This window comes from Kutzneria buriramensis (genome assembly GCF_003387475.1).
Lineage (GTDB): Bacteria > Actinomycetota > Actinomycetes > Mycobacteriales > Pseudonocardiaceae > Kutzneria > Kutzneria buriramensis.
The window spans coordinates 55,757-168,933 of sequence record NZ_QUNO01000009.1; the positions used below are offsets into that span (position 1 = coordinate 55,757).

106 protein-coding genes (2 of these 106 running past the window's edge) are annotated in these 113,177 nt (G+C 70.8%); 63 read left to right on the forward strand and 43 right to left on the reverse strand.

Going from position 1 to position 113,177, the window contains the following annotated elements; all coding sequences use genetic code 11:
- Window positions 1-375: the 5' end (the start) of an ABC transporter substrate-binding protein gene (locus tag BCF44_RS25800; protein ID WP_379801590.1), read on the reverse strand. The gene continues 606 nt to the left of window position 1, outside the view; only the first 375 of its 981 coding nucleotides appear in the window; the start codon lies at window positions 373-375; the stop codon falls past the left edge of the window.
- Between the two features lie 86 nt (window positions 376-461).
- Window positions 462-1,454: a LacI family DNA-binding transcriptional regulator gene (locus tag BCF44_RS25805; protein WP_116176972.1), complete on the reverse strand. Its 993-nt coding sequence runs from the start codon at window positions 1,452-1,454 to the stop codon at window positions 462-464.
- Window positions 1,455-1,836: 382 nt separating this feature from the next.
- Here BCF44_RS25805 and BCF44_RS25810 point away from each other — a divergent pair, with 382 nt between their 5' ends.
- Window positions 1,837-4,581 carry an AbfB domain-containing protein gene (locus tag BCF44_RS25810; protein ID WP_116176973.1) on the forward strand — a complete coding sequence of 915 codons (2,745 nt, stop codon included), beginning with the start codon at window positions 1,837-1,839 and terminating at the stop codon, window positions 4,579-4,581.
- 55 nt (window positions 4,582-4,636) lie between these two features.
- Here BCF44_RS25810 and BCF44_RS25815 read toward each other — a convergent pair whose 3' ends face one another.
- Both BCF44_RS25815 and BCF44_RS25820 read right to left on the reverse strand, forming a co-directional pair.
- Window positions 4,637-5,869 (reverse strand): FAD-binding protein, encoded by a 1,233-nt coding sequence (locus BCF44_RS25815; RefSeq protein WP_379801589.1) that lies wholly within the window; start codon window positions 5,867-5,869, stop codon window positions 4,637-4,639.
- A 36-nt stretch (window positions 5,870-5,905) separates the two neighbouring features.
- A complete protein-coding gene (locus BCF44_RS25820) occupies window positions 5,906-6,934 on the reverse strand; it encodes a LacI family DNA-binding transcriptional regulator (protein ID WP_116176975.1) in 1,029 nt (342 codons plus the stop codon).
- 304 nt (window positions 6,935-7,238) lie between these two features.
- Here BCF44_RS25820 and BCF44_RS25825 point away from each other — a divergent pair, with 304 nt between their 5' ends.
- The 3 genes from BCF44_RS25825 (at window position 7,239) to BCF44_RS25835 (ending at window position 9,967) form a co-directional block, all read left to right on the forward strand.
- Window positions 7,239-8,279 (forward strand): arabinofuranosidase catalytic domain-containing protein, encoded by a 1,041-nt coding sequence (locus tag BCF44_RS25825; RefSeq protein WP_246015562.1) that lies wholly within the window; start codon window positions 7,239-7,241, stop codon window positions 8,277-8,279.
- A 43-nt stretch (window positions 8,280-8,322) separates the two neighbouring features.
- Window positions 8,323-8,919 (forward strand): hypothetical protein, encoded by a 597-nt coding sequence (locus BCF44_RS25830; RefSeq protein ID WP_147328629.1) that lies wholly within the window; start codon window positions 8,323-8,325, stop codon window positions 8,917-8,919.
- 76 nt (window positions 8,920-8,995) lie between these two features.
- Complete coding sequence (locus BCF44_RS25835; protein ID WP_116176977.1) at window positions 8,996-9,967, forward strand: MBL fold metallo-hydrolase; 972 nt, start codon at window positions 8,996-8,998, stop codon at window positions 9,965-9,967.
- A 1-nt stretch (window position 9,968) separates the two neighbouring features.
- Here BCF44_RS25835 and BCF44_RS25840 read toward each other — a convergent pair whose 3' ends face one another.
- On the reverse strand, window positions 9,969-10,922 hold the full coding sequence (locus BCF44_RS25840; RefSeq protein WP_246015563.1) for a patatin-like phospholipase family protein: 954 nt from the start codon (window positions 10,920-10,922) through the stop codon (window positions 9,969-9,971).
- 72 nt (window positions 10,923-10,994) lie between these two features.
- Here BCF44_RS25840 and BCF44_RS25845 point away from each other — a divergent pair, with 72 nt between their 5' ends.
- Window positions 10,995-11,600 carry a TetR/AcrR family transcriptional regulator gene (locus BCF44_RS25845; RefSeq protein ID WP_116176979.1) on the forward strand — a complete coding sequence of 202 codons (606 nt, stop codon included), beginning with the start codon at window positions 10,995-10,997 and terminating at the stop codon, window positions 11,598-11,600.
- Here the strand turns inward: BCF44_RS25845 and BCF44_RS25850 are convergent.
- Entirely contained in the window at window positions 11,582-12,373 is a 792-nt protein-coding gene (locus tag BCF44_RS25850) for a helix-turn-helix domain-containing protein (RefSeq protein WP_116177307.1), read from the reverse strand. The two genes, BCF44_RS25845 and BCF44_RS25850, sit on opposite strands and share 19 nt — an antisense overlap.
- A 49-nt stretch (window positions 12,374-12,422) precedes the next feature.
- Here BCF44_RS25850 and BCF44_RS25855 point away from each other — a divergent pair, with 49 nt between their 5' ends.
- From BCF44_RS25855 to BCF44_RS25865, 3 genes are all read left to right on the forward strand, one after another.
- Window positions 12,423-13,346, forward strand: a complete 924-nt coding sequence (locus tag BCF44_RS25855; RefSeq protein ID WP_211353229.1) for a DMT family transporter — start codon at window positions 12,423-12,425, stop codon at window positions 13,344-13,346.
- A gap of 145 nt (window positions 13,347-13,491) precedes the next feature.
- The gene (locus BCF44_RS25860; RefSeq protein ID WP_116176980.1) at window positions 13,492-13,893 is read left to right on the forward strand and encodes a cupin domain-containing protein; all 402 of its coding nucleotides are present in this window, start codon (window positions 13,492-13,494) and stop codon (window positions 13,891-13,893) included.
- Between the two features lie 71 nt (window positions 13,894-13,964).
- Complete coding sequence (locus BCF44_RS25865) at window positions 13,965-14,951, forward strand: AraC family transcriptional regulator (protein ID WP_211353230.1); 987 nt, start codon at window positions 13,965-13,967, stop codon at window positions 14,949-14,951.
- Here the strand turns inward: BCF44_RS25865 and BCF44_RS25870 are convergent.
- Window positions 14,861-15,424, reverse strand: a complete 564-nt coding sequence (locus BCF44_RS25870; protein ID WP_116176982.1) for a flavoprotein — start codon at window positions 15,422-15,424, stop codon at window positions 14,861-14,863. The genes BCF44_RS25865 and BCF44_RS25870 overlap by 91 nt on opposite strands.
- Window positions 15,425-15,572: 148 nt before the next feature.
- Between BCF44_RS25870 and BCF44_RS25875 the strand changes: the two genes are divergently transcribed.
- The 3 genes from BCF44_RS25875 (at window position 15,573) to BCF44_RS25885 (ending at window position 19,608) form a co-directional block, all read left to right on the forward strand.
- The gene (locus tag BCF44_RS25875) at window positions 15,573-16,379 is read left to right on the forward strand and encodes a PaaX family transcriptional regulator (protein WP_116176983.1); all 807 of its coding nucleotides are present in this window, start codon (window positions 15,573-15,575) and stop codon (window positions 16,377-16,379) included.
- 68 nt (window positions 16,380-16,447) lie between these two features.
- Entirely contained in the window at window positions 16,448-17,977 is a 1,530-nt protein-coding gene (locus BCF44_RS25880) for an FAD-dependent monooxygenase (RefSeq protein WP_116176984.1), read from the forward strand.
- Window positions 17,974-19,608, forward strand: a complete 1,635-nt coding sequence (locus tag BCF44_RS25885; RefSeq protein WP_116176985.1) for a (2,3-dihydroxybenzoyl)adenylate synthase — start codon at window positions 17,974-17,976, stop codon at window positions 19,606-19,608. Before BCF44_RS25880 ends, BCF44_RS25885 begins: the two co-directional genes overlap by 4 nt.
- On the opposite strand, the gene BCF44_RS25890 is transcribed toward BCF44_RS25885, so the two are convergent.
- Window positions 19,605-20,324 carry an IclR family transcriptional regulator gene (locus BCF44_RS25890; protein WP_116176986.1) on the reverse strand — a complete coding sequence of 240 codons (720 nt, stop codon included), beginning with the start codon at window positions 20,322-20,324 and terminating at the stop codon, window positions 19,605-19,607. The two genes, BCF44_RS25885 and BCF44_RS25890, sit on opposite strands and share 4 nt — an antisense overlap.
- A gap of 47 nt (window positions 20,325-20,371) precedes the next feature.
- Here BCF44_RS25890 and BCF44_RS25895 point away from each other — a divergent pair, with 47 nt between their 5' ends.
- From BCF44_RS25895 to BCF44_RS25910, 4 genes are all read left to right on the forward strand, one after another.
- Window positions 20,372-21,430, forward strand: coding sequence for a cupin domain-containing protein (locus tag BCF44_RS25895; protein ID WP_116176987.1), 1,059 nt, complete (start codon window positions 20,372-20,374; stop codon window positions 21,428-21,430).
- Entirely contained in the window at window positions 21,427-22,236 is an 810-nt protein-coding gene (locus BCF44_RS25900; RefSeq protein ID WP_116176988.1) for a fumarylacetoacetate hydrolase family protein, read from the forward strand. The genes BCF44_RS25895 and BCF44_RS25900 overlap by 4 nt, the downstream gene beginning before the upstream one ends.
- Entirely contained in the window at window positions 22,233-22,820 is a 588-nt protein-coding gene (locus BCF44_RS25905) for a maleylpyruvate isomerase family mycothiol-dependent enzyme (RefSeq protein WP_116176989.1), read from the forward strand. Before BCF44_RS25900 ends, BCF44_RS25905 begins: the two co-directional genes overlap by 4 nt.
- A gap of 93 nt (window positions 22,821-22,913) precedes the next feature.
- On the forward strand, window positions 22,914-23,684 hold the full coding sequence (locus BCF44_RS25910; RefSeq protein ID WP_116176990.1) for a class I SAM-dependent methyltransferase: 771 nt from the start codon (window positions 22,914-22,916) through the stop codon (window positions 23,682-23,684).
- A gap of 34 nt (window positions 23,685-23,718) precedes the next feature.
- On the opposite strand, the gene BCF44_RS25915 is transcribed toward BCF44_RS25910, so the two are convergent.
- From BCF44_RS25915 to BCF44_RS25975, 13 genes are all read right to left on the reverse strand, one after another.
- Entirely contained in the window at window positions 23,719-24,216 is a 498-nt protein-coding gene (locus tag BCF44_RS25915) for an LLM class flavin-dependent oxidoreductase (RefSeq protein WP_246015565.1), read from the reverse strand.
- A complete protein-coding gene (locus BCF44_RS25920; RefSeq protein WP_116176991.1) occupies window positions 24,213-24,893 on the reverse strand; it encodes a hemerythrin domain-containing protein in 681 nt (226 codons plus the stop codon). Before BCF44_RS25920 ends, BCF44_RS25915 begins: the two co-directional genes overlap by 4 nt.
- A gap of 96 nt (window positions 24,894-24,989) precedes the next feature.
- Window positions 24,990-25,835: a helix-turn-helix transcriptional regulator gene (locus tag BCF44_RS25925; protein WP_170217743.1), complete on the reverse strand. Its 846-nt coding sequence runs from the start codon at window positions 25,833-25,835 to the stop codon at window positions 24,990-24,992.
- A 126-nt stretch (window positions 25,836-25,961) separates the two neighbouring features.
- Window positions 25,962-29,294, reverse strand: a complete 3,333-nt coding sequence (locus BCF44_RS25930; RefSeq protein WP_147328630.1) for a hypothetical protein — start codon at window positions 29,292-29,294, stop codon at window positions 25,962-25,964.
- A gap of 472 nt (window positions 29,295-29,766) precedes the next feature.
- Window positions 29,767-30,513 carry a class I SAM-dependent methyltransferase gene (locus BCF44_RS25935; protein ID WP_170217744.1) on the reverse strand — a complete coding sequence of 249 codons (747 nt, stop codon included), beginning with the start codon at window positions 30,511-30,513 and terminating at the stop codon, window positions 29,767-29,769.
- A 7-nt stretch (window positions 30,514-30,520) separates the two neighbouring features.
- Window positions 30,521-31,777 carry an ATP-grasp domain-containing protein gene (locus BCF44_RS25940; protein ID WP_116176995.1) on the reverse strand — a complete coding sequence of 419 codons (1,257 nt, stop codon included), beginning with the start codon at window positions 31,775-31,777 and terminating at the stop codon, window positions 30,521-30,523.
- A 12-nt stretch (window positions 31,778-31,789) separates the two neighbouring features.
- A complete protein-coding gene (locus BCF44_RS25945) occupies window positions 31,790-33,157 on the reverse strand; it encodes a TrpB-like pyridoxal phosphate-dependent enzyme (protein ID WP_211353231.1) in 1,368 nt (455 codons plus the stop codon).
- Between the two features lie 10 nt (window positions 33,158-33,167).
- The gene (locus BCF44_RS25950) at window positions 33,168-33,857 is read right to left on the reverse strand and encodes a transglutaminase-like domain-containing protein (RefSeq protein WP_116176997.1); all 690 of its coding nucleotides are present in this window, start codon (window positions 33,855-33,857) and stop codon (window positions 33,168-33,170) included.
- A gap of 20 nt (window positions 33,858-33,877) precedes the next feature.
- Window positions 33,878-35,020 (reverse strand): acyl-CoA dehydrogenase family protein, encoded by a 1,143-nt coding sequence (locus BCF44_RS25955; RefSeq protein ID WP_116176998.1) that lies wholly within the window; start codon window positions 35,018-35,020, stop codon window positions 33,878-33,880.
- Between the two features lie 10 nt (window positions 35,021-35,030).
- Window positions 35,031-35,405, reverse strand: coding sequence for an ectoine synthase (locus BCF44_RS25960; RefSeq protein ID WP_116176999.1), 375 nt, complete (start codon window positions 35,403-35,405; stop codon window positions 35,031-35,033).
- Window position 35,406: 1 nt separating this feature from the next.
- The gene (locus tag BCF44_RS25965; protein WP_116177000.1) at window positions 35,407-35,691 is read right to left on the reverse strand and encodes an acyl carrier protein; all 285 of its coding nucleotides are present in this window, start codon (window positions 35,689-35,691) and stop codon (window positions 35,407-35,409) included.
- Window positions 35,688-37,184 (reverse strand): AMP-binding protein, encoded by a 1,497-nt coding sequence (locus BCF44_RS25970; protein ID WP_116177001.1) that lies wholly within the window; start codon window positions 37,182-37,184, stop codon window positions 35,688-35,690. The genes BCF44_RS25965 and BCF44_RS25970 overlap by 4 nt, the downstream gene beginning before the upstream one ends.
- 151 nt (window positions 37,185-37,335) lie before the next feature.
- Window positions 37,336-38,502 carry an MFS transporter gene (locus BCF44_RS25975; RefSeq protein ID WP_211353232.1) on the reverse strand — a complete coding sequence of 389 codons (1,167 nt, stop codon included), beginning with the start codon at window positions 38,500-38,502 and terminating at the stop codon, window positions 37,336-37,338.
- Window positions 38,503-38,614: 112 nt separating this feature from the next.
- On the opposite strand from BCF44_RS25975, the gene BCF44_RS25980 reads away from it, so the two are divergent.
- Window positions 38,615-39,463, forward strand: a complete 849-nt coding sequence (locus tag BCF44_RS25980) for a helix-turn-helix transcriptional regulator (protein WP_170217745.1) — start codon at window positions 38,615-38,617, stop codon at window positions 39,461-39,463.
- 169 nt (window positions 39,464-39,632) lie between these two features.
- Here the strand turns inward: BCF44_RS25980 and BCF44_RS25985 are convergent, their stop codons facing one another.
- The 4 genes from BCF44_RS25985 to BCF44_RS26000 all read right to left on the reverse strand — a co-directional run bounded on the left by BCF44_RS25985 (window position 39,633) and on the right by BCF44_RS26000 (window position 44,498).
- Window positions 39,633-41,060, reverse strand: a complete 1,428-nt coding sequence (locus BCF44_RS25985; protein ID WP_116177004.1) for an MFS transporter — start codon at window positions 41,058-41,060, stop codon at window positions 39,633-39,635.
- Window positions 41,061-41,062: 2 nt separating this feature from the next.
- On the reverse strand, window positions 41,063-42,355 hold the full coding sequence (locus BCF44_RS25990; protein WP_116177005.1) for an aspartate kinase: 1,293 nt from the start codon (window positions 42,353-42,355) through the stop codon (window positions 41,063-41,065).
- 157 nt (window positions 42,356-42,512) lie between these two features.
- On the reverse strand, window positions 42,513-43,622 hold the full coding sequence (locus BCF44_RS25995) for a 3-dehydroquinate synthase II family protein (protein WP_116177006.1): 1,110 nt from the start codon (window positions 43,620-43,622) through the stop codon (window positions 42,513-42,515).
- Between the two features lie 60 nt (window positions 43,623-43,682).
- Window positions 43,683-44,498 carry a class I fructose-bisphosphate aldolase family protein gene (locus tag BCF44_RS26000; RefSeq protein ID WP_116177007.1) on the reverse strand — a complete coding sequence of 272 codons (816 nt, stop codon included), beginning with the start codon at window positions 44,496-44,498 and terminating at the stop codon, window positions 43,683-43,685.
- A 366-nt stretch (window positions 44,499-44,864) separates the two neighbouring features.
- Between BCF44_RS26000 and BCF44_RS26005 the strand changes: the two genes are divergently transcribed.
- Together BCF44_RS26005 and BCF44_RS26010 are read left to right on the forward strand one after the other, a co-directional pair.
- Window positions 44,865-45,884, forward strand: a complete 1,020-nt coding sequence (locus BCF44_RS26005; protein WP_116177008.1) for an aromatic ring-hydroxylating oxygenase subunit alpha — start codon at window positions 44,865-44,867, stop codon at window positions 45,882-45,884.
- A gap of 71 nt (window positions 45,885-45,955) precedes the next feature.
- On the forward strand, window positions 45,956-46,900 hold the full coding sequence (locus BCF44_RS26010; RefSeq protein ID WP_446685254.1) for a PDR/VanB family oxidoreductase: 945 nt from the start codon (window positions 45,956-45,958) through the stop codon (window positions 46,898-46,900).
- A 5-nt stretch (window positions 46,901-46,905) separates the two neighbouring features.
- On the opposite strand, the gene BCF44_RS26015 is transcribed toward BCF44_RS26010, so the two are convergent.
- The gene (locus BCF44_RS26015; RefSeq protein WP_170217746.1) at window positions 46,906-47,832 is read right to left on the reverse strand and encodes an NAD-dependent epimerase/dehydratase family protein; all 927 of its coding nucleotides are present in this window, start codon (window positions 47,830-47,832) and stop codon (window positions 46,906-46,908) included.
- A gap of 149 nt (window positions 47,833-47,981) precedes the next feature.
- Here BCF44_RS26015 and BCF44_RS26020 point away from each other — a divergent pair, with 149 nt between their 5' ends.
- Window positions 47,982-48,620 (forward strand): ScbR family autoregulator-binding transcription factor, encoded by a 639-nt coding sequence (locus BCF44_RS26020; protein WP_170217747.1) that lies wholly within the window; start codon window positions 47,982-47,984, stop codon window positions 48,618-48,620.
- A gap of 39 nt (window positions 48,621-48,659) precedes the next feature.
- Here BCF44_RS26020 and BCF44_RS26025 read toward each other — a convergent pair whose 3' ends face one another.
- Window positions 48,660-49,628 (reverse strand): ScbA/BarX family gamma-butyrolactone biosynthesis protein, encoded by a 969-nt coding sequence (locus BCF44_RS26025; protein WP_116177011.1) that lies wholly within the window; start codon window positions 49,626-49,628, stop codon window positions 48,660-48,662.
- 485 nt (window positions 49,629-50,113) lie between these two features.
- Here BCF44_RS26025 and BCF44_RS26030 point away from each other — a divergent pair, with 485 nt between their 5' ends.
- Both BCF44_RS26030 and BCF44_RS57770 read left to right on the forward strand, forming a co-directional pair.
- The gene (locus BCF44_RS26030) at window positions 50,114-50,860 is read left to right on the forward strand and encodes an LmbU family transcriptional regulator (RefSeq protein WP_281283151.1); all 747 of its coding nucleotides are present in this window, start codon (window positions 50,114-50,116) and stop codon (window positions 50,858-50,860) included.
- A gap of 54 nt (window positions 50,861-50,914) precedes the next feature.
- Entirely contained in the window at window positions 50,915-51,697 is a 783-nt protein-coding gene (locus BCF44_RS57770; RefSeq protein ID WP_170217748.1) for a helix-turn-helix transcriptional regulator, read from the forward strand.
- Between the two features lie 22 nt (window positions 51,698-51,719).
- Here the strand turns inward: BCF44_RS57770 and BCF44_RS26040 are convergent, their stop codons facing one another.
- The 3 genes from BCF44_RS26040 to pdxR form a co-directional block, all read right to left on the reverse strand.
- On the reverse strand, window positions 51,720-51,959 hold the full coding sequence (locus tag BCF44_RS26040; RefSeq protein ID WP_116177012.1) for an HNH endonuclease signature motif containing protein: 240 nt from the start codon (window positions 51,957-51,959) through the stop codon (window positions 51,720-51,722).
- A 77-nt stretch (window positions 51,960-52,036) separates the two neighbouring features.
- Window positions 52,037-52,957 carry a DUF222 domain-containing protein gene (locus BCF44_RS59290; protein ID WP_116177013.1) on the reverse strand — a complete coding sequence of 307 codons (921 nt, stop codon included), beginning with the start codon at window positions 52,955-52,957 and terminating at the stop codon, window positions 52,037-52,039.
- A complete protein-coding gene (gene pdxR / locus BCF44_RS26050; RefSeq protein ID WP_116177014.1) occupies window positions 52,875-54,293 on the reverse strand; it encodes a MocR-like pyridoxine biosynthesis transcription factor PdxR in 1,419 nt (472 codons plus the stop codon). The genes BCF44_RS59290 and pdxR overlap by 83 nt, the downstream gene beginning before the upstream one ends.
- 107 nt (window positions 54,294-54,400) lie before the next feature.
- On the opposite strand from pdxR, the gene BCF44_RS26055 reads away from it, so the two are divergent.
- The 14 genes from BCF44_RS26055 to BCF44_RS26120 all read left to right on the forward strand — a co-directional run bounded on the left by BCF44_RS26055 (window position 54,401) and on the right by BCF44_RS26120 (window position 69,962).
- On the forward strand, window positions 54,401-55,645 hold the full coding sequence (locus tag BCF44_RS26055) for an MFS transporter (protein ID WP_116177312.1): 1,245 nt from the start codon (window positions 54,401-54,403) through the stop codon (window positions 55,643-55,645).
- 20 nt (window positions 55,646-55,665) lie between these two features.
- Window positions 55,666-56,523, forward strand: a complete 858-nt coding sequence (locus tag BCF44_RS26060) for an NAD-dependent epimerase/dehydratase family protein (protein WP_116177015.1) — start codon at window positions 55,666-55,668, stop codon at window positions 56,521-56,523.
- Window positions 56,524-56,822: 299 nt separating this feature from the next.
- Window positions 56,823-57,806, forward strand: coding sequence for a 1,2-phenylacetyl-CoA epoxidase subunit PaaA (paaA, locus tag BCF44_RS26065; protein ID WP_379801591.1), 984 nt, complete (start codon window positions 56,823-56,825; stop codon window positions 57,804-57,806).
- A complete protein-coding gene (gene paaB, locus BCF44_RS26070; RefSeq protein WP_116177017.1) occupies window positions 57,803-58,090 on the forward strand; it encodes a 1,2-phenylacetyl-CoA epoxidase subunit PaaB in 288 nt (95 codons plus the stop codon). Before paaA ends, paaB begins: the two co-directional genes overlap by 4 nt.
- On the forward strand, window positions 58,087-58,824 hold the full coding sequence (paaC, locus tag BCF44_RS26075; protein ID WP_116177018.1) for a 1,2-phenylacetyl-CoA epoxidase subunit PaaC: 738 nt from the start codon (window positions 58,087-58,089) through the stop codon (window positions 58,822-58,824). The genes paaB and paaC overlap by 4 nt, the downstream gene beginning before the upstream one ends.
- A complete protein-coding gene (paaD, locus tag BCF44_RS26080; protein WP_170217785.1) occupies window positions 58,818-59,315 on the forward strand; it encodes a 1,2-phenylacetyl-CoA epoxidase subunit PaaD in 498 nt (165 codons plus the stop codon). Before paaC ends, paaD begins: the two co-directional genes overlap by 7 nt.
- A complete protein-coding gene (locus BCF44_RS26085) occupies window positions 59,315-60,421 on the forward strand; it encodes a 2Fe-2S iron-sulfur cluster-binding protein (RefSeq protein WP_116177020.1) in 1,107 nt (368 codons plus the stop codon). Before paaD ends, BCF44_RS26085 begins: the two co-directional genes overlap by 1 nt.
- Before the next feature lie 78 nt (window positions 60,422-60,499).
- A complete protein-coding gene (locus BCF44_RS26090) occupies window positions 60,500-62,047 on the forward strand; it encodes a class I adenylate-forming enzyme family protein (protein ID WP_116177021.1) in 1,548 nt (515 codons plus the stop codon).
- Window positions 62,040-62,459, forward strand: a complete 420-nt coding sequence (locus BCF44_RS26095) for a PaaI family thioesterase (protein ID WP_116177022.1) — start codon at window positions 62,040-62,042, stop codon at window positions 62,457-62,459. Before BCF44_RS26090 ends, BCF44_RS26095 begins: the two co-directional genes overlap by 8 nt.
- Window positions 62,456-64,102 carry an AMP-binding protein gene (locus BCF44_RS26100; RefSeq protein WP_116177023.1) on the forward strand — a complete coding sequence of 549 codons (1,647 nt, stop codon included), beginning with the start codon at window positions 62,456-62,458 and terminating at the stop codon, window positions 64,100-64,102. Before BCF44_RS26095 ends, BCF44_RS26100 begins: the two co-directional genes overlap by 4 nt.
- Window positions 64,103-64,136: 34 nt before the next feature.
- Window positions 64,137-65,678, forward strand: coding sequence for an FAD-binding oxidoreductase (locus BCF44_RS26105; RefSeq protein WP_211353233.1), 1,542 nt, complete (start codon window positions 64,137-64,139; stop codon window positions 65,676-65,678).
- A gap of 86 nt (window positions 65,679-65,764) precedes the next feature.
- On the forward strand, window positions 65,765-67,927 hold the full coding sequence (locus BCF44_RS26110) for an anthranilate synthase component I (RefSeq protein WP_116177025.1): 2,163 nt from the start codon (window positions 65,765-65,767) through the stop codon (window positions 67,925-67,927).
- 35 nt (window positions 67,928-67,962) lie between these two features.
- Complete coding sequence (locus BCF44_RS26115; protein WP_116177026.1) at window positions 67,963-69,297, forward strand: class II 3-deoxy-7-phosphoheptulonate synthase; 1,335 nt, start codon at window positions 67,963-67,965, stop codon at window positions 69,295-69,297.
- 56 nt (window positions 69,298-69,353) lie between these two features.
- Window positions 69,354-69,962, forward strand: a complete 609-nt coding sequence (locus BCF44_RS26120; protein ID WP_116177313.1) for a class I SAM-dependent DNA methyltransferase — start codon at window positions 69,354-69,356, stop codon at window positions 69,960-69,962.
- Here BCF44_RS26120 and BCF44_RS26125 read toward each other — a convergent pair.
- Together BCF44_RS26125 and BCF44_RS26130 are read right to left on the reverse strand one after the other, a co-directional pair.
- On the reverse strand, window positions 69,955-71,220 hold the full coding sequence (locus tag BCF44_RS26125) for an ATP-grasp domain-containing protein (protein ID WP_116177027.1): 1,266 nt from the start codon (window positions 71,218-71,220) through the stop codon (window positions 69,955-69,957). The genes BCF44_RS26120 and BCF44_RS26125 overlap by 8 nt on opposite strands.
- Before the next feature lie 13 nt (window positions 71,221-71,233).
- Complete coding sequence (locus BCF44_RS26130) at window positions 71,234-71,614, reverse strand: RidA family protein (RefSeq protein ID WP_116177028.1); 381 nt, start codon at window positions 71,612-71,614, stop codon at window positions 71,234-71,236.
- Window positions 71,615-71,773: 159 nt separating this feature from the next.
- Between BCF44_RS26130 and BCF44_RS26135 the strand changes: the two genes are divergently transcribed.
- The 4 genes from BCF44_RS26135 (at window position 71,774) to BCF44_RS26150 (ending at window position 76,143) form a co-directional block, all read left to right on the forward strand.
- The gene (locus tag BCF44_RS26135) at window positions 71,774-73,294 is read left to right on the forward strand and encodes a PLP-dependent transferase (RefSeq protein ID WP_147328631.1); all 1,521 of its coding nucleotides are present in this window, start codon (window positions 71,774-71,776) and stop codon (window positions 73,292-73,294) included.
- Window positions 73,295-73,307: 13 nt separating this feature from the next.
- Complete coding sequence (locus BCF44_RS26140) at window positions 73,308-74,270, forward strand: DMT family transporter (RefSeq protein WP_116177030.1); 963 nt, start codon at window positions 73,308-73,310, stop codon at window positions 74,268-74,270.
- Window position 74,271: 1 nt separating this feature from the next.
- Window positions 74,272-75,567 (forward strand): phosphoribosylamine--glycine ligase, encoded by a 1,296-nt coding sequence (purD, locus tag BCF44_RS26145; RefSeq protein ID WP_116177031.1) that lies wholly within the window; start codon window positions 74,272-74,274, stop codon window positions 75,565-75,567.
- Window positions 75,568-75,669: 102 nt separating this feature from the next.
- Window positions 75,670-76,143, forward strand: a complete 474-nt coding sequence (locus BCF44_RS26150; RefSeq protein ID WP_116177032.1) for an RICIN domain-containing protein — start codon at window positions 75,670-75,672, stop codon at window positions 76,141-76,143.
- A 3-nt stretch (window positions 76,144-76,146) separates the two neighbouring features.
- Here BCF44_RS26150 and BCF44_RS26155 read toward each other — a convergent pair whose 3' ends face one another.
- The 3 genes from BCF44_RS26155 to BCF44_RS26165 all read right to left on the reverse strand — a co-directional run bounded on the left by BCF44_RS26155 (window position 76,147) and on the right by BCF44_RS26165 (window position 79,496).
- Window positions 76,147-76,872: a hypothetical protein gene (locus BCF44_RS26155; protein ID WP_116177033.1), complete on the reverse strand. Its 726-nt coding sequence runs from the start codon at window positions 76,870-76,872 to the stop codon at window positions 76,147-76,149.
- 56 nt (window positions 76,873-76,928) lie between these two features.
- Window positions 76,929-77,936: a C40 family peptidase gene (locus BCF44_RS26160; RefSeq protein WP_116177034.1), complete on the reverse strand. Its 1,008-nt coding sequence runs from the start codon at window positions 77,934-77,936 to the stop codon at window positions 76,929-76,931.
- 246 nt (window positions 77,937-78,182) lie between these two features.
- Window positions 78,183-79,496 (reverse strand): aldehyde dehydrogenase family protein, encoded by a 1,314-nt coding sequence (locus BCF44_RS26165; protein ID WP_116177035.1) that lies wholly within the window; start codon window positions 79,494-79,496, stop codon window positions 78,183-78,185.
- Window positions 79,497-79,563: 67 nt separating this feature from the next.
- Between BCF44_RS26165 and BCF44_RS26170 the strand changes: the two genes are divergently transcribed.
- The 3 genes from BCF44_RS26170 (at window position 79,564) to BCF44_RS26180 (ending at window position 82,795) form a co-directional block, all read left to right on the forward strand.
- Window positions 79,564-80,082 carry a PadR family transcriptional regulator gene (locus BCF44_RS26170; RefSeq protein WP_116177036.1) on the forward strand — a complete coding sequence of 173 codons (519 nt, stop codon included), beginning with the start codon at window positions 79,564-79,566 and terminating at the stop codon, window positions 80,080-80,082.
- Window positions 80,082-81,296: a cytochrome P450 gene (locus BCF44_RS26175; RefSeq protein ID WP_116177037.1), complete on the forward strand. Its 1,215-nt coding sequence runs from the start codon at window positions 80,082-80,084 to the stop codon at window positions 81,294-81,296. Before BCF44_RS26170 ends, BCF44_RS26175 begins: the two co-directional genes overlap by 1 nt.
- Window positions 81,297-81,502: 206 nt before the next feature.
- A complete protein-coding gene (locus tag BCF44_RS26180) occupies window positions 81,503-82,795 on the forward strand; it encodes an aminotransferase class I/II-fold pyridoxal phosphate-dependent enzyme (protein WP_116177038.1) in 1,293 nt (430 codons plus the stop codon).
- Window positions 82,796-82,798: 3 nt separating this feature from the next.
- Here BCF44_RS26180 and BCF44_RS26185 read toward each other — a convergent pair whose 3' ends face one another.
- Entirely contained in the window at window positions 82,799-83,956 is a 1,158-nt protein-coding gene (locus BCF44_RS26185; protein ID WP_116177039.1) for a PucR family transcriptional regulator, read from the reverse strand.
- An 18-nt stretch (window positions 83,957-83,974) separates the two neighbouring features.
- Window positions 83,975-84,823: an aldo/keto reductase gene (locus BCF44_RS26190; RefSeq protein WP_170217750.1), complete on the reverse strand. Its 849-nt coding sequence runs from the start codon at window positions 84,821-84,823 to the stop codon at window positions 83,975-83,977.
- 277 nt (window positions 84,824-85,100) lie between these two features.
- Between BCF44_RS26190 and BCF44_RS26195 the strand changes: the two genes are divergently transcribed.
- Complete coding sequence (locus BCF44_RS26195) at window positions 85,101-86,162, forward strand: Glu/Leu/Phe/Val dehydrogenase dimerization domain-containing protein (protein WP_170217751.1); 1,062 nt, start codon at window positions 85,101-85,103, stop codon at window positions 86,160-86,162.
- Here the strand turns inward: BCF44_RS26195 and BCF44_RS26200 are convergent.
- Entirely contained in the window at window positions 86,043-89,435 is a 3,393-nt protein-coding gene (locus BCF44_RS26200) for an ATP-binding protein (RefSeq protein WP_147328633.1), read from the reverse strand. The genes BCF44_RS26195 and BCF44_RS26200 overlap by 120 nt on opposite strands.
- Window positions 89,436-89,944: 509 nt before the next feature.
- On the opposite strand from BCF44_RS26200, the gene BCF44_RS26205 reads away from it, so the two are divergent.
- A complete protein-coding gene (locus BCF44_RS26205) occupies window positions 89,945-91,111 on the forward strand; it encodes an HNH endonuclease signature motif containing protein (protein WP_170217752.1) in 1,167 nt (388 codons plus the stop codon).
- 418 nt (window positions 91,112-91,529) lie between these two features.
- Here the strand turns inward: BCF44_RS26205 and BCF44_RS26210 are convergent, their stop codons facing one another.
- Window positions 91,530-92,444: a hypothetical protein gene (locus BCF44_RS26210; RefSeq protein WP_116177043.1), complete on the reverse strand. Its 915-nt coding sequence runs from the start codon at window positions 92,442-92,444 to the stop codon at window positions 91,530-91,532.
- A gap of 163 nt (window positions 92,445-92,607) precedes the next feature.
- Between BCF44_RS26210 and BCF44_RS26215 the strand changes: the two genes are divergently transcribed.
- Complete coding sequence (locus BCF44_RS26215; protein WP_116177044.1) at window positions 92,608-94,152, forward strand: APC family permease; 1,545 nt, start codon at window positions 92,608-92,610, stop codon at window positions 94,150-94,152.
- On the opposite strand, the gene BCF44_RS26220 is transcribed toward BCF44_RS26215, so the two are convergent.
- On the reverse strand, window positions 94,059-94,994 hold the full coding sequence (locus BCF44_RS26220; RefSeq protein ID WP_116177045.1) for a DMT family transporter: 936 nt from the start codon (window positions 94,992-94,994) through the stop codon (window positions 94,059-94,061). The two genes, BCF44_RS26215 and BCF44_RS26220, sit on opposite strands and share 94 nt — an antisense overlap.
- 81 nt (window positions 94,995-95,075) lie before the next feature.
- Between BCF44_RS26220 and BCF44_RS26225 the strand changes: the two genes are divergently transcribed.
- Both BCF44_RS26225 and BCF44_RS26230 read left to right on the forward strand, forming a co-directional pair.
- Window positions 95,076-95,957, forward strand: a complete 882-nt coding sequence (locus tag BCF44_RS26225) for a LysR family transcriptional regulator (RefSeq protein ID WP_211353235.1) — start codon at window positions 95,076-95,078, stop codon at window positions 95,955-95,957.
- 8 nt (window positions 95,958-95,965) lie between these two features.
- Window positions 95,966-96,721: an alpha/beta fold hydrolase gene (locus BCF44_RS26230; protein ID WP_116177047.1), complete on the forward strand. Its 756-nt coding sequence runs from the start codon at window positions 95,966-95,968 to the stop codon at window positions 96,719-96,721.
- Window positions 96,722-96,760: 39 nt separating this feature from the next.
- Here BCF44_RS26230 and BCF44_RS26235 read toward each other — a convergent pair whose 3' ends face one another.
- Window positions 96,761-97,741: a G1 family glutamic endopeptidase gene (locus tag BCF44_RS26235; protein WP_116177048.1), complete on the reverse strand. Its 981-nt coding sequence runs from the start codon at window positions 97,739-97,741 to the stop codon at window positions 96,761-96,763.
- Window positions 97,742-97,831: 90 nt separating this feature from the next.
- On the opposite strand from BCF44_RS26235, the gene BCF44_RS26240 reads away from it, so the two are divergent.
- On the forward strand, window positions 97,832-100,849 hold the full coding sequence (locus BCF44_RS26240; protein WP_116177049.1) for an AfsR/SARP family transcriptional regulator: 3,018 nt from the start codon (window positions 97,832-97,834) through the stop codon (window positions 100,847-100,849).
- 231 nt (window positions 100,850-101,080) lie between these two features.
- Window positions 101,081-104,434 carry a carboxylic acid reductase gene (gene car, locus BCF44_RS26245; RefSeq protein WP_211353236.1) on the forward strand — a complete coding sequence of 1,118 codons (3,354 nt, stop codon included), beginning with the start codon at window positions 101,081-101,083 and terminating at the stop codon, window positions 104,432-104,434.
- Here car and BCF44_RS26250 read toward each other — a convergent pair.
- Window positions 104,424-104,975: a TetR/AcrR family transcriptional regulator gene (locus BCF44_RS26250; RefSeq protein ID WP_170217753.1), complete on the reverse strand. Its 552-nt coding sequence runs from the start codon at window positions 104,973-104,975 to the stop codon at window positions 104,424-104,426. The two genes, car and BCF44_RS26250, sit on opposite strands and share 11 nt — an antisense overlap.
- A gap of 71 nt (window positions 104,976-105,046) precedes the next feature.
- Here BCF44_RS26250 and BCF44_RS26255 point away from each other — a divergent pair, with 71 nt between their 5' ends.
- From BCF44_RS26255 to BCF44_RS26265, 3 genes are all read left to right on the forward strand, one after another.
- Entirely contained in the window at window positions 105,047-105,898 is an 852-nt protein-coding gene (locus BCF44_RS26255; protein WP_116177051.1) for an SDR family NAD(P)-dependent oxidoreductase, read from the forward strand.
- Window positions 105,899-105,948: 50 nt separating this feature from the next.
- Window positions 105,949-106,884 carry a methionyl-tRNA formyltransferase gene (locus BCF44_RS26260; RefSeq protein ID WP_116177052.1) on the forward strand — a complete coding sequence of 312 codons (936 nt, stop codon included), beginning with the start codon at window positions 105,949-105,951 and terminating at the stop codon, window positions 106,882-106,884.
- A 93-nt stretch (window positions 106,885-106,977) separates the two neighbouring features.
- Window positions 106,978-107,937: a tyrosine-type recombinase/integrase gene (locus tag BCF44_RS26265; RefSeq protein ID WP_116177053.1), complete on the forward strand. Its 960-nt coding sequence runs from the start codon at window positions 106,978-106,980 to the stop codon at window positions 107,935-107,937.
- A 465-nt stretch (window positions 107,938-108,402) separates the two neighbouring features.
- Here the strand turns inward: BCF44_RS26265 and BCF44_RS26275 are convergent, their stop codons facing one another.
- Window positions 108,403-108,858, reverse strand: a complete 456-nt coding sequence (locus tag BCF44_RS26275; protein WP_116177055.1) for a hypothetical protein — start codon at window positions 108,856-108,858, stop codon at window positions 108,403-108,405.
- A gap of 111 nt (window positions 108,859-108,969) precedes the next feature.
- Between BCF44_RS26275 and BCF44_RS26280 the strand changes: the two genes are divergently transcribed.
- The 11 genes from BCF44_RS26280 to BCF44_RS26325 all read left to right on the forward strand — a co-directional run.
- On the forward strand, window positions 108,970-109,227 hold the full coding sequence (locus BCF44_RS26280) for a helix-turn-helix domain-containing protein (RefSeq protein ID WP_116177056.1): 258 nt from the start codon (window positions 108,970-108,972) through the stop codon (window positions 109,225-109,227).
- A 17-nt stretch (window positions 109,228-109,244) separates the two neighbouring features.
- On the forward strand, window positions 109,245-109,478 hold the full coding sequence (locus BCF44_RS26285) for a hypothetical protein (RefSeq protein WP_116177316.1): 234 nt from the start codon (window positions 109,245-109,247) through the stop codon (window positions 109,476-109,478).
- A gap of 67 nt (window positions 109,479-109,545) precedes the next feature.
- On the forward strand, window positions 109,546-109,692 hold the full coding sequence (locus tag BCF44_RS55655; RefSeq protein ID WP_170217754.1) for a hypothetical protein: 147 nt from the start codon (window positions 109,546-109,548) through the stop codon (window positions 109,690-109,692).
- Window positions 109,693-109,771: 79 nt separating this feature from the next.
- Complete coding sequence (locus BCF44_RS26290) at window positions 109,772-110,191, forward strand: hypothetical protein (RefSeq protein ID WP_147328634.1); 420 nt, start codon at window positions 109,772-109,774, stop codon at window positions 110,189-110,191.
- Window positions 110,188-110,445 carry a hypothetical protein gene (locus BCF44_RS26295; RefSeq protein ID WP_116177058.1) on the forward strand — a complete coding sequence of 86 codons (258 nt, stop codon included), beginning with the start codon at window positions 110,188-110,190 and terminating at the stop codon, window positions 110,443-110,445. Before BCF44_RS26290 ends, BCF44_RS26295 begins: the two co-directional genes overlap by 4 nt.
- Window positions 110,442-110,825 (forward strand): hypothetical protein, encoded by a 384-nt coding sequence (locus BCF44_RS26300; protein ID WP_116177059.1) that lies wholly within the window; start codon window positions 110,442-110,444, stop codon window positions 110,823-110,825. The genes BCF44_RS26295 and BCF44_RS26300 overlap by 4 nt, the downstream gene beginning before the upstream one ends.
- Window positions 110,826-110,904: 79 nt before the next feature.
- Window positions 110,905-111,165 carry a hypothetical protein gene (locus tag BCF44_RS26305; RefSeq protein WP_116177060.1) on the forward strand — a complete coding sequence of 87 codons (261 nt, stop codon included), beginning with the start codon at window positions 110,905-110,907 and terminating at the stop codon, window positions 111,163-111,165.
- Window positions 111,158-111,484 (forward strand): hypothetical protein, encoded by a 327-nt coding sequence (locus tag BCF44_RS26310; RefSeq protein WP_116177061.1) that lies wholly within the window; start codon window positions 111,158-111,160, stop codon window positions 111,482-111,484. Before BCF44_RS26305 ends, BCF44_RS26310 begins: the two co-directional genes overlap by 8 nt.
- 166 nt (window positions 111,485-111,650) lie before the next feature.
- Window positions 111,651-112,673 carry a hypothetical protein gene (locus BCF44_RS26315; protein ID WP_116177062.1) on the forward strand — a complete coding sequence of 341 codons (1,023 nt, stop codon included), beginning with the start codon at window positions 111,651-111,653 and terminating at the stop codon, window positions 112,671-112,673.
- Between the two features lie 11 nt (window positions 112,674-112,684).
- Window positions 112,685-113,038: a hypothetical protein gene (locus tag BCF44_RS26320; protein ID WP_170217755.1), complete on the forward strand. Its 354-nt coding sequence runs from the start codon at window positions 112,685-112,687 to the stop codon at window positions 113,036-113,038.
- A gap of 66 nt (window positions 113,039-113,104) precedes the next feature.
- Window positions 113,105-113,177, forward strand: partial view of a hypothetical protein gene (locus tag BCF44_RS26325; protein WP_147328635.1) — the beginning only. It continues 143 nt past the right edge of the window; 73 of the gene's 216 nt are visible here — the first part of the coding sequence; it begins with the start codon at window positions 113,105-113,107; its stop codon lies off the right edge, out of view.

The following is a 113,177-nucleotide window of genomic DNA, read 5'->3' on the forward strand; positions in this document are numbered from 1 at the left end:
GCGGTCGGTGAGGATCACCGGGATGCCGGCGGTCTTGGCCTCCTTGAGCACGGTGTCCCAGCCGGTCTCGACCACCGGCGAGAAGGCGATCACGCTGACCTTCTGCTGGATGTAGGAGCGGATGGCCTGGATCTGGTTGGCCTGCTTCTGCTGCGCGTCGGAGAACTTCAGCGTGATGCCGGCGTCCTTGGCCGAGCTCTGGATGGACTTGGTGTTGGCCGTCCGCCAACCGCTCTCCGCGCCGACCTGGGCGAAGCCCAGCGTGATGGCGCCGCCCCCTCCGCTGCCACTCGCGGCGGTGCCGCCGCCGCAGCCGGTCAGCACGGTCAGGCCGACCACGGCGGCCACCAGTAACGCCACTCTGCTACGCGACACGTTCACTCCTCGATCACCGTTGATCCGATCCGTTAGCGTTAACATTCGACGGGGCCGGGTGGCGGCTAGCCGGGCCGTCCCGCCCGTTATCGGGGGCCGGTGCTCTCCCTGACGACGAGCTCCGGTGTGATCAACCGCCGTACTCCCTCGGCCTCGTCGCGCAGCCGTAGCAGCAGCAACTCGAACGCCTGCCGGCCGACCTCGATGAAGTCCTGGCGGACCGTGGTCAGCGGCGGGCTGAAGTAGGCGGCCTCCGGCACGTCGTCGAAGCCGACGACGTGCACGTCGTGGGGCACGGTCACGCCGGCCTCGGTGAAGGCCCGCAGCATGCCCAGTGCCATCTGGTCGTTGGCGACGAACACGGCGGTCACGTCGCCGCCGGCGATCAGGGCCCGGCCGGCTTCGTAGCCGGAGCGCGGGCTCCAGTCGCCGCGTAACACCGTCGGCGCCTCGATGCCGTGCGCCTCAAGGGTTTCACGCCAGCTCTGCTCGCGGGCGCGGGCCTCCAGCCAGTCCTCCGGGCCGGCGATGTGCCACACCGTGCGGTGCCCCAGCGCCAGCAGGTGCTCGGTGGCGCGGCGGGCGCCGTCGTGCTGGTCGACCGTGACGACCGGGACCGGCGCCGACTCGGCCGCGCCGACGGCGACCAGCGGCACGTCCCGGGGCGTGAACTCGAGCGCGCGACCGGCGGCCACGTGCGGGGCGATCACCAGGATGCCCTCCACGGCCTGTCGGCGCAGCACCTCGACGGCGTCCGAAATGGACTGTCGCTGCGGGCGGCTGACGCTGGAGATCGTGATGGCGTAACCGGCCTCGCGGGCGGCGTGCTCGATGCCGTACAGCATGCTGGCCGGCCCGTACAGGGTGGAGTCCAGGGCGACGACGCCCAGCGTCTCGGACTTGCCGGTGGCCAGCGTGCGCGCGGCGGAGTTGGGCCGGTAGTCCAACTCCTGGATCGCGGCCTGCACGCGGGCGCGGGTCTCGGGCCGCACCGGTCCGGTGCCGTTGATCACCCGGGACACCGTCATGTGCGAGACCCCGGCGAGCTCGGCGACATCGGTCAGGCTCGCCTGCCGCATGCCCGGACCACCCGAGACCCTGCGACCGTCGTCTGTCGAGGACGTGCGTGCCACCTGCGTCAGCTCCCGTCGCCTCACCGTCATGTGCGGTTCATCGAGGTGCACAGTGTTAGCGATAACAACGACTCGGTCAATGACCGGCAGGTAACGGTTCGATGGCGGCATCGACGGGCGAGCGGGCCGGTAACGGCTCGGCAACGAAGCCCGCCGGGGCCATTGCACAGGCGTTGACCTGGTCCTACGGTCAGCCACCGGGCGCGTGGCGGCGGTCACATCGCCGTCTTCATCGATTCTTCGCACCTCTACGCCATCTCGGGAGTCCTCAGTGCAGAGGCCACGTTTGATCGCCACAGTGTTGGCGCTAACACTCTTAGGCGCGGGCATGACCACGGCCTCCGCGGCGGCCGCCGACGGGCCCACGCTGTCGGCCGACGTGAACCGCACGACGACCAGCGTGAACAAGACGCAGTTCGGCGACATCGTCGAGGACATCAACCACTCGGTCGAGGGCGGCCTCGGGGCGAACATGGTGCGCAACAGCACCATGAAGGAGAACGGCATCGGCGACTGGTCGGCCGTCACGGCCGGCGGGGGGGCCGGCGCGGTCGCGCTCGACACCACGCAGCCGCTCAACGCCGCCAACGGCAACTCGCTGAAGTTGTCCATCACGGCCAACGCCCGCGGCCAGCGCGTCGGCGTCGCCAACGACGGCTTCTACGGCATCGGCCTGCGGCCGTCGACCACCTATACCGCCACCTTCTTCGCCAAGTCCGACGGCGCCTTCCACGGCGGCCTGACCGTCGACCTGGAGAGCACCACCGGGACGGTGTACGCCAAGGCCACCGTCCGCTCCGTCGGCTCGAAGTGGACGAAGTACAGCGTCACCATGACGACCGACCGGAACACGCCGGTGTTCACGGCGAACCGGTTCGTGATCGCCGCTGACGGCGTCGGCGCGGGATCCTCGCTGTACTTCGACGTCGTCACGTGCCGGCCGCCGACGTACCACGACTCCGGCCTGCGCTCGGACCTGATGACCCAGCTGGCCGCGACCAAGCCCGGCTTCTTCCGCGTCCCCGGCGGGAACTACCTCGAGGGCAACACGCTGTCGACGTACTTCGACTGGAAGAAGTCGATCGGCGCGATCGAGAACCGCCCCGGCCACCAGGACGACGCCTGGGGCTACTGGTCCACCGACCAGGTGGGGCTCAAGGGCTACCTCGACATGGCCGAGCAGACCGGGGCGCAGCCGCTGCTGGCGGTCTTCGCGGGCTACACGCTCAACCACACCGTGGTGCCGCGGGACCAGCTCGCACCGTACGTGCAGGACGCGCTGGACGAGATCCAGTACGTGATCGGGGGCGCGGACACCCCGTGGGGCGCGAAGCGGGCCGCCGACGGCCATCCCGCGCCGTACGACCTGCACTACGTGGAGATCGGCAACGAGGACTGGTTCGACGGCACCGGCAGCTACAACTCCTACCGCTTTCCCATGTTCCGTGACGCGATCAAGGCCGCCTACCCGCAGCTGCAACTCATCGCCACGGCCACGGTGACCAGCAGCCAGGTCGACGTCATCGACGACCACTACTACAGCGGCGACACCTCGTACTTCACCAACGCCGCGCACGCCTACGACGGCACGTCCCGCAACGGGCCCAAGCACCTGGTCGGCGAGTACGCGACCACCAACGGCACCAACGACAATCCGACCGGCACCCTGGCCGGCGCGGTCAGCGAGGCCGGCTTCATGACCGGCATGGTGCGCAACGCCGACGTGGTGATCGGCGCGTCGTACGCGCCCGCGCTGGCCGACGTGAGCAGCTTCCAGTGGCCCACCAACGAGATCGCGTTCGACGCGTCCACTTCGTACGGTTCGCCCTCGTACTGGGTGCAGCACATCTTCGGCAACAACACCGGCGACTACGTGGTGCAGTCCTCCTTCACCGGAACCGGCCTGAACGAGGTGGTGACCCGCACCAAGTCGGGCACCGTCTACATCACCGTCGCCAACCCGACCGGCTCCCCCGTCACCACCCAGGTCGCCCTCAACGGCACGACTTCCATCCGTCCAAAGGGGACGGCGACGGTGCTGACCGGCGACCCGAACGCGCGCAACTCCATCACCGCGCCGAATGCCATCGCCCCGGCGACCAGCACCTTCGCCGCGTCCAAGTCTTTCGGCTACACGTTCCCGGCGAACTCCGTGGTGGCGCTGAAAGTGGAGACGTCCGCGCCGATGGTCCCGGTGCTGAACGTCAACCGGGGGCTGTCGCTGCACGTCACGACGCCCGGGGCCACCGACCGGTCCGTCGCCGTGGCCAACGGTGTCGGCACCACGAACGCCGTGTCGGCTTCCTCCTCGGACGCCGACAAGCTCAACGCCACCTTCCTGCTGCGCCCCGGCCTGGCCGACGCCAACTGCTACTCCCTGGAGTCACGGGCGAATCCCGGCCAGTACCTTCGGCACCAGGGCGATCGGATCCTGCTGGGGGCCAGTGGTGGCAAGCAGGCCGCGACCTTCTGCGCGGTGCAGGCCACCACCGGGGTGTCCTTCCGCTCGTACGACGAGCCGGGCCGGTACCTGAGCTACCACGACGGCGGTCTCCGGCTGGACAGCTGCGGCGACGGTTTCACCGTCGGTGAGCCCTGGTGGCGCAGCGACATCTCGGTGCCGCTGGGCCACAGCTCGTGGCAGGCCGACAACGGGAACTTCCTGCGGCACCAGAACTACGTCGCCAAGACCTCGCCGATCACGGCGAGCAACCCGCCGACGGATCTCCAGGACGCGACGTTCGATCTGGTGCCGGGTCTGGCCGACGATTCCTGCTATTCCTTCGAGGCGGTCAACTTCCCCGGTTACTACCTGCGGCACTACAACTTCCAGGTGGTGTTGAACCAGAACGACAAGTCGGGGCTGTTCGCCGAGGACGCCACGTTCTGCGCGACGACCGGTCACAACGGCCAGGGCATTTCCTGGCAGGCGTACGCCTATGAGGACCATTACCTGCGGCAATACGCCGGAAACGTCTACATCGGCGCGAATGGCGGTCCTCGCGTCGGCGACACGGCGGCGGGCTGGACCGACGACACCAGCTGGCTGCGCGCGGCCCCCTGGGCCGGCTGAGAGCCGGGCGCCGGCGGCTTGTGCCGCCTCCAGGCCGCCGGCGCCCACCCACAGGTCAGCCGATATTCCTTGTCACGTATGGACTGCGGAACGCGCCGTTCGGGTCGAGCCGGTTCCGGAGCTCCCGGAACCGGCCGAGCGCCGGCCAGGCCTCGTCGGTCGGGCTGTGGTGGAACAGCTTGCCCCAGTGCGCCCGAACGCCGAACGGCGCCAGCCGCTCCTCGATCGCCGGCAGCAGCGCCTCGACCTCGTCCTGGCGCGGATGCCACGTGAAGTGCAGCGCGACCCGGTCGCCGCCGTGCGCCGGGCTCAGCCAGAGGTCGTCGCCGGCGATAGTGCGGATCTCGGAGCACAGCACCAGCGGCGCGATGCGCGGGCCGAGCTCGCGCAGGGCCTCGAACGCCTCGGCGGCGTGGCGGTAGGGCACGAAGTACTCGGACTGGAGCTCGTCGCCGGTGCTCGGCGTGAAGCCGAGACGGAAGTGCGGCAGCCGCTCGTGCCACGGTCCCGGGACGCCCAACTGCTCGGTGCAGTTGTCGGCGGGAACGCCGGCGGCATGCGCCGGGTGTCGGGGACCGTGGGCCGGCCGCGCGCCGAAGAGATCCGTCCTTGGTTCGCCGACGCTCTTCAGCCACACCTGGTCGACAGTGTCGTTGGCCCAGTTGGTGAAGGCGCTGACGCTGTAGGCGGCGTCCTGGATGTCGTCGAACCGCGTGAGCAGCGCGTCCCAGGGCAGGCCGTCGAAGACGTTCTGCCGCACCTCGAAGGCCGGCACGAGGTCCAGGTCCAGCCGTGTGACGACCCCCAGCGCGCCGACATTCACCACGACACCGGCGAAGTCCCGGTCGCCCCGGGTGTAGGCGCGCAGCTGACCGTCCGCGGTGACCAGCTCGATCCGGGACACCGCCGACGCGAGGCCCTGGTTGCGGCGGCCGGAACCGTGCGTGCCGGTCGCGACGCTGCCGGCGATCGTGCAGTGCGGCAGCGACGCCAGGTTGGCCAGCGCGAATCCCTCGGCATGCAGGACGGGGGCCAGTTCGCCGTAGCGCGTCGCGCCACCGACGGTGACCGTCGACGCGGCCGAGTCGATCTCCATCGACGTCGCAAGGCCGGAGATGTCGATCTGCGCGCCGCCCTCGAAGTCGGCGATGTCGTTGAAGCAGTGCCGGGTGCCCAGGGGCTTGATCCGCGCCGTGGCGGCGACCATTTCGCACACCTCGTCGGGTGTGCGCGGACGCAGGATCCGCTCGGCCGCGTACACGCGGTTGCCCGCCCAGTTGCGTTCCACGGGCACTCCAGGATGTCGACGATCAGCGTGTGAACGCTAACATCCTGCACACGACGATGTCATCGGCGCGGGCGCCGTGCTCTCCCGGACGGTGAGATCCGGCGCGAGCAGCCTGGTCTCCGGCGGCGGAGCCGTGTCGAGCTGACGCAGGGCCGTGTCGACGGCCAGCCGCCCGAGCTCGGCGGTCGGCAGCGCCACCGACGTGACGCGCAGTGGCGGCCGGTCGGCGATGTCGTCGTGTCCCACCGCGACAACCGAGATGTCCTCGGGCACGCGGCGGCCGCGCCAGCGCACCTGCTCCAGCACGTCCGGCAGCACGGTCTCGTTCTCCACCACCAGCGCCGTGATCGTCGGGTCCTCGGCGAACAGCGCGTCCAGGCAGCTGCGGATCGCCTCGACGGATTCGCCGCAGGCGCGCCACCGCGTGCGCAGGCCCCGCCGGCCGGCGACGGTCTCGAACGCGCGGGTGAACCGGCGGGCGTGATCGACCTCCCGGACATAGGACGACAGCGGCGACCCCACCAGACCCACGGACCGGTGTCCCAGACCCGCCAGGTGGGCGACGGTGCGCTCGGCCGCCCGAGCGAAGTCGAGGTCGACGCCGGGCAGGCCGGTCGGGCGGCCGGCGGCCCCGACCAGCACGGCCGGCCGGTCCAGTGTCAACAGCGCCGGCACGCGGGGATCGGCGTCGTGCACATCCAGCACGATCAGGGCGTCGGTGACAGCGATCGACATCGCCCGCCGCAGCCCGGCCACGCCGGTGTCATGCGTGAGCACCAACAGATCGTGGTCACGGACCCGCGCCGCGGCCATGGTCGCGCCGACGAACCGGGTCAGGGCCGGCATGTTCACGTCAACACGTAGTGGCGCAAGCAGCCCCAGCACATTGGTCCGGTGCCGCGGCGACGGCGTCCGCCGGTTGGACGGGCGGTAGCCGAGATCGCGGATGCACTGCTCCACCTGCCGCCGGGTCTCGACGGAGATCGGCCGCTTCCCGTTGAGGACGTACGACACCGTGCTGGGCGCCACCCCGGCCGCCCTCGCGACGTCGATGATCGTCACCACGTTGCGGCTCCTTGCCGTCGAATCTGGCCGATGGCGACCGAAAGTAGACGAGAGCGGGGACAACGCACAAGCACGGGGTCGACAAACCTGCTCGTCGAATGTGTCGAACACACTTCCCATGTCTGCCAACAATGGCCCGGAACCCCGCCTTGACAACACAATCCGGCCGGCGCGATAGTGATGTGCGTCGCGGAGCGAACCCCCGTCGGAGATCGAGCACGCGATTAGCGTGATTAATTGTGTTAGCGCTAACACAGTCCTCGCGCCGCGATTCCCCCTGCCATGCGGAGCAAAGGAGCTCACCATGCCTCGTGTCCGACAGGCTCTCTGGGCCGCCGGCGCGACAGCAGCGCTCGCCGTCGCCACCGCCGTCGGGACGGCGCCCGCCGCCACGGCCGCCTCCCAGGGACCGTGCGACATCTACGCCGCCGGCGGCACCCCCTGCGTCGCCGCGCACAGCACCACCCGCGCCCTCTACGCCGGCTACAACGGCTCGCTGTACCAGGTGCGGCGCAACTCGGACGGCCACACCGCCAACATCGGCCCGCTGTCGCGCGGCGGCGTCGCCAACGCGGCCGCACAGGATTCCTTCTGCGCCAACACGAGCTGCGTGATCACCGTGGTCTACGACCAGTCCGGCCGCGGCAACAACCTCACCCAGGCGCCCGGCGGCGGCGCGGCCGGCGGGCCCGACAACCTCGCCAACGCCACCGCCGCGCCGACCACCGTCGGCGGCCACAAGGCGTACGGCGTGTACGTCGCGCCGGGCACCGGCTACCGCAACGACCGCACCTCGGGCATCGCGACCGGCGACGCAGCCCAGGGCATGTACGCGATCTTCGACGGCACCCACTACAACGGCGGCTGCTGCTTCGACTACGGCAACGCCGAGACCAGCAACAACGACACCGGCAACGGGCACATGGAGGCCATCTACTTCGGCAACATCAAGGTCTGGGGCTACGGCGCCGGCAACGGGCCGTGGATCATGGCCGACCTGGAGAACGGCCTGTTCTCGGGCGTGAACCAGCACTACAACGCCAATGACCCGACGGTCAACCACCGTTATCTGACCGCCGTGGTCAAGGGCGGCCCCGGCAAGTGGGCGATTCGCGGCGGAAATGCCCAGTCCGGCGGCGTTTCGACGTTCTACAGCGGACAGCGGCCGAATGTCTCCGGCTACAACCCGATGCACAAGGAAGGCGCGATCATCCTCGGCATCGGCGGCGACAACAGCAAGGGCTCCGCCGGCACCTTCTACGAGGGCGTCATGACCTCCGGCTACCCCTCGGACGCCACCGAGAACTCGGTGCAGGCGAACATCGTGGCGGCCGGATACCGCTGAACCCGCACGGAACCGGCGAACCGGGCGTAGCGTCACAGGCACCATGAGACGCAGGTGGACGCCGGCCTTCCGACTCAGCTGGGCCGACCAGATGGCGACGCTGCTGATGGCGGGCGTGGCCCTGGTGCCGGCCGTGATCGGCGTCGTCGCGCTGACCGGGCTCCGGTCCGACCTGCCGGTCGGGGTCGGCGCGATCACCCCGATGCCGGCGGTCATGTTCGCCGTGGTGCTCCGCTTTCGCCTGGTCAACGTGTACGTCGGCGAGGACGGCGTCCTGCTCCGGTTTCCGATGTCGACCCGGCTGCTGCCGTGGGACACCATCGCCACCGTCGACACCGTGACCTGCAACGGCGCCTTCGACGAGTTCGTCGGTGAGGAAGTGTGGTTCGACCTCACCGACGGCTCGGCCGCCGATACCCCGGTCTGCCACGCCTCGTGGCTCCGCTCCGGGTTGATGCGCACCGGAATCCGCCGCACCGTCCTCAGCCGGTACCGCTACGACGAGGACTTCGAGCGGCTGCGGGAGATCGTCCTGGAGCGCGCCGCCGGTGAGATCAAGCCCAAGCCGGCGGCCGCCCCGCCACGGGCCACCTACCTGTCGGCACGCCGCTCGGCGGCCTGGTCCAAACACGTCGACTGACCGCTTCGTGCCTACGTCCTCAGTGGTTTGACATCCAACAGTATGACGTCCGACTAATTCGAGGTACCGTCGAGGCATGGCGCGAACCCGCGAGCCGGCGCTACCGTCCTGGCTGACCTGGCGACAGCGGCCGTTCCCGGACGTCAACCTGCTGTTCCTGGCCGGGCGGCAGCCGACGCTGGTGGACAGCGGCTTCGTGGGCCACGCCGCCGAGACGGCCGAGTGGGTGCGCGCGCAGACGGATCGGCTCGCGCTGGTCGTGAACACGCACTGGCATTCCGATCACGTCGGCGGGAACGCGCTGTTGCAGGCCGGCGGTGCCGGAATCGCTGCCAGCGCCCCGGATGCCGAGGCCGTGGCGCGCCGCGATCCGGGCTGCTGCGTCGCCGAGTACCTCGACCAGCCCGTCGCACCGTACACAGTGGACTTCAGCCTGGCGGACGGGCAGGTCGTGCGGCTCGGCGACACCGACTGGGAAGTCGTCGGCACGCCGGGGCACACGACCGGGCATATCGCGCTGTGGCAACCGGACGAACGGCTGCTGGTGGTCGGGGACGCCTTGTCGGACTACGACGTCGGCTGGGTGAACCTCGCGCTGGACGGGCCCGACGCCGCCAGCACGGCGCTGAAGTCCTTGCAGCGGCTGGTGGATCTCGCGCCTCGAACCCTGCTGCCGTCGCACGGAAAGATCCCGAACGACACCGGATCGGCCCTGGCCGACGCGGTTCGGCGGGCTCAGCGCCTGGTCGATGATCCCGACGGCGCGGTCTGGTACGGCGCGCGGCGGATTTTCGCGTACGCGTTGATGATTCGTGGCGGCATTCCGGTCGACGACGTCGAGCCCTACCTGCTCGCTCGCGCCTGGTTCGCCGACGCGTCCCGGCTGCTGCGCCGGGAGGATCTCGCGGCGGAACTGGTTTCCTCGATGCTGCGCGCCGGTTCGATCGTCGCGCGGGACGGCCGACTGCGCGCCGCGGCCGAGCACACGCCGGTCGATGCCGCCGCGCTGCGGGTGCCGCTCCCCCGCGACTGGCCCCTCGGCCAGTGACTCAGCCGACGGGTTCTTCGTTGCCTCGGGCGGCGACGCAGCCGGCCAGCGCGGTCAGCGCCGCCTCCCGACCGATGTCGACGGCGGCGCGCAGGACGTCCAGGCGCCGCGCCGTGCGGCCGATGTCGGCGCTGCCGATCGGCGGCCGGATCTGAAGCGTCGCCGGGTGCGTTTCCAGCACCAGCTCCTCCTCCGCCCGGAAGACATCGTTGCGCAGCCAGGAATCGATGGTGCCGGGGGCGTGCCGGGCGAACCACCGCGACGCCACCATCCGCTCGATGCGCGAGGGCGCCGACGACGTCTCGTCCGCACGCTTGGTGCGCAGCGCGACGACGTGCGTGGCGCCCTGCGCGAGGGCGGACCTGATCGGGACCGCCTCGCTCAGCCCGGCGTCGACGTACGGGTGGCCGTCGATCATGATCGGGTCGCCGGCCAGGATCGGCATCGCGGTCGACGCCCGCAGCGCCTGCTGCACGGTGGCCTGGTCGTGGATCCGGTCGTGCAGGTCGACGGCGCGCCCGGTGATGGCGTCGGTGGCGATCGGGTGGAACTCGACCGGGTTGTCCAGGATCTCCTGGAACCCCATCGGCATGACCTGGGTGTAGACGGTGTGCACGAGGTAGCGCGTGTCCACCACCGGCTGCCGGCGCAGCGCGCGCCGCAGGCTGATCGTGGTGCCCATGATCTCGCGGTCCCACCACGCGTGCTGCGTCTTCTCGGCGCGCCCGCACAGCAGCCACGCCGCGTTCAGCGACCCGGCCGAGCTGCCGTAGACGGCGTCGAACGCCGGCAGCAGCCCCAGCCGCTCGATGGCGATCGTCATGCCGCTCGAGTACGCGCCGCGAGAGCTGCCGCCCTCGATCACCAGCGCGACGCGGTGGCCGTCGTCGCGGTGGCCCGGGGTGCTTGCGTGCTGCCTGCGGTCGCGCAGGACCTTGAGGACTTCGGCGGTCACCGCTCCTTTATACCCTGCCGGCCTAACGTCGTTCCGTATCATCGTTACGTAACGCCCGTGCTATCATGCCGGATGCCTCGGCTCAAGCAACGCACCGACGCCCTGCGGGAGCGCGCGCTGGCCGCCGCCCTGGCCGTGCTCGCCGAGGAGGGCGTGGCCGGGCTGACCACCCGGACCGTCGCCGGTCGCGCCGGCGCCTCCCTGCCGGCGATCTACGAGGTGTTCGGCGACAAGGCCGGCATCGTGCGAGAGGTGTTCTTCCACGGCTTCGCGGTGCTGGCCGACGACCTGGAGGCGCTGCCGCCGGCCGCGGACCCGATCGAGGCGCTGCGGCGGATCGCCGACACCTTCCGCCGGTTCATCCTCGCCCACCCGGCGCTGGCCCAGATCATGTTCGCCAGGCCGTTCGCCGACTTCGACCCCACCGCCGACGAGGTCAAGGCCGGCGTCCGGGTGCGCAAGGTCTTCGTCCGGCACGTCCGCGCCGCCGCCGACCTCGGCCTGCTCGCCGGCGATCCGGTCGACATCGCGCTGGTGTTCTTCGTGTTCGTCGAGGGCATGGCCGCCGCCGAGGGCGCCCAGCGGCTCGGCGGGTCGAGGCACTCGGTCAACCGGCGCTGGCGGCTCGGCCTGGACGCCCTGCTCGCCGGGTTCGGCGGTCAATCCCGACGCGCGTAGCGGCTCGGTGTCACGCCGAGCATCCGCTTGAAGTGCCGGGTCAGGTGCGATTGGTCGTAGAAGCCGACCTCGCCGGCGACCGCCCCGGCCGGCATTCCGGACAGCAGCAGCCGGCGGGCCATCTCCACGCGCCGCCCGGTCACGTAGAGGTGCGGCGGGATCGCGAAGCGTTTCGTGAACGCCCGAACCAGGTGCGCCGGGTGCACGCCCAACTGGCGGGCGGCCTCGTCGAGGGTCAGGCCGGTGGTCAACCGCTCGTCCAGCAGGTCGTGCAGGTCGTCGGCCACGCCGCGCGGCGGCGGCGTCACCGCGACGGGCCGGCGGCGCAGGTGCGTGCCGAGCCGGTCGACGATCAGCGCCAGCCGGCTCTCCGCCTCGAGGGTCTCCCCCGGCCGCGCCAGCGACCCGTGCAGGCGGCCGATCCGGTCCCACAGCAGCGAATCGGCCAGGTTCGGGCGGTCGGTGGCCGGCCCGATCAGCTCGGCGTCGATCGTGTCTTCGGCCAGGTAGATCACGCGCTTGCGGAACCCCTGCGGCCCGGCGGTCCGGCCGTCGTGCGGGACGTGCGGCGGCAGCAGCACGACCTGCGACCGGAGCGTGCCGTGGTCGTGCCGATCCAGGTCGAACCGCAGCACACCGTCGTCCAGGATCAGCAGCGTCCACACGGTATGCGTGTGCACGGGGTACGCGTGCTGCACGAAATGGGCGTGGAAGACCTCGGCGACACCAGGGACGTCGGGACGCCACGCGCTGACCGCGGATTCGCCGACCATGTTTAGAACGTACAAGACGGTGCCCTGGCGGTGGGCGACCATGTGATTTGTGTCCACCGTCGACAATCCGCGCGAAGCCGGTCCGTACCTGTACCTACTCGTCACCATGGTCCTGTTCGGGTCCGCGTTCACCAGTTCCAAGGTGGTCGTGGGGCAGCTGCCGCACGACGTGGCGGCGATGCTGCGCTTCGGCGGCGGCGCCGTCATCCTCGTGCTGCTGCTGTGTCTGCGTCCCGGTTCAGGACGCTTTTCCTGGCGGGACCTGTTTCTCGCCGGCCTGGTCGGTCTGATCGGCGTCTTCGCGTACAACTTTTTCTTCTTCTGGGGCATTTCACTGGCCCCGGCCATCGACGGCAGCGTCATCGTGCCGGTGCTGAGCCCGGTGCTGACGACCGTCGTCTTCCTGCTGACGGGCCGCGAGGGCGCCTCGCCGCCGCGGGTCGTCGGGCTCGTGCTGGGTGTCGCCGGGGCGGTGGTGTTCTTCGTCGGCATCGGGACCGGCACCTTCACTGGGTCCCGCCTGTTCGGCGACCTCATCTACCTGGTCGCGGCGGCGTGTTGGGCCGGCTACAGCATCGCGTCGAAGAGGGTGCTGAGCGGCATGGAACCGCTGCGCGCCACCACCTACGCCACCGGCGTCGGGGCACTGGCTCTGGTCATCACGGCGATCCCGACACTGTCCACAGCGGACTGGTCCACGGTTCGCACGTCCACTTGGGCCAATGTCGTCTTCCTCGCCGTCGGGCCGACCGCGGTCGCCTACCTCTTCTATTACCGGGCGTTGCGCACGGTCAGCCCCGTCACCGCGACGATCACCATGTTCTCGGTGCCGGTCTTCGGCACCGTCTCGTCGGTGCTGTTCCTCGGCGAATCCTTCACCTTGGTCCAGGTCATCGGCGCGGTGATCACGATCGCCGGCGCCCTGCTCGCCGTCACCCGGGCCAACCCCCGCGTGTCGCGCTCAGCGCGATAGCGAAATGCGGTTTCGGGCAGATTTGAGACTTGCGGCTCGTTTCTGCCTGAAACCGCATTTCGGTGTGTCTGTGAGCGCGACTCGCGGGGGCAAGGAGCACCGGTTGGCGCATGGACAGCGGCCGGTCAGCCGATAGTGTCGAGGCATGACGTCTGTGATCACCAACCAGACCGTTACGCCGCTGCTCACGGTGCCGACGCCGCAGTTCCCGCCGGGTTCGGACGTGATGGTGCGGCAGATCGAGCTGCCGCCGGGCGACCCCGGCCTCGGCCCGCACCGGCACTCCGGACCGGTCTTCGGCTACGTGCTGGAGGGCGAGATCCTGTTCGAGCTGGAGGGCGAGGCCCCGTACAAACTGAGTGCCGGCGACGCGTTCTCAGAGCCCGGCGGCGACGTCATCCACTACCAGGCGGCCAACCTGCTGTCGGATCGGCGGAGCGTGTTCGTGGCGTTCATGGTGTGCGCGCCCGGCGTCGACATGATCACCATGGTCGGCCCGGAGGAGCTGGCCGACAAGGCCGCGTCGCGGCTGCCCTACCAGGGCTGACAGACCCGCCAGGTTTGCCCGTCCGGTCCGTCGCGCGGAGGTAACCGCTCTCCGCACGTAGTGTGGCGACGGTGGAAACCGCAGTCACACTGTCCACTTCCGACGTCGAGCACGGGGATGCCGCCGCGTACTGGCGGGACCTGATCTGCGCGACGTTCGTGGAGGTCGCGGTGCGGCCGGTCGACCGGGCGGGGTTCGCCGGCCTGGCCCGGCAGACCGAGGTGGCGGGAATGAGCTTCGTGCGGCTGACCTCGCACGCCCAGCAGGTCGCCCGCACGCCGGCGTACATCGCTCGCGAGCGGGAGCATCACCTGCTGGCGAACATCCAGCTCAGCGGGCGCGGACGGCTGGTGCAGGACGACCGGCGGACAGTGCTGGAGCCGGGCTCGTTGACGTTCGTCGACAGCTCGAAACCGTACAAATTGGACTTCGAGGGAGAATTCGAGCAGCTGGTCGTGCGAGTGCCGGTGTCGATGCTGCCCCGCCGCACGCTCACCGGCGCGACGGCGGTGGCGCTCGGCGGCGACGGGCCGGGCCGGCTGGTGACAGACTTCCTGCTGGGCCTGGATCGGACGGATCCGGTGGCGGCGCGGGAGCTGGCACCGCACGCGGTTGGCCTGCTGGACACGGCGCTGGGCTGGGCGGCCGGGCGGACCGACGGCCCGCAGCTCGCGATCACCCGCGAACGCGTGCGGCGGTTCATGCGCCGACACGCGTCCGATCCAGGGCTGGACGCCGCGGCAGTGGCGGCGGCCTGCGGGATCTCGCGGCGCACGCTGTTCCGCGCCCTGGCCGACGACGAGCCGTTCACGTCGCTGCTACGCCGATACCGGGTGGAACGGGCTCAGCAGATGTTGCTGTCCAACCCGCGCCGCTCCCTCGCCGCGGTCGCCGCCGAGTCGGGATTCGCCGGCACGACGCAGCTGCACCGCGCGTTCCAGCGGGTCACCGGCGACACTCCGGGCTGCTACCGCAGCAGTTCCCTGACCTTCGCCACGAACTGCGGCGGCGCCGGCGGCGTGGGCCCGGAGACGACCCTCGCCAGCCCCACGTCGTAACGCGGCCCCACGCCGGGATCGATCACCTCGTGCCCGTCCGACCGGAGCTGGGCGACGTTGCGCTGGACGGCCGGTTTGGCCCACATCTGCGCCGACATCACCGGGAAGAACGCGACCGGGGAGGCGCTTTCCAGCACCGTCGTGGCGACGAGGTTCGGCGCCGCGCCGGTGGCCGCGGCCGCCAGCAGGTTCGCGGTGGCCGGCAGCACCACGTACAGATCGTGGTCCTCGGCCAGGGTGACGTGGTTGTCCCGGGCCCAGGTCCGGGGATCGTCGCCGGTGACGACCTGGTCGGCGAACAGGCCCATGGTGGACGCCGGCAGGAACGTCGTGGCGGTGTGTGTCATGAGAACTGTGACGGTGCCGGTGAACTCCGCCCGCAGCGCGGACAGGAACACGGGCAGGAGGGCGACGGCGCCGGAGCCGCCGGCTCCGATGAGCAGGCGGCCGCCGAACGTCGGATTGTCGGACATCGATCTTCCCGGAGGTCGTGGCTGGTGGTACGACGCCATCCTCGGCCGGGCGCCGCGGCACCGAGTGACGATTCGTGCCGGGGCGAGCAACAGTCCGCGCCACCGACACAGTTCGCCGACGGCCGTCGCTGGGCTGTACCATGACGCGATGAGGGCCCGGTCACTGGTGTTCGACCTGTTCGGCGACTACCTGCGCTATCGGGGCGGCGCGGTGCGGCTCCGCGCCCTGGTGGCGCTGATGGAGTGTTTCGCGGTGCCGGAGGCGACGACCAGGGTCGCGGTGACCCGGCTGCGCAAGGAGGGCTGGCTCGACGCCGAACGGCAGGGCCGCGAGACCGTCTACTCGCTGACCGAGGCCGCCTGGGAGATGCTCGACGAGGGCCGCGAGCGGATCTTCGGCCGGGTCACCGAGCCGTGGGACGGCATGTGGCACATGGTGATCTACCAGGTGGCGGAGACCAGCCGCGGCACCCGCGAGCAACTGCGCAAGCAGCTGGCCTGGCGGGGCTTCGGCCCGCTGTCGCCGGGCGTCTGGCTGAGCCCGCACGACCGCAGCGAACAGGTGCGGTCGGCGTTCGCGGACGATCCGGCGGTCACCATCGACGTGTTCTCGTCCCGCTCGGCGGGACAGGCGGCGGACCGGGACATCGCCGCCCGGGCCTGGGACCTGCCCGGACTCGACGGCGAGTACGCCGAGCTGCTGCTGACCTACGAGCCGCGGCTGGCCGCCTACCGGGCCGGCGAACTGCACGGCGCCGCGGCCCTCGTCGAACGCATGACGCTGGTGCACGATTATCGGCAGATCCCGTTCCGCGATCCCGACCTGCCGTACGAACTGCTGCCGGCCGACTGGGTCGGCCGCGAGGCGCACGAGGTGTTCCTGGAGGCGCACAGCCTGCTCCGACGCCCGGCGGAGGCCTGCGTCGACGCCCTGCTGGCCAGCCAGGAACAATAACGAATTCTGGACGGCCGTCGCGAGAGCGTTGTACTTTCGACAGTGTTCCGCCGAACTGAGGAGCGTCGATGCGTATCGCTGTCGCGGGCGGTGGGCCCGGTGGACTGTTCTTCGCCACGCTGATCCGGCGCGCCGATCCGTCGATCGAGGTCACCGTCTTCGAGCGCAACCGGGCCGACGACACCTTCGGCTTCGGCGTGGTCTTCTCCGACCGGACGCTGGAGGCCATCCACGCGGCGGACCCGGTGGTGCGCGAGGCGCTGGCCGAGCACGGCCGGCACTGGGACACCATCGAGGTCCGGCTCAAGGGTGAGCGCATCCGCTGCGGCGGCAACGGCATGGCGGCCATCGTCCGCCGCACCCTGCTCGGCCTGCTCCAGCAACGAGCCCGCGAGGCCGGCGCGCAGCTGCGGTTCGCCCACGAGGTGAGCCTGGCCGACCTGGCCGGGTACGACCTGGTCGTCGCCGCCGACGGCGCCGGCTCCCGGATCCGCGAGCAGCTGGCCGCCGGCCTGGACACCGGCGTCGACACGGCCACCGCGAAGTTCATCTGGTTCGGCACCGACCACGTCTTCGACGGGCTGACCTTCGTGCACGAGCGCGGCCCGGACGGGGTGTTCGCGGTGCACGCGTACCCGATCTCCGACCAGATGTCGACGTTCATCGTGGAGACCGACGAGGAGTCCTGGCGGCGGGCCGGCCTCGACGAGTTCGACACCGGCCGCCCGCCCGGCGAGAGCGACCTGATCAGCAAGGCCTACCTGGAGAAGCTGTTCGCCGAGCAGATCGACGGGCGGCGGCTGCTGGTCAACAACTCGCGGTGGGGCAACTTCCGCACCCGCCGGACCCGCCGCTGGCACACCCTGGAGCCGGTACCGGTCGCGTTCCTCGGCGACGCGGTGCACACCGCGCACTTCTCGGTGGGTTCGGGCACGAAGATGGCCATGGAGGACGCCGTCGCGCTCGCCAATGCCCTTGCCGCCACCGGAGACCTGCCTCAGGCACTGGCCGCGTACGAGGCCGCCGCGCAGCCGTCGGTGCAGAAGATCCAGCAGTCGGCGCGGCCGAGCCTGGCGTGGTGGGAGCACTTCGGCCGGTACCACACCGAGTTCGAGCCGTGGCAGTTCGCGTACCACTTCCTGTCGCGCAGCATCACCGACTCACGACTGTCCAAACGGGACTTGGAGTTCGTGGTGTCGACCCACCGGGCGTGGGAGAGCCGGCACGGCGCGCCGCCGCTGGACACGCCGTTCGAGCATCGCGGCTGGCGCTCGCCGAACCGACTCGTCCGGCTGGCCGACCTCGACCTGCCGCTGGTTTCGACGCCGCTCCCAACGCCTTGGGGCGCAAGCATTGCCGCGCCGGACACCGAGGCCGGGCTCCTCCGCTGCTTCGAGACGTTGGCCGAGCTCGCCGCCGCCGAGCCGGTGCTCGTCGCCGTGCACGGCGGCACGCCGCTGACCCGGACCCTGTTGTGCGAACAGGCCCGGCTGCACGAACACGTGCCGGCGCTGCTCGTCATGCCCGACGCCGATCGCGACCGCGCGGTCACCACCATCCTGTCCGGCCGGGCGGATCTCGTCGGGGTGCCGGCATGATCGACCACACCGTGCCCTGGCCGGAGGACGTCGCCCGCGAGTACGTCGCCGCCGGCTACTGGGCGGGCGTCCCGCTCGGCACCCTGCTGCGGCAGGCGGCCGCCCTCCACCCGGAAGCACCGGCGCTGATCGACCCGGTGGCCGGTATCCGGTTCACGCACGCCGAGCTCGCCGACCGTGCCGACGCCTGCGGCGAACGGCTGCTCGACCTCGGTCTCCGGCCTGGTGACCGGATCGTCGTGCAACTGGGCAACGGCTGGGAATTCGTCGTGCTGACGATGGCCTGCCTGCGTACGGGCATCGTGCCGGTGATGGCGCTGCCCGCGCATCGCCGGGCGGAACTGTCCTACCTGGCGCGGCATTCCGAGGCCACCGCGATCGCCGTGCCCGACCGGCTGCGGGACTTCGACCACCAGCGGCTCGCTCACGAGCTGGCCGCCGACGTGCCGGGGCCGTGGCGGGTGTTGGTAGCCGGCGAGGCGGAACCCGGCAGCGTCGACCTGCGGGCGCTGTGCGCGCCGGGGGCCTCGGCCGGACGGCTGGGCGGGCTGGCGATCGACAGCCGCGACGTCGCGGTGTTCCTGCTTTCCGGCGGCACCACCGGTTTGCCGAAGTTGATCGCCCGCACGCACGACGACTACGCCTACAACGCCCGTGCCAGCGCGGAGGTCGCCGGCGTGGACGCGGACACGGTGTACCTGATCGGTCTGCCGGCGGGGCACAACTTCCCGCTCGCCTGCCCCGGCATCCTCGGCACCCTGCTGGCCGGCGGCCGCGTCGTCACGCTGCCGTCACCGGAGCCGGTCCGCGCGTTCGAGACGATCGCCGCCGAGGGCGTCACCCACACCGCCCTCGTGCCCGCGGTCGCCGGCCGCTGGCTCGATCACGCCCACCAGCACGGCAACGCCCAGCTCACCACCCTGCGCGTGCTCGAGGTCGGCGGCGCACGGCTGGCCGACCAGCTCGCGGCCCGGATCACCGACACCCTCGGCGCCACCCTGCAACAGGTGTTCGGCATGGCCGAGGGGCTGCTCAACTTCACCCGTCTCGACGACCCCGCCGAGATCATCCACACCACGCAGGGCCGGCCGGTGAGCCCGGCCGACGAGGTGCGGCTGGTCGACGAGTTCGACCGGGACGTCCCCGACGGCGAGCCGGGATCGCTGCTCACCCGCGGCCCGTACACGCCGCGCGGCTACTACAGGGCCCCGGAGCACAACGCCAAGGCCTTCACCGCGGACGGCTGGTACCGCTCCGGCGACATCTGCCGCCGTACCCCGGGCGGGTATCTCATCGTCGAGGGCCGGGACAAGGACATGATCAACCGGGGCGGTGAGAAGATCTCCGCCGAGGAGGTGGAGAACCTCGTCTACCAACTGCCGTCGGTCGCGCAGGTCGCCGCGGTCGCCATGCCCGACCCCGACCTCGGCGAACGGGTCTGCGTCTACGTCGTGCCGCGTCCCGGCGCGACGGTGACGCTGACGCAGATCCAGGAGTCCATGGAGCACGCGGGGGTGGCGCGGTTCAAACGGCCCGAACACCTCGTGCTGGTGGCGGAACTGCTCACCACCAAGGTCGGCAAGATCGACAAGAAGGCGCTGCGGGCGGACATCGCCGCCCGGCTGGGCTAGCCCAGATCGTCGGCGATGCCCTTGGTGGCAATGGAAAGCGCGGTGACCCAGTCCGCGAGGGCGGAGCGGTCGAAGCGGATCGCCGGCATGGCGATGGCCAGCGCGGCCACCGGCACGCCGTTCGCGTCGACGACCGCCCGGCCGATCGCCGTGAGGCCGGCCTCGGTCTGCTGGTCGTTGACGGCATACCCGCGCCGGCGCACCACCGCGAGGTCGCGACGCAGCCGGTCGAGATCGGCCTGCGGGTAGCGCGCGGCGACCTCGCGGGGCGGCAAGGCGGCGAGCATGGCTCGGCCGCCGGAGCTGTCCTCGGCCGGCAGCGTCCGTCCGACCCGGTCGCCGACGCGAAGCACCCGCGCGGATTCCACCGTGGCGACGATCCGGGCCTCGGCGCCGACCAGCACCGTCAGGTTGATCGTCTCGCCGGTGGCCTCGCGCAGCCTTTCCATGTGCGGCAACGCGACCCGGTGCAGCGGCGCGACCGGGGCGGTTTCCGCCGGACGGAGCACTGCGCCGGGCCGGTAGCGGCGGTCCTCGTCCTGCACGGCGAAATCCCGGTACACCAACATGGTCAGCAGGCGATGCGCGGTGGACACCGACACTCCCAGCCGTTCGGCGGCATCGGTGACCCGCAACACGCCCTCCTGCTGCAACAACGCGGCGAGTTGCAGGGCGTGATCGACCGAGGCGATGGAGTACGGCGGCTTGTTCCTCACAGCAGAAAACCCTATCCCCACGGGAGGAAAATCAGCACCATGAAGTCATGACGACGCTCGAGACGGACCTGGCCGACCTGTATCGCGGCTTCGCGTCGGAGCGTCTCATTCCACTGTGGACGGAGATCGGCGACCTGATGCCGCCCGAACCCCGTTCCCGGGCGCAACCGCACCTGTGGCGGTGGCAGACGCTGCTGCCGCTGGCCGAGCGGGCCGGCGAGCTGGTGCCGGTCGGCCGCGGCGGCGAGCGCCGGGCGATCGCGCTGGCCAATCCCGGCCTCGACGGCGCACCGTTCGCCACGCCGACGCTGTGGGCGGCGATCCAGTACCTCAACCCGCGCGAGGACGCGCCGGTGCACCGCCACACCCAGAACGCGTTCCGGTTCGTCGTCGAGGGCGAGGGCGTGTGGACGGTGGTGGACGGCGACCCGGTGGCCATGCGGCGCGGCGACTTCCTGCCGCAGGCCGGCTGGCACTGGCACGGCCACCACAACGTCTCCGACCGCCCGATGGCGTGGATCGACGGCCTGGACATCCCGTTCCAGCACTTCGCGGGCGCCACGTTCTTCGAGACCGGCCCGGCCGAGGTCGACACCCGCGAGGCGCCGGACCGGTCCCGTTCCGAGCGGCTGTGGGGCCACCCGGGGCTCCGGCCGCTGACGCACCTCTCCCCCACGCCCGCCACGCCGCTGCTGGCATATCGTTGGGAACACACCGATCGCGCGCTGGCTGACCAGCTGGCGCTGGAGGCCGAGGGCGTCAAGGCCACCGTCGAGCCGGGGCATGCCGCCGTCCGCTACGCCAACCCGACCACCGGCGACGACGTGCTGCCGACCATCCGCACCGAGTTCCACCGCCTCGCTCCGGACACCGCCACCGCGAGCCGCCGGGAAGCGGGATCGTCGGTGTACCAGGTGTTCGACGGCGCCGGGGCGATCACCGTCGCAGACCGGCGCTGGACGGTCGAGCGCGGCGACCTGTTCGTCGTGCCGTCCTGGCAGCCGCTGACCATGGCCACCGACCGCGGCCTGGACCTGTTCCGCTTCAGCGACGCCCCGATCCTCGAACGCCTGAACCTGCACCGCACCCGGGAGGACCAGCCGTGAAACTCGCCACCGTCCGCATGCCCGACGGCGGCACGCGAGCCGTCGAGGTCACCGAAGCCGGCTACGTCGACCTCGGCGCGCCCGATGTCGGCGCGTTGCTGGCGTCGTCCGCCTGGGAGGCCGGCGATCTGGTGCCGCGTCACGAGTTGGCGCCGGTCGTGCCGCGCCCGGGCAAGCTCTTCTGTGTGGGATTGAACTACCGCAACCACATTCTCGAGATGGGCCGCGAACTGCCCGAACACCCCACGCTGTTCGCGAAGTTCGCCGACGCGCTGATCGGGCCCCGCGACACGATCGCGCTGGCGCCGGAGTCGACCGCGGTGGACTGGGAGGCCGAGCTCGCGGTGGTGATCGGCAGGACCGTGCGCCGCGCGTCCGAGGAGGAGGCGGCCGAGGCCATTGCCGGGTTCACCGTGCTCAACGACGTCACCATGCGGGATTGGCAGTACCGGACCAAGGAGTGGTTGCAGGGCAAGACCTTCGAGTCGACCACGCCGATCGGGCCGGTGCTGGTGACGCCGGACGAGCTGCCCGGCGGGGTGCGGCCGCGGCTGGTGATGACGTGTTCCGTCAACGGCGAGGTGATGCAGAAGACCGACACGTCCGACCTGGTCTTCGACCCGGTGACGCTGGTGCGGTACATCTCCACGATCGCCACCCTGCGGCCCGGAGACGTGATCGCCACCGGCACGCCCGGCGGCGTCGGCCACGCTCGCACGCCCGCCCGCTACCTCGCGGACGGCGACGTGCTCGTCACCGAGATCGACGGCATCGGCCGCCTGGAGAACGTCGCGAGAACCGCATGAAGAGTCGCGAGTGGACGGACGTCGGCACGAAGCTGTTCCTGGCCACCCTGGACGGCCTCGCCGACGCCGAGCTCGACGCCCCGAGCCTGCTGCCGGGTTGGTCGCGGCGGCACGTGGTGGCGCACGTTCACCACAACGCCGAGGCGCTGCGCCGGCTGGTGAGCTGGGCCGAGACCGGCGTGGAGAACCGGATGTACGCCAACCCCGAGCAGCGGGCCGCCGAGATCGAGGCCAGCGCTGTGCTGCCGGCCGCCACCCTGCGCGCGCTGGTGACGCATTCGGCGGACCGGCTCGCCGCCGATTTCGACGCGCTGCCGGCGGAGGTGTGGTCGCACAAGGTGATCACCGCGCAGGGACGGACCGTGCTGGCGGTGGAGATCCCGTGGATGCGGGCGCGGGAGGTCGCCGTGCACGCCGTCGACCTGGACGCCGGCGCCGGATTCGCCGACCTGCCGAACGATCTCACCGCCGCGCTGGTGGCCGACGCCGTCGCCAAGCAGAACACCCACGGCAACCTGCCCGGCCTCGCCGCCTGGCTCACCGGCCGCACGGCCGAGGCCCCGTCACTCGGCCGGTGGCTCTGACCTCCTGCCCGAAGATGCAATACCGCTGGTAGAGGACTGTTTTGCCGGGAAAACCCGGTTGACCGGCGGCGGTCGCCGCGCTGTCATGGCGTCATGACCGGCATCGAACTACCCGAGCACGTGCGCGCCAACCGCGAGTACTGGGACGCGACCGCCGACCGCTGGGTGGCGGCCGGCGAGCGGTCGTGGGCCCAGGACGAGCCGACCTGGGGCGTCTTCCACGTCCCGCAGCGCGAGGCCCCGCTGCTGCCGGACGAGGTGGACGGCATGGACACCATCGAGCTCGGCTGCGGCACGGCGTACGTCAGCGCCTGGCTGGCCCGGCGCGGCGCGAAGCCGGTCGGCATCGACAACTCGGAGCGGCAGCTGGCGACGGCGCGGCGGCTCCAGGACGAGCACGACCTGCATTTCCCGTTGCTGCACGGCAATGCCGAGCAGGTGCCGTACGCGTCGGCCTCGTTCGACCTGGCTGTCAGCGAATACGGCGCGGCGATCTGGTGCGATCCCTACGTTTGGATCCCCGAGGCCGCGCGGCTCCTCCGTCCCGGCGGGCGCCTGGCCTTCCTGTGCAACAGCGTGGTGTCGGTGCTGTGCGCGCCGGACGACGAGAACGAGCCGCCGACCGAGCGCATGCTGCGCCCCCAGCTCGGCCTGCACCGGACGCCCTGGCCCGAAGGCTCCGTCGACTTCCACCTCGGGCACGGCGACATGATCCGGCTGCTGCGCCGCAGCGGCTTCGAGATCGAGGACATGATCGAGATCTTCGCCCCCGAGGGCGCGGCCGACTCGGCCTTCGGCTACGCGCCGGCGGGCTGGTCCCGGCAGTGGCCCGTCGAGGAGATCTGGAAGGCGCGGCGGGTCTGAGAGTCGGCCGGTCCCGGCGCCCGGCCGACTCCCCTCACGCCTTGGCCACGAGGTCCCGGACGGCGGGCGCGACCTCGTCGGCGAACCGACGGATGAACTCCGGGTCGTCCGATGCGGTCGGCCGCCGGCAGGGCCTCCGGCGGCAGGAACGGCGAGCTCGGGATCCAGCCGTCGCCGATCGCGCCGACCACCCCGAGCATGCGCGGTCGGTACGCGCCGAGCCAGATGCCGATCTCCTGCCGCTCCCCAGCCCCAGCTCGAACCGCCCGCCGCTGAGGATGTCCAGCGACGCCGCGGTGCGGGCCGGCACGGCCGGCGGCCGCAACGGCAGGTTCATCGGGTTGGACAGCACCGTGACGCGCCGGGTCCGGGCCACGATGGTCGACAGCAGCGTGACGGTGTCCAGGCGGTGCGGCCAGTACGGGTGGTCCGACAGCGCCACGACGTCCAGCCCGACCAGCTCCGCCAGGCCGACGACGTCCTGCGGGCGGGCGGCGCTCTGGTGGAGCACCGCCCCGAACCGCACCCTCATTGCGATCCGCCGATGCGTGCCGGTGTCACCGTGCCGTGCACTCGCTGGGCGTACGCCGCGAAGGCCTGCGCGGAGGCGTCACCGATGACCGAGCCGACCTCCGGCGGCAGCGTCGCGATGATGTCCCGGACGGTGTCGGCGTCCGCCTCGTACGACATCAGGCCGAACATCAGTGCCATCTGCTCCGGCGGCACGTCCTGCGCGCCGTCGGCGATCATCGCGGCCCACTCGGCGGCGGTGATGTGCCGCTCGATCAGCGGCAGCGCCTCGGCCTCCTCGGTGGCGAGGTGCTCGACCAGCCGGGTGTGCAGCTCCTTCACGGTGTCGGCCACCGCCGCGCCCAGCCCCGGGTCGGCGGTGACGCGCCACTGGGCCAGCTCGGCGCGCAGCTCGTCCACGAGCTTGTCGATCGCCCCGTGCTGCTCCTCCATCACCTGCACGATCGGGCCGGCCTCGCTCGCCCGCTCCAGCAGCTTGGGCCAGATGTGCTTGTCCTCGCCCTGGTGGTGGTGCTCGAGGACGCTGTCCACCAGCGTGAGGTGGTCGGCGACGATCGCCGCGCGTTCGACGTCGCCGGCCGCACCGCGGACGAGGTCCGCGGCGAGACCGATCTCGCGGCGGAACATGATGTGCGCCATGTACATGTCCCGCACGTCGGCAAGGGGTTCGTTGCTCATGATGGTTTTCCCGCTTTTCCCGTAACGAACTGTGCAATTCGAACGCTAACAGGGAATCGCGGATCCCGCCCGGGTCTGTCCGCGATGCGAATTCCGTTAGCCGCGAAGCGTACTCAGCGGCTTCTGCCCGTATTTCGCCTCGTGCGCCGCGGCGAATCGACCGAGGTGGGCGAAGCCCCAGCGGCGCGCCACCGACGCCACCGATTCCACGTACGGATCCGCCGCGCGCAGCTCCTCGTGCGCGCGCCGCAGCCGGATGTCGCGGACGTACTCCATCGGCGACATGCCCAGGTGCTGCTGGAATGCCTTCTGCAAGGCGCGGGGACCGACCCCGCACCGCTCCGCCAGCTCCGACAACGTCAGCGGGGCCAACGGGTCCGACTCGATCACGTCGATCGCCGCCCGTACCGATGCGGGCCGTGCCGTCGCCAGCGGCACCTCCTGCGACTGCGTCGCCGCCAGCACGAAGCCGTTGAGCATGCTGTCCGCCAACGGCGCCGCCACCAGCGGCTGCGACAGCAGGCTGTCCCCCGCCGCCAGCTGACGGTTCACCGACAGCAGCAGGTTCGCCCAGCTGCGGCCGTAGCCGTCGCGGGTGTTCATCACCGGGTCGAAGCGCCTCCGGCCACCCAGCCGGGCGACGGCCCGCTCCACCGCCGACAGGTCCACCCGTACGCACAGCGCCCGATACCCCGCCGGCCACCGCCCGTGGAACGGTCCCCCGCCCGGCAGGTACACCGCCGTGGACATGTTGTTCACCATCATGTCGACGCCCCGGTGCCGTGACTCGAAGCGGCCCGCGATGGGTAGGTGGATGAAGAACCCGGTGCCCACGTCGTCGCAATCCAGGCGCAGTTCCCCGCCCATCCACACCTCGCCGATCGCGATCGGCCCCACTTCCGCCGACCGATAAGTCGACGTCGTCACGTCGTCCTGCGGCACCGTTTCAATTGTCGACGACCGCAGATACATCGGCTTTCCTCCGAATTCCCCACCCGAGGCGGAGTCTACGGCTGCCCCGATCCCCGGCAACCCGCCCCGATCGAATCACCCGACAGAACTGCCCGCTTATCCGATCCGGTGAGCCGAAGCTGACGGGTTGTGCCCGTCCAACAACCCGAGGTATTCCTCGGTCACGGCGGCCACCAACGCCGGATCCATCCGGGTCAGCTCCCGCACCGACCGCGACCAGTGGCCGAGCCGCAGCGTCGTCGCCAGCAGCCGCCGGACCCGACCCGGGGCGAACTCGGCGATCCCGAGCAACGCCGTGACGACGTCCTCGGACCGGTCACTCGCCGACCGCGCCAGCCTCTCCGCCCGGTCCAGATCCCCCAACCGCGCCACCGTCCTCGCCAGCGCGATCATCGCGTCGGCCTGCCACCTGTCGGTCAAGGCCCGCGCAACGGGCTCCGCCGCGTCGACATGGCCCGCTGCGGCGGCCACACTTGGGATGTCGCGAAGGGCCCAGCGACGCGTCCTGGCGTTGTGAATGTCCACTGCGATCACCCGTGCCTGGTCAACCAGACCAGCCGCCGCCACCTCCCGGGCCGCCGCCGCCCGCGCCCGATCCTCGTTGCGAGGGTTGGGCAAGGACGCCATCAGGTCACCCGCCCGCTCGTACCGCCCGCCGAGGACGTGCCGTGCCGCAACCTGGCCGATGGCCGTGATGAGCCGATCCTCGTCGGCCAACGAGCAGGCGGCCGGATCGATCTGGCGGACGAGGTCCTCGGCGCGGTCGACATCGCCCGCGGCGGCCGTGGCGTCCGCCAGTGCGATGAGGATCGACATCTGGCGGCGTGGTTGCCCTGCCATGTCGGCGAGGGGCTCGAACTGACCGATGAGCTCACCTGCAAGGTCGCTGTCGGCCTTGATCAACGCGGCCAGCGCCATCGCTCGAAGGTCCGCGCAGGTGATCAGATTGGCCAGCACCCGCGCCTCGCGAATGTCGGTCGGGGCGGCGGCCTCCACAATCGCGAGCAGGGCGGCCTGGCGGTGAAAGGGCATGTCGATTCGGGTCGCGACGGCTTCGGCCCGCCCGATGTCGCCCGAGGTCGCGATCGCCTTGGCGACCGTCGTGAGCGCTGACGCGCGGTCAAACGGATTCAGGATCGCGGCGGCGAGAAGCGCGGCGCGACCGGTGTCGTGAGCGACCGCTCTTGCCACGTCGTCCTTGTCCACCATCGCCTGGTCCCGCGGTTCGAGTCTCCGCGACTTCGCCTCCAGGTGCCACGACAAGACGGTCACGGCGCTGGCATGCCAGAAGCCTGCCGTTGCGGATAGCCGTTCCTCCAGCGCCACAACGAGATCTGACTCGGCGAACAATGCGATCTCACCGACCAACGTCGCAATCCGATCGTAGGCCGCTCCTGAGTCGGTAACCGAGCCGGCCAGCCGCAGCGCGTTCTCGGCCAGTCGCTCGGCGTCCTCCATGCGTCCGGATTTGACGCACCGCACGGCCACGTCAGTCACCAGGTCGGCTCGCGCGGACACGTCTTCGATCTCGTTCGCATAGCCCGTCGCCGTCGGGATGTCACCGGTTGCCAGCGCGGCCGCCACGACGGCCCGGAACGCCTTCTTCTTCTCGTACGCCTCGCCGATCTTGTGGGCCACATCCGCCGCGAGCCGAAGCCGGCCGACTGCGGCCAATCCCTCGCACAACTGGACCGACGCACGATCCCGCCAGAATCCGTTAGTGATCAATTCCAACGCCGACGTCGCCGCCTCGATGAACTCCGACGCACGAGACGAGTCCCCCTGCATTATCGCGACCAACGCGGACACCCGCGATTCCGCGATAGTGATGTCACTGAGGAGCGCCTCGGCCCGTCCGAACTCGCCGGCCGCGACAAACATCCGCACGGCCTCCGCCAACGCTGACGAACGCGTGACTGGGTCGTCGTCGGAGCGGGCGAGCGATTCGACTCGGCTGGCAATCGCAGCGGTCCGGCGAGCGTCGGACTCGACCGCACGGCGCGCCACCATGGCGAGCAGTTCGACCTGGTCCGACGTACAGTCGGCCGTGCGCGCCAACTCCTCGGCACGATCGAGTTCACCCTTCCCCACCAACGCGGATACGACCACTTGCCGACCGACTTTCCTGTAGACCCGGTCTTCGCACATCGCCACGATCGCAATCGCGCCGTCGAACTCGCCCAGTCGCAGCGCCAGTCTCACCAACTCGTACAGCGCGCTCGACCGCTGGCGGCGGTCGGCGATCGCGTTCGCCGAAGCCAGGCGTTCGTCCAGGTCTTCCGGAGTGTCCGACCGATCCGGCGGCCGCGGCCGCGCAGCCCTCCGCGCGCGCACCCCTGAGAAGGTCATCACCTCCTCCGTCGCGCGAGCGACGGGGGCGCCAGCCCGCCTGGCTTTGGCGGTCGAGAGCTCGATGAGGCCCGAGTCGCGGAAGTACGTGTCCTCGATCGCGGCGACGAGGTCCACGGCTCGTTCGACGTCGTCGGCCGCCAACGCCGCCCGCGCCACCGTCAGAAGGGCCACGTCCCGCTGCGTGCGATCGGTCAGGCAGCGGGCCAGGGCGTCGGCTCGGGCCAACCGTCCCAGCTTGGCGAAGATGCCGGGCAGGTCGCCGGGGACGTGCCGGTTGCGCTCGGTGAGACGGTCGTGGTGCATGGCCAGGCAGACTGCAGTCAGCAGGTCTGGTTCGTCGGCGTCGAGCACCGTCTCCCTGCACGAGGCGATCTGCGACAGGGCGACAGCGTCACCGCCGGTGCGGTCGCGCAGCCAGTTCTGACGATTCAGGTCGGTGGCCAGAGCCACCATGCGGGGTAAGTCGTCGATGGCCTGGAGCAGGCGGAAGTAGCCACGCACGAGGTAGTCGGGGGTGTCGGCGGACCAATCCTGGCTGTCGGCCCAGCGGCACACCTGGTCGCGGAGTTCACCGAGCCGCTTGGGGCCGAGGAACTTCACGGCGCCGACCTGGAGTTCCTCGTGGGCGAGGATGTACAGCGCGGATTCGGGGTCGCCACCGTCGGTGCTGAGGCGGCTGCTGAAGGCCCGGCCGGCGACGGTGCGCAGGTGGTCGGCGACCTCCCACGGTTGGACGTCACCCGAGGGTGAGATCAGCTGCGCGAGGTCGGCGGCGCTGAGGCCGCCGCCGGCGGCCACGACGAGTCCGAGCAAGGCCTTGTCACGGTCGTCGCCGCCGAGCAGCCGCTTGAGGGCCCGTTCGGCCCCGCGTCGTTCGACGGCGGCCTGCGGCGAGCGGTCAAGCACACGAACCACGGCGGGGTCGCGGAGGGGATGGTGATCGGAGACGTCCTCGGGAATGGGCGGATGGGGCCGGCCTGCGACGATGATCCGCATGCCTGGCTCCGGATCCTCGGGCAGCAGGGCGGCGATGCTGTGGGTGTCGCTACCTCGGTCCTCGTCGAGCCCGTCGACCACGAGGACCAGGCGTTGGCCACGGCTCGCGCAGTCGTGGGTGGCCTGCCTGAACATGCCCAGCAGATGTGTCTCGACGGTCGGGCCGCTGACCTGCGGCAACGGCTGCCGGAGCAGGTCGGCGAGCTGCTCGACGACCACGGAGAGGAAAGCTCCCCGGTCGTTCTGGTCGGCGAAGCGGGCGGTGATGAAGAACGACACCACCCGCACGCCGGGGGGCGGGTGCAGGACGAAGGTCGCCAGCAGCGCGGACTTGCCGGCCCATGCGGGGGCCTGCCACCACTGGTACGGCGACGGGACGGCCGGGGCGGTGCAGAAGCGCGCCAGTTCCGCCAACTCACGGCCGCGGTCGTGCAGGGTCGCCGGGGCGATGCGCCGGACCTGGTCCTTGTAGTGCGATTGGGCCGTGCCCCCGCGACCGAGGTGCACGCCGCTGATGTCGTTGTGGGAGTCCCCCGTCACGGGGTCCAGTGTGTCAGTTGGTGACGAGGTGCAGGGTCTTGCGGCGCTGCGCCCGGACGACGGACAGGCGGGGGTAGAGGCCGCGGGCGGGGGCGATCTCGACGGACTCGAACTCGGGGAAGTGCTCCAGCACGCCGGCGTAGCCGAGCATCGAGGAGATGTCGATGATCAGAAGGCGGCCGCCGGGGCGCAGGACGCGGGCGGCCTCGCGGAGGGTGCGGATCTGGGCCTCGCGGTCGCCGAGATTGTGGATGGCGAGGGTGGCGGAGACCAGGTCGAACGAGGCGTCGGGGAAGGGCAGCTGCTGGAAGTCGCCGGTGACGAGCTCGACGCGCTCGGCCAGCCCCTCGGCCCGCATGTTGGCCTCGGTGGTGCGCAACGCGTTGCCCGACTGGTCGACCTGCCGCCAGAGGTCGATGCCGACGATGCGGCCCTTGCCGGGCAGCCGACGGCCGAGGACGGCGAGCAGCTGGCCGGTGCCGGGGCCGAGGTCCAGCACATCGGCGTCGGCGGACAGGCCGGCGGCAGCGATCTCGGCGGCGAACAGCTTCTCCTTGCCGCGGGTGCTGGTGTAGAAGCGAAGCGCGGCCTCGGAGCCGGTGACGACGGCGTAGGCCAGGGCGAAGGCCTCGATGGCGAAGGCGACGAGGCCGTCGAAGACGCCGAGCGTGACGGCGCCGACGACAAGGCCGGCGAGCGCCTGGGCGGAGAGCCGGCGGACGGTGCCCGGCGCGTCGATCCCGTAGCGTGACATGGACATCTGGATTTCACACCCTTCCCGACCCGGCCTCGACGACCGGAGTGTCGTACAGGCCGGCATCCTCCAGCCGGCGCAGCGCGTGGTAGTCGGCCTCGATCCGCTCGGGATCGTCGGACATCAGGTAGACGTAACCGGGCGACCCCATCAGGTCCACGGTGGGCGGCATGGAGAGCCCGGCCGGAATGGTCAGCAGCACCTTGTGAAACGACGGCAGGGCACGCACTGCCGCCAGTCGCTCCTCGGAAGGCGCGACGCCGTCACGGGGGTTGATCAGCGACACGTACCGGAGATGGCGGCGAATCTGGTACGTGTCAACGAGTTCGTCCGGACGGGCGATGGCCCGCGCGAGGACCTCGATCTGGTTGGTGCCCAGGCACTCCGACACGACCTCCGGCAGGTGCGAGCCACCTGGACGAGCGGCGGACTCCACCAGCACAGGTCCGGACGAGGTCAGCATCACCTCGGTGTGCGAGGAACCGTTGCGCACCTCCAGGGCGTCCAGCACCTGAAGTGTGTACGCGGCAACGGAAACAGCAGCCGGATCCGAAGCGGGCACGGGGTGTTCGTAGTCGTAGACGCGACGGCCGTTGCCGACGTCCCGCTTGTGGTAACGCCAAACCTCAACGACGTGATGGCGGCCCTCGACGCTGACCGTGTTGACGAAGTACTCGTCACCGACTAGGAACCGTTGCGCCAGCACGGAACCGTTCGACAGTCCGAAAAGGTCGGAAGACGCCATGATCCGACGGAAGGCCGCGCGAACTTCCGCTATGGAGGAACAGAAGTACACGTTGTCGGTGCCGGCGCTGGACCGCGGCTTGAGCACGATCGGCCAGCTCTCCTGGGCCACCGCCCAGCACACGACCGACGCCTCCGACGACGAGGCGAAGGTCGCCACGTGCGCGAGTCCGGCATCGCGCAACGCGGCGACCATCTCGAACTTGTCCCGGCGGCAGCGCGGTCGCGTCATCCCGTTGCCGGGAGTGCCGAGCGCGGCCGACAACTCGTCGGCCAGCTCGACCCCCGACTCGCAACCGGCCACCACCAGGTCCACGCCGAGCTCCCGGAGCCGGCCGACGGTGCGGGCCACGTCGCCGTCGTGCCGGATCTCCGTCGCTCCGGTATGCGCCACGGCCAGGGCGTCCATCGGGTGCTGCGACAGGACATGCACCCACTCGATCCCCTGCGCGCGCAGGGCCGCCGGCAGGAAGCGGCCGCTGGCGTGCGCGTCGACCACGGCGCAGAGCCGGACAGTGCTTGGCATGGTGCGAAACTCCTAGACGTTCACGAGCTCGGGCAGCGCGGCCAGCGACCGCTCCAGCGCCTCGTCCGACAGCGACTCGTCGGTCAGCTCGCCGGCGAAGTACTGCTGGTACGCGGCGAGGTCGAAGTGACCGTGACCGGACAGTCCGAACAGGATGGACCGGGACACGCCCTCTTCACGGCACCGCAACGCCTCCCGAACCGCGCCGAGCACCGCGTGGGTGGACTCGGGCGCGGGCAGGATGCCCTCGGTGCGGGCGAACTGCACACCGGCGGCGAAGCAGTCCGTCTGGGCGACCGCGATGGCCTCCATGACGTTCTCCTCCAGGCACCGCGTGATCAGCGGGCCGATGCCGTGCGCCCGCAGCCCGCCGGCGTGGAAACCCGGCGGCACGAAGGTGTGTCCCAGGGTATGCATCCGCACCAGCGGCGAAAGGCGCCCGATGTCGGCGAAGTCGTACGCGATGCGCCCACGGGTCAACGTCGGGCACGCCGCCGGCTCCACCGCCACCACCCGGGCCTTGCGCCCGCCGCGCAGGCCCTCGCCGATGAACGGGAACGCCAGCCCGGCCAGGTTGCTGCCGCCGCCGGCGCAGCCGACGACGACGTCCGGGTAGTCGTCGGCCAGCGCCATCTGCGCGATGGCCTCCTGCCCGATGACGGTCTGGTGCGCCAACACGTGGTTCAACGCGCTGCCGACGGTGTAGCCCAGCGTCGGATCGGCCGCGGCGGCGGCCAGCGCCTCCGAGGTCGCGATGCCGAGGCTGCCGGGGCTGTCCGGGTCCTCCGCCAGCACCGCGCGACCGGCGGCCGTCTCGATGCTGGGGCTGGCGATGCACCGGGCGCCGTAGGTCTGCATGAACGCCCGCCGGTACGGCTTCTGCTCGTAGCTGACCTTCACCATGAACACCAACGCGTCCATGCCGAACAGCTGCGCCGCCATCGAGATCGCCGTGCCCCACTGACCGGCGCCGGTCTCGGTGACCAGCCCGCGCTTGCCCGCCAGCTTGTGGTAGTACGCCTGGGCGAGCGCGGTGTTGGGCTTGTGGCTGCCGGTCGGGCTGGTGCCCTCGTACTTGTAGTAGAGCCGCGCCGGGGTCTCCAGCGCCTTCTCCAGGGCCCGCGCCCGGAACAGCGGCGTCGGCCGCCACCGGGCGTACAGTTCGCGCACCGCACCGGGAATCTCGAACTCCCGCTCGGTGCTGAGCTCCTGCTCGATCAGCTCGGCCGGCATGGTGGCGGCCATCTGGTCGGGCGTCAGCGGCTCGCCGGTGGCCGGGTTCAGCGCGGGGGCCGCGCCGCCCGGCAGGTCGGCGACGATGTTGTACCAGGTGTGCGGGTACTCGTCCGCACCGAGCGTGAACTTCACTTGCTGGGACACCCAAACCCCCTCAGTGCGCCGGTTCGGAGTCGGACTCCGCGACCAGCGAGCCGTCGGTGAGCCCGTACTGGCTGGCGAACAGGCGCGGGTGCGCCTCGCGGATCCCCTCGACCACCAGCTCATACGGGAAGTCGTCGAACTCCCCGTGCTCGTGCAGGAATTCCATGTACCGCCGCCCGGACCGGTCGTACGGGTGGTACACGCTGTCCGAGGTGCCGTAGAACTCCAGCGGTGCGATGTTGTACAGCCGGCACAGGGTCCGGTTGAACACCGGCGTCGCCCGCACCCACCGGTGGTCCAGGAACACCGAGGCCAGCGCGTGGAACCGGAACACGTCGCCGCCGACCAGCTCGCGCAGCCGCGGCGACGCGAGGTGGTTGCGCACGTCGGTGAACACCAGCCGGGCGGGAATGCCGGCCGCGCGGCACACGGCCACGTACACGATGGACTTGTGCACGCAGAATCCCCGCCCGGTGCTGATGATCGAGCTGGCGCGCACGCCGTGGCGGCTCAGGTCCGCCCCGTACACCTCGTAGAAGATGCCGTCCCGCACCGCGTAGTAGAGCGCGATCGCGTTCTCGGTCGGCGTGCCCCAGCGGCCGTTCAGGGCCCGGTCGACGAAGCCCTGGACCTCGTCGCTGTCGTGGTCGAGGAACTCCGTCACCGACAGCAGCCGGTTGGTCGTCGCCTCCACGGTCATGTCTGCCACCTCCCCACTTGTCAGGCCACGCCGAGCATCCGCGCGATCTTGTCGCGCTGGATCTCCGAGGTGCCCGAATAGATCGTTCCGCCGACGGCGTCGCGCAACTCCTTCTCGACGCCGTACTCGGTGAGATACCCGCGCCCCCCGAAGATCCGCACGGCGTTGGTCGCCGAGCGCAGGTTGGCCTCGCTGACCAGGAGCTTGGTGATGGCGATCTCCTGCATCACGCTGGCGCCGGCCAGGAACCGCTCCGCGGTGTCGTAGAGCCAGCGGCTGCTGGTCTCGACCCCGATCTTCATGTCCACGATCATGTCCGCCACCAGCTGGTAGCCGCCGATCTTGCGACCGAACTGGGTGCGGGTGCGGGCGTACTCCACGCACCGGGCCAGCCGGTTGCGCATCGCGCCCAGGGTGATGACGAAGGAGCACAGGATCTCCCACTTCATCACGTAGTCCAGCACGAAGAACCCGTTGCCCACCTGACCGAGCACGTTCTGCCGCGGCACCACGCACCCGTCCAGCAGCAGCTCGCCGAACGGCGAGGTGCGCAGGCCCATCTTGTCCGCCGACGGCCCGACCGTCAGCCCCGGCGTCGCCCGCTCCACCAGGAACGCGGTGATGCCGAACGGCCCCGCGCCCTGCTGGGTGCGGGCGTACACCACGAACAGGTCCGCGACCGGCCCGCAGCTGACGAACGACTTCTGTCCACTGAGGACAAACGCGTCGCCGTCCTGGCGGGCCGTGGTGACCATGCCGGCCACGTCCGACCCGCCGCGCGGCTCGGTGATCGCGTGCGCGCCGATCGCCGACCCGTCGCAGATCCTGGTCAGGTAGCGGGCCTTGAGCTGGGAGGAGCCGAACCGCTGCAACGGGATCCCGGTGCTCACCAGGTGGGTGGCGATGGAGAAGTTCAGCCCGCCGTCGCGGCAGCTCAGGCCGAGCTCCTCCAGCACGTGCATCACGGTCAGCAGGTCCTGGCCCTGCCCGCCCCACTCCGGGTCGAACGGCAGCCCGAGCAGGCCCGACTCGGCGACGAGCTTCCAGATCTCCTGCGGGAACTCGCCGTCCTGGTCGCGCCGGATATGGTCCTCGCCCCACGCCGCGACGACGCCGGCGTAGTGCTCGCGCAGCGCGCGCTGATCGTCGGTCCACTCTCGCATGGTCGTGTCCTCAGTAGTGGGAGAACTCCAGCTCGGAGAAGTCGTGTGCCTCGTGGCCCTGCAGCGCCGGCGTGAACACGCACACCAGCCGCAGGTCCTCGACCGGCGAGGCGATCAGGTGGTGCGCGTCGTTCTCGTTGAGCGCGTACATGGTGCCGGGCTCGATCGGGTGCTCGTTGCCCTGCGAGTCGATCACCAGGCCGCTGCCGGCGATGCAGTAGCAGGCCTCCAGGTGCTTGCGGTACTCCAGCGGCGAGCGGGTCCCGGCGCGGACCAGGGTGTCGGTGATGGTGTAGCCCATGCCGTCGTCCTCGACCAGGAAGCGCCGGCTCAGGCCGTTGCCCCACTCGATGCCCTCGACGTCGGCCAGCCTGCGAACGATCATGTCACTCACCTCTCTGCGCTTGCGCCGCGACCACGGGACGGCCGGTGGCGTACTGCTCGACGAAGCGGCACATGGCCGCCACGGAAACGAACTGGTCCTCGGAGATCTCGACGTCGTCGACGGCGACGTCGAAGCGCTGGGACAGCCAGTCGACCACCCGCAGCAGGCCGAGGCTGTCGATCACCCCGTTGGCCAGCAGGTCGTAGTCGTCGTCGATGTCCTCGGGGCGGGCGTCGGGCGCGAACTCCGCGACGATGAACCGCTTGATGGCAATGGCGTCACTCATGCCTTGACTCCTGTGTGTGCGAGCATGCTGCTGATCGCCCGGCGGTCGACCTTGCCGGTCGACGTGGTGGGCAGTGGCGAGTCCACGACGTGGATGGCCGACGGAATGGCGACCCGGGGCAGCCGCAGCCGGCAGTGCTCGCGCAGGGCGAGGCTGCTGACCGGCTCGTCGCAGCGGATCACCGCGTGCACCCGCAGCCCGGCGAGCTCGTCGGGCAGGCCGACCACGGCGGCCTCCAGCACGCGGCCGTGGTCGAGCAGGACGTGCTCGATCTCCTGGAGGTTCACCCGGGTGCCCCGGACCTTGACCTGGAAGTCGTTGCGCCCCATCAGGGTGTACGTGCCGCCGGCGTCCCTGGAGACCAGGTCGCCGGTGCGGAAGTAGCGGATCCCTTGGTGACGAACGAACTTCTCGGTCTGCCCGGGGCCACCCAGGTAGCCCTCGGTCTGGAACGGCGTGTGCACCAGCAGTTCCCCGGTGGCGGGGCCATCGTGCACGACGCCGTCCCCGTCCACCAGCAGCACGTCGACGCCGGGTAGCGGCCGGCCGATCGGCAGGGCCGTGTCCTCGTCGATGTGCGCCGGCAGGTCGTACAGGAAGCTGTCGTTGGTCTCGGTGCAGCCGTAGACGTTGGTGACACGGGCGTTGGGGAACAGCCGCGGCAGCGCCGGCAGCAGTCGCGCCGGCATCGCGTCCCCGGTGAGGATCACCTGCCGCACGGCGGGAAAATCCCCGTCGGCGGCGTCGGCGACCAGCCGGAAGAACATCGGCACCGACTGCACGAGCTCGATCTCGTGCTCGTGGAGCAGGTCGGACAGGTAGCGGCCGTTGGTGGCCTTCTCGGGCGCCACCAGCACCACCGTGCCGCCAGCCTTCAGCGTCGCCCAGACGTCCAGCAGGCACAAGTCGAAGTTCAGCGGCGCGTAGTTCAGCACCCGGGTGCCCGGCTCGATGCCGAACCGGTCGACCGCCCAGTCGGTGAAGCGGTCCACTTCGGACATGCCAAGCGGCACGATCTTGGGCACGCCGGTGGAGCCGGACGTGGTCAGCATGAACGAGACGCCGCGGCGCGACCCGGGCACCACCTGGGCCACCTGGTCTTCGGCGGCGCAGTTGACGACGGTGACCGGCGGCCAGCCCTCGTGGACGTGCCGCTCCAACGGCGTCGCGGACAGCACCGCGACGCAGCCGGCGCGCTCGAACAGCGTGCCCAGCGTGTGCGTGCCGAGCTCGGTGGACGGCACCAGGAACCGCCGCCCAGCCAACAGACACGCCGTCAGCAGGGCGATCGTCTCCGGCGTCTTCGCCGCGTGGATCCCGACGGCGGAGTCCACGTGCAGGCCCAGTCGGGCGATCCGGCGCCTCGCGGCGGCGGCCATGCCGGCGAGCTCGCGGTAGGTCACCCGGCGCTCGCCGGCCACCAGGGCGACGGAATCCGGCCGCCGCCACGCGTGTTCGGCCAGACAATCGACAAGAGAACGTGAATCAGCCACGACGGTTCTCCTCGGCCAACTCCACAGGAAGCTCGAATTGCGAAACCGAGTGTTACGCGAATCTCTCGGTCGCAAATCGACGGTAGCACTTCGTCGGCCGCAGAACAGAGTCCGTGCGGTTGGCGGTCTCGCCGGCGAGACCGCCAACCGATCACCCTTGGGGCGGCACGTATCGACGACGAGCGACGCCGCCGACCACCGTGAGCGGCACCGCGACCAGCGCGGCCAGGGCGAACAGCGGTCCGTACGAGCCGCTGTCGGCCAGCGGGCCGCCGAGCGCCGAACCGATTGCGCTGCCTACGAAAAGCGCCGCCACGAACAGCGAGACGGCGGTGCCGCGGGCGGCCGGCGCCAGCGTCGTCGCCCACGTCTGGAGGGAGGAATGCATGAACGCCCAGCCGCCGCCGAGAAGAACGGCCGCGATGCCGATGCCCACCACCGACTGGGAAATCGCGCATGCGGCGAAACCGACCGTCACCATGATGCCGCCGGTGACAAGAAGCTGCCACGCGGCCCGCAGCGCGACCCGCTTGAGGACGCGGGAGAACACGAGCGTGCCGACGCCGTAGAGGGCGGTGACGGTGCCGGCGCCGATCGACGTCAGACCCTCGTGTTCCAGTGCCGGCGCGAGGAACGTGAAGCACCCCAGCAGAACCGCGCCCTCGACCAGGCCGAGCGCCATCACCAGCCACGACCAGCGCTGCTTGAACACCGTCGCCAACTGCTGGGCGGGGCCACGCGCGGCCTGTGCCTTCGCCGGCTCGGGCATGTTGCGCAGCCAGACGACCAGCACGGCGGCCAGCACGGCCGGCAGCGCGAACATCACGCGCCAGCTGATGAGCTGCGCGATGCCGCCGGCGACCACAGTGGCCAGTGCGGTGCCGATCGCCAGCGCCAGCTGGAGGTCGGACAGGGCGCGCTGCCGGGTCTGCACGGGAACGGTGTCACCCACGTAGGTGAGGGAGGTCGGCACGATGGCGCCGAAGAACGCGCCGGTGGCCACCCGCAGCACGACCAGGGTTGCCACGTTCGGGGCGAACGCCGACAGCGCGCCGCACACCGCCGTGAGGGCCAGCGTCAGGCGGATGACGCGCATCCGGCCGTAGCGGTCCGACAGCATGCCCCACACCGGCTGGGCCAGTCCGTACGCGAAGAAGTAGCCGCTGGCGGTCAACACCACCGAGGCCAGCGGGACCTGGAGCCCGGCGGCGATCACGAGCAGCATCGGCGTGATCGCGAACCGGTCGAAGTTGCTCAGGAAGCACGCCAGCACGAAGGCCCGCGGCACGCCGACGGCGGCCTCCTCCTTCTGGGCCATTTCCACCATGATCATCCTCAATTCGCATGCCGATGACGGGATGCGACCATGGTGGCCAGCGGCGCGGTTCGGTCACCAGGGAAGAAAACGTCCTGGTACCGTGGGTAATACCATGGCGACGACGAATCCGAGCGTGGGCGACGCCAATCAGCGGGCCCTGGGGGCCTTCATCCGCTCCCGGCGCGAACGCACCTCACCGGCCGCCGTCGGCCTGCCCGAGCACGGCCAGCGGCGCACGCCCGGGCTGCGGAGGGAAGAGGTGGCCGCGCTGTCGGGCGTCAGCCTCACCTGGTTCACGTGGCTCGAGCAGGGCCGGGACATCAACGTGTCCGCCCAGGTGCTCGCCGCGCTGTCAAGGACGCTGCGGCTGTCCGACCCGGAACGCGCGCACCTGTACCGGCTCGCCGGCGAGCTGCCGCCGGCCGGGGACCTCATGCCCGGCTGCCCGCAGCCCGGCCAGCACGTGCTGGACGTGGTGGAGGCGCTGAACCCCTGCCCCGCGTTCGTGCTGGACCGGCACTGGGACATCGTCGGCTGGAACTGGGCCGAGGCCGCGCTGCTGACGGACTTCGCCGCGCTGCCGCCGGATCGTCGCAACATGCTGTGGCTCATCTTCTGCTGGCCGCCGGCGCACGAGCTGTTCGTCGAGTGGGAGCAGCAGGCGACGCCGGTGCTGGCGCAGTTCCGGATGGCAGCCGACGAGCATCCCACCGACCCCCGCTTCGCGGAGATCATCACCGAGCTCGCCGGCACGGCCCCGGACTTCGCCACGTGGTGGGAGCGGCACGACGTGGCCGGCTACCAGCCCGTACGCAAGGAGTTCGAGCACCCCCGCGTCGGCCGCCTGGCGCTGCGTCAGTCCAAGCTCATCGTCGCCGACACCCCCGAGCTCCAGGTGGTCGTCCGCCTCCCGGCCGACGACCTCACCAAAGCCAAACTCACCACACTCGCCGACGACTGACCCCCGCGAGTCGCGCTCACAGACACACCGAATGTAGGTTTCAGGCAGAAACGAGCTCCGAGGCTCAGTTCTGCACGAAACCGACATTCGGTGTGACGCCAGGCGGGACTCGCGGGGGTGTGTCCGAGACGTGCATTCGATGGGTCCGAGAGCGCGACTCGCGGGGGTTCTACGGGGAGACTTCCTCCAGGGGGCGGTTGCGGGTGCGCGGGGTGAACTGCGCGAGGATCGCCGCCACGATGAGGAAGCTGGACATCAGGCCCAGGGCGGCGAGGGTGTTGAGGTGGGGGATCAGCGGGGCGATGGCCAGCAGGCCCACTCCCCCGCCCAGGTGGCCGATGCCGTCCACGAGGCCGAAGCCGGTGGACCGGGCCCGGGTGGGGAAGCTCTCCGCGGACAGCGCGTAGGTCGGCGGGATCCACGCGTTGAAGCCGAAGAAGATGAGGAACGCCCCGATGAACGCCACGGTCAGGCTGCCGCCGCCGGCGGCCACCACGGCCGCGCCGGCCACCGTCACCAGCGCGGCGACGGGCAGCCAGTGCCGGCGTTCCAGCCGCTCCGAGAAGCGGGCGGACACCAGGCCCTGGGTGAAGAAGCCCAGGCTGCCGACGGCGCAGATCATCGCCGCCTCGGCCGGCGGGTGGCCGAGACCGGTCAGCAGCACGCTGAAGCCGGCCGCGAACCCGTACACGGTGATGTAGCCGATGAACCAGATGGCCAGCAGCAGCCCGGCCCGCCGCCGGTACAACGGGTTGCCGAACAGTTCCCGGTGCGCCTGCTTGCCGCCGACAACCTCGTCAGCGCCGGCAGCCGGCTCCGGCAGCGGGCCGTGGCGCAGGGCCTGGGCCTCGACCCGGCTGACGATCGCGTCGGCGTCGCTCCCCCGCCCCTTGCCGAGCAGCCACCGCGGCGACTCTGGCAGGCGCAGCCGCAGCAGGAAACCGCCGATGCCCAGCAGCACCGCGATCGCGTACATCCACCGCCAGCCGCTGTCGAACGCGCCGCCGGCCAGCGCGACCGGCAGCCCGGACGGCCACGGCGCCGGCTCGGTGGTGAGCAGCAGTCCGAGCCACGTCGCCGTCAACGCGCCCAGCGTCGACATCACGAACGTCGCCGACGCGTAGCGCGCCCGCGACCGGCTCGGCGCCACCTCGCCGATGTACGTGTTGACCACCGCCAGGTCGGCGCCGATCCCGATGCCGGTGAGCAGCCGGGCCAGCACGAACGTCTCGTAGTTGCCGGCCAGCAGCGTGCCCAGCGCGCCGAGGCTGGTGATCAGCATCGTCACCAGCAGCGTCGCCCGCCGGCCGAACCGGTCGGACTGCGGGGCGATCACCAGCGCGCCCAGCGTGTACCCGACCAGGCTGAGCAGCACCGGCAGCCCGAGCCAGCTCGACGCGTTCTGCGGCGTGCACCCGGCCTGCAACTGGCCGCAGGTCTGGATGAACGACACGTTGATGTCGAAGCTGTCGTAGAAGTTGACGAAGAAGCCGGGTCCGAGGATCCCGAGCAGCAGCGGCGCCAGGGCCCGCAGGGGCAGCCGCTCGATCCGGGCGGTGAGCGGGACGCCCACCGCCCGGTCAGTTGTCGCAGTCACGCTCACTCTCCTTGCCAGTACGACAGGACCCGGTCCTCCCGCACCTCTACCTCGGTCGTTATGAACTGCTCGTGCACGGCGACGACCGCGTCGGAGAGCCGTTCCTCCGCGCACAGCACGGAGATCCGCGCCGGGCACACCACCACCTCGCCGACGGACACGTCGAGCGAGCCGAGCACGTCCAGCACCGACGGCAGGATCTGCGGGTGGTCGCCGATGCCCAGCCCGACCACCGAGAGCTTGCCGAGCGGCGGTGTCCACCGCCACTCGCCCGAACTCCGACTGGTGTCCACTGTGGACAGCGACGACGACACCTTGGCCAGGTCCGCCTCGGGGATCACGAACGACAGGTTGCGGCGGTCGCCGGCGACGTCCGTCCAGCCGTACCGGAACATGTCGACCCGGGCCGCGGTCTCGCCCAGGGTCGCGCCGATCACCGCCGCGCCCTGCTGGGTCACGTCGCTGACGGTGCAGCGCACCAGCCCCGACTGGTGCGCCACGCCGGTCACCGGCGGCTGGCCCGGGTCGGCCGGCAGCCCGGCATGGGCCGACGGCCGGGTCGAGGGCCCGACCCAGGTGCCGGTGACGTCCGAGCGCGTGCTGGACCGCAGGTGCACCGGGACCTGGTGCCGGCGCGCGTACTCCATCGACGACAGCGCCAGCACCTTCGCGCCCGCTGCCGACAGCTCGATCATCTCCTCGTACGAGAGGACGTCGAGCTTGCGGGCGCCGGTCACGAACCGGGGATCTGCGGTGTACACCCCGTTGACGTCCGTGCAGATCTCGCACACGTCCGCCCCCAGCGCCGCGGCGACCGCGACCGCCGTGGTGTCCGAACCGCCGCGCCCCAACGTGGTGCGCGAACCGTCCTCACAGGACTCGCCCTGGAATCCCGCCACCACCGGCACGACGCCCCGGTCCAGCAGCTGCCGCATGCGGCTCGGGTCGACGTGCACGATGCGGGCGTTGCCGTGCCGGCCGTCGGTGACGATGCCGGCCCGTTCGCCGGACATCGACTCGGCCGGCACGCCGCGGTGGCCCAGGGCGATGGCCAGCGCCGCCGCCGAGACGGACTCCCCGGTGCTGACCAGGGCGTCCAGCTCGCGGTGGGCAGGGTCGCCGGACAGCCGGCCGGCCAGCGCGAGCAGGTCGTCGGTGGACCTGCCCATGGCGGACACGACGACCACCACCTGGTGGCCCTCCTGCCGGGTCTGGCGCACCCGGTCGGCGACGCCCCCGAGCAGCTCCGCGTCGGCGACGGAGGTCCCGCCGTACTTCTGAACGATCAAGCCCATGATCGATGTCCTATCCTCCACCGACAGGTCCGCGAGGCCGCGCCGGCGCCTGGACCGCCGCCCTGGAAAAAACCGCGTCTTTCCAGCGGTTTTTTCCAGGGCAAGGGAAGGCGGCGGCTTAGGAGCGGCCTCGCCCCGCCCGGAACGGGCGGCAAAATCACTGCTCGTACAGGAACTCTCGGATCGGGTAGCCGACGTGGCGCTGGTCGGTGGGCGTGTAGCCGAGGATCTTGTCGCCGGCCTTGAGCTCGGTGATGTTGTGCACGCTGCCGCCCGGGCCCAGCGCCCGCACGTGCCAGTCGTCCTGGGCGATGACGTTGACCTTGCCGCCGGTCGGCGACACCGCCTCGATCAGCAGCATCGGGCGGGTCTCCATCTTGATCCGGCCGACGGTGATCACCCGGGTGTTGCCGTCGGTGTCGACGCCGAAGATCTCCGAACCCGAGCGCAGCTCGGCCAGGTACCGGGTGCGGTTGTTCGGGCCGACGCAGTACGAGTGCAGGCCGGCCGCGTTGACCCGGAACGGCCGGGTCGGCATGTACGGCAGCGGGTGCGTCTCGCTGGAGATCAGGATCATGCCGGTGGCGTAGGAGCCGACCAGGATGCCCTCGTTCTGCTTGAAGTGCGAGCAGGTGTCGACGCACACCCGGTCGCCCAGGCCCAGGTGGGTCAGGCCGGTGATGGTCAGCTCCTGGAGCTCCAGCTTCTCGGTGCCGCCGGCGCAGATCCGCACCAGCTCGGAGGCGTCGCCGACGGTGGTCGGCGCGAGCAGCACGCCGTCCGGGCCGCGCTCCAGCACGCCCAGGGTGACGGTGGCGTCGGCGAGGTCGGTGACGAAGCTGATCAGTGTGCCCTCGGCCTTGTCGGTGGCGCCGAGCAGGATCTCCAGCGGGATCTTGCTGGGGTCCTGGAGGAACTCGACCAGGGTCCACTCCGACTTGGCGGCCCACTCGCAGGCGATGGACAGCGTCTCCTCGCCGGTGACGGCGACGAACACGCCGGTCTTGGCCTCGGGACGGGCGGGCGTGAACTGGCCGACCAGGGTGTGGTCGAGCAGCAGCAGGTCGGCGATCTCGGCGAGGTCGTCGGCGACGGTCTTGGGCGTCTCCGGCAGGACGAGGGCGACCTTGCGCCGTGACGGCGGCACGATCGACAGCAGCGCCGGGTTGTCCGAGACGAAGCCGTCCACGCCGATGTGCACCGCCTCCTCGATCACGGCGGCGGCCAGGTCGCCAAGGGCACGGGTGTCGATCCACGCGAGCTTCACGGTGTTGTCTCCTGTCGGTGTGTGGACCAGGGGGAATCAGGGCCAAGGGGATCAGCGCGGTCAGCCCAGCGCGGCTTCTGGCCGGCTCGGCAGATTCGGGATCGAGGTCAGGTGGCGGTCGGCGTGCACGGCGTCGGCCAGCAGCCGGGTGGTCTTGGCGGCGTCCGGGGACTCGAACACGTTGCGGCCGATGGCCAGGCCGATCGCGCCCGAGGCGAGCACGTCCTCGACGGTGGCCAGCAGCTGCTGGTCGTCGCCGACGCGGGCGCCGCCCGCGGTGAGGATCGGGATGGGGCAGGACCGGACGACCTCGGCCATGCTGACCACGTCGCCGGTGTAGGGGGTCTTGACCAGGTCTGCGCCGAGGTCGGCGGCCAGGTTGGCGGCGTGCGCGACCAACTCGGGATCGGTCGGCTCGGTGATGCGCGGGCCGCGCGGGTACACCATCGCCAGCAGCGGCACGCCCCACCGGGCGCACTCGGCGGCGACCCGGCCGAGGTCGGACAGCTGGGTCGCCTCGGTGGCCGAGCCCATGTTGATGTGGACGCTGACGGCGTCCGCGCCGAGTTCGACGGCCTCGGCCACCTCGCCGACGATCACCTTGTCGTTGCTGTCGGGCGCGTGCCGGGTGCTGCCGTTGAGGTGCACCACCAGGGCGAGGTCGCCGACCTGGTCGGTGGGCAGGAAGCGGACGCGGCCCTTGTGCACCAGCACCGCGTCGGCGCCGTTGGCGGCGAGCGTCTCGACCAGGTCGCGCACGCCGTCGGCGGAGGCGATCGGGCCGTCGCCGAGGGAGTGGTCGAGCGGCACCAGCAGGGTCCGGCCGGAGCGCGCGTCGACCAGCCGCCGCAGGCGCAGGCTCTTTCCAGGAGTCACGAGTCGTCACCCTTTCCTTGTGGCAGCGAGAAAGGCACGGCGCCGCCGCGGCACACGGGTGGTGTTTCGGCGGCGGGCCATGGGTTTCGGCGCGGTGGCGCCAGATGCAGGCAGCGGTCTCGCGGGGCGGATGGGCTCTGGCGGCGCTGCGTGTCGAAGCGACAGTACGTCAGCGAAGTGCAAGCGTGTCAAGGAAGTCCGTGTCCCTCCCGGCGGGACGCGACGGCGGCCTTGACAGTCCCCGACGCGTTCGTAGACTCCGACGTTGTCTACTCTTCCGCCCCGACTCCTGGGGTGAATCCGCACGCCGTCAACGCATCCGACGTTTTGCGTGCGCGTTGTCGCGAGCACACCGAGAGGATTTCGATGAGCGCGTTTCCGCAGAACCACTGGTACGTCGCCGCGTGGAGCCACGAGGTGGGGCGGTCGCTGCTGGCCAGGACGATCTGCAACGAGCCGGTGGTGTTCTACCGGACGGCGGCGGGCGAGCCGGTCGCGCTGGCCGACCGGTGCGTGCACCGCCGCTATCCGCTGTCGCTGGGCAAGCTGGTCGAGGACGAGGTCGAGTGCGGCTACCACGGCTTCAAGTTCGACTGCGCCGGCGCCTGCACGTTCGTGCCGGGCCAGGACCGGATCCCGCGCACCGCAAGGGTTCCGCGCTACAGCCTGGTGGAGCGGCACAGCTGGATCTGGATCTGGATCGGCGACCAGGAGCCCGACCTCTCGGCCGTGCCGGACGCACACTGGCTGGACGACCCGGCCTGGGGCGCGGTGCGGGACCTGACCTACTCGCCGTTCCGGCACAGCCTGCTGATGGACAACCTGATGGACCTGTCCCACGAGACCTACCTGCACGCCGGCCTGATCGGCACGCCGGAGATCGCGCGGACCCCGTTCACGACCACTGTGGACGAGGAGAACCACCTGGTGCGGTTCTCCCGGCACATGTCGGCGGTCGAGTGCCCGCCGTTCTACGCCAAGTCCACCGGCTTCAAGTCGCCGATCGACCGCTGGCAGGACGTGTACTTCGAGCCGCCGTCGTTCTGGGTCAACAACGTCCGGGTCGCGCCGCACGGCGTGGAGCCCGGCCCGAACGGCGACGACAGCGGCGCCGCGCACGTGAAGATCCTGCACGGCCTGACCCCGGAGACCGAACACAGCACCTGGGACTTCTGGGCCGTGGTGCGGGACTTCGCGCTCGACGACGACAGCGTCGGCGACTTCCTGCTGGCCATGAACCAGGACGTCGTGCAGCAGGACCTGGACGCGCTGACCGTGCTGGAGCAGGTCGTGGCGACCGAGCCGCCGGGCACCCAGGAGCTGAGCGTGGCCATCGACGCCGGCGGTCTCGCCGCGCGGGACATGATGCGCCGCCTGCTGTCCTGACGTCGGCACGGGACGGTCGCCGGCGACCGCCGGCGACCGTTTTGTCGTCCCCACAAGGAAAGGAGTCGGGTGTGGACCGGGAAGCGGAATTCGACATGGTGGTGGCCGGGCGGTCGACGGTCGCGGCCGACGTGGTCGCCCTCGACCTGGCCCGGGCGGACGGCGGCGTGCTGCCGGCGTGGTCGCCGGGGGCGCACGTGGACCTGCTGCTCGCGCCGGGCCTGGAGCGCCAGTACTCGCTCTGCTCGTCGCCGGCGGACCGCTCCTCGTGGCGGGTCGCGGTGCTGCGCGAGCCGGACGGCCGCGGCGGTTCCGCGTACGTGCACGACAAACTTGACGTGGGCGTCACCGTCCGGGTTCGGGGCCCGCGCAACCACTTCGCGCTGCAACCATCGCCGGCGTACCTGTTCGTCGCCGGCGGCATCGGCGTCACGCCGATCCTGCCGATGGTCGAGGCCGCGCACGCCGCCGGGGCGGACTGGCGCCTGGTCTACGGCGGCCGCAGCGCGGAGTCGATGGCCTTCCGCGACGAGCTCGCCCGCTACGGCGACCGCGTCGAGTTGGTGCCGCAGGAGGAACGCGGACTGATCGATGTGGACGATCTGCTCGGCACGGCCGCGCCGGACACGCTGGTGTACTCGTGCGGGCCGGCCGGGCTGCTCGCGGCCGTCGAGGAGCGCTGCGCCACCTGGCCCACCGGCTCGCTGCACGTGGAGCGGTTTTCCGCAGTCGCCCCTACAGAACCGGACGCCCCGTTCGATGTCGTGCTGGAACGGTCGGGTGTCACCGTGCACGTGCCGGCCGGCACGTCCGTGCTGGACGCCGTGCGGGCAGCGGGAATTCCGGTGCTGGCCTCGTGCGAGCAGGGCACGTGCGGCACGTGCGAGACGGTGGTGCTGGGCGGAACCCCGCAGCACCGGTGCACGTTGCTGACCGCGGAGGAGCGCGCGGCCGGCGACCTGATGATGATCTGCGTGTCCCGGGCGGAATCGCCGAACCTCGTGCTGGACCTGTGAACCGGTCACGAACCCACCAGTTCGCGCCGGTACCACGCGGCGCAGCCGGCGAACCCGGTCGGGAACCACGGCCCGGGATCGGCGCCGGTGAGCCGCCACACATCGGTCGACGCGTACCAGTGATCGCGCGACAGCATGTCGAGATGGTGCGGGTTTCCGCCGCGCTTCACCAGCGCGGCCCGGGCCAGCCGGAGATCGGTGGGACCGTTGCGGACGGACAGACCGAGCCCCTCGGACACGGTTTCGATCATCGTGCGTATCCTGGCGGGGACCGGATGATTCACGTGCAGCACGGCGCCCGGCGCGAGCTCGGACGCGGGCAGGTCTTGCAGCGCGACAGCGGCGCGCGCGAGGGCTGCGACAGACACTGTGGAGAGACATGGGCTGTCACTGTCGAGCCAGTCGCCGAACTGGCGCACCAGCGCGACGAGGCCGGGGACGAACCACCGGTCCCCGGGGCCGTAGATCAGATGTGGTCTGAGGACACAGCCGCCGGCCGCGCGCACCGCGTGCTCGGCGGCCAGCCGGCTCGCGCTGGCAGCGGAGTTCGGGCGGCACCGCACGGCGTCGGGCTCCAGCGCCCGGTGCGGACCCAGCCCGTACACCGACGCCGTGCTGACGTAGACGATCCGCTCCACGCCGGCCTCTTCGGCGGCGCGCACCAGCGCGGCGGTGCCGTGCGTGTTGACCGTCCAGCACCGGTGCGGGTCGGACCCGACGTAGGACGCCGCGTGGATCACGGTCCGCACGCCGGCGCAGGCCGCCAGGAGTGAGCCGGGCGCGGACAGGTCGCCGATGACCACATCCACTCCGGCGGCGGACAATCGGGGCGTGGGCCGTCGCACCAGGGCCCGCGGGCGGAGGTCCGCCCGGGATCCCAGTGCGGCGAGCACGGCACCGCCGACGAAGCCGGTGGCTCCGGTCACGAGCACGGTGGACCGGTGCGCCGGAGCCCCTCGCTCAGCGCGGAATCGCGACTGGGGGTAACCGACGGCCGGTCTGTGGTAACGTGAGGTATTCATATTAAACCAACCGACCGGTATGTTTACCGGACGGCCCGACGGTGACGGGAAGGTGCGCTGTGCCCAAACAAGTTCGTGCGGAGGTCACACGCGCGTCGATCCTGCGCGGCGCCGCCGAGGTCTTCGACCGGTACGGGTACGCCGCCACCACCCTGAGCGACGTCATCGCGCAGAGCGGCGTCACCAAGGGCGCCCTGTACTTCCACTTCAGCTCGAAGGAGGACCTGGCCAAGGCCGTCGTCGAGGAGCAGCACATGCTGTCGGTGCAGCCCTCCCGCGACTGGCTCCAGCACGAGGGCCAGGGCCTCGAGTCGATCATCAGGCTGTCCATCGGCCTGGCCACCCAGTTGCTCGACGACGTGGTCGTGCGCGCCGGCATCCGGCTCACGCTGGAGCAGGGCACCTTCGGCGTGCTCCAGGCCGACCCGTACCGCGAGTGGGTCGGCGTCATCGAGCAGCTGATGGACCGGGCCGTCGAGGAGGGCGATGTCCGCACGAACATCGACACCGCCGCCCTCGCCCGGTTCGTGGTCGGCGCGTTCACCGGGGTCCAGCTCCTCTCGGAGGTGTTCACCGGCCGCGACGACCTGCTGCGGCGGGTGCAGGACATGTGGGAGATCTTGCTGCCTTCGCTGGTGACGCCCCGCAAACTCCCGCACTTCCGCCGGATCGCGAGCCTCGCCGAGTCCAACGGCTAGGGCGCGCCTCCACACACGCCCTAGCGACACCGCCCCGGCTCAGCGAACCGGGGCGGTGTTCGTCATCTCGACGGTGCCCAGCGCGGCCACGTGGCCGTCCTGCACCGCCTCCACCGCCAGCGTGGCGGTGTCGGCGACGGAGGACTTCCGCAGCACCCGCGCCTTGACGAAGCAGGGGCTGTCGAACTCCACGAACCGCTCGAACGTCACGTCGCACTCGAAGGGCTGCGCGTCGCGCCAGCCCAGCAGCGCCCGGCCAGCCTGCCGCATGCCCTCCATGACGAGCATGCCCGGCACGTGGTCGACCGGGTGGTCGAAGAGCACCGGGTGGGTGGTCAGCACGCGCAGCGGCCAGCCCTGGCCGTCCACCGGCGCGCCGAGCACCACGTCGTCCGGGTCGTGCACGCCCACCACGGCCGGGTTCAGCGGCTGCGGGGTGGCCAGCGGGCCCTCCGGCGGCGCGATGCGACCGGCACGCAGCCGCTCGTACACGCGCGGGCCGACGCTGCGGGCCCACGCGGTGCCGGTGCCGATCCGCTTGCCGTCGCGGGTGAAGACGACGTCGAACTGCATGCGCCGGACGGCGCCGCGTTGGCTCCCCTGCCGGGTCACGTCGACCTGCCCGACCACGTCGACCGGCGCGCCGACGCACGCCAGGCCGTACGGGTGGGCGAGCCACGCGATCCGGTCGATCAGGAACCGGTGGTCCAGTGGCACGTCGAGCTCGGTGTGCGACAGGAGTATTCCCGACTGCCTAAGGGTTTCCGCCATCAGCAGGGCATCGTGCAGCCCGTGGCGGACCCGGTAGAGGCTGTGGCTGCGCGACCACTGCGCGGCGCAGAGGAAGCTGTCGGTCCCGACGGCGGCCCAGTCGGTGAGGACCACCTCGGACAGCGCGCGCCGGTGCACCAGGTGCTTCGGCACGACGCTGCTGAAGGACAACTGCTGGTCGGTGACGTTCCGGTTCGGGCCGGCTCCCAAGGGAGCAGTGGCCATGACGGTGTTCATGCGTTCGATTCCTCCCCATCCCAAATCGACGCTGGCGGCCCAAATCCTGTGGTGAAAAAAAACCGACCGCAAGGTTTTTTGTGGGCCTCTTGCTGCGCTTCACTCCATCGTCGTAAACCGTCCAAGGGTCGAAACGGGGTCCCCAACAGATGGCGTGCATCACAGCGACTCCCCCGGTACGACGAACGTCGCCCCTATGGTGCCGAGTTGGGCCGTTCAGCGCCATACCCTTACACACCACGCAGCTTGCCCGGGTTTTCCCTGACCGCGACCGGTAGCGGACATCGGGCCGAGCCGGCCGGCGGGCCAATCGACGGCCGTTCGGACCCATAGACACGCACCGTGCACAATCGATTTCTCCCAGTTATGTGATCCGGGTCACACCAGCACCACACCGTTGACAAAAAACGGGGCGACCGGTTTTATTTTGCGCAGGGAACCGGATCCATGCGCCCCGCGCGGGCGCTGCCGTGATCCCGATTCCCGTGCGTCGCCCCGCCCGCGTGGCGGCGCACGCCGTGCCGTCCGTCAACAAGGGACAGGGGAGAACCGTGCACACGTTGACACGTCCGAGCACCGCAGTCCGGCCGGCTGCCGCGTTCCCGCGGCCCGCCCGGGACAACCAGATCCTGACCACCCGCGTGGGCCTGCGGTTACCGGCCGGCCTGAGCTTCGAGGAGTGGAAGCAGGCCGGCCCCAAGCTGTTCCGCATCGCCGACTCGTCGGCCTGGTGCCTGGGGGACTGGCTGATCCACGGCCAGGAGCGCTACGGCGACCGGTACCGCATCGCCACCCAGGAGGCCGGGCTGGACTACCAGACCCTGCGCAACTACGCGTGGATCGCGCGGAAGTTCGACATCACGCGCCGGCGTGAGCGGCTGAGCTTCCAGCACCACGCCGAGGTCGCGTCGCTGCCGATCGAGCAGCAGGACCTGTGGCTGGACCGGGCCGAGCAGTTCGGCTGGTCGCGCAACCAGCTGCGGCGGAACCTGCGGGGGCGGGACGAGCAGGACTGGCAGACGATGGCCGACGCCACCTACATCCCGCGGATGCGGGTGCCGCAGGGCAACCTGGAGCGCTGGCGGGAGGCCGCGCGCAACTCCAGCAGCGGTTTCTCGCGGTGGGTGGTGGAGGCGCTGGACCAGGCGGCCGGCAAGGTGCTCGACGGCGGGGCGCTGAACGGCGGCGAGAGCGTGGGCGGCGGCGACGGCGGGGCCGACGCCGCGGAGTGACGGTGACTCATTGACAGAACAGGGAAAGCTCTTCAGAACGCGGAGGTAGGGATCGTGCGCACCACTGCTCCCGAGACGCCGCAGCACTCCGCGCTGATCGTCAACGCCCTGCGCCACCACGTGGACAACCTGGTCGAGATCGTGGCCAAGATCGGCGCCGCGGAGCTGGCCGCGACCAGCTCCGCCGCCGGCGGGCCCGATCAGGACGCGGTGGAGGCGATGGTGTCCCGGCTGCTGCAGCAGGCCGGCCACCGCACCGTCGTCGCCCAGATCAGTTATGCGGCCTGGCCGGTGACCGAGCGTTTTCCCGTGTTGGAGCGGCTGCACTCCGGGCTGCTCGAGCACCGGGGCATGGTCCGGATCCTGATTCCCCGCGACGCGCTGGTGGACGACGAGAACATGGCGAGCGTGCGGACGCTGTCCGAGCGCAGCGCCCACATCCGGGTGCATCCGTACACGCTGCCGACCACCGCCATCCTCGACGGCGCCCTCGGCGCGGTGGCCGCCGTCGGCGAGGACGAGGACCGGCGGCTGATCGCCGTGCGCGACGGTGACGTGGTGCGGGCGCTTCAGGCGTTCTACAACACCATCTGGAGCCATGCCATCGCGCTGGCGGACATGCCCGACGAGAGTCTGCGCTGGCCGGAGGACAGCACCGCCGCCCGCGTGCTGCGGCTGCTGTGTCTGGGCTACACCGACGAGGCCGCCGCCCGGAAGCTGGGGCTGTCGGTCCGAACCTATCGGAGGTACGTGGCGGAGCTGATGCACCACATGAAGGCGAACTCCCGTTTCCAGGCCGGCGTACGTGCTACGCAACTGGGACTGGCACGGGACTAGTCTTCCGCCGCCCGGCCCGTGATCACCCTCGGTCACGGGCCGGCGGTGGCGTGAACACCGGCAGCCCGTCGACGATCTCCACCGTCCAGTCCGCATGGTGGCCCATCCGGTGGCACATGGAGCACACCTGTACCAGGTTGTCGAGCTCGGTGGGCCCATCGTCCGCCCAGTGGATCACGTGGCGGGCGTGACATCGCCTCGGTCGGCGATGGCAGCTCGGGAACGCGCACCCCTTGTCCCGTACGACCAGCGCCTTCCACATGGCATTCGGGACGCTTCGTGACCTCCGGCAGATACTCAGCGGAGTTACCGCCGAGGATCACCCGTGTGACATTGCTGTCACAGCCGATCCGCCCGCCCGGACACGGAGTCGATGGGCTCGCCGCCTTCGAGCCGGCCGGCGCTCACCAGGCTCATGACTTCCCGCACCGACATCGTCACCGTCAGATGCGGCCGTTCCCCACCCTCCACCGGCAGCTTCTCACTCCCGGCGGCCAGTTCGACGATGTCCACGAAGGCGTCGCCCTGCCGCTGCGGGGTAGTACGCCTGTCGTCAGCCGTCGGCTTCGCCAGCGGGCTGAGCAAAGCGGCGAGCAACTCCGCCTCGACCTCATCGCGGTCCAGCACCGGCACTTGGGCAAGGGTTTCGTTCAGGACCGTGAGCCGGTCGGCGTCGAGCTCGCCGGCCCGCGCCGCGTCTCGAACTGCCTCGCGACCAAAGAGTTGCACGTGGGCGACGATCTGTAGCGCTTCCTTCTTGGTGACGTGGAAGTGAGTTTGGACCTGCGCCACCAACGACACACGGTCTTCTACCGCGCCGGCGAGACACTTTTCCTTGCTGCGCCGGAAAATACAGGTTCGAGTAATCCTCACTAGACATTTCGGTAAGCGCTTTCCGACGTAACCTGCCGCCCCAACCTCTCGCGCCTGCGTCAAGCGTGGCGGTGAGCAGTGCCGGGACGGAGGGCGGGGCGGGTGGGCGGGCACTGAACGCACCAAAGGCACAGTCGCCGGCCGCAAGCACTGCCGGAACTGAAGACGGGAAGGGCGAGGCGGGTCGCCCCACGCACCGAAGGCACAACCATCGGCGGCCGGCTGCAACCCAACGAACCAAGGCGACATCCCGAAACAGCTGCGACCGCCGACACTTGGGCGGTCGCAGCAGGAACACGACCGATCACACTCCCCGCAACAGCACGCCCAACCCCTCCACCAACGCCGCAACCGCCGACGAATACCCATGCGCGGCCGGCGTCGCATACCCCAGCACGATTCGCGTCCGCTCACCTACGCCGTCGCCGCCCCGCACGTAGTTCCCGAAAGGATGCACCCGCACCGACCGGTCCCGCAGGAACGCCACGATCTCACGCTCCCCCGGCGCCCCCGCCGGCAGCTCCAGAATCGCGTGCAACCCCGCCTCAACCCCGACCACCCGCACTCCCGGCAACCGCTCCCCCACCGCCGCCAGCAACCGATCTCGCCGTCCCCGATACGACCGCCGCGCAGCCTGCAGGTACCGGTCGTACTCCCCACTGTCGATCAACGACGCCAAGGCCAACTGCTCCAACGGACTGGTCTGCCGATCGGCCAACCGCTTCGCCTCCACCAGCGCCGGCAGTAGCCCGCCGGGACAGGCCACCCACCCCAGCCGCACGGCCGGCCCGAGCGTCTTGCTGGTGGACCCGACATACACGGTGTGCCCGGGGTTCCGGTTCTGCAAAGCAGGCAGCGTCCTCCCCTCGTACCGGAACTCCCCGTCGTAGTCGTCCTCGACGACCCACCCGTCCACCTGCCGCGACCACGCCTGCAACTGGGCCCGCCGCGCAACCGACAACCCGACCCCCAGCGGGAACTGATGCGCCGGCGTGCAGACGACCGCCGAGGCCCCGCTGCGTTCCAGGTCGTCGACCCGCAGCCCGTCCCCGTCCACGGGAATGTCCACAACGGAATGCCGCCGCGAAACCGTCGCGACGTGATCGGCCATCGCGGGGTTCTCCACGCCGACCAGCCGCGTGCCCTCCTCGGCGAACACGTCCATGAGCAGCGCCAACGCCTGCGAGAACCCCGAGCAGATCACCAGGTGCTCCGGGGCCACATGCACCCCACGCACCCGCCCCAGATAAGCCGACAACGTGGACCGCAGCTCGATACGCCCACGCGGATCGCCATACCCGAACGCCTCCGTCGGCGCCTCGGACACCGCCTCGCGCAACGCCTTCGCCCACGGCCGCCGCGGGAAGCTGGAGATGTCCGGACGCCCCGGCGCCAGGTCGTGCGTAGGCACCCACGCCGCCAACGGATCACGAGGCGGCGCCGGGGCCATCAACGTGGCCTGGTCCGCCACGCGAGTGCCGGAACCGGTCAGCGCCGTCAGCCACCCCTCGGCGGTCAGCTGCGTGTACGCCGCGTTGACGGTGCCCCGTGACAACCCGAGCTGTACGGACAGGTCCCGAGTGGACGGCAGCCGCGTGCCGGCCGGCAGCCGGCCGTCCCCGATCGCCGCCCGCAACGCGTCCTCCACCGCCTTACGACGCGAGCCGTCCGGCGGCAGGTCGATCAGCAGCTCGAGTCTGACTTCCTCGCCGGCCGTGGTCATCGCAACGATCCTCCCCAGTCGAAATGGCCCCCGAGTGAGAAATGGCCCAATGTCCACCCTCGGCAATGGACCACGCTCTCGGCGCCCGCCGTTCCTACGCTTTCCCCATGAGCACTCAACCCTTGTCAGCGAACGCCGACGCCCGGCGTGACCGGAGCGCGAGGGCGGACGTGTCGGGAGTGTCGCCGCGGCTGACCCTGTTGATGGCGCTGGCGTGCGGCCTCATCGTGGCCAACATCTACTACGTGCAGCCGCTGCTGCCCGACCTCGCCGCCTCGTTCAGGGCCCCGACGGGAGTCGTCGGCCTGAGCGTGACCACCACCCAGCTGGGCTACGCGGCCGGTCTGGTGCTGCTGGTCCCATTGGGTGACCTGATGGCCAAGCGCCGCCTCGTGGTGGTGCTGCTGTGCGCCAGCGCCGTGGCGCTGGCCCTGACCGCGGTCGCCAACAGTCCGACGATGCTGCTGATCACGCTCGCCCTGGTGGGCCTGTCCAGCGTCGCGGTCAACGTCCTGATGCCGCTGGCGGCCACCCTGGCCGGCGACGGCCAGCGCGGCCGGGTCGTCGGCTCGCTGATGACCGGCCTGCTGCTGGGCGTCCTGCTGGCCCGGACGGTGTCCGGCGCGCTGGAGGAGATCGCCGGCTGGCACGCCGTGTTCGGGATCGCGGCGCTGGTGGAGGTGGTGTTGGCCGTGGTGCTGCGGCTGGCGCTGCCGGATCCGCCGGTCGCGCGCGGCCTGACGTATCCCCAACTGCTCACCTCCATCACCCGTCTCGTGCGCGACGAGCCGTTTCTGCGCCGCCGCATGATGATAGGTGCGCTCGGGTTCGCCAGCTTCCAGCTGCTGTGGACGTCACTGCCGTTCCTGCTGGCCGGCCCGCCCTATTCGTTCTCCACGGCGACCATCGGCTCCTTCGGCCTGATCGGCGCGGCCGGCGTGCTGTGCGCGCAGGCGGCCGGGCGGTTGCAGGACAAGGGCATGGCGCACGCCGCGACCGGCGTGTTCGCGCTGGTGCTGGGCGCGAGCTGGCTGCTGCTGGGCGGCGGCGCGGAGATGCTGCCGCTGCTGGTGATCGGCATCGTCGTGCTGGACATCGGCGTGCAGGGCCTGCACGTGATCAACCAGGGCCGGATCTACGCCTACGGCCCCTCGGTGAAGTCCCGCGTGACCACGGCGTACATGACGTCCTACTTCGTGGGCGGGTCGCTCGGCGGCGCGCTCGCGGTGACCCTCTACACCCGGTTCGGCTGGATCGGCGTCTGCGTGGCGGGCGGCGTGCTCTTCGCGCTCACCGGCATCCTCTGGCTGACCGACCGCACCAAGGCTCCCTCGCCGGAGCTGACCAAGTGACCGAAAGGAGTGCATCCCCCATGCGGGTCTTCGTCGCAGGCGCCAGCGGCGCCATCGGCCGGGTCCTCGTGCCCATGCTCATCGAGGCGGGCCACGAGGTGATCGGCACCTCCCGCACCACGGAGGGCCTGGACACGCTGCACGCGCAGGGCGCCGGGGCGGTCGAGCTGGACGTGTTCGACCGGGACGCGGTGTTCGCGGCGGTCCGGGACGCGGCGCCGGACGCCGTGATCCACCAGCTCACGGCGCTGTCGGGCGGCTCGTCCGCGGACAACGCCCGGATCCGCGAGACCGGCACCCGCAACCTGGTCGACGCGGCCAAGGCGGCGGGCGTGCGGCGGATCGTCGCCCAGTCCATCTCCTGGGCGTACGAGGCGGGCGACAAGCCGGCCACCGAGGACGTCTCGCTCGACGTGACCGCCCCGGAACCCCGCTCGATCAGCATCAACGGCGTGCTCGCGCTGGAGCAGGCCGTCACGGAGATCCCCGAGCACGTCGTTCTCCGGTACGGCACGTTGTACGGCCCCGGCACCTGGTATGCGCCGGGCGCGTTGATGGCCAAGCAGCTGGAATCCGGCACGCTCAAGGCGACCGACGGGATCAGCTCGTTCGTGGAGGTCTCGGACGCGGCGCGGGCGGCGGTGCTGGCACTGTCCTGGCCCAGCGGCGTGGTCAACGTCTGCGACGACGAACCGGCCACCGGTCACGAGTGGGTTCCCGTCTTCGCGAAGGCGCTGGGCCTGCCCGCGCCGGAGCCGACGACCGGCCACGCCGGCTGGGAGCGCGGCGCGGACAGCTCGAAGGCCCGGTCCGAACTCGGCTGGGCGCCCCGATTCGCCTCCTGGCGGGCCGGTTTCGCCGCCTTCGCGGACGCGTAGTTCCGTAATCCCGAACCGACCGACCCCGCATTCCACAATGGAATGCGGGGCGGTCGGTTTGTTTTGATACCCCCGGTCAGACCCGCGTTGGCAAGTTCATGCCGACGACGGCTAATGCGCTGTCAACTTGCTGTTGGACACCTTCTCCTGTCCCGCCGGCCGATTTACAGTTTTTCCATCGGAAAGTTCAAGTCGGCACATTCACCGAATGGAGACGGGCAGTGGACCCACGCGCCAGCCAGCCGGCGTTCATCCCCGGCGCCGCCGAGCTGCTCGCCGAGGTCGAGGCGGCCGAGAGCCTGCTCGACCAGCGCGGGCCGGCCGGCGCCGCGGCCCCGGCCGGCGGCGAGGAGGCCGACCTTCTCGCGCACTTCGAGGCCGTGATCGCGGCGGACGCGAAGATCGAGCCCCGGGACTGGGTCCCGGCGGGATACCGCGAATCGCTCATTCGCCAGATCGCGCAGCACGCGCATTCCGAAATCGTCGGAATGCAGCCGGAATCGAATTGGATCACCCGGGCGCCGAGCCTGAAGCGCAAGGCCATCCTGTTGGCCAAGGTGCAGGACGAGGCCGGCCACGGGCTCTATCTGTACTCCGTCGCGGAAAGCCTCGGCGCGAATCGCGAGTCGCTGCTGACCGCGCTGCACGACGGCAAGCAGAAGTACCTCAACTTCATCAACTACCCCACGCTGACCTGGGGCGACGTGGGCGCGCTGGCCTGGCTCACCGACGGCGCCGCCGTGGTCAACCAGGTGCCGCTGTGCCGGTCGTCCTACGGCCCGTACGCCCGCGCGATGGTGCGGGTGTGCAAGGAGGAGAGCTTCCACCACCGGCAGGGGTTCGACCTGCTGTGGACGCTGTCCCAGGGCTCGCCGGCGCAGCACACCATGGCCCAGGAGGCGGTGAACCGGTGGTGGGGTCCGGCGCTGGCGATGTTCGGCCCGCCGCACCGCGACTCCACGCACAGCGAGAAGTCCATGGCCTGGCGGATCAAGCGGTTCACCAACGACGAGCTGCGCCAGCGCTTCGTGGACATCACCGTGCCGCAGGCGGAGATCCTCGGCCTCACGCTCCCGGATCCGGCTCTCGCCTGGAACTCCGAGCGCGGCCACTACGACTTCACGCCGCCCGACTACGAGGAGCTCAAGCGGGTGGTGGCCGGCAACGGCCCGTGCAACCGGCAGCGGCTGGCCCGCCGCCGGCAGGCACACGAGCAGGGCGAATGGGTCCGCGCGGCGGCCGCCGCGCACGCCGCCAAGCACAGCAGGGAGGACGCGGCATGAGCCAGACCGAGTGGCCGCTGTGGGAGGTCTTCATCCGCGCCCGCCGCGGCCTGGGCCACCTGCACGTCGGCAGCCTGCGGGCGGCCGACACGACGATGGCCCTCCAGCACGCCCGCGACCTGTACACGCGGCGCGGCGAGGGCGTCTCCATCTGGGTGGTGCCGACCGACGCGATCGGCGCCAGCAGCCCGGACGAGAAGGACCCCCTGTTCGACCCGGCGATGGACAAGGTCTACCGCCTCCCGTCCTACTACCGGATGCCGGAAGGAGCTGAACGGCTGTGAACGAGAAGGCGGTGGCCTATGTGCTCCGGCTCGGCGACGACGCCCTCGTCGCCGCGCAGCGCATGGCCGCGCTGGCCACCTGGGCTCCGCAGTTGGAGGAAGACGTGGCACTGGCCAACATCGCCCTGGATCTGCTCGGCCAGGCCCGCGCGCTGCTGACGTACGCGGGCGAGCTGGAGGGCCAGGGGCGGGACGAGGATCTGCTGGCGTACCGGCGCGACGAGCACGAGTTCACCAGCGCGCTGCTGGTGGAGCAGCCGGACACCGACTTCGCCGCCACCATGGTGAAGCTGCTGTTCTTCAGCGCCTACCAGCGCCTGCTGTACGAGGAGCTCAGCGCCGGTGACGACGAGACGCTGGCCGCCATCGCCGCGAAGTCGGTGAAGGAGGTGGCCTACCACCTGTCGCACGCCTGCGCCTGGACCGTTCGCCTGGGCGACGGCACCGAGGAGTCGAAGCGGCGGATGCAGACGGCGGTGGACGAGCTCTGGCCGTACACGCATGAGCTGTTCGCGTCGGACTCGGTGTGGCGGGGCTACGGCTTCGACCCGGCGGGCCTGCGGGAGCGGTGGCTGGGCATCGTCGAGCCGGTGCTGGCCGAGGCGACGCTGGAGCGGCCGGTCGACGACTGGGCTCCGACCGGCGGCCGCGACGGCCTGCACACCGAGCACTTCGGCTACCTGGTCGGCGAGATGCAGTCGCTGCACCGGGCGCACGAGGGGGTGAGCTGGTGAACGCCACCGCCCGCTTACGCGCCGCCGTCGCCACCGTGCGGGATCCGGAGATCCGCGTGCTGACGGTCGAGGAGCTGGGCATCGTCCGGGACGTCGACGCCGAAGGCAGCCGCCCCACGGTGACCGTGACGCCGACCTACGTGGGCTGCCCGGCGATGGACCTCATCCGGTCCGACATCGCCGCCGCGGCAAGGGACGCCGGCTTCCCGGACGTCGAGGTCCGCACGGTGCTGTCGCCGGCGTGGACGACGGACTGGCTGTCGGACGAGGCCCGCGCGAAGCTCGTCGGCGCCGGGATCACGCCGCCGGCGTGCCGGGCCGAGGGCCGGGTGTTGCTGCCGCTGATGGTGTTGTCGCCGCCGAAGCCGCGCTGTCCCCGGTGCGGGGCGGCCGACACCGACGAGGTCAGCCGTTTCGGTTCCACCGCCTGCAAGTCCCTGTGGCGCTGCAACAGCTGCCGCGAACCCTTCGAGCAGATGAAGGAGCACTGATGAGCGTCATCGCCGAACCCAGCCGACCGCGCTCGCGGGTCGCCTTCCACCAGCTCAAGGTCGCGTCGGTGCTGCCGGCCTGCGACGACGGGTCCGCGGTCGTGGTCTCGCTGCGGGTGCCGGTGGAACTGCGGCCGACCTTCGACTTCGTACCCGGCCAGCACGTGACCGTGCGGGCGACCATCGCCGACGAGGAAGTCCGCCGGTCGTACTCGCTGTGCTCCACGCCGTCCGACCTGAGCGACGAAGGCGTGCTGCGCATCGGCGTCCGGGCCGTGCCCGACGGCGTCTTCTCCACGTACGCCTGCACCTCGCTGGCCGCCGGCGACACGCTGGATGTGCTGGCGCCCCTGGGTTCCTTCACCACCGCCGTGCGTGCCGAGCGCCGCCGCCACTACGGCGCGGTCGTCGCCGGCTCCGGCATCACGCCGGTGCTGTCGCTGGTGGCGTCGGTGCTGGCGGTGGAGCCGCAGAGCACGTTCACCGTGGTGTACGGCAACCGGTTCGCCCGCTCGACGATGTTCGTCGACGAGCTCGCCGACCTCAAGGACCGCTACGGCGCCCGGTTCCAGCTGGTGTACGCGTTCTCCGGCGAGGACCAGCGCGAGGGCCTGGACCGCGGCCGCCTCGACGCCGAGACGCTGGCCAAGGTCGGCAGCCGGGTCTTCCCGATGGACATGATCGACGAGTGGTTCCTGTGCGGGCCGGTCGGCCTGGTCACGGGCACCCAGGACATGCTGACGGCGCTGGGCGTGGATCCCGAGTCCGTCCACAGTGAACTGTTCTACGTCGGCGAGGCCCCGCCGCCGCGCGTGTCCACGGAGGCGGCGAGCGGCGTCCTCACCGTGATGCTGGAGGGCCGGGCCTCGACCGTGCCCGTCGCCAAGGGCCAGAACCTGTTGCAGGCGGCCCGCGCCGCCCGCCCCGAGGTGCCTTTCTCGTGCAGCACCGGCGTGTGCGGCACGTGCCGCGCCAAGGTGTTGCACGGCCGGACGGAAATGACCGGGAACTGGGCGCTGAGCGCCGCCGAGGTGGCCGCCGGACAGGTCCTGACCTGCCGCTCCACCGCCGAGACCGACGACGTCACCCTCGACTTCGATCTGTAGAAACCATTTCTCCCATTTTCTTGTCGGGCCGACGTGTGTCCGCTTCCTCCCCTCCACCAGAGAGCAGGTGTGTTTGCTATGGCCTCCAAGGGCTTCTACATCGGCCTGATGTTCGACGAGGCGGCCCGCGCCCACGGCGACGCCCCCGTGCACCTCGACCAGCCGCTCCAACTGGCCCCCGAGGACGGGACGAGCCTGACCGTGCAGGCGCTGGCCGACCACGTGCGCCGCCTGGCCGCGAAGCTGCACGGCGCCGGTATCCGCCGCGGCGACCGCGTCGCCATCTACAAGACCAACAACTTCGACATCGCGCTGCTGGCCGGGGCCGTGCAGCGGATCGGCGCGGTGCCGGCGCTGCTGTCGCCGATGCTGGACGGCCCGACCGTCAACCAGCTGTTACGCCGCATGGGCGAGCCGGCGCTGATCACCGACCGCGCCAAACTGGAGGCCGTGCCGCTGGACCTGACGGCCGCCAGCAAGGTGCTGCTGTCCGCCGGCGACCAACTGCCCGGCACCCTGTCGCTGAACTGGTACAACAGCGCGCCCGAGCCGGAGCCGGTGGTCCCGGAGCCGACCGAGCCGGCGTTCATCTCGCACACTTCCGGCACCACCGGCCTGCCCAAGCTGGTCGTGCAGACGCCGGACGCGCTGTGGCAGCGGCTGCGGGTGCAGAAGCTGGTGGCCGGCCGCACCTGGCGCCGCGAGAGCGTCGCGCTGTGCATCAGCTTCGTGCACGCCCGCTTCTACAGTGCCCTGCACATGGGCATGTCCTACGGCAAGCCGCTGCTGATCTCCGTGAGCACCGACACCGACGTGGTCGGCCCGATGTTCGCCGCGCACCGCCCCGGCGTGATCGAGACCCAGCCCAACACGTTCGTGGCCTGGGAGGTGCTGGCCGACGCCGAGGGCCAGCCGCTGTCCAACGTCCGCTACTACAGCGCCACCTTCGACGCCGTCCACCCGCGGACCGTCGAGACCCTGCTCGGCGCCTCGAAGCGGGCCCGCCCGCTGTTCTTCCAGCTCTACGGCCAGACCGAGACCGGCCCGGTGACCGGCACCTGGATCACCAGGCGCAGTCTGGCCACAATGGACGGCCGCTGCGTCGGCTGGGCGCTGCCGGGCACCATCAGGCTGCGCGTGGTCGACGCCGACGGCAACCGCTGCAAGCCCGGCCAGGTCGGCTACATCGAGGTCCGCAGCCGCACCCGGGCGATCACCTACCTCGGCGAGGACATCCGGTTCCGCGACCAGCTCACCGACGGCTGGTGGCGGATGGGCGACGTCGGCTTCACCGACCGGCTGCGCCGGGTGCACCTGCTGGACCGCGAGATCGACCAGATCGACGCCACCGACAGCACCCTGGAGCTGGAGGACGAGCTGATGTCCGCGCTGCCCGAACTGCGCGAGATCGTCATCGTCGCCGACGCCGACGGCAAGGCGCTGCCGGTGGTGTGCACCCGTGACGACGTCCCGCTCGACCCCGAGCGCTGGGCCGCCGCGACCGCGGACATGCCGCTGGCCGCCCCCAGGCAGATGCGCTTCGACGAGCTGCCGATGACCGCCACCTGGAAGATCCGCCGCCCGGAGCTGATCCGGCGGCTCCAGGAGGAGGGCGTCAATGCCTGAGCTCACGATGGTGCCGGCCGGCGAACTCGAGACGGCGATGGGCATCGAGGTGCTGGAGGCGACGCCGCAGCGGGTCGTCGGCAGCATCCCGGTGGCCGGCAACACCCAGCCGTTCGGCGTGCTGCACGGCGGCGCCTCCTGCGTGCTGGCCGAGACCCTGGCTTCCGTCGGCGCGTGTCTCCACTTCGGACAGTACGACCGGATCGCCGTCGGCGCCGAGATCAACGCCACGCACCACGCCCCGGCCCGGGGCGGCCGCGTCACCGGCGTCGCCACCGCCGTGCACCTCGGCCGCCGCCTGGCCAGCTACGAGATCGTGCTCACCGACGAGAACGGCCGCCGCATCTGCACCGCGCGGATGACCGCCGCGAGCGTGGCAACTTCCCGCGGGTCCACAAAGGAGGAACGATGACCACGTCATCCCTGTGGCCGCCGGGGTCGGCGGTGCTGTCCAAGTCGGCGCACGTCGACACCTTCAGCCGCCGGGGCCTGCCGCCGGCCGAACTCTGGCCGACGATGGTGTTCGACCTGCCCAAGCTGCGCTACCCGATCCGGCTCAACAGCGCGGAGTCGCTGCTGGACCACACGATCAAGCGGCTCGGCGGCAGCCGGCCCTGCCTGTACGACGGCGTCGGCACGATGTGGACGTACGCGCAGCTGGCCGACCTGGCCAACCGGATCTCCTGGGTGCTGGTGGACGACCTCGGCGTCGTCTCCGGCAACCGGATCCTCCTGCGCGGCCCCAACTCCCCCTGGCTGGCGGCGTGCTGGCTGGCCGCGCTCAAGGTGGGCGCGGTCGCGGTGACCACCTCCCCGATGCTGCGGGCCGGCGAGCTGCGCACCTGCGCGGAGATGGCCGACGTCGACCTCGTGCTGTGCGACGAGCGGTACGTCACCGAGCTGGAGCGGGCCGGCCTGGAGAACGTCCGGACGATCACCTACGGCACCGGCGCCGACGCGGAGCTGGCCTGGTACGCGGTGGACAAGCCCGCGGAGTTCCCGGCCGTGCTGACCGCCGCCGACGACGTGGCGCTGATCGGCTTCACCTCCGGAACCACCGGCAAGCCCAAGGCCACCATGCACTTCCACCGGGACGTGCTGGCCATCGCCGACACGTTCTCCGAGCACATCCTCAAGCCCGGCCCGGACGACGTGTTCGCGGGCAGCCCCTCGCTGGCCTTCACCTTCGGCCTCGGCGGCCTGCTGGTCTTCCCGCTGCGCGCCGGCGCGTCGACCGTGCTGATGGAGAAGCCCTCCCCCGACGAGCTGTTCGGCCGGCTGCGGGAACTCAACGCCAGCATACTGTTCAGCGCCCCCACCGCCTACCGCTCCGCCCTCAACCGCATCGACGACTTCGACTTCAGCTCGCTGCGCCGCTGCGTGTCCGCCGGCGAGGCGCTGTCCGGCCAGACGTGGCACGCCTTCCGCGAGGCCACCGGCCACCGGCTGATCGACGGCATCGGCTCCACCGAGATGCTGCACGTGTTCGTGTCCGAATGCGACAGTGGCATCCGGCCCGGCGCAACCGGCCGTCCGGTGCCCGGTTACCAGGCGACAATCCTTGACCAGGACGGGAATCCGGTGGAACCTGGCACTGCGGGTCGGCTCGCGGTGCGCGGTCCGACGGGTTGCCGCTACCTCAACGACGACCGGCAGCTGACGTACGTGCAGGGCGGCTGGAACGTCACCGGCGACACGTACATCCGGGACGAGGACGGCTACTTCTGGTATCAGGCGCGGTCCGACGACCTGATCGTGTCCTCCGGCTACAACATCGCCGCTCCGGAGGTCGAGGAGGCGCTGGCCCGGCACGCCGACGTCGTGGAGTGCGGCGTGGTGGGCGTCCCCGACGAGGCGCGCGGCGCGATCGTCAAGGCCTACGTGGTGCTCGCCTCCGGCGTGCCGACCACCGAGCAGACCGCGCACGAGCTCCAGGACTTCGTGAAGCAGCAGATCGCCCCCTACAAGTACCCGCGCTCCATCGAGTTCGTGACCGAGCTTCCCCACACCCACAACGGGAAGCTGCGCCGGTCGGAGCTCCGCCGATCCGCCTGACCACCCACAACGAAGAGAAAGTTCTGGTGCCATCATGGATCGAAGGTCTTTCCTGCGCGCAGGCGCCGGCACGGCGGCCATCGCCGCCGCCGGACTCGCGGTCGGAGCGGCCGCAAGCGCGTCGCCCTGGCCGTCCTCGCTGTCCGCCGCGAAGTGGGACCGGCTGCGCGCGAACCTGCACGGCCGGCTGCTGCTGCCCAGCGACGCCCCGTACGACGAGGCCCGCAAGCTGGCCGCGGCCCAGTTCGACAGCATCTACCCGCAGGCCGTCGCCCAGTGCACCGATCCCCGTGACGTCGCCACCTGCATCAAGTTCGCGCAGGACAACAACCTCGCCAGCGCGGTGCGCAGCGGCGGCCACAACTTCCTCGGCTGGTCCACGTCCGAGGGCCTGGTCATCGACGTGTCGACGATCAACCACGTGAAGATCGGCCGGAACTCGGTGCACCTGGGCCCCGGCGCGCAGGCCGTGGACGTGGCCAGCACCATCGCCCCGCACGGCCTGTCCGTGCCGGCCGGCTTCTGCGCCACGGTCTGCCCCGGCGGCTTCGTCACCGGCGGCGGCATGGGTTGGCAGTTCCGCAAGTACGGGCCGGCCTGCGACCGCCTGCTGTCGGCCAAGGTCGTGCTGGCCGACGGCCGCCTGGTCACGGCGTCGGAGCACGAGAACGCCGACCTCTACTGGGCGCTGCGCGGTGGCGGCGGCGGCAACTTCGGCGTGGTCGTGGACTTCGAGATGAACCCGACCAACATCACCCACGTCGGCTACTGGACGCTGACCTGGCCGTTCCCGATCGCCGACCACGTGCTGCACAGCTTCCAGGAGTGGTCGGCCAACGCCTCCCTGGACCTCGCACCGCGGGCCGGCATCCTGCTCAACAACGCCGACCCCGGCGCCAAGCCGGTCGTCATCGTCACGGGTGTGCACTTCGGCGACGCCGCCGCGCTGGACGCCGACCTCAACCAGCTGGTGAGCCTGGTCGGCAGCGCGCCGGCCACCCGCGTGGTCGACCAGCTGTCCTACCAGCAGGCCCTGATGCGGCAGTTCGGCTGCGAGAACGACTCGGTGGAGCAGTGCCACCTGCTGGGCACCGACCCGGAGGCCATCCTGCCGCGGCAGGCGTTCGTGCTGAACCGGACCCGCATGTTCGACCAGGCCATCCCCGAGACCGGCTTCGCCGAGATCGCCGAGGCCTTTGACGCCGACCGCCGCACCGGCCAGTACCGCTGGCTGGGCTTCCTCGCCCTGGGCGGCAACGCCAGCAACCCGGCCCCCGGCGACACCGCGTACGTGCACCGCAAGGCCCAGCTGTTCTCCGTGTTCACCGCCGGCCTCGTGCTGCCCAACCCGACCGCCGACGACAACACCGCGGCCGTGAACTGGGCGCGCGGCGGCTTCAACGCCATCGACAAGTACTCCAACGGCCACACCTACGTGAACTACCCGGACATCGAGCTGTCCGACTACGCCAACGCCTACTACGGCTCGAACCTGCCGCGCCTGTCCGCGGTGAAGCGGCACTTCGACCCGCACGGGTTCTTCAAGCTGCCGCAGGGCATCCGCGCCCACGCCTGACCGTCACACCCGGTGTCCCCGCCGTCGAGGCGGCGGCGGGGACACCTTTTCTCGAAGTCGTCTGGGGTTCTGAGGGGAGCTGTGTGATGTCCGTACTGGACGAAGTCGGCCTGGGTCGCGCCGAGTGGTGGGCCACCCCGGTCGGCGTCCGGGTCGCCAGATCGACCGACCTGGTCGGCACCGCGGTCGGGGCGCGGGCCGTGCTGGAGCGGTCGCTGGACAGCCGTCGCGGCATGCTGATCTTCCGGGGGGACGATTACGCGATCGGCTACACCGACCCGCCGGTCGAGGTGACGGTCGGCGGCGGCCGGCTCGCGGTGCGGGCGCTCAACGAGCGCGGCCGGATCCTGCTGCCGGCGCTGCGCGCCGGCGTCGCCGAGATGCTGGAGTTCGATGCCGACACCGACGCCGAGTTCGCCGGCGCCGTCGCCGCCCATCCCGGCGTGTTCGCCGAGGAGGACCGCACCCGCTACGCCGGCGTGTTCCGGGCGCTGCGGGCCGTGGTGGCCGGCATGTCCTCGCCGGACGAGCTGCTCGGCCTGTACGGCGCGTTCGGCTACGACCTGATCTTCGAGGTGGACCCGATCCCGTTGGCGCAGCGGCGCGCGGCCGACCACCGCGACCTGGTGCTGCACCTGCCGGACGAGATCGTGGAGATGGACTTCGCCCGCGACGAGGCGGTCCGGCACTGCTACGAATTCGTGGTCGACGGCCGCAGCACCGCCTGGTGCGACGGCGCCACCGAGTCCCGCGAGTTCGTGCCCGGCGAGCCGTCGGACGCCCGCGACCACCGGACCGGCGAGTACGCCGCGGTGGTCGAGAAGGCGATGCCGATGTTCCGCAACGGCGAGCTGTTCGAGGTGGTGCCCAGCCAGGTCTTCCGCCGCCCCTGCACGAGCTCGCCGGCCGAGCTGTTCCGGCGGCTGCGCGACACCAACCCCGCCCCGCACAGCCTGCTGGCCAACCTCGGCGACGGCGAGTACCTGGTCGGCGCGTCGCCGGAGATGTTCGTCGGCGTCGTCCGGGACCGCGACGGCGGCCTGCTCGTGCGGACCTCGCCGATCAGCGGCACCATCGCCCGCGGCAAGGACGCGCTCCAGGACGCCGACCGCATCAAGGAGCTGCTCAACTCGGCCAAGGACGAGTCCGAGCTGACCATGTGCACGGACGTGGACCGCAACGACAAGGCCCGGGTGTGCGTGCCGGGCACGGTCCGGGTGACCGCCCGCCGCAAGATCGAGATGTACTCGGCGCTGATCCACACCGTGGACCACGTGGAGGGCCGGCTGCGGCCGGACCGCGATGCGCTGGACGCCTTCCTCGCCCACCTGTGGGCCGTCACGGTGACGGGCGCGCCGAAGCTGGCGGCGGTGGAGTTCATCGAGCAGACCGAGCGCTCGCCGCGGCGGTGGTACGGCGGCGCGGTCGGCCGCATCGGCTTCGACGGCACCCTCGACACGGTGCTGACCCTGCGCACCATGCAGATCCACCACGGCGTCGCCTCGGTACGGGCCGGCGCGACCCTGCTGTACGACTCCGACCCGGCCGCCGAGGAGGCCGAGACCGAGCTGAAGGCCAAGGCCCTGCTGCGGGTGCTGGACGACCCGGCCGCCGCCGCGCCGCCGCCGTCCGAAGTGGACAAGCCGGGCGCGGGCCTGCGCTTCCTGCTGGTGGACCACCGCGACTCGTTCGTGCACTGCCTGGCCGACTACCTGCGGCAGACCGGCGCCGAGGTGGTGACCTACCGGGCCGGCAGCCACCTGGACATGATCGACGCCGAGCGGCCGGACCTGGTGGTGCTGTCCCCCGGCCCGGGCCGGCCGGCCGACTTCGACCTGTCCGCCACCATCGACCGGGCCGAGTCGCTGGGCATCCCCGTCTTCGGCGTCTGCCTTGGCCTGCAAGGGATCGTCGAGCACTACGAGGGCACGCTGAGCATCCTGGACCGTCCGGTGCACGGCAAGCAGTCGATGGTCCGGGTAACCGCGGACAGCCCGCTGTTCGACGGCCTCCCGGCGGAGTTCGCCGTCGGCCGCTACCACTCGCTGTACGCCGCGCCGGGCGCGGTGTCCGGCGGCCTGGACGTCGTGGCCGCGACCAAGGACGGCGTGGTCATGGCCGTTACCCACCGGACCCGCGCGTTCGCCGCGGTCCAGTTCCACCCGGAGTCGATCATGTCCGCGACCGGCGGGGTCGGCCTGACCCTGATCAACAACGTGGTCGCCGCGCTCGTGCGCAAGCCCGCCTGATCCCTGCACCCACGCCAGCTAAGGACGGACCAGTCATGACCATCACCGATCTCTCCGTGCGGCGGACGTGGCGCAGCCTGCCGGCGGCGCAGCAGCCCGAGTGGCCGGACCCGGTGGCCCTGCGCAACGTGCTCGACGAGCTCCGGTCGTACCCGCCACTGGTGTTCGCCAGCGAATGCGACCAGTTACGCGAGCGCATGGCAGCGGTGGCCCGCGGCGAGGCCTTCCTGCTCCAGGGCGGCGACTGCGCGGAGACCTTCGGCGGCGTCTCGGTCGAGCAGATCCGCAACAAGTTCAAGACCCTGCTCCAGATGTCGCTGGTGCTGACGTACGCGGCGTCCATGCCGGTGGTCAAGGTGGGGCGGATGGCCGGCCAGTACGCCAAGCCGCGCTCCAAGCCCACCGAGACCATCGACGGCGTGACGCTGCCCAGCTACCGGGGCGACTCCGTGAACGGGTTCGAGTTCACCCCGCACGCGCGGACCCCGGACCCCGAGCGCCTCAAGCGGGCGTACCACACCTCGTCGGCGACCCTGAACGTGATCCGCGCGCTCATCTCCAGCGGGTACGCCGACCTGCGGCAGCTCCAGACCTGGAACCAGGACCACGTCGAGCTGTCGCCGTCCGGCCGCCGCTACGAGCGGCTGGCCCGGGACATCGACAAGGCGCTCCAGTTCAGCCGCGGCTTCGGCATCGACAGCGAGGCGGCCCGCTCGGTCGAGTTCTTCACCAGCCACGAGGCGCTGCTGCTGGACTACGAGGACGCGCTCACCCGCCCTGACGTGATCACCGGCGAGCTCTACGACCTGTCCGCGCACATGGTGTGGATCGGCGAGCGCACCCGCCAGCTCGACGGGGCGCACGTCGAGTTCTTCGCCAAGCTGCGCAACCCGATCGGCGTCAAGCTCGGCCCCACCTGCACCGCCGACGAGGCGCTGGCGCTGATCGACCGGCTCGACCCGGACCGCGAGCCCGGCCGGCTCACGTTCACCACCCGGATGGGCGCGGGCAAGGTCCGCGACCTGCTGCCCACCCTGGTGGAGAAGGTGTCCGCGTCCGGCGCGCAGGTGGTGTGGCAGTGCGATCCCATGCACGGCAACACCATCTCCGCGCCCAGCGGCCACAAGACGCGCCTGTTCGACGACGTCGTCGACGAGGTCACCGGCTTCTTCGAGGTGCACCGCGCGCTGGGCACCGTGCCCGGCGGCGTGCACATCGAGGTCACCGGCGAGGACGTCACCGAGTGCGTCGGGGCCGGCACCACCAACGACGACCTGCCGCTGCGGTACGAGACCACGTGCGACCCGCGGCTGAACCGCAGCCAGGCCCTCGACCTGGCGTTCCTCATCGCGGAGCTCTACCACAGGTGACCTCGATCCGGGTGGCCGCGACCAGCTTCGGGCTGGTCGCGGCCACCCCTCTAGGGTTGACCGTCGTGGACGACACCAGGGCCGCCTACGACGCCGTCGCACCTGTCTACGCCGAACTCTTCAGCGACATGCTCGCCACGCTCCCGATGGAACGGGCGCTGCTCGCCGCGTTCGCGGAACTCGTGACCGGACCGGTCGCGGACATCGGCTGCGGTCCCGGCCAGGTGACGGCCCACCTGCACTCACTGGGCCTCACCGCCTTCGGCATCGACCTGTCCCCGTCCATGATCGCGCTGGCCCGGGAGGCGCATCCCGATCTGAGGTTCGAGGAGGGATCGATGACCGCCCTGGACCTCGCCGACGGAGTTCTCGGCGGCATTCTGGCCTTCTACTCCGTCATCCACCTGCCACCCCGGCTGCTGCCGGCCGTGTTCGCCGAGTTCCGGCGGGTGCTGGCGCCGGGCGGCCACCTGCTGCTCGGGTTCTTCGCCGGCGACGACCCGCTGCCGCAGGAGTTCGACCACAAGGTCACCCTCGCCTACCGATGGTCGCCCGACACCCTCGCGGACCTGTTGCGCCGGGCCGGTTTCGCCGAGGTGGCCCGGATGGTGCGAGCCCCGCACGAGGGCGAGCGGTTCCAGCAGGCCTGCCTGCTGGTCAGCTGACGACCACCTGGTCGTGGAACCAGTCGACCAGGGCACGGAGATTGGCGGCGCAGCTTTCCTCGTCCGTGCCGGTCATCGTGACCCGGCCGGCCCGGATATTGGAGGCGGACTTCGAGTCCGGCACCCTGTCGCCGGGCTTGAGGATCGCCTCGCCGACAACGACATCGGGCCGCCGGCAGAGGTCCTCGGTGGACGGCACGGATCGGGCGAGGCCAGCCGGCGCGAGCAGGTGCACCCAGCCGAACGGCCGCGGGTCCACGTGCACAGTGTCGGCGGGGAGCCCGGAGGGCTGGGCCAGCACCGATCGCGCCCACTCGTCGTACAGGTCGACGCCGAACTTGGCGCGGATCGAGTCCAGCACCATGCCGCCGCCGATGCGCCCGGCGCACTCGCTGAACACCAGCCGCTCGGCCTGCTCGAACGCCTCGGCGTGGAAGACGCCGTCGCGGTGGCCGATGGCCCGCAGCGAGCCGGTCATCAACTCATGGGCCTCGCGGTAGACGTCCCCGTACCGCACCGGATCGAGGATCACGGAGCCGACCAGTCCGCCGAGCCGGATGTCGATGACGTTGTCCAGGTAGCGGGACACGCTGAGGAACAGCACCACGCCGTCGCGCACCACGCCGTCCAGGTGCAGCTCGCCGCCGGTCATGAACTCCTCGACCAGCCACGGCCCCGGCACAGTGTCCAGTTTCTGACGGACCCACGCGCGGTCGGACTCGTCGTGAACCGGGTACGTGAACTGGGTGCAGGAGCCGGCGGTCGGCTTGACCACGAACGGCAGCGGCACCTCGGCCAGGCCGTCGGCGTCGGGCACGACCCGGCAGCCCGCGACCGGCACGCCGGCCTCGCGGACGGCCGCCTTCTGCACGAACTTGTCCCGCAGCGCCAACGCCGAACCCACCGACATGCCGGGGCGGTCCGCCACGGTGGCGAGGATCGCGGCCGGCACGATACACGGCTCGTGCTCGGAGCAGATGACGTCGAAGCCCTGCGGTTGCAGGCCTTCCCGCGCCAGGCCGGCGAGCACATCGTCCACTTTGGTCGGATCGCCGACCGGGACGACCGTGCCGGTGAACCCTTGCCGCGCCGCCTCGGCGACGTCAGCGCCGCTCATGGCGAAGGTGACCTCGCAGCCGTAGCGGTCCAGGACGGCCGCGACGTCCTGCCACCAGCCCAGCACCAGCACCCGGTGCCCAGAGGACGATCTGACGGTGGACAGTCGCGCCGGCGGGGCTTCCGACTCGGCGGAGACCATGGGCAGGTTCCCTTCAGGCGGCGGCGATCGCGTCGATGGTGAGCAGCAGCGGCTCGTCCCACATGTCCGCGACCAGCACGACGATCGCGCAGCGGTGGTCGCCGAGGAACTCGCTGCGGATGCGCTTGTTGATCTCGCGGTAGCGGCGGCTGGACAGGTACACGGTGACCTTGACCAGGTTCTCGATGCCCAGCTTGTTGGCCTCCAGCACGGACACCAGGTTCTGCCAGGCCACCCGGCACTGGCCGGCGAAGTCCTCGGGGATGTCGCCGTCCGGCGTCTCCGGGATCTGCCCACTGACGAACAGCAGCGACTCGGCGGACTTGACGAGCAGGGAATCGGTGAAGTTCCCGGTGTGCGTCATGCCCGGCAGGTCGACGGGGACGATTTCCATGCGGCGGACCGTAGCAACAAGTTGCCGCCGGTCGGCAGTGCCGGCCGGCCGCCGTCCCGCCGGCAGGACGGCCACCGGCGAGCGCTTCCCCGCGCCGCCGACCCCCGCCTAGCATTCGACCCCGAACCCCCTGTCCCCACGTCGAATGCTGGAGAAGCCGTGTCAGAGCACGCGTTCGCCGGGCTCCGCGTAGCCGACCCGCCCCCGCCATGGCATTCCACTGTGGACACGGTCGCGGCCGAGCGCGGCGTCGACCTCGCCGACCACCTGGCCCGCTGCTCGGCCGAGCTGCACCTCGTGCACCACGAGCTCGACGAGTACCTCCAGTACTGCCGGCGGGAACACCTGCTGGTGGCCGACGAACTGCTGTCCGACCTCGCGCACGCCGCCCTGGTCGCCGCGACCCGCGTGGACACCCAGGCCTGCCGCCTGGCGCACGCTCCCGGCCCGGACTGCCTCGCGCTGGCGGAATCCGTGCTGCGCTTCGGTTTGGCCACGCTGGCGTACACGCGGGGCGCGATGGAGTGGTGTTCGCCGTCCTACGCGCAGGCTCACGCAGTGCAGTTCTTCGCCATCCGGGCGCAGAACTCGCCCACCGTCAACTACGAGCGGTACGAGCACCACGCGCTGCACCGCGTCGAGTCGCAGCTGCTGGCCATGCTCGACCTCTCCCCCGACACGCACGCCGTGAGCGCCACCTCCTCCGGCGTCGCGGCGTACAGCCTGATCGAGTCTTTCCTCCTCCGGAAACGCCTGCGCCCCGGCGACATCGTGCTCACCGCGCCGTACCTGTACTTCGAGGCCGGCGAACAGCTCGGCACGCTGCCGTTCGTGCGGGTCAAGCAGTCGGACGACTACGACGTGGCCACCCTGCTGGCCGACGCCGAACGCCTCCAGCCGCGCTGTGTGTTCGTGGACCCGATCGCCAACACGGCTGCGCAGCGCATGGTCGACATTCCCGCGCTGCTAGCGGGATTGCGCGCGGTTGTGCGCGAGCGGACGACCGTCGTGATCGACGGCACCATGGTGTCGGCCGGGTTGCCGCCGGAGCTGCTGACCAGCGACGACCGCGTGGAAGTCCTGTACTACGAAAGCTGTTCCAAGTACGCCCAGCTGGGCCTGGATTCCGGCATGGCGGGCCTGGTGGCGTACCCGGTCGGGCTGCGCGACGCCTTCGCCCGGCAGCGCCGCAACACCGGCACGATCCTCTACCGGCACGGCACGGAGCTGTTCCCCCGATACCACCCGGCCAGCTACCGACGGCGAATGGCCCGCATCGCGGCCAATGCCCTGCGGATGGCCATGCTGCTGCACGCCGACCCCCGCGTGCGCGTAGCCGGCCGGGTGCACCACCCCTGCCTGCCGGGCCACCCGGACGCGACGGCGGCCGCAGGCCTGCGGCACACCGGCGGCTGCGTGACCTTCACGTGCCACGATCCGGCCCGCAACACGCGCGCCTCGTGGGACGAGCTGTTCCACCGGATTCTGACCCGTGCCGCGGCGGAAGGCGTGCACCTGACCAAGGGCCCCAGCTTCGGCTACGGCGCACCGCGGGTGTCCGCCGCCGACGCCTTCGACGGCGAGCCGCCGTTCCTCCGGCTCTACGTCGGGGATCGGGGCGAGCAGGTCGCCGCGCTGGCCGACATCATCGGCGCCGCGCTGGCGGAATCCTTTGAGTAAGGAGCGATACCTGATGTCCGACACCGCACGTGGCCTGCCGCCACTGCTGGCCTATGCGGTTCTGGCCGGCGCCGTCGACGTGTACGCGGGCGACTACGTGCAGGCGCTGTCCCCCGTCACCGTGGCGGCGATCTCTTTCACCATTGCCACCCTCGGCGTCGGCGCGCTCACCGCGGCCCGGCACGGCATAGGCGAAGTGTTCCGTCTGATGTGGACGAACGCGTGGGACGTGCTGGCGCTGAACGTGCTGACCGCGATCACGTGGCTGTCGCTGCTGTACTCCCTGAAGTACCTCGAACCGGCCGTGGCCAACGAGATCGCCTTTGCCCTCGGGCCGGCTTTGACCGCGCTGGCCGAACCGTTGCTGCGCCGGGGAAGCCGGACACTGCGCAGCGAACTCCTTGTCGCCCTGGGCATCCTGGGCCTGATCGGCATGCTGCTCTGGAGCTCGACCGCCGGCCTCAGCGGCCTCCAGCACACCGATCCCGGCCAGGCGCTGCTCGGCTTCGCGCTGGCCGTCGTGTGCGGGCTCGGCTGCGTCGGCAGCGTGATCTACGCCAAGCGGCTCAGCGACGCCGGCGCGAGCGCCGCCGCCACGGTGACCGTCCGCTACGTGCTGTTGGCGGCGTTGTGCTGGGCGCTGGTCGGCGGCACCGGCACGGGCGCCACCGTCGGCCCGGCGCTGCTGCCGAGCGCGGTGATCGCCATCATCGGCGTCGCTCTGCCGGCATGGCTCGGCCAGGTCGGCATCCGTTACGTGGAGCCGATAACCGTGGCGCTGCTGGACACCTTGTCGCCGGTGTTCGCGTTCCTGCTGCAACTGCCCGACAGCCGGCTGCACCCGTCCGCGCTGACGCTGATCGGGATCGTCGGTGTGACCGTGTTGGTGTGCCTCGGACTGCTGGCCCGGTGGCGGCACGAGCGCCGTCCCGTCCCGGTGCCGCCGCCGGCGGATCTTCTCCTGGAAAGGCTGTGACATGGACAACGTCATCGTCGTCGACTACAGCGGCCGCGGCCACGCCATCGCCGACCTGTTCGTGCGCACCGATCCCGGCGTCACCGTGCACTACCTGCCCGGCTGCGAGGCGATCAAGCAGGACCGCATCGTCAGCCAGCCGCAGCTGGCCTTCGACGACCCGGCGCCGATGGTCCAGTACGCCAGGGACGTCAGTGCCGACCTCGTGCTCGTCGGCCACCCGCGCGCGCTGGCCGCCGGCTACTCCGACCGCTTCCTGGAGGCCGGTTTCCCGGTGATCAGCCCGACCGAGCGCGCCGCGATGCTGGAGACCAGCAAGGACTACACCAAGCGGCTGTGCGCCAAGTACGGCATCAAGACCGCCGCCCACCGCACGTTCGACGACGCCGACGAGGCCATCGACCACATCCGCGAGGTCGGCGCGCCCATCGTGATCAAGGGCGACACGTCGTGCCAGGGCAACGGGGTCTTCGTCTGCCACACCGTGCGGGACGCGGTCGCCGCCGTGGAGCGGCTCATGGTGAGCCGGGACTTCGGATCCGGCGGCGACCGCGTCGTCATCGAGGAATTCCTGGACGGCAAGGAGTTGCTGTACTTCGCGCTCGTCGGCGGCGACAACTACCTGCTGCTGCCCAGCGCCGTCGACTACCCGCGGTCCGAGGACGGCAACCAGGGCCCGATGTGCGGCGGCATGGGCGCGTTCTCCCCCGCCCCGTACGAGACCTACACCGACGTCAAGCGGTTCGAACGGCAGATGATGCGGCCGCTGATGACCGCCATCGCCGGCGAGGGCCTCGACTACTTCGGCTTCATCTACCTGGACTGCATGCTGGTCGGGGACCAGCTGTACCTCATCGAGATCAACGCCCGGATGGGCGACCCCGAGGCCGAGGTGGTGCTGCCGCGCATCACCAGCGACTTCGGCGCCACCTGCACCGCCCTGCTCGACGGCCGGGTGCAGCCGCTGACCATCAGCGACGAGCACTTCGTCGACGTCGCCGCCACCCAGGGCCCGACCCCCGGCTACCAGGGCTGGCCGTACGGCACCGTCGGCCGCGGCTACCCCATCACCGGCCTCGACACCCTCACGCCCGAGACCTGCCGCGTCTTCTACGGCGCCGCCCGAACCCTGGCCGACGGCACCCTCGCCACCGACGGCGGCAAATGCCTGCACTTCACCGGCCGCGGCGCCACCCGCGCCGAGGCGCGGGCCAACGCCTACCGCGGCATCGCCGGCGTGCACTTCGCCGGCATCCGGTACCGCACCGACATCGCCGAGGCAATGCCCTGGGACTGACCTTTCGTGCACACCCTCCGTGACAGACCGGTGACGGACTGCCCCCAAAATCGTGGCATGCCGAGATATTCGGCAGCTATCGGTCAAGGATTGGGGGAAGGCATGAAACGGGCGATTCGCGTGGTCGTCGCCGCGCTGGCGCTGCTGCTGGTCGGCGGCGCCGTCGCGGAGGCGGCGCCGGCGACGCCGCAGGCGGTGCGGCACTTCGCCAACGTGCGGTTCCAGAAGTGCCTGGACGCCGACACCAACGGCGGCGGCAACGGCACGAGGGTCCAGCTCTGGGACTGCGGTCCCTGGAACCAGCAGGACTGGGACGTGCGGCCGGACGGCTCGCTGTACAACATGCGGTTCCAGAAGTGCCTGGATGCTGACACCAACGGCGGCGGCAACGGCACGGCGGTCCAGCTGTGGGACTGCGGACCGTGGAACCAGCAGTGGTGGGTGCTCCGCAGCGACGGATCCATCTACAACCAGCGGTTCCAGAAGTGCCTCGACGCCGACACCAACGGCGGCGGCAACGGCACGAGGGTCCAGCTCTGGGACTGCGGTCCCTGGAACCAGCAGTGGTGGCAGTAGCCGTCAGGGCTTAGGGGCGTAGCCGAGCAGCGCCTTCATCATCGACACGTCCACACCGGCGCCGCGCAGGGCAGCGATGATCTGCGCGGCGCGCCGGGTCTCCTGCTCGTCGGCCCGCCGGTACTTCGACCCGCTGAGCTGGAACTGGACGGCCGGAATGTCGTTACGGCGCAAGCGCACGTTGGTGTCGTCGTACCAGGCCCAGCAGTCGGCGCGGTTGGCGGCGGCGTCGACCGCGCCGATCCAGACGTACCGGACCCGCTGCGGATCGTCGTCCACCCACAACGTGTTCGGCGTGGCCGCGTTGGGCGGCGCGGCCGGGGCCGGCGGCTCGGCGGCCGCGGCGCGCCGGGACATGCGCTGCGACCGCTGCGGCTCGGGCGCCTGTTCGCGGCGCGGCATCCGCAGCGACGGCGTGCGCATCGCGCCGCTGGCCATCTCCGGCGGCGGGGCCGGCTGCCCGCCGACCAGATAGGTGTCGAGGTCGGCGGCGGTGCGCAGCAGCGTGTCGTAGTCGACCTGCGAGCCGGCGGCCTGGATCCGCATGACGACCGCGCGGGCGAGGTCCACCGACGGGTGCAGCCGGGCCGCGCGGTCGAGGCTGTCGACGTCGTTGGCGGCGACGTCCAGCGCCTCGGCCAGGCGGCGGAACTCGTCGGCCGCGCGGAGCACCGCCAGTTGCAGTGCTCGCCGGTACGAGTCCAGGTCGGCCCGGTTGTCGGCGGTCATTTGTGCACGAACTCCTTCCCACGCCTGGCCCCATTCCATCACAGGCCGGCGCGGGGTCAGTTCGTGACGAGCCGCCGGATGACCGTGATGGGGCCGATGGCGTCGATGGGGCTGATCTTGATCGGCTCGCCGAAGGTCGCCGCCTGCACGGCCTGGTTGTGGTCCACGGCCATCGCGACGTGCTGGACCGGCTGGTAGAAGTAGATGAGGTCGCCGGCCTTCACATCGGCCCGCGAGACCTGCTGGCCGACCAGCGCCTGGTCCGCGGCGACCCGCGGCAGCTCCACCCCGGCGGCGCGGTACGCCTGCTGCACCAGCCCCGAGCAGTCGTACGCGATCGGCCCGTTGCCGCCCCATTCGTACGGCTTGCCCAGCTGCGCGATGGCGAACCTCAGCGCCGCGCCGACCGTGCCCGGCGGCAGCATCACGTTCGGCGCGGTGGCGCCGCTCTGCATCAGGGAGACCTCGTCCGGCGGCAGCGCGTTCAGGGCCGCCCGCACCGCCGTCACCCGTTGGTCCAGGTCGGCTCGCTGCGCGCCGACCTTGTTCTCGATCGCCGTTGCCGCCGCGGCCGCCTTGGACGCTGCCGCCTGCTCCTTCTCGGCCGCCTCTCGCGCCTGGGACGTCTGGGCCAGCGTCTGCGCCGTGGCCGCCTTCACGGCGTCATCGGCGTCGTGCGCGAATCCGGCGACGATCGACGCCGTGTTGATGTCGTCGGCACTGGCGCTGGTCAGCAGTGCGGAGACGCTGTTGGCGGGTGCGATCGCCTTGAGCAGGTCGGCTCGCTGCTTGCGGTCGGCCACCAACTGGTCGGCCTGCCGCACCGCCTGCTGCCACTTCGCGTCCGCCGCCCTGAAGGCCGCGTCCGCCGTCGCCGCCTGCTGCCGTAACGACTGGGCCTGCTCCTGCGCCTTGAGCAGCTGCTCGTTGACCTTCTCGGCCTGGTGGCTCAGATCGATGTAGCGGCCGATCAGCCCGGCCACCGTCGTCGGCGCGTTGTCGGCGTACGCGACACCCGCCGGCAACATCACCGCCACCAACACCACAACGCCCAGCGCTCGCATGGTCCCCCCGCCGCCGACAATCCTCCGGGTTCGACCCTAGCGAATTCCGGGGCGCGGGCGGAGGCCCGCGAACACGGACTCCGGGGCACCCCGGGCGGCCCCAATGGGCGGCCCGTGTCGGGCCGGCGGCGTTCCGGGCCGCCGGCCCGACACCCCCTCCCCCAACTGTCGCCGGGACGGGGTCCCGACCGGACAACCCTCGCGCACCCCGTTCAGATCCGGATCAGACGGGGTTCGGACCGCTGGTCAGAGCGGCTTGTCCAGCACCGCCTTGAGGTGGCTGAACGTGTCGATGGAGTACTTCCCGTGGTAGCGGCCCATGCCGCTCTCCCCCACCCCTCCGAACGGCAGATCCGGCGCGGTCAGGTGCACCACTGGCAGACCGAAGCCGACGGCGCCGGACGACGTCTCGTCGAGGATGCGCCGCTTGGACTGGTCCGACTCGGTGAAGGCGTACAGCGCCAGCGGCTTGTCCCGGGCGGTGACGAAGGCGATGGCGGCGTCAAGGTCGGGCACGGCGATCACCGGCAGGATCGGCCCGAAGATCTCCTCGGCCATCACCGGCGCGTCCGGCTGGACGTCAGCAAGCACGGTGGGCGCGATGTACTTGGCGTCCCGGTCGGTCTGGCCGCCGGTCACCACCCGCCCGCCGGCGAGCAGCCCGCTGAGCCGGTCGAAGTGCCGGTGGTTGATGATCCGCCCGTACGCCGGGCTGTCGGCGGGGTCGTCGCCGAACTTGGCGTGCAGCGCCTCGGCCAGCAGCGGTTCGAGCTTCGCGGCGGTGTCGCCGACCGCGAGCACGTAGTCCGGCGCGACGCAGGTCTGGCCGGCGTTGAGGAACTTGCCGTTGACGATGCGCTCCGCGACGACGGCCAGGTCGACGTCCGAGTCGACGATCACAGGGCTCTTCCCGCCGAGTTCGAGCGTCACCGGCGTGAGGTGCTTGGCCGCGGCGGTCATCACGATCCGGCCGACGACCCCGTTGCCGGTGTAGAAGATGTGGTCGAACCGCTGCTCCAGCAACGCGGTGGTCTCGGGGATCGCGCCCTCGACGACGGCGACGCCGTCCGGGTCGAGGTACCGCGGCACGAACCGGGCGATCGCGGCGGCCGTCTCCGGGGCCAGCTCGCTCGGCTTGAGCACGACGCCATTGCCGGCGGCGAGCGCCCCGACCAGCGGCGCGAGCACCAGTTGCAGCGGGTAGTTCCACGGCCCGATGACCAGGACCAGCCCGAGCGGTTCCCGCACGACCGAGCCGCGCCCGGGCAGCAGCTTGTCCGGCAGCGGCGCGTCCTCCGGCGCGATCCAGGACTCCAGGTGCGCCAGGGTGTGGTCGACCTCGTTGCAGACGAAGTCGAGCTCGGTGCGCCGGGCCTCGGCCGCGTTCTTGCGGAGGTCGGCGTGCAGCGCGTCGAGGAACGCGCTTTCCTGCTCCCGCAACATGGTCCGCAGCGCGACGAGCTGCTCGCGCCGCCACGCCGACGGCTTGGTCCGGCCGTCACGGAACGCGGCGCGCAGCCGGTCGACGACGGCGGGGATCTCCGTGATCGGGTCGGTCATTCGCCGAGCCTAACTCACCTGTTCGGCCCACATCGGGCGACGGCCGCCATAGGTTAGCGTGACATATGTGTGGGTGGAGATCGTGATGCTGGCCAACCTCGCCCGACAGCCGGCCCACGGCTACGAACTCCGCCACCGCGTCGAGCAGGACCTGGGGACGGCGCTGTCCAACAACTCCCTGTACCCGACGCTGCGGCGGTTCACCGAGGCCGGCGCGGTGACGCGTTCGGCGCAGCCGCAACGCGGCCGGCCGACCCGGCACGTGTACGAGATCACCCCGGTCGGCGTCGAGATGCTGCACGACATGCTGGCCGAGCTGCCCGACGAGCTGGCGTCCGACGACGCCGAGTTCATGGCCCGGCTGGCCCACTTCGACCGGCTCACCCCGGCCGAGCGGGCCGCGATCCTCGACGCCCGCTGCCGCGCGCTGCTGTGCCGTCGGGGCCGCCTCCAGGAGCTGCTCACCACGGTCGAGCCGGCGAGCTGGGCGCGGATCGTGCTGGACGAGGCACTGGCCCGCTCACACGCCGAGGAAAGGTGGATCGCCACCCTGCGCTCCCGCGCCGCTTTACCACTGGAGGACTGATGACCAGCACCGACTCCCGGCCGCGCCTACCGTTCGGCCGGCCCACCGTGATGGACATAGCGCCGCTGTACGCGGTGCTGCACCGGGAGACCGCGCCCGTCGAGGTGCTCACGCCGGCCGGCGACCCGGCCTGGCTGATCACCCGCTTCGAGCAGGCCCGCCAGCTGTTCGCCGACCCGCGCCTGGGCCGCTCGCACCCCGCGCCGGAGCAGGCGTCCCGGGTCACCGACGCGGCCATCATCAGCGGCCCGACCGGCGAGTTCGAGACCGAGAAGGCCACCCACGACCGGATGCGGGCGCTGCTGGTGCCGGCGTTCTCGGCCGGCCGGATGCGCCGGCTCAGCGGCCACGTCCAGGAGCTGGTCGACGCCCGGATCGACGAGCTGATCGCCACCCACGACGCCGCCCCCGACCAGCCGGTCGACCTGCACGCGCTGCTGTCGTTCCCGCTGCCCGTGCTGGTGATCTGCGAGCTGCTCGGCGTCCCGTACGAGGACCGCGAGTACTTCCACGACGTGTCGACCCGGCTCGGCCGGATGGACATCGGCGACAAGGCGCAGGAGGCGTTGGACGACCTGCAGGCCTACATCCGCCGGCTGGCCGAGGTGAAGCGCGCCGACCCGCAGGCGGACGTGCTCAGCGACCTGGTCAAGGCCCAGGCCGACGACCCCGACTTCGACGACGACGAGTTGGCCCGGCTCGGCGCCGGCCTGCTGTTCGCCGGGCACGAGACCACCATGACCCGCATCGACATGGGCGTGGTGTTCCTGCTGTCCGACCTGGCGCGCCGGGACCGCTTCGCCGCGGACCCCGACGGCCAGGCGCAGGCCACGGTGGAGGAAGTGCTGCGCATGACCTCGTCCGGCGACCTGGGACTGCTCCGCTACGCCCATGAGGACGTCGAGGTCGAGGGCGTGACGATCAAGCGCGGCGACGCCGTGCTGCTGGCCTCCGGCGCGGCCAACCGGGACCCGTCGGTGTTCACCGACCCCGGGGAGTTCGATCCCACCCGCAGCCCCAACATCCACCTCGCGTTCGGGCACGGCATCCACTTCTGCATCGGGGCCGCCCTGGCCCGCACCGAGCTGCGGATCGCCCTGTCGACGCTGTTCCGCCGGGTGCCGGGGCTGCGGCTGGCGGTGGAACCGTCCGAACTGGACATCCGCAAGGGGTCCATCGCCGGCGGCCTGGTGTCGCTGCCGGTGACGTGGTGATCATCGCCGGCGGTCCGTCCACGCCCGCCGGCGACGTGATCCGCTAGTCCCCCACTGCACATGAGTGGCTCACTGGGCGCCGGACGCGGAGTGAGCCACTCACGCGCGCGGATCTCCTCGCACTCCCAGACATCTGGGGGCACATTCCCATGGCGACCGGGAACGCCGCCTGTCGATAATCGGGGCCGCACCCGAGGGGGATTCGCATGACCCGCACCGATCCGTTCACGCTGTTCGAGCCGGCGCTGCTCAAGGCCCAACCGCTCGGGCTGATCCAGGCGCACGCCGAGGACGAGCGGCTGGACGGCCGGACCGTGACGGTCGACGGCCGGCGGCTGGTGAACTTCGGCTCGTGCGGGTACCTGGGGCTGGAGACGCATCCCGCGCTCACCGGGGCCGTCATCGACGCCGTCCGGCGCTACGGCACGCAGTTCTCCTCGACCAGGGCGTACCTGTCCGCCCCCGACTACCGGCAGGCGGAGCGCCTGTTGAGCGAGATGCTCGGGCGGCCGACGGCGATCGCCGCCAACACCAGCATGGCGAACATGTCCGTGATCACGACGCTGATCAAGGACGGGGACGTGATGCTGGTGGACGCGCAGGCGCATCGCAGCGTGCAGGCCGCGGCGACGATCGTCCGCGCGCAGGGCACGCCGACCGAGGTGATCCCGCACGGCAACCTGGAAGTGTTGGAGCGCAAGGTCATCGAGCACGCGGGCCGGCGGGTCTGGTTCCTCGGCGACGGCCTGTACAGCATGTTCGGGGACATCGCGCCGCTGCGCGAACTCGCGGCCCTCGTGGAACGTCACGACCACCTGTGGATGGTCATCGACGACGCGCATTCCGTGTCCTGGACGGGTCGTCACGGTCGCGGCCACGCGCTGGAGCGGATGAGCCCCGCCGCCCTGGCCCGCACGGTCGTCACCGGCTCGCTGAACAAGTCCTTCGGCGCGGCCGGCGGGGTCATGACGTTCCCGACGGAGGCATTGCGGCACGAGGTGCGCACGATCGGCTGGCCGATGATGTTCTCCGGCCCGCTCCAGCCGCCGATGCTGGCCGCCGTCGTCGCCTCCACGCGCCTGCACCTCGACGACGAGATCCGCGACCGCCAGCGCCGGATCGTCGGCAAGATCGAGCTGTTCAACGCCGAGGCCGCCCGGCAGGGCATTCCCCTGGTGGACGCCGGCATCACGCCGATCCGTTACGTGGCGGCGGGGAACACCGACTCGACGATCGACCTCGCCAGCCGGTTGCAGAAGGTCGGCTACTTCACCAACACCGCGATCCACCCGGCGGTGCCGCTCAACCGCGCCGGCATCCGCATCGCGCTGACCCTGCACCAGACCGACGAGGACATCGTGGGACTGGTCGAGGCGCTGGCCGCGAACCTGCCGCTGTCGCTGGCGGACAACGGTTTCTCCTCGGAACGGCTGCTGCGCGCGTTCCACCGGCAGTTCGCCGGGCGGGAGATCACCCTCCGCGAGGTCGGCGCGTGGTGAGGGCTAGGCGCTCGGCTCGTACAGGCCGAGGCCGATCATGCTCGCCGACAGCCCGTTCCAGGTGCGCACGTCCCAGCCGGTGAGGTCGCGCCACCGATCGAGCCGGTACCGCACGGTGTTGGCGTGCACGTGCAGGGCGCGACCGGTCGCCGTCAGCGACAAACCGTTGTCGGCAAAGGACTGCACGGTGCGGGCGAGCTCGGGATGATTGACCGCCGGCTCGCGGCAGGACTGGAGCAGCACCGCCAGCCGGTCGGAGTGCGGGCGCACGGTGGCGAGCAGCCAGCCGGCGCGGAAGTCGACGACACCGCCGCCGTCCGCGGCGCAGGGCAGCACGTCCCGGGCGTCGACGATGCTGGCCGCGGCGCCGGACAATCCCTTGCGCACCAAGCCGATTCCGATCGGTGGCTGCGGATTTCGCGCCCGCATGGCGTGCACGACGGCGTCGGCGGGAACGCGTTGCGCCACGGCGATCATCACCGTGCCGCGATTGGCGCACCGCAGGGTGCCTCGCCGCCGGTTGAGCTGCCGGCGCAGTTCGGTGAGGTCCTCGTCGGACCACAGCTCGGCCGGCGAGCAGAAGGCCTGGAACGCGGCGACGGGGTCGAACGCCAGCGCCTGCGCCAGCTGCGTGACGCTGCCGTGCCCGGACACGCCGGTGACCAGCGCCTCCAGGAACCGGTAGGTGAGACTGAGCTGCGCCGACTCCTCGGCGCGGACGGCCTCGCCGTAGGCGTCGGCGGCGGCGCTACTGGCCTGCTGCACCCACGTCCACACCGTCCCCACCACCCGCACCAACTGCGCCGAGATCTCCGGCCCACGGGCGTCAGCCCGGCTCAGCAGCGCGTCCCACATCTCGCGGTAGCCGACGTGGAACGCGCCGAGCATCGCCTCCAGCGGCAGGCCCTCACGGGCCCGCTGACGGCCGAGCGCACGGGCGTGTTCGATCTCCTCACGCGACGGCGCGCGGTGCGCGATCAGCCCGTCGAGCAATCCTCGGTACTGCCGCGCCACGCCTATTTCGTGCTGCGCCCGATCGATCACCAGGTAATCCGGCTTCTCCTGTCTGATCCGGTCGACGGTCTGCGCGACCAGCAGGGGCAGATCGGCGGCCATCGACTCGCACAGGTCGACGACGAACTGCCAGTCGTCCGTCGCCATCCGGGTCAGCCTTCCTCGTCACCACCGCCGCGTCGCGGTCAGGGTAGACGAGACACGCCGATTCTCCAGGTCCGAACCGGTGCGAACCGGCAACCCGGCCCGTTTTCCGTTCACCTGACGAACACAGCCGGCGTATTCGTCGAGCTGTCTCGGCGTCCGCGGTGAAAGCACAACCGCCCACGGCCGATGTCGGGACACCGTAACCCCGAAAACGTGCCTGATCAGACGGATTCGGCGCTCGGCCGGAATGCCCTTGAGCGCGGCGCCGCCGGCGAACAGCTCGCTGACGACGAGCCGGTGCCCGGCATCGGACAGCGACGCCGCGAGGTGCGGCCGGCGGTGCAGGGTGGCGGCCGGGACCATGACGGGCATCGGCGTGGGCAGGTCCAGCAGCAGATCGGCCTCGTCGTCGGCGCGGATCGAGACGCCGACCTCGCTCGTCAACTCCGACAGCAACGCCAGCTCGTGCAGCCGCAGCCAGTCCAGCGAGGCCAGCACGTCCGCGGGTGGATGGTGCACGAAGACGCACTCCACCGACGGCCGCCGCAGCCGCCGGCAGGAATTGCGCAGCGTGGCGAGCATGCCGGCGATGCTGTAGTCGGGCCGAGGCAGCACGCCGCCGACGTCCGTGCCGACCTTGGTCCAGATCCGAGCGGCGGCCGCGCCGTGGGCGCGGCCGAGGTCGGCTTCGGCGAAACCGCGGGCGTGCACGGGCGAGGTGTCGAACAGGTCCACGCCCAGCAGCCGCGCCGCCCTCATGAGCCGCGAGGCCGCCGCGGCGTCCCGATCGCGCACCACGACACCGTCGAAGTGACCGGACATTCGCCGCGTGCCGAGCGCGATGTGGGGCAATGCCTCTCCGTCCACCTCACCAGAATGGGTCACCGCAGGTGAGTCGGTCATGCAGGGAACCGAGAACTCCAACGGGACCGTTTCGTGGAATCCACAGGTCCCGTTGCGCACCCCACCCGGTTCACTACGGTCCGGTCTGCACAACCGCGCAGGGCCGGCCACATCTGACCTGATATTCCTTTGCCACAAGGAAGTTGACACGTTGCGTGATCTCGGCGAACCTAAATTCACCACCCACGGGGAATCCGGCCGGGGAATGGCTCGGCGGCCGGTCGGGGAAGCGAGAGGAAAGATGCAGGCGCACTGCGATGCCTTCGACGGCGAGTGGGTGGTGCATTGTCGCGACGAGCGCGTCGGCCTGCGGGCGGTGATCGCGATCGACGATCCCGCGCTGGGTCCGGGTCTCGGCGGCGTGCGCATGGGCCGCTACCCGCATCTGGACGCCGGCACGGCCGAGGCCAAGCGGCTCGCGGCGGCGGCCACCAGCAAGCTCGCCTTCGCCGGACTGCCCTATGGGGGCGCGAAGTCCGTCATCCTCGACCCGGGCCGGCCGGTCGGGCGCTCGGCGCTGATGCGCCGGTTCGGGGAGTTCGTCCGCCGCCTCGACGGCGCGTACGTGCCGGGCTACGACTTCGGCACCACCAGCCAGGACATGCTGGACGTGGGCAGCGGCGGCGCCGAGGTGACGTGCACGCAGGACGACCCGATGTCGTCCACGGCGGCCGGGCTGGTCGCCGCCATCGAAGCGTCCGTCGGCTACCTGATCGGCGGCGACCTCGCGGGCGTCCGCATTGTGGTGCAAGGCGCCAGCCGGACCAGCGGCGACATGGCGCGGTTGCTGGCCGCCCGGGGCGCGCACGTGCTGATCGGTCGGCCGAACGAAGTCGTCATCACGCCGTCGGACGTCCTGTGCGTGGAGTCCGCGGTGATCGACGCCGACGCCGCCGAGGTGCTGAACTCGCGGATCGTGATCGGCACGGCCAACGACCTGCTGGTCGCCCCGCGCGACGCCGAAACCCTGGCCGACCGCGGCATCACGTACGTGCCCGACTTCGTCGGCACCGCCGGCGGCGCGATCCGCGTGCACGGGCGGCGCGCCGGCTGGGATGACACCCGGGTGCGCGCCGAGGTCGCCGCCATCGGCGACCGGGTCCGCGCCCTGCTGGAGGAATCCGACCGCACCGGCGCCACTCCCCTGCACCTGGCGCGGCAGACGGTCGCCACGTCGGTGCGGTTACTTCGGTCGAACGCCGTGGGCGCCGGCCCGCTCGGTGGCCCGTTCGATGTCCCACCGCGCGCCGAAAGTCCCGTACACGGCGATGGCCTCGTCGAGAGCGGCCTGAGCCTGCGCTAGCTCACCCTGGGCGGCGTGCAGGACGGCCAGATCCTCAAGCGCCTGACCGAGTTCGACCGCACGCCCGAAGCGCCGGTAGTGATCGGCGGCCTGCCGAGCGGGCGTGGGATCGCCGGTGACGAGAGCCCGGCAGCGCAGCGACGCCGCGAACGCGCGCGCGGGATGCTGCTCGCGGCTGGCCTCGTCGTCACACTGTTCCGCCGCGGCACGGGCGGTGTCGAGGTCGCCACGCTGCACCGCGAGCCGCGCCAGGTCCGGCAACCACTGGTGGCGCAGGGTCATCTGCGAGTAGTCGGCCTTGAGGTTGGGCGTGAGCAGCGAGATCGCCTCATCGATGCGACCTTCCTGTTCCGCCGCAACCGCTTGCGCCGCAACGAGGAAGTCGCAGTTCTCCCGCTCCGCCGGGCTGGCGACGGGCAGTTCGGCGGCGGCCTGGAGGTGCGCGAGGGCGGCATCGTCGTCGGCCCGGCGAAGCGCGATGAGCGCGGCGATTCCGTGCAGGAGAAGCAGCGTGACGGTGCTTTCGCGCAGGCCGTAGAAGGTCATCTCCGGGCTGTCCTGGGCCACGCCGTCGAGGTCGGCCAGCGTCTCGTCCCAGCGGCCGACCCAGTAGTGGTGCACGGCGGCGGGCACGTGCAGCTCGGTCGGCACGGCGTGCTGGCGGCCGAGCTCGCGCGCGAAGTCCAGGGTCTCGTCGACCTCGGCGAGCCGGTCCAGGTTCTGGAGGCTGAACAGGCGGTTGTCCAGAACGCTCAGCCGCAGCCCGACCAGCTCGGGATCGCCGGCGACGGTGGCGATCGCCTGGTCCGCGACGGTGATGGCCGCCGCGTGCTCGCGCCGTACGGAGTGCACGACCCACAGCTCCTGGAGGCCGTGCGCGGTGGCGAACGCGTCCCCGCACTCCTGGCCACGCTTGACCGCCCGGCGGGCGCTCGCCTCCGTCGCCGTGAGGTCGTGGTTGCCGGTCCGCTCGGCGGTCGCGGTCAGCACCTCGTGCCGCGCCTTCCAGTGCTCCGGCACGTTCGGGCCCTCGATGGACTCCCGCAGCATCTCCACCGCGGCGGCGCCCTCGCCACGCCGGCACAGCACGTGGGCAAGGATCGACCGCATCTCGGACAGCCGCTCGACGTCGTCGGTGCGGCCGATCACGTAGCGCACCTCGGCTTCCGGCGTGCCGCCGAGACCGAAGGACAGCATCGCGAGCTCCGCGGTCAGGGCCGTTCGCGCGGCCGTGGTGATCGTCGGCGTGGCCAGGGCGCGGCGGATCAGGTCCATGGTGATCTGCGGGGCCCGCTGGCCGAGCACGGAAGCGTTGTCCTGCAACCAGGTGACGACCCAGTTCTCGACCGCGCCGGGCACCGCCAGCAGCTGCTCGGCGACCTGCTCGCGCGGGGCGCCCGCCTTGGCGAGCGCCTGCGCGGCATGGTTGTGCAGGGCGAGGCGGACGGCGTTCGGCGTGCCCTCGTACAGTGCCTGCCGGATCAGGCCGTGCCGGAACGCCAGGTACGACCCGTTGTGGACGAGGACCTTGCCGGTGATCGCCTCGTCGAGGAGGGTCATGAGGTCGGGGACCGGGCGGTCGCTGACGATGGCCAGGTCGTCGAGGACGAACTCGCCGCCGAGCAGCGAGGCCCATTGCAGGGCCTCCTTCGCGCCTGTGGACAGGAAGCTGAGACGTCGGGTCAGGGCGGCGACGAGCGAACCCGGTGCGGTGACGGCGGTCTGGTGCTGGATCTCGGCGCTGCCGTCGGCGACGGTGATCGCGTGTTCGCGGTCAAGGGCGTCGAGGAGCTCGCGCACGTAGAGGGGGTTGCCGCCGGCGCGGGCGGTCAGGTTGGCCAGCTCGGGGCCGGGTGGCGCGCCGACGGATTCGCGGACGATGTCCTGCACCGCGGATTCCGTCAGGGGTTCGAGGGCGACGATGTAACCGTTGTCCGCCTCGGCCGCTCGGCGCACCTCCGCCACGTGCGGGCGGCGGGGCAGGGTGCGGGCGCTGCCCGTGAGGAGGAGCGGGAGGCGGGTCGTGGCGCGGCAGAGTCGGTGCCATACCAGCAGACTCGTCTCATCGGCCCATTGCAGATCGTCCACCACGAGCAGCAGCGGGGCGTCTTCGGTGAGCGTCTCGACGAAGGCCAGCAGGCGGTCGACGGCGGCGGTCACCGGGTCCACACCGGGCAGGAGGGCGTTCGCCGGACCGTGCAGGGTGGCCGCGAGTTCGGCGCGGCGCGGGTCGGCGGAGCGGCCGTCGACGTCCAGACAGTCGAGGATGGTTCGCAGCGGGAAGCGTTGCCCCAGCTCGTCGGCGACCGCCCAGCCGAGCTGGCAGCCCTGTCCTTCGGCACCCTTCAGGCCGGCCGCGAGTAGCGAGGACTTGCCGATACCGGGCTCGCCCTCGATCCAGATGATGCCGCCGCTGCCGGCGGCGGCCTGCGCGACCATGGCCTGCATGCGGGCGATTTCCGCCTCGCGGCTGACGAATCCGTCCGGGATGCGGATGTGGTGGCTCGCTCGGGCCGGGACGGTGCGCGCGGGGCGCTGCGGCGGTTCGTTTGCCTTGATCCGCTCGTAGAGGCGGGTCAGGGGCGGGCTCGGTTCGATGCCCAACTCGTCGGAGAGGAGCTTGCTCGCGTCGTCGTAGACCTCGAGGGCCTCGGCGCGGCGGCCGCCGCGCCACAAGGCGGTCATGAGCAGCGCGCGGAGGCGTTCCCGCAGCGGGTAGGCCTCGGTCAGCCGGGTCAGTTCGTCCAGGACGTCCGCGCCCATTTCGATCATCGTCTCGACGCGGTGGACCCGGGTGGCGAGGCGGAGTTCGGCGAGACTGGCGCGGCGTCTTTCCGCGTAGGGGCCGGGGATGCCGCCGAGGGCGTCTTCGTCGGTGGGCCAGAGCGCCAGGGCGGCGTCGAGGGTGCGGACGGCTGCCGTGCCGGTCAGGGTGGTGGCCTGCTGGCGGAGCATTTCGAACCGGGTGAGGTCGACGTCCTCGGCCGGCAGGCGGAGGACGTAGCCGCCGCCCGAGGACTCCAAGAGCTGGCTCGGGGCTCGGTTCGGGCGGTTCGGCTCGAGGGCTCGGCGGAGGTCGGAGATGTAGGTGAAGATGCTGCCGTCCGCGCTGGCCGGGGGATCCTCGCCCCAGATGCCGTCGACCAGTTCGCTGCGGGAGACCACCGTGTTGACGCTCGCCGCCAGCATGGCGAACACCGCCCGCTGGCGCGGCGGCCCCAAGGAGATCTCGCCGGTGTCGGACCATGCCCGGACGGTGCCGAGCAATTCCACCTTGACCAAGGGTGACCAACGCTCTCGCTGGACGGGGGGTGTACGGAGCCGAGCATACGGCGCTACGGACAGACGACTGCAAGGGGTTGTCGGGTTTGTCTGTTTCCGTGGTGGCGGGGAGTGCGGTTTCGGGGGTTATTCGTTGCCTCGGGGCTGTTTTGGCGACTCCGGGGGATGTTGCCTTCGCCGGGGGTTTGTCGGCTCCACGGAGTCGCCGTCGACAATCCGTGGGGATTGCCGTTTGGGTTGCCTTTGCGGAGGCTTTTGTTGCCTACTCGGGGGTTGTTCGTTGCCTACGCGGGGATTTTGTGTGGAGCCTCTGGACGATGGCTTCGAGGGGCACTTCCGGGGCAGGCTACGCCTGCCCCTCACGCCGACAAGCTTAAGCCATCGTCCCCCTCCACACAAAATCCCCACTCAATCTTTTTCGCCACCGTGCACGTCGCACGGGGTAGTCGGCGGCAATTATGCATGAAACAGGTTCACCCGTTAGGGATTCGAATTGGATCTTGCAGGTCGGTATTCTTAGAGGTATGAAACTCACCCGAGAGTTGGAAAAAGCGGAGCCCAGTGGGGCCCTGTTCAACCTCCTCGCGGGTCTCGAGTTCGACGCCCTTTCGGATGACCAGCGGGTCACCGTCACCATTCTCGCCCGCAAGATCAAGGCCTTCGCCGACTATGTAGAGTTGGCCGTGCTGCGGGGTGTCGAGGACACCGCCGAGTTGGCGATGGCCATCACCGAACCCGAGCAGACCGTGGCCCGCCGCAAGGAGTTGACCCAGGATCTGCGGACCCTGCCCCGCCTGATGGACCAGTTGCGGCAGGGGCGCCTGGACCTGCGCCGGCTCGAAGCGGTCCGTGATCGGGTCCGCAACCTGCCGTCCGTGGCGCTCATCGCCGAGGTCGAAGACACGCTAGTTGAGGCGGCTCCCGGGTTGACCCACTCCCAGCTCAGCCGGCGGACCACCGCGCTGGTCGCGCAAGCCGACCCCACCGGCTACGAACAACGCCACCAGAAAGCCAAAGCCGAGCGTCGCGTGGAGATCCGGCCGCTCCCGGACGGCATGGCCCACCTCACCGCCGTGCTGCCCGCCGTCGAGGCCCGCATGATCCACGACCTGCTCTGCGCCGACGCCAAAGACCTCCCCACCGACGAGCGCACCACCGACCAGAAACGAGCGGATGCCTTCCTCGACCGGTTCCTCGGCCAGGCCAAGGAACGTGACGTGCGGGTGCACGTCACCATCTCGATGGAGACCTTGATGGGGTTGACCGAAGACCCCGCCCTACTCGAGGGCTACGGCCCCATCACCGCCGACACCGCCCGAGAGTTGGCCATGGACGGCATCTGGCGGGCGATCCTGCTCGACGAACACGACCAAGCCGACACCATCGGCAAACACACCTACCGACCAGGCCAACGCCTCAAAGAACTCGTCGGCGTCCGCGCCGGCAACGTCTGCTCCGCCCCCGGCTGCACCCGACCCATCCAAGAAGGCGACCACGTCACCCCCTGGCCCAAAGGCCACACCACACTCCCCAACCTCAAAGGCCTCTGCACCCGCCACCACCACCTCAAACACGACACCCACAAAGCCACCGTCGACAACGACGGCACCCTGCACTGGACCACCCCACACGGCCGCACCTACACCACCACACCCCACAACTACTGACCGGCCCGGCGGCCCAAAGCCCCACACACCAGCAAGCCGCCTCAATCGTGGCCACCCCGTCGGGCCACCCCACCGCCCCGCCGGACCCCACCCAGCCTGACCCCAGCCCGCCGGACCACCGCGCCACCCAACCTCCGCCCCGCCGGACCACCGCGCCACCCAACCTCCGCCCCGCCGGACCCCACCCAGCCACCCCACCCCCAAACCCGGCCACCCCGCGACTCCCATCCCCAACGCCCCCACCATTATCGCCACTCCGAACCCCGGCATCCCACCCTGAGCGCCATCACCACTCCAAACCCCTTGCAGCCCACCCCAACCACCATCACCACGCCCAACCCCCAGCACCACCATCAACACCCGAAACCCCCACGCACCCCACCGCCATCACCAATCGCACCCCCAGCACCATCACCCCCTACCCACCAACCTCCGCATGTGCTGTCCCCTCCACCTCCCACCGCCTAACCCGCCACCACCCTCCCCGCTCCTTCCGCTCCACCCGCACCACCGCATTCGCCCGTTCCGAGTTCCGGCACACCGCCCCCCTCCGCCCGTCCGGCTCCCGATACGGCACGGCCAGCACCCGCCCCTCCACCAACTCCACGTCCACCCGCACTCGAATTCCGCGCCCACTCCCCCACACCGACCACCGCGACCACCCGATCCGCGCCCGCATCACGGGCAACAGCCCCGGTATCCAGTCCTCCCCACCCACCCGCAACCGCACGAACGTCAGCGGCGGCAGCCACCGCAGCACCGGCCGTCCAGACACCCCGCCAACAACCTCCAACACATCTCCGCCACCCAGATCCGCGTGCAGCCAAATCCACCGCAACGCGTTCCCGTGCCCGTAAATACGTGCCGTCGCCCCGACTCCATCGGCAATCCGAAGAACTGAATCTCCCCACCGCATCTCGCCGTCGAACCGAGCCCCCGGCGCCACCACCATGTGCGCGGTCGGCAGCACTTCCCGCCGCCAAGCCCATTCCGGGAACGTGAACATCGGACGTCCACCGCCGCTCACGCCCAGATCCCAGCTGAGACCCTCGGCGCTGCCCGCCAACCGCTCCCCGGCCACCAGAACGTCCCCGGCCCGAAACCCGTCGCCACCCCAAAAAGGCAGATCACCGAAGCGCCCGCTCACCACCGGGCCGTCGACGGGAAACACCGCCGCCCACCCCCACGCGAACGCCTGGCCACCGCCGGACGGCGCGATGAGCTCGTGGTGCAGCCACACTCCGGTCCCGCTGACAGGATCGGTCAGCGTCGTGTACCAGACCTCGAGCCGCCCGGGCGTCCCGTCCCACCTCGGCCGCAGGTAGTCGTCCATGCCCGCATCCTCCGGGCAGATCGCGCTCCTCGCCACAAAAGTCGCCGCCCGATCGCGCCGGGCACCCTCCGTGACGTATCTTCTCCCCCGGCTCGCAGAGCTCGCAGAGTGTGTTCGGCATTCCGGAACGCTCGACCCCGTTCACCACGTCCCGGAGGCAGACATGACCGAAGTAGTCGCGCGCGCGGTGCCCCCTTCCGCCGACGGCAAGGGCCTGCGCACCGGAGCGCTCGGTATGGTGTCCTCGGTGGTGATCGGGACGGCCTCGACCGCACCCGCCTACTCCATCGCCGCCACGCTCGGCCTGCTCGTGGTCGGCGGCACCGGCTTCAAGGCGGCCGGCTTCGTGCTGTGGGCCTTCGTGCCGGTGCTGTTCGTCGCCCTCGCCTACCGCGAGCTGAACTCCGCCGAACCCGACTGCGGCACGAACTTCACCTGGTCCACCCGGGCCTTCGGCAGCCGCACCGGCTGGATGGTCGGCTGGGTGGTGACGGTCGCGCAGCTGCTGGCGATGTCCAGCCAGTCCGCCATCTCCGGCAAGTACACACTCCTGCTGTTCGGCCTGGACTCGTTGGCGGACAACAAGTACGCCACCCTGGCGGTCGGCCTGCTCTGGCTGGTCCTGCTGTGCTGGATCTGCTACCGGGGCATCGAGGTCTCGGCCCGGATGCAGTGGATCCTGCTGGCGGTCGAGCTGACCGTCCTCGTGATCTTCGCGGTGGTCGCGCTGGTCCGGGTGTTCAACGGCACGGCCGGGCCGCAGGCCTCGGCGCCGCAGTGGAGCTGGCTGTGGCCGTCCGGGATCGGGCTCGGCGCCTTCGTCGCCGCCACGCTGCCCGCCGTGTTCCTGTACTGGGGTTGGGACAGCTCGATCTCCGTCAACGAGGAGTCGGCCGACCCACGGCACGGCCCGGGCAAGGCGGCCGTGCTGTCGACCCTGCTGCTGGTGCTGAACTACGTGGTCGTCGCCATCGCCGCGCTGGCCTTCGCCGGCGTCGGCAAGGACGGCATCGGCCTCGGCAACCCCGACAACTCCTCGGACGTGCTGGCCGGCCTCGGCTCGGCGGTGTTCGGCGGCGGCGCCTTCGGCAAGATCATGGGCGTGCTGCTGATCATCTCGGTGCTGACCAGCGCCGCCGCCAGCAGCCAGGCCACCATCATGCCGTCCGCCCGGACCACCCTGTCCATGGCCGTGCACGGCGCGCTGCCCTCGGCCTTCGGCAAGGTGCACCCGCGCTACCTCACCCCCACCGTCTCGACCTGGGCATTCGGCATCGTGTCCTTCGTCCTGTACGTGCTCTTGTCGCTCTGGAGTGACGATGTGCTCGCCGACTCCGTCAGCGCCATCGGCCTCACCATCGGCACCGAATACGCCATGACCGCGCTCGCCTGCGTCTGGGTGTTCCGCCGCACCCTGTTCACCAGCGTCCGCAACTTCGCCCTGCGCGGGCTGCTGCCGCTGGTCGGCGGCCTGTTCTTCGTGCTGGTCCTGATCATGGCGGTCGTCTACTACGCGCAGCCCGACAGCGGCTCGACCACCGTGTTCGGCATCGGCGGCGTCGCCGTGATCGGCGTGCTCGCCATCGTCATCGGCGTGCCGCTCATGCTGCTCATCTATCGGAGCTGCCGGAACTTCTTCGCAGGCCGCACGCTTCCCCGCGGGTCCGTGCCCGCCGGCGGCGATTCGATCGTGCCTGACGTGGCCTGAGCGATCAGCAGGACGCCGGCGATGCTGACGGCGCCGCCGAGGAGTTCGGTCGGTTGCGGCACCTCGCCCAGCCACACGAACGACACCGCCAGCGCGACAACCGGAACCAGATACAGCGCAGCTGTGGCCACGGTGACGCTGTAACGAGCGACGCCGTAGCCCCACAACACAAAGCCGACGACTGACGGCAGCAAGGCGAGGAATACCACGGCAATGGTGGCGTCGATCGGTGCCCGCGCGACACCGGCGACAGCCTCCGGCGCGAGCGGCAGCGAAAACGCAGTGCCGGCCCAGATCGCGTAGCAGGCGACCTCGAGCCCGGAATACCTGAGCAGCAACGGCTTGCTGGCGAAGTGATACATGCCCTGGACGGCCGCGGCGGCGAGCAGCACCCAGGCGGAGGTCGAGTACTGCACGCTGCCGCCGGACAGGGCGATCAATGCCGAGCCGGCCAAAGCGATCACGCTGCCGATGATCTTACGGCCGGTGAGCCGCTCACCGAGCCAAACAGCGGCGAGCCCGGCGCTGAACACGGGCGCGGGCGCCACGAGCAGGCTGGCGGTGCCGGCGGCCACGTGCAACTCGCCCCAGTTCAGCAGCAATTGGTACGCGGTCATGCCGGTGAACCCGCACAGCGCGATCAGCGGGAGGTCCCGTCGCCGCGGCAGCCGCACGCCGAGCAGCGGCGCGGCCAGCAGCAGCGTCACGGACGCCACGGCGAGACGGAGGAACGACAGGCCGAACGGGCCGTATCCCTGGAGGCCGACGCGGACCGCCGGGAACGCCGACGCCCACAGCACAACGGTGGCGGCGATCGCGAGCGGGGCTTTGAGGTTGCGCACGGCCCCTAGTCTGGGAGCCGAAACCCAGAAGGTCTATTTAGTCTTTCCACTGAAATCGGTTAGGGTCAGTTTATGATTGACGTGCGCAGGCTGAAGTTGCTGCACGAACTCGCGCAGCAGGGCACGGTGGCCGCCACCGCCGATGCGTTGCAGCTCACGGGCCCGGCGGTGTCGCAGCAGCTGGCCGTGCTGGAACGCGAGGCCGGCGTGCCGCTGCTGGAGAAACGCGGTCGGAACGTGGTGCTCACCGCGGCCGGCCGGCTGCTGGTGTCGCACGCCGACATCATCCTCGGCGACGTCAGCGCTGCCGAGTCCGCGCTGGCGGCGTTGAAGGCCAACGGCTCCGGCACAGTCCGCATCGCCGCCTTCGCCACCGCCGCGCGCACCCTCGTCGCTCCTATCTGGACGGACGTGCCCGGCGTGCAGCTGCGCCTCGTCGACGCCGAGCCGGACGCGGCGACTTCCCTGCTGCACCAGACCATCGACATCGCCATCGTGCACAGCTACACCCTGCTGCCGCGGCCGACGCCGGCCAACTGCGAGGTGCACGAACTCCTCGAGGAACCCGTGCTGTTCGCGGTGTCGCCGAAAACTGCCGCGCAGAAACACCTTGTGGAAGGCCAGAAGGTCCGGCTGACCCGGTTCGCCGACGAACGGTGGCTCGCGCCGACCAAGGAGTTCTCCTGCCACGAGATGATCCAGCGCGCCTGCGGCGCCGCCGGTTTCGTGCCGGACATCGTCGCCGAGGCATCGGACTTCGCCGTGCTGGTCGCCCTCGTCGCCGCCGGCGCGGGTGTCGCCCTGGTGCCGCGCATGGCCATCCCCGACGGCCACGAACCCGTCAGCCTGCACCCACTGGCCGTGCCGGTGACGAGGAAGATCTACGCCCTGACCCGGATGGGATCGGCACGGCGGCCGGATATTCGCGCAGTGTTGGAGCGTCTGCGCGCCAGCACTGACTAGCCTGAGGTATGAGCACCGAACTCGCGTTCCGAAGCAGCGCCGGCACCGGCCGCACGGTCGTGTTCCTGCACGGAAACTCGTCCTCGTCAAGCACCTGGCAGGGTCTGCTCGACGGACCCTTCGGCCAACGGTTCCATTGCCTCGCCCTGGATCTGCCCGGCCATGGCGGGTCGAGACCCGCCGACGACTACTCGGTCCCCGCCCATGCGTCGGCGCTGGCAGAGTTTCTACAGAAGAACGAGGACGTCGTTGTCGTCGGCTGGAGCCTCGGCGGCCACATCACCCTGCACGCCGCGAACGCGCTCACGCGGGCCGCCGGATTCGTGATCTTCGGTACGCCACCGATCGAGACGGCCGCCTCGCTCGCCGAGGGATTCCTGCCGAACCCGGCCTTCAACACCGGCTTCCAGGGCGAGATCAGCCCCGAGGAAGCCCTGGCGTACGCGAAGTCCATGCTCGCCCCCGACTCTGCGGTGTCGCCGGACGTGCTCGTGCCGGACATCCTCGCCACCGATCCCGGCGCGCGCACGGGCCTCGGCGCCAGCGTCGCCGAGGGCCGGTTCGTCGACGAGGTCGAGGTCATCGCCAACCTCTCCCAGCCGCTGCTCGTCCTGCACGGGGCCGAGGACCAGCTGGTGTCCCTCGACTACCTCCGCAAGCTCGACCTGCCGGTCGAGGTGTTCGACGGCATCGGGCACGCCATCCAGCTCGAGGCGCCGGACCTGTTGGCACGCCGGCTCACGGAGTTCGTCGAGGGACTCTGACAAGGAGGCGGGGCACGCCGAGCGCGCCCCGCCAAGGAATCACGGGCAGCGCGGCTGGCCGGGGCCACCGCAGGGCGGCGGCTGCTGGCGCGGCTGGTAGTACGAATCGGTGAAGCCGCCGCCGTCGGCCGTCAACGGTCCGGGTATCGCCAGGTTCTGGTACCCGCCGAGCACATACGCCTGGAGGGTGATCGCCTGGGGACCGCCCGCCGCGATCGACGAGCACGACCCGCCCTGCACATACACCGGCGCCCAGCACGCGCCCGCGAACGTGACGCTGTGGAAGTTGGCCAGCGGCAGAATCCCGCCCGAGTACGGCGCTTCCACGATCCACTCGGCCGTCGTGCCGGCTGGCGAGGACGCCAGCGGCACGCTGATGCACGTGTTGATCGTGAAGTTGCAGACGCCGGCCTGGGCTCCGCTCGCGGTGTACAGGCCGACGCCGCCGACGAAGTCACCGGGGTGCACCGGCAGGTTGTTGATCCTCTGCTCGCTGCCGGTGTCCCCGGTGCCGCCCACGATCTCGTACCAGGCGTAGTACGTGGTCGCCCCGTTGGCCGCCACGTCCTGCGTCGTGCCGGCCTGGATGAGCGCTCCGGAGCCGGCGTTGAAGCCGCCGCCGATGCCGGCCCACGTCGAGGAGTAGTAGCCCCTGGTCGAGTAGCCGGGCACCGGCGCGGTCACCGTCGGCACGGTCCAGCCGGCCTGCGCGTAGTTGGCGTGCTGGGTGACCTGGTAGCCCGACCAGTTCGACGACACCAGGTCGTTGACGACCTTCGGGTCGTGCCGGATGCCGGTCGCCGTGCACCTCAGGGTCGTCAGCCAGGTGACGTGCCGGTGCAGCGCCTCGGCAAGCATCCCGTTCGACGACGCGGCGGCGTCCGCCGCGGTCGGCACCACCGCGCCGCGGGCGCTCGCACAGCCGGAACCGGCCGGCGCGGCGGCCGCCGTGGCCGTCGTGGCCCCGGCGATCAGGCAGCCGGCGATCGCGGCCGCGGCCAGCCATCGTGATCTTCGCATCTGTCCACCTCTCCGTAGCGGCAAGGCAATCCCGCCGGGGCGTATGATTTGCCGCCACCGCACACACGGGCGCACATCGGCGGGGGCGCGATGGAATTGGGCGTGCTGGGTCCGCTGCGCATCCACAGCGCACACGGCACGGTGGCGCCGCGCCGCCGGATGACCGGTCTGGTGCTGGGAGTACTGGCCCTTCGCCCGAACGCCGCGATGCCGATCGGCCGGCTCACCGACTGCCTGTGGAACGGCCGCCCGCCCGCGTCGGCGTCGTCCAACCTCCGCACCCACGTCGCCGAGCTGCGCGGCCTGTTGCGCACGGCCGACGGCAGCGGCCCGTGCATCGAGTCCCGGCAGGGCCGCTACACCCTGCGCGTGACCGCCGATCAGCTCGACGCGCTCCGCTTCGACGGCCTGTTCGAGACGGGCCGGCGCGAGCTCACCGGCGGTCATCCCGAGATCGCGGCCGACCATCTGCGACGGGCGGTCGAGTTGTGGCGGGGGCCGGTGCTGGACGGTCTCGCCGTGCCGGACGAGTTCCGGAACGAGGTGGAACGGCTTGCGGCGCAACGGATCGAGGCCATCGAGGACTGGGTGGAGGCCCGGCTGGCGATCGGCCAGCACGACCGGCTCGCGGTCGAGCTCGCCGGCCTGGTCGAGCAGTACCCGCTGCGCGAGCGGCTGTGGGGCCAGCTCATGACCAGCCTGTACGCCGTCGGGCGGCAGGCGGAGGCGTTGGGCGCGTACCAGCGGCTGCATGCGTTGCTGGACAACGAACTCGGCGTCCAGCCGGGATCGGCGATCCGGGAGCTGCACCAGCGCATGCTGCGCGGCGACCAGCTCGGCGGGCCGCCGGTGCGACTGCGTGCCCGACCGAGACCCCGGCAGCTGCCGCGAGATCCGTCGATCTTCGTCGGCCGGGACGCGGAGCTGGCGGCGTTGGCCGCCGACACCGGGCCGGTGATCGTGTCGGCGATCAGCGGCACGGCCGGTGTCGGGAAAACCGCCCTCGCCCTGCGGTGGGCCCACGGCGCGACGGCCGATTACCCCGACGGCTGCCTTTACGTCGATCTTCGCGGCTTCGGGCCGCAGCCGCCGCTGGATCCGGTCGCGGTGCTCGACGGTTTCCTGCGCAGCCTCGGCGTCTCCGCCGAGGAACGCCCCACCGAGCTCGACGCCCTGGCCGCGCGCTACCGCACCGAGCTCGCCGACCGGCGGGTCCTGGTGCTGCTGGACAACGCCGAGTCCGCCGAGCAGGTCCGGCCGCTGCTGCCCGGCGGCTCGTCGAGTCGCGTCGTCGTGACCAGCCGCGACTCGCTGGCCGGGCTCGTCGCCCGCGACGGCGCGCGCCGCCTGGACCTGGGGCTGTTGCCCATGGACGCCGCGATCGACCTTCTGCGGCACCTCATCGGGCCCCGGGTCGATGACGAGCCGGATGCGGCGCGGGCACTGGCCGAGCAGTGCGCCCGGCTACCGCTCGCGCTGCGGGTGGCCGCCGAGCTGGCGATCTCCCGTCGCGGCGGCACGCTCGGCGACCTCGTCGCGGAGCTCGGGCTTCAGACCCGCAAGCTCGATCTGCTCGCGGCCGGCGGCGATCCCATGACCGCCGTGCGGGCGGTGTTCTCCTGGTCGTACCAACAGTTGTCGGTGCCGGCGGCGAACGCGTTCCGGTTGCTCGGGCTGCATCCGGGCCGGGACCTCGACCGGTACGCCGCCGGCGCCCTGGTCGACGGCGATCCGGACATGCTGGCCACGCTCGTCAGCGGGCATCTGCTCGATGAGCAGGACGGCCGGTACCGGATGCACGACCTGCTCCGCACCTACGCCCGCGAGCTGGTCACGCCGCCGGAGAGCGACGCGGCGACGACCCGGCTGATCGACCACTACGTCTACACCGCCTCGCTGGCCATGGATGTGGCCGTCGAGTACGAAAAGGACAGACGCCCGCGGGTCACGCCGCCGGGGTCGGAATCACCGGTTTTCCACGACATCGACGCCGCGACCGCGTGGCTGGATGCCGAGCGTGCCAACCTGATCGCCGTGGCCCCGCACGCCTCTGCGTGCCAGGTCGGCCAGCTGTCCGCGATCCTGCACCGGTATCTCGACAACGGCGGCTACTACCACGAGGCCCTGGTGCTGCACGCGGCCGCGGCGCGGCGAGCCGAGCCCGAGGTCCGCGCCGCGATTCTGTGCAACCTCGGGGTGATCTTCTGGCGGATCGACCGGCCGCAGCAGGCCCTGGACCGGTACCTCCAGGCGCTGGAAGTCGCCCGCGACAACGGTGATCGCACGATCGAGGCACGGGCCTTGAACAACATCGGCCTGGTCGACGAGCACCTCGGTCGGTACGAGGAGGCCCTGGGCCGCTTCGGCCAGGCGGCGCGGGTGGCGGCCGAGGTCGGCGACCGCCCCGGCCAGGCCCGCGCGCTGGACAACCTCGGCAATGTCACCGAGTACCTCGGCCGCTACGACGAAGCCTTGGCGCACAAGCAGAACGCGCTCGCGATCGCCCGCGAGATCGGCGACCTCGTCGGCGAGGCCAGCAGCCTCAACAACATCGGCAACGTCTACGAGCGCATCGCCGATCACCGCACCGCGCTCGACCACTACCAGCAGGCGCTGGCCATCGGTCGACGGCTCGGGCACGCCGAGATCGAGGGCCACGCCCTGGACAACGTCGGCGCCGCCTACCGTCACATCGGGGACTGCGCGCAGGCGTTGGAGCACCACCGACCGGCCATCGACCTCGCCCGCAAGTCCGGCAACAACTACCTGCTCGCCCGCACCCTCAACAATCTCGGCGAGACCCTGCGCCGGCGCGACGACCTCGACGCCGCCGCCGACGCCCACCGCGAAGCCCTGGCCGTCGCCGTCACCCTCGGCGAACTCCAGACGCAGGCCCGCGCCCACGACGGCATCGCCCACGTTCTCGCCACCCGCGGCAAGGCGAAGGACGCCCACGACCACTGGCAACTCGCCCTGGACATCTACACCCGCCTGGGCGCCCCCGAAGCCGCCGAAGTCTCCGCCAACCTCCGCGAGTCGCGCGCGAGGTCGCGCCGGCCTCTGGACCGCGGGCTCAGCTCGATCGAATCTTCTCATCGATCGAGCTGAGACAAGGGAAGAGGCCGGCTTGGAAGCGACCTCGCCCCGCGCGGAACGCGCGGCACAAGCACAGGCACGGCGAATGTAGGTTTCGGGCACCCGGCAAGAGCTGGGCATATTACCACCAGTGCGCGTGCAGATACCACGCGTTCCTGCTCACAGTTGCTCCGTGTAGACGAATGGACACCCCAGGTATACGAATACTTCGCGTAAGGCATCTAACTGGGGAAGGTGCGTCTCATGTCGACGGACGACCGCGAGGCGGAGCTGTACGCCAGGGACCCGCAGGTGCGGGACGCGAGGCCGGATGACGCGATCACGGCGGCGCTCCGCGAGCCGGGGCTGTCGCTGGACCGGCAGGTCGAGCTGGTGATGAGCGGCTACTCGGACCGCCCGGCGCTGGGCGACCGAGCCGCGGAGACCGTGACGGATCCCGCGACCGGCCGAGCCACGCGCCGCCTGCTGCCGCGCTTCGACACCGTGACCTACGGCGAGCTCTGGGAACGCGCCGCCGCGATCAGCACCGAGTGGCGACAGACCCTCAAGCCCGGGGACGTGGTGTGCTCGCTGGGCTTCACCAGCGGCGACTACGTGACCATCGACCTGGCGTGCATCCGCAGCGGCGCGCTGTCCGTGCCGTTGCAGAACAGCGCGACGGCCGCCAGTCTGAAGCCGATCATCGCGGAGACCGAGCCCGTGCTGATGGCGACCAGCATCGCGCTCGTGGACGTCGCCATCGGCGCCACCGAGGACAGCGCCTCGCTGCGACGGATCGTGGTGTTCGACTACCACCCCGAGGTGGACGACGAGCGTGAGAAGTTCGAGGCGGCACGGCAGCAGCTGGCCGCAAAGGGAATCGCCCTCGACACACTGTCCACTGTGGTCGAAAACGGCCGTCAGCTGCCGCCGGTCCCCGCGCACGGTTGGGAGCCGGACGAACTTGCCCTGCTGGTGTACACCTCCGGCAGCACCGGCACGCCGAAGGGCGCGATGTACCCGTCCTGGCTGGTCGGCACGCTCTGGCGGGGCGTGTTCCAGATCAGCCGCCAGACGATGCCCTCCATCGGCCTCAACTACATGCCGCTCAACCACGTTGCCGGCCGCATAATGGTGGTCAAGTCGCTGATCCGCGGCGGCACGTGCTACTTCACCGCCCGCAGCGACCTCTCCACGCTGTTCGAGGACTTCGAGCTGGCCCGGCCGACCGAGGCGATGCTCGTGCCACGCGTCTGCGACATGCTCTACCAGCGCCACCGCCACGACGACGCCCGCCTCCTGGGCGGCCGCATGCTGTGGGCGATGACCGGATCGGCGCCGCTGTCCGCGGAGATCGCCGAGTTCATGGGGTCCCGCCTCGGCTTCGCGCCGATCGACGGCTTCGGCTCCACCGAGGCCGGCGAGATCCTCATGGACGGCAGGGTGTCCCGCCCTCCGGTCCTGGACTACAAGCTCGACGACGTGCCCGAACTGGGCTACTACCACACCGACACGCCGCATCCGCGCGGCGAACTGCTGCTGCGGTCCGCGACGCTCACCCCCGGCTACTACAAGCGGCCCGATGTCACGGCGGAGGTCTTCGACGAGGACGGCTACTACCGCACCGGCGACATCATGGCCGAGATCGCGCCGGATCACCTCGTGTACGTGGACCGCCGCAAGAACGTGCTCAAGCTGTCGCAGGGCGAGTTCGTGGCAGTGTCCAAACTGGAGGCTCTGTTCGTCGCCAGCCCGCTGATCCGCCAGATCTACGTGTACGGCAGCAGCGAGCGCGCCTACCTGCTCGCGGTGATCGTGCCGGCCGAGGACGCGACCAAGCCGGCGATTGCCGAATCGCTGCACCGGATCGCCCGCGACGCCGGCCTGAACTCGTACGAGGTCCCGCGCGACTTCCTACTCGTGGACGAGCCCTTCACCACGGCGAACGGCCTGCTCACCGACTTGCGGAAGCTGATGCGGCCACGGCTGAAGGACCGCTACGGGGCCGCGCTGGAGGCGCTGTACCAGGAGCTCGCCGACCGTGAGACGAGCGAGGTGGACGCGCTGCGGCGGGCCGGCCGCGAACAGCCGGTGCTCGACGCCGTGCTGCGCGCCGCACAGGCCGTGCTGAGCCACTCCCCCGCCCCGGACAGCCACTTCACCGATCTCGGCGGCGATTCGCTGTCCGCGCTGACGTTTTCCACCCTGCTCAGGGAGATCTTCGACGTCGACGTGCCGGTCGGCACGGTCATCGGGCCGGCCGGCACGCTGCGGCGACTCGCCGAGCACATCGAGTCCGCGCTCGCGTCCGGCGTCACCACACCGACTGTCGCCACCGTGCACGGCACCGGCCCAGCCCGCGCGTCCGATCTGACGCTGCCCAAGTTCATCGACGCCGGCACGTTGGCAACCGCAGTCTCTCTGAGCCTTCCTGACGGTCCAATCAGGACGGTGCTACTGACCGGCGCCAACGGCTATCTCGGCCGGTTCCTGTGCCTGGAGTGGTTGGAACGCCTAGCGCCGGTCGGCGGCAAGCTGATCTGCGTCGTCCGGGGCCGCGACGCCGACGCCGCGTACCAGCGCCTGGAGAGCGTCTTCGACAGCGGCGATCCCGAGCTGCTGCAACACTTCCGTGACCTTAGCCCGCACCTGGAGGTCCTCGCCGGCGACATCGGCGAGCCGAACCTGGGCCTGGACAACGAGATGTGGCAACGCCTCGCCGACACCGTCGACCTGATCAGCCATCCCGCCGCGCTGGTCAACCACGTGCTGCCCTACGAGCAGTTGTTCGGGCCGAACGTGGTCGGCACCGCCGAGCTGATCCGTCTCGCCCTGACCACCAAGCTCAAGCCCGTCACCTACCTGTCGACGGTCGCCGTCATCGACGGGCAGGCGTCGATCGCCGACGAGGACGCCGACATCCGCGTCACCAGCACCGTTCGGGAACTCGGCGACGACTACGCCAATGGCTACGCCACCAGCAAGTGGGCCGGCGAGGTTCTGCTTCGCGAGGCCCATGACCTGTGCGGGCTGCCGGTGGCGGTGTTCCGCTCCGACATGATCCTCGCGCACAGCCGCTACCGTGGACAGCTGAACGTGCCGGACATGTTCACTCGCTTGCTGCTCAGCGTCCTCGCCACCGGCGTCGCACCGAAGTCTTTCTACCGCGCCGACTCCGCGGCGCACTACGACGGGCTGCCGGTGGACTTCACCGCCGAGGCCGTCACCACGCTCGGCGAGCAGGCGACCAGCGGGTTCCACACGTTCAACGTGCTCAACCCCCATGCCGACGGCATCTCGCTGGACGTGTTCGTGGACTGGCTGATCGCCGCCGGCCACACCATCGTCCGCGTCGACGACTACGGGGCGTGGTTCACCCGCTTCGAACGTGCGATCCGCGCCCTGCCGGAGCGGCAGCGCCAGCACTCCCTCCTGCCGCTGCTGCACGCCTTCGCCACGCCCGCCGAGCCCGTCAACGGCGCCGGCGTCCCGGTCGACCGCTTCCAGGCCGCCGTGCAGGCCGCGAAGATCGGACCCGACAAGGACATCCCCCACATCACCGAGGAGTTGATCCGCAAGTACGCCGCGGACCTGCGGCGGCTGAGCCTCATTCGCTGACGGCACCGCGCAGGAAGATCGTGCTGACCGCGGCGGCGGCGCCTTCGACGCCGAGTCGGTCCACAAGGGACATTCGCAGCACGGAGTCGAGCAGGCCGACGAAGGTCTGCATCAGTAGCTCCGGCGGCAGGTCCGGGCGCACCGCGCCCTCGGCGGCGGCCCGTTCGAAGAACTCGCGAATGGGCCGCCGGATGCGGCGGTCCAACTCGGCCGGGTCGATGTGCTTGCCGCCGCTGCGGAACAGCGCGAGGTACTTGCCGTTGGCCGCCGCCGTCGCGCGGGCCAGCCGGGCGATGCCCTCCTCGAACGAAACCGTCGTCAGCTCGGCGTTCTCGACCCGTTCGCCGAGATCGTCCAGCGCGACCTCCGTGAGCGCGCGCATCAGCGACTCGCGGTTCGGGAAGTAGCGGTAGAGCGTCGCCCGACCGACGCCGGCCGAGTCCGCCACGTCGGCCATGCTCGCCGCGTCGCCGCGCTCCGCCAGCACCGTGGCGGCGACGTCGAGGATGCCGGCCGCGGCCCGGTCGCGCAGAATGCCCACCCCCACACGCTACCCGAGTTGACGCCGATGTCTCACAGTGAGACAGTGGTGTCTCACGTGAGGGGGTAGCCATGGAACCGGTGCTGATCACCGGATGTTCGTCGGGCATCGGCAGAGCCACCGCATTAGCCCTGGCCCAACGAGGCTTGACCGTGTGGGCGACGGCGCGCCGGCCCGAGTCACTGGACGCATTGGCCGATGCCGGCTGCCGAGTGCTGCCGCTCGATGTCACCGACGAGCAGTCCAGGATCGCCGCGGTCGAAGCGGTGGAGGCCGAGCACGGCTCGGTCGGCACACTGGTCAACAACGCCGGCTACGCCCAGGGCGGTCCACTCGAGGAGGTGCGGCTGGACGACGTGCGCCGACAGTTCGAGACCAACGTGTTCGGCCCGTTACGGATGTGCCAGCTGGTGTTACCCGCGATGCGCGCCGCCGGCCGCGGCCGGATCGTCACCATGGGATCGGCCGCCGGGCTGATCGGCACGCCCGGCGCGAGCGCATACGGCATGACCAAGTGGGCGCTGGAGAACATGGCCGACTCGCTGCGCTACGAGGTGCGCCGGTTCGGCGTCGACGTGGTGCTGATGGAACCGGGCGGCGTGCTCACGAACTTCGCCGGCACGGAGACCTCCACCTGGCCGGCGACCGACGGCCCGTACACCGCCTTCCGACACAACACCCACAAGCAGATGGAGCGATTCTTCCGCGAGGGCTCCCGCGTCGTGTCCAAGCCGGAGGACGTGGCCGCGCTCGTGGTCAGGGCGGTCACCGCGCGCCGGCCGCGAACCCGGTACAAGATCGGCGTCGCGCCCCGGTTGATGCCGTTGCTCTACCGCCTCCTGCCCAACCGGTGGTGGGACCGGTTCATGGCCGGACAGTTCCCGATGGACCAGCCACCCTCCGGTCGACTCAGCACAGCCTAACCTAAGTTAGGCTGCACTCACCTGATCACCGACCACGGGAGGCACCCCGCATGCGCGTCGCCATGTTCGGCTACCAGACCTGGGGTCACCGCACCCTGCGGGCCCTGATCGACGCCGGTCACGACGTCGCCCTGGTGGTCACGCACCCGCAGAGCGACCACGCCTACGAGCGCATCTGGGCGGACTCCGTCGCCGACCTCGCGGCGAGCAACGGCATCCGGGTGCTGCTGCGGGACCGGCCCGACGACGCGGAGCTGCTGGCCGATCTCGCGGCGGCCGACCTGGACCTGATCGTGGCCAACAACTGGCGCACCTGGCTGCCGCCGCAGATCTTCGACCTGCCCCGGCACGGCACCCTCAACATCCACGACTCGCTGCTGCCGGCCTACGCCGGCTTCTCCCCCATCATCTGGGCCCTGCTCAACGACGAGCCAGAGGTCGGCGTGACCGCGCACATGATGGACGCCGAGCTCGACGCCGGCGACATCGTGCTGCAACGGGCGGTCGCGGTCGGCCCGACCGACACGGCGACCGATCTCTTCCATCGCACCGTCGACTTGATCGCGCCGATCACCGCCGAGGCGATCGAGCTGATCGAGACCGGCTTCACCCCGGTGCCGCAGGACCGGTCCAAGGCCAGCTTCTTCCACAAGCGGGCCAAGCGGGACAGCCGGATCGACTGGACGCAGTCGCCGTACGACATCGAACGGCTCGTGCGCGCCCAGTCCAACCCGTACCCCAACGCCTTCACCCACCACCGCGGCGAGGAGCTGCGCGTGGTCAAGGCGTCCGTCTCGACGGGCCACTACGGCGGGACGCCGGGCCGGATCTTCATCCGCGAGGGCGACGGCGTGGTGATCGTCGCCGGTCCCGACGCCCGCCGCGGCACCTCGCCCGGCCTGGTGATCGAACGCGTCCGCACCGCCGACGGCGCCGAACTGGCCGCCGCCGACTACTTCAAGACCATGGGCGGCTACCTGGATTGAGATCCCACACCATCGATGCCTCTGACCTGCACTTCTGCGGGTCAGGGCCATCAATCTAGACAAGCTCAGCGCTGCCAGTCAAGATATCGACCCATGTCCTCCGACCCCGTATCCGCCAAGGACACCGCCCGGCGGACCGCGACCAGTACTGCGGACACCCTTACCGCTGAAGACCTGACCGAGCTGCTGGATTCGTGGCTGCTGCACCTGCGCGCGGAGCGCAAGAGCAAACAGACGGTAAAAAACTACCGCGACGGGGTGCGCCGGTTCCTCGTCTGGAGCGCGGAGGCGAGGGTTGAGCCGACGCTGACCAAACCGGTGGTCAACCAGTTCGTCGCCGACCTGATCGAGGCCGGCGCCGAAGGCTCGACCGCGGTGTCACGGCAGCTCGCGGTGCGGCAGTTCTCGAAGTGGCTGGCCGACGAGGGCGAGATCGACCGGGACGAACTGCTCGGCCTGAAACGACCAAAGCTGGATGAAAAGGTCATCGAGCCGCTGACCGACGAGCAGCTGATCGCCTTCTTCGCGGCTTGCAAAGGCAAGGAGTTTCGGGACCGCCGGGACGAGGCGCTGGCACGGACGATGGCCGAGACCATGTGCCGAAGCGATGAAGCTCTCAACATGACGGTCTCCGACACGGACCTCAAGCGTGGCCTCGCGGTGATCCGCCGAGGCAAGGGCGGCAAGGGCCGACTGGTCCCGTTCGGCGCTAAGACCGGCGTCGCACTGGACCGCTACCTGCGGATGCGGCGCACGCACCGACTAGCCGGCACGAACGATCTCTGGCTCGGCGCCCGCGGCAAGGGGTTCGGCTACTACGGGCTGTACGTCGCGCTGACCCGGCGGGCCGAGATGGCCGGCATCCCCGACTTCCACCCGCACAGACTCAGAGCCACCGGGGCAACCAACTGGCTGGCCGCCGGCGGCAGCGAGGGTGGCCTGATGGCGGTCGCTGGCTGGGCCCGGCCGGACATGCTCCTCCGCTACACCAAATTCACCCGGAACGAGCGGGCGATTGATGAAGCGCGTGGACTCAATCTGGGTGACCTGTAGCCCAAACGCGTGAATGCCGGACCCGATGACCGGGGGATCGGGTCCGGCATTCTCGGCAATCAGTCCACTGGCCGCAGAGTGCGAACACATCCCGTGTCGGGTTCGATCCCGACAGCAATCAGCGCCGCCTGCGCCCGGCGTCTCTTTCTCTCGATCGCATCTCGCACTAGAAGGTCGCCCGCGACGACGCACGAGATGATCCACAGCGATCGAACGAGATCAGTCCACGCCAACATCGGCCGCGACGGATCCGCCATCAGGTCGTACGTGAATCCGTAGCCGTAGACGACCGTCAAAACAAGCGCGACCGACAGAACTCCACCCCTAAGAGCCACGCCGCTCCTCCTATCGACCCGAGCCACCCATGCGGGTCATCGTGTAATGGTTGAATCGTCACGAAGACAACGCAGTGTTAACGACTTAGGCCGTGAGTTGGAGGAATGGCGCATATATCGCTCGAATGGACTAGCTAACGGTGCGGTCCCTGCGCTGATTACCGGGCCCACCCGGGGGCGGCGGCTCCCGTAGCGCGAGCGCACGGCGTAGGAATTCGTCGGCGACCTCGCGCCCCATGACCTCCTCGACGTCCTGCCGCAGCGCCACCAGCTCCTCGGGCGTCGCACTGAGGATGCGGGTTCGCGTGCGTACGACCTCCGCTCGCGCGGGCGCCGGAAGATCGGGTGCAGTCGTGACGAGACCGGCGAGCACATCGGCGACGGTGCCGGCCGGCAGCTGAAGGGCTTGTTCAATGCCGGCGTAGTTGTACTCCTCCGGGCGAACGCGCCCCTTCTCCCAGGTGATCCAGGTCTGGCGATGGACGCCGGCCAGGTCGGCGGCGCGTGGCTGGCTCAGCCGTAGCGCCTTCCGTCGAGGTGCGATCAGCTCCGCAAGCGTCAGCGGCTTCTGACTGTTCACGTCCATGCCCCCGATGATTCCAGTCTGATCCCGTATGAACCAGTATGTCCTACCGTTACTGACGTGTCACGCAGTCTGAGGTTGTCTATTGCAGTATGAGGCTGTACGTTCCCCGCTATGATCACGACAACCGCCAACGTCGCCATCGCCCGCGACGTGCTCCGCCGGCGGCGTCAACTCTGCGGCGAGACACAGGAGTCCCTCGCCGAGAAGGCGAACGTCACCTCCGGCTACATCAGCCACATCGAGATCGGTCGTCGCACGTTGGTCAGTCCGCCTGTGTTCGTCCGGATCTGCGAAGCCCTCGGGCTCATGAGCGCCACGGAGCGCGAGCAGCTGATCCGTACGGACGACGACACGGACGGCGACGCATGACGCCGGAGCAGCGTCGGATGCGCGCCCAAGCCGGCGCCCACTCCATGTGGGCGAAAACCGGCGACCGGACCGAGCGCACCGCGATCGCGCGCAAGAAGTTCCTTGACCGGTTCGAGAAGCAGGTCGACCCCAACGGCGAGCTCACCCCCGCCGAGCGCGCCAAGCGCGCCGCCAGCGCCCGCCGGGCCTACTTCACGGGGTTGGCCCTCCGGTCGTCCGTCGCCCGCGCCGCCCGCAAGAAGCCCGCCTAGCGCAAACAAGAGCGGGCCGCCCGGCAGCCACCGGACGACCCGCGTGACCACAGGAGTGCTGACCTCCGTGACCGATTCCCAGCCTACCGGCCGTCACCGGCGGCCCGAGAGCGACGAGACCGATGCCGAACGCACCCAGCGCCATCCGGCGCTGCAGCAGGTCGTCGACGACTGGCTCACCGAGTGGCCGTCGACCGACCCCGACAGGTCGTAACCCCTTCTCCCCCAACACAAAGCTGGACCGCCCGGCTCTCACCCGGGCGGTCCACGTGACCAACGAATTCGAGGCTCCGATGACCACTGCCCACCAGAGTACGAGATCGGCCCGTCCGCCACAGCCCCCGTCGATCACGGGCGTCGCGCGGGCCCGCCGGCCCGCACGCCGGCTGTGCACCCGCTCGCGGCGGCCGCTGACGCCGGCAGGCGCGGCCGCGGTGCTGGCGCGCGCCCAGTTCGAGATCCACGACATCGCCGGCGAGGTGCTGCTGGCCCACCGCGAGCTCGCCGGCGGCGAGCACGTGACGGTGATCCTCACCCCGCGCCGCGCGCACCAGTACGTGATCCTGAACCTCCGCGACGGCGGCGTGCCGTTGCCGGCGATCGTCGAGACCGGACAGATGGTGGCCGGACAGTGGCGCTGGCACGACCAGGCCGCCGCGGTCCGTCGCGCGCTGACTGAGGTGCACCTGCGCCGGGTCGGCGGTGTGCGGTGACCGGGCCGAACGGAGTGGTGCCGGCCGAGTTGCGCCACCGCCACCTTGAGTTGCTGGCCCGGCGCGCGTCGGCGGCCAGTGACACGGCGGTCGCGGAGATCGAGGACGAGATCGCCGTCGTGTGTGACCAGCTGGCCGATGCCCTGTACCCGCACGACGAGTTGCTGGGCGGATTGGCGTTGCACGCCGCCGAGTACTGGCGCGACCGGGCCGCCGAGACCCGCGGTCGCTTCGAGGCCGGTGGTGCGCAGTGAACGCGGTGCTGTTGGAGAACCTGCTGTCGGTCATGGCGGCCCTGGAGGGACGCCGGACCGTGGGCCGCTTCGTGAGTCTGTCCGGAGCGGACGACGCGGTCAGCGCCCACCTGGTCCACGGTGAGGACTCCGCCGAACAGTTGCTGGCCTGGTTCTACCTGCTCGACGAGCCCCGGATCGCCCATCGCCCTTACGACGACTACGTGTCCGTGGATGTGTGGGGTCGGTATCACGGTGTGCCCGTGCGGGCCTGGACGGCCTTCTACACGCCGGCCGAGCGGGAGTTGCTGACCGAGACCCCGGGCAACGTCGAGGCGCGGTTGTCGGTGCACCGGCTGCGGCGGCTGCAGATCTTGCAGCGGACGGGGGTGGCCGCGTGAAGCACCCGAATCGCGTGTTCGTGGGCCTGTACGCGGCGATGGTCGCGGTCGGCCTGCTGGTCGGGGCGGTGATCGGCTGATGGCCCTCATCGAGGAGAACGCGGAGCCGCCGGCCGTGTCGGTTCCGTTCGGGGTGGGCATGGCGGAGATCGCGCGGGCCGCCGCACGGTGCGGCCTGACGGTCGCGGCCGCCTGGCAGATGGTGACGGTGATCGGCGCGGCGAAGGCCGAATCGTTGGCGATCGTGCGCGGCGAGCAACCGCTGACCGAGGGCGCGGTGAGCCGCGCGGCCGCCGCGCTGGCGGCCGAGGATCGGCTGATCGGGGGCGGTCGTGGCTGACCGGGCATCCACTGTGGACGGCGTGCTGCACGCGGTGTTGAGCCTGGTCGCGTTCGCGGCGTGGCTGATCATCGCGTGCTGCGCGGTGGCCGCGCCGGCGTTCGCAATCCATGACCGGTTCGGGCCGATCGCCGGCGTGGTCACCGCGCAGGTGTGCGCGGCGTTGGTGGTCGCCGCGGCGATCACCTGGTGCGCGCGGCATCTGCGCACCGTGGCCGCGGCCACGCCGGCGTGCACGTGTCTGGACTCGCCGCGCCCGTGCCGCCTGCATCGCGCGCCCGAACTGGTCGGCCGGCACCGGCGGGAGGACGCGCCATGAGCTGGCTGTACCTGTGGCTCGTGCGGCGCCTCAGCCACCGCCAGCCCGCGCCGCCGCCGGCGGTTCCCGCGCCGAGCCCGAGCCCCATCGCCACCGTCACCGAGTTGCACGGCCGCTGTTGCGTGTGCGGCCAGTCCCGATCCTCTTGCCCGCACTGGAGATCAGCATGTTGACCGACCCGACCGTCCACACCGGACACGTGACCGCGGCGCCGCACCCGGAGGGCGAGGCCCTGCGCGTCGAACTGGAGCTGGCCGCCGAGCGGCTGCAGGCCGCGACGCGCGGCCTGATCGACGGCGGCCTGCTGCCCGCGCCGGCAGCGACCGCTAGCGACGTGTGGCACCGCGTCGCGCGCCGTGTGCACCAGGAGATGCACCACGACCCGGGCGAGCCGTGCCAGCGGTGCGTGGATTGGACGCGCGCGGCGATGGCCGAGGTGCAGCCCGAGCTGGCGCAGCTGGCCGGCGACGTGCGGTGGTTGCGCAAGACCAAGCTGCAACTGACCCAGGCCATCGACCGGCTGGTGGCCGACCTGGCGGCCGCGCGCGCCCGGATCGCGGCGGTCCGCACCGCCATGGCCGGCTTGGACAGCATGGCCGCGGTGCTGCGCGACGAGCGGATCGCCGATGCGACGCCGGACCAGCTCGGCGAGCTGGCCGAGCGTTTCATGCGGGAGCACGAGGCGATGCAGGCCGCGCTGGCCGACGACGCTGCGCCGGCGGAGATGGACGTGCCCGGCGAGGCGGCGGCGCTGCTGGACGTGCGGGTCATGCGCGCGGTGACCTCGCAGCGGGACCAGGCCGTCAACGACCTTGACCGGGTGACCGGCGAGCGGGACCGGCTGGTCAACGAGATGGAGCTGATGGCCGTCGAGGTGCGCCAGCTGCGCAACGTGAATGGGCTGTTGGAGCAGGCCCTCGACCACGTCGGCGAGGTGTTTCAGGCCAAGGACACCGGCAAGCACGGCTGGCGGTGTGTGATGTGCGACTGGCTCGGTAGCGGTTTGGACAGCGAGATGGCCGCCTATCAGGAGCTGACCCGGCACTGGTCCACCGTGGACCATGACGGCAGCTCCGCACGCGAGGAACTGGCAGCGCTGCAGGCCCGGGTGCAGGAGCTGCTGGGCCCGATCCGGCCCGAGCTCGCCGAAACGCCGGAGCAGCCGTCGGCCGAGGTGGTGGGGCTGTGAACGAGCCGACGATGGACGCTCTTCAGCAGCGGGCCTCCCAGCTCGCCTCGCACGCCGGGAACCTGATCAGCCAGTGGCAGGCGCTGGCCACAGCGCTGGCCGAGCTGCACGAGCAGGTACCCACGCTCACGCTGATCGGGTTGCGCTACCTCGACGACACCGGCGAGACGTCCTATCTGGACCCGGTCGTCGGCGGCGCGTCGCCAAGCCGGATCACGCAGTGGCTCGGTCTCGCGCAGGCCGACGTCGACGCCATCGTCGCCGGCTACCAGCGAACACACGTGTCGGCCATGCGCCGCACCGCGGCCGCGCTGCGCGAGTGGCATACGACGGCGGCCGCCGTCGCCGACGAGCCGCTGTCCTGACCTGGTGGTCGGTGCCGACCTCTCCCGGCGGCACCGGCCACCACCCCCGATCCGGAGGTGACCACGATGACCAGGCCCAAGCGCAAGGCCACGCCGCTGCCGGACGTGCATGGCCGCGGCTGTCCGCCGTGCGACGCCG

Bases quoted from the DNA above. Each gene is read 5' to 3' on its own strand.
- BCF44_RS25805 (WP_116176972.1), bottom strand. From the start codon at position 1,454: ATGCGGCAGGCGAGCCTGACCGATGTCGCCGAGCTCGCCGGGGTCTCG.
- BCF44_RS25810 (WP_116176973.1), top strand. From the start codon at position 1,837: ATGACCACGGCCTCCGCGGCGGCCGCCGACGGGCCCACGCTGTCGGCC.
- BCF44_RS25825 (WP_246015562.1), top strand. From the start codon at position 7,239: ATGCCTCGTGTCCGACAGGCTCTCTGGGCCGCCGGCGCGACAGCAGCG.
- BCF44_RS25830 (WP_147328629.1), top strand. From the start codon at position 8,323: ATGAGACGCAGGTGGACGCCGGCCTTCCGACTCAGCTGGGCCGACCAG.
- BCF44_RS25835 (WP_116176977.1), top strand. From the start codon at position 8,996: ATGGCGCGAACCCGCGAGCCGGCGCTACCGTCCTGGCTGACCTGGCGA.
- BCF44_RS25845 (WP_116176979.1), top strand. From the start codon at position 10,995: ATGCCTCGGCTCAAGCAACGCACCGACGCCCTGCGGGAGCGCGCGCTG.
- BCF44_RS25850 (WP_116177307.1), bottom strand. From the start codon at position 12,373: ATGGTCGGCGAATCCGCGGTCAGCGCGTGGCGTCCCGACGTCCCTGGT.
- BCF44_RS25860 (WP_116176980.1), top strand. From the start codon at position 13,492: ATGACGTCTGTGATCACCAACCAGACCGTTACGCCGCTGCTCACGGTG.
- BCF44_RS25870 (WP_116176982.1), bottom strand. From the start codon at position 15,424: ATGTCCGACAATCCGACGTTCGGCGGCCGCCTGCTCATCGGAGCCGGC.
- BCF44_RS25875 (WP_116176983.1), top strand. From the start codon at position 15,573: ATGAGGGCCCGGTCACTGGTGTTCGACCTGTTCGGCGACTACCTGCGC.
- BCF44_RS25880 (WP_116176984.1), top strand. From the start codon at position 16,448: ATGCGTATCGCTGTCGCGGGCGGTGGGCCCGGTGGACTGTTCTTCGCC.
- BCF44_RS25885 (WP_116176985.1), top strand. From the start codon at position 17,974: ATGATCGACCACACCGTGCCCTGGCCGGAGGACGTCGCCCGCGAGTAC.
- BCF44_RS25895 (WP_116176987.1), top strand. From the start codon at position 20,372: ATGACGACGCTCGAGACGGACCTGGCCGACCTGTATCGCGGCTTCGCG.
- BCF44_RS25905 (WP_116176989.1), top strand. From the start codon at position 22,233: ATGAAGAGTCGCGAGTGGACGGACGTCGGCACGAAGCTGTTCCTGGCC.
- BCF44_RS25910 (WP_116176990.1), top strand. From the start codon at position 22,914: ATGACCGGCATCGAACTACCCGAGCACGTGCGCGCCAACCGCGAGTAC.
- BCF44_RS25915 (WP_246015565.1), bottom strand. From the start codon at position 24,216: ATGAGGGTGCGGTTCGGGGCGGTGCTCCACCAGAGCGCCGCCCGCCCG.
- BCF44_RS25920 (WP_116176991.1), bottom strand. From the start codon at position 24,893: ATGAGCAACGAACCCCTTGCCGACGTGCGGGACATGTACATGGCGCAC.
- BCF44_RS25935 (WP_170217744.1), bottom strand. From the start codon at position 30,513: ATGTCCATGTCACGCTACGGGATCGACGCGCCGGGCACCGTCCGCCGG.
- BCF44_RS25940 (WP_116176995.1), bottom strand. From the start codon at position 31,777: ATGCCAAGCACTGTCCGGCTCTGCGCCGTGGTCGACGCGCACGCCAGC.
- BCF44_RS25950 (WP_116176997.1), bottom strand. From the start codon at position 33,857: ATGACCGTGGAGGCGACGACCAACCGGCTGCTGTCGGTGACGGAGTTC.
- BCF44_RS25955 (WP_116176998.1), bottom strand. From the start codon at position 35,020: ATGCGAGAGTGGACCGACGATCAGCGCGCGCTGCGCGAGCACTACGCC.
- BCF44_RS25960 (WP_116176999.1), bottom strand. From the start codon at position 35,405: ATGATCGTTCGCAGGCTGGCCGACGTCGAGGGCATCGAGTGGGGCAAC.
- BCF44_RS25965 (WP_116177000.1), bottom strand. From the start codon at position 35,691: ATGAGTGACGCCATTGCCATCAAGCGGTTCATCGTCGCGGAGTTCGCG.
- BCF44_RS25975 (WP_211353232.1), bottom strand. From the start codon at position 38,502: ATGGCCCAGAAGGAGGAGGCCGCCGTCGGCGTGCCGCGGGCCTTCGTG.
- BCF44_RS25980 (WP_170217745.1), top strand. From the start codon at position 38,615: ATGGCGACGACGAATCCGAGCGTGGGCGACGCCAATCAGCGGGCCCTG.
- BCF44_RS25990 (WP_116177005.1), bottom strand. From the start codon at position 42,355: ATGGGCTTGATCGTTCAGAAGTACGGCGGGACCTCCGTCGCCGACGCG.
- BCF44_RS26005 (WP_116177008.1), top strand. From the start codon at position 44,865: ATGAGCGCGTTTCCGCAGAACCACTGGTACGTCGCCGCGTGGAGCCAC.
- BCF44_RS26025 (WP_116177011.1), bottom strand. From the start codon at position 49,628: ATGAACACCGTCATGGCCACTGCTCCCTTGGGAGCCGGCCCGAACCGG.
- BCF44_RS26040 (WP_116177012.1), bottom strand. From the start codon at position 51,959: ATGTGGAAGGCGCTGGTCGTACGGGACAAGGGGTGCGCGTTCCCGAGC.
- BCF44_RS59290 (WP_116177013.1), bottom strand. From the start codon at position 52,957: ATGCGACGCCGGCCGCGCATGGGTATTCGTCGGCGGTTGCGGCGTTGG.
- pdxR (WP_116177014.1), bottom strand. From the start codon at position 54,293: ATGACCACGGCCGGCGAGGAAGTCAGACTCGAGCTGCTGATCGACCTG.
- BCF44_RS26055 (WP_116177312.1), top strand. From the start codon at position 54,401: ATGAGCACTCAACCCTTGTCAGCGAACGCCGACGCCCGGCGTGACCGG.
- BCF44_RS26060 (WP_116177015.1), top strand. From the start codon at position 55,666: ATGCGGGTCTTCGTCGCAGGCGCCAGCGGCGCCATCGGCCGGGTCCTC.
- paaB (WP_116177017.1), top strand. From the start codon at position 57,803: ATGAGCCAGACCGAGTGGCCGCTGTGGGAGGTCTTCATCCGCGCCCGC.
- BCF44_RS26085 (WP_116177020.1), top strand. From the start codon at position 59,315: ATGAGCGTCATCGCCGAACCCAGCCGACCGCGCTCGCGGGTCGCCTTC.
- BCF44_RS26090 (WP_116177021.1), top strand. From the start codon at position 60,500: ATGGCCTCCAAGGGCTTCTACATCGGCCTGATGTTCGACGAGGCGGCC.
- BCF44_RS26095 (WP_116177022.1), top strand. From the start codon at position 62,040: ATGCCTGAGCTCACGATGGTGCCGGCCGGCGAACTCGAGACGGCGATG.
- BCF44_RS26100 (WP_116177023.1), top strand. From the start codon at position 62,456: ATGACCACGTCATCCCTGTGGCCGCCGGGGTCGGCGGTGCTGTCCAAG.
- BCF44_RS26105 (WP_211353233.1), top strand. From the start codon at position 64,137: ATGGATCGAAGGTCTTTCCTGCGCGCAGGCGCCGGCACGGCGGCCATC.
- BCF44_RS26110 (WP_116177025.1), top strand. From the start codon at position 65,765: ATGTCCGTACTGGACGAAGTCGGCCTGGGTCGCGCCGAGTGGTGGGCC.
- BCF44_RS26115 (WP_116177026.1), top strand. From the start codon at position 67,963: ATGACCATCACCGATCTCTCCGTGCGGCGGACGTGGCGCAGCCTGCCG.
- BCF44_RS26125 (WP_116177027.1), bottom strand. From the start codon at position 71,220: ATGGTCTCCGCCGAGTCGGAAGCCCCGCCGGCGCGACTGTCCACCGTC.
- BCF44_RS26130 (WP_116177028.1), bottom strand. From the start codon at position 71,614: ATGGAAATCGTCCCCGTCGACCTGCCGGGCATGACGCACACCGGGAAC.
- BCF44_RS26140 (WP_116177030.1), top strand. From the start codon at position 73,308: ATGTCCGACACCGCACGTGGCCTGCCGCCACTGCTGGCCTATGCGGTT.
- purD (WP_116177031.1), top strand. From the start codon at position 74,272: ATGGACAACGTCATCGTCGTCGACTACAGCGGCCGCGGCCACGCCATC.
- BCF44_RS26150 (WP_116177032.1), top strand. From the start codon at position 75,670: ATGAAACGGGCGATTCGCGTGGTCGTCGCCGCGCTGGCGCTGCTGCTG.
- BCF44_RS26155 (WP_116177033.1), bottom strand. From the start codon at position 76,872: ATGACCGCCGACAACCGGGCCGACCTGGACTCGTACCGGCGAGCACTG.
- BCF44_RS26160 (WP_116177034.1), bottom strand. From the start codon at position 77,936: ATGCGAGCGCTGGGCGTTGTGGTGTTGGTGGCGGTGATGTTGCCGGCG.
- BCF44_RS26165 (WP_116177035.1), bottom strand. From the start codon at position 79,496: ATGACCGACCCGATCACGGAGATCCCCGCCGTCGTCGACCGGCTGCGC.
- BCF44_RS26175 (WP_116177037.1), top strand. From the start codon at position 80,082: ATGACCAGCACCGACTCCCGGCCGCGCCTACCGTTCGGCCGGCCCACC.
- BCF44_RS26180 (WP_116177038.1), top strand. From the start codon at position 81,503: ATGACCCGCACCGATCCGTTCACGCTGTTCGAGCCGGCGCTGCTCAAG.
- BCF44_RS26185 (WP_116177039.1), bottom strand. From the start codon at position 83,956: ATGGCGACGGACGACTGGCAGTTCGTCGTCGACCTGTGCGAGTCGATG.
- BCF44_RS26195 (WP_170217751.1), top strand. From the start codon at position 85,101: ATGCAGGCGCACTGCGATGCCTTCGACGGCGAGTGGGTGGTGCATTGT.
- BCF44_RS26210 (WP_116177043.1), bottom strand. From the start codon at position 92,444: ATGGACGACTACCTGCGGCCGAGGTGGGACGGGACGCCCGGGCGGCTC.
- BCF44_RS26215 (WP_116177044.1), top strand. From the start codon at position 92,608: ATGACCGAAGTAGTCGCGCGCGCGGTGCCCCCTTCCGCCGACGGCAAG.
- BCF44_RS26230 (WP_116177047.1), top strand. From the start codon at position 95,966: ATGAGCACCGAACTCGCGTTCCGAAGCAGCGCCGGCACCGGCCGCACG.
- BCF44_RS26235 (WP_116177048.1), bottom strand. From the start codon at position 97,741: ATGCGAAGATCACGATGGCTGGCCGCGGCCGCGATCGCCGGCTGCCTG.
- BCF44_RS26240 (WP_116177049.1), top strand. From the start codon at position 97,832: ATGGAATTGGGCGTGCTGGGTCCGCTGCGCATCCACAGCGCACACGGC.
- car (WP_211353236.1), top strand. From the start codon at position 101,081: ATGTCGACGGACGACCGCGAGGCGGAGCTGTACGCCAGGGACCCGCAG.
- BCF44_RS26255 (WP_116177051.1), top strand. From the start codon at position 105,047: ATGGAACCGGTGCTGATCACCGGATGTTCGTCGGGCATCGGCAGAGCC.
- BCF44_RS26260 (WP_116177052.1), top strand. From the start codon at position 105,949: ATGCGCGTCGCCATGTTCGGCTACCAGACCTGGGGTCACCGCACCCTG.
- BCF44_RS26265 (WP_116177053.1), top strand. From the start codon at position 106,978: ATGTCCTCCGACCCCGTATCCGCCAAGGACACCGCCCGGCGGACCGCG.
- BCF44_RS26275 (WP_116177055.1), bottom strand. From the start codon at position 108,858: ATGGACGTGAACAGTCAGAAGCCGCTGACGCTTGCGGAGCTGATCGCA.
- BCF44_RS26280 (WP_116177056.1), top strand. From the start codon at position 108,970: ATGATCACGACAACCGCCAACGTCGCCATCGCCCGCGACGTGCTCCGC.
- BCF44_RS26285 (WP_116177316.1), top strand. From the start codon at position 109,245: ATGCGCGCCCAAGCCGGCGCCCACTCCATGTGGGCGAAAACCGGCGAC.
- BCF44_RS26290 (WP_147328634.1), top strand. From the start codon at position 109,772: ATGACCACTGCCCACCAGAGTACGAGATCGGCCCGTCCGCCACAGCCC.
- BCF44_RS26305 (WP_116177060.1), top strand. From the start codon at position 110,905: ATGGCCCTCATCGAGGAGAACGCGGAGCCGCCGGCCGTGTCGGTTCCG.
- BCF44_RS26315 (WP_116177062.1), top strand. From the start codon at position 111,651: ATGTTGACCGACCCGACCGTCCACACCGGACACGTGACCGCGGCGCCG.
- BCF44_RS26320 (WP_170217755.1), top strand. From the start codon at position 112,685: ATGGACGCTCTTCAGCAGCGGGCCTCCCAGCTCGCCTCGCACGCCGGG.